We start from the raw sequence: 114,870 nt of genomic DNA, 5'->3' as shown, positions 1-114,870 counted from the left end.
ACAGCACGAGATGAGGGGCGGATCGGTGGCGGACATCGAGGAAGCACGCAAGCAGTTCGAGCGGATCGATACGGACGGTGACGGCTTCATCACCGCTGCCGAGTTCAAGGCCGCCCTCGCCCGGTCGGGCGACTGGAACGTCACCGAGTCGGTCGCCGAGGTCGTCATCAAGACCCGCGACCTCGACGGCGACAAGCGGCTGAGCTTCGACGAGTTCTGGGCCTACCTGAACAAGTAGGCGCCGGCTCGCCGGGCGGTGGGGCCCGGTCCGCGATCACGGACCGGGCCCCACCGTCATGCCCGCCGGCGGCTCCCTCGGGAGGCCCCTTCCCGGACTCGGAATAGCCCGCCCGCCCCGGAGGTTGACCCCGGTCACGAAGGCCGCACGAGGCGCTGTTCATCTCCGGAAGGGCAAGGCGAGGACATGAAGATCGGCATCATCGGAGCCGGCAACATCGGAGGCAACCTGACCCGGCGGCTCACCGCCCTCGGGCACGACGTCTCCGTCGCCAACTCCCGGGGGCCCGAGACGCTCACGGCCCTGGCGGAGGAGACCGGCGCGACGCCCGTGACGGTGGGGGAGGCGGCCCGCGGCGCCGAGGTCGTCGTCGTCACCGTCCCGCTGAAGGCGGTCCCGGACCTTCCCGCCGGTCTGTTCGACGGTGCGGCGGACGGCCTCGCGGTCATCGACACCGGCAACTACTACCCCCGGCAGCGCGACGGCAGGATCGCCGCGATCGAGGACGACGGCCTCACCGAGAGCCGCTGGACGGAACGCCAGATCGGCCACCCGGTCGTCAAGGCCTTCAACGGCACCTACGCCCAGGACATCCTGGACCGACCGCTCCCCGCCGGCGACCCCGGCCGCATGGCCCTCCCGGTGGCCGGCGACGACGAGGCGGCCAAGCGCAAGGTACGGGACCTGATCGACGCGCTCGGCTTCGACACCGTCGACGCGGGCGGCCTCGACGACTCCTGGCGCCAGCAGCCCGGCACCCCGGTCTACGGCCTGCGCGGCGGCGTCGAGGCGGTCACGAAGGCCCTGGCGGAGGCGTCCCCGGAGCGCACGCCGGACTTCCGCGGCTAGGGCCTGTCGTCTGGATCAGGTCGCAGGAAAGGGACCGTGCTGTTCAGCGCCGGTGAGCGGGGTCTGGTGCGTGCAGCTGCAAGGCGGAGGAGGGCGTCGACGCGGAGCGTCGGCAACCGACGACAACGCGGCAGATGCGCGTGCCAGACCCCGCGTCTGCGGCGTGAGCCAAACGACAGGCCCTGGGTCAGGCGCCCCCGGCCCACTCGCGCAGGGCGGCCCTGCTCCCGAAGTCGGCCACGTTCTTGTCCAGGGGGTCGTCGGTGTACTGGTGGAAGCGCCACTTGGCCTTGATGCGGGGTTTGCCCGCCGAGACGTAGTCGGCGATCCACAGGCCGTCGCCCGCGAAGGACGTCGTGTCCATGTTCAGCCAGAAGTGCCGGTTGCAGTAGAGCACCACCCGGTTGTCCGGCCGCAGTTCCTGCACCTTCCGGATGAACCGGTCCTTCTCGGCGTTGCTCGCGTGCGTGCCGTCTCCGGTCGTCTCCCAGTCGACGGCGAGGATGTCGCCCGCCCGGTCCGGGGCCTTGCTCACGAAGTACTCGGCCTGGGCGGTGAGGTTGCCGGGCCACAGGAAGTGGTAGAAGCCGACGACCAGCCCGGCGTCCCGGGCCCGCTCGGTCTGGGCGGCGAGTTTGGGATTGACGTAGGAACGCCCCTCCGTCGCCTTGACGAAGACGAAGGAGAGGCCGTCGGTGCCGTAGGAGGAGGACTGATACGCGCTCACATCGATGCCGCGCAGCATGGGGGCTCCCTGAAGTGCTGTGGGGGAGGGGAGTTGATGCCCCACCACCATGGCACGGGCCGCTGTGACCTGACGGGGAAACGTCAGGTTCGCCGAGCCGTGGGGCTCCGGCCGCGCCCGCGCCCCCGGCTCAGCACTCGATGATGTTCACCGCCAGGCCGCCCCGGGCCGTCTCCTTGTACTTCACCGACATGTCCGCGCCCGTGTCCTTCATCGTCTTGATGACCTTGTCCAGGGACACCTTGTGGGAGCCGTCGCCGCGCATCGCCATGCGGGCGGCGGTGACGGCCTTGACCGCGGCCATGCCGTTGCGTTCGATGCAGGGGATCTGGACCAGGCCGCCGACCGGGTCGCAGGTGAGGCCGAGGTTGTGCTCCATGCCGATCTCGGCGGCGTTCTCGACCTGCTCGGGCGAGCCGCCGAGGACTTCGGCGAGGGCGCCCGCGGCCATGGAGCAGGCGGAGCCGACCTCACCCTGGCAGCCGACCTCGGCGCCGGAGATGGAGGCGTTCTCCTTGAAGAGCATGCCGATCGCGCCCGCGGCGAGCAGGAAGCGGACCACGCCCTCCTCGTCGGCGCCCGGCACGAAATTCATGTAGTAGTGCAGGACCGCCGGGATGATGCCGGCGGCGCCGTTGGTGGGGGCGGTGACGACCCGGCCGCCCGCGGCGTTCTCCTCGTTGACCGCCATGGCGTAGAGGGTGATCCACTCCATGGACAGGGCCAGCGGGTCGCCCTCGGAGCGCAGCTTGCGCGCGGTGTTCGCGGCCCGTCGGCGCACCTTGAGACCGCCGGGCAGGATGCCTTCCTGGGACAGTCCGCGCGCCACGCAGTCCCGCATCACCTGCCAGATCTCCAGCAGGCCCTCGCGGATCTCCTCCTCGGTGCGCCAGGCCCGCTCGTTCTCCAGCATGAGCGCGGAGATCGACAGGCCGGTCTCCTCGGTCAGGCGCAGCAGCTCGTCGCCGGTGCGGAAGGGGTACTTGAGCACGGTGTCGTCGAGCTTGATGCGGTCGGCGCCGACCGCGTCCTCGTCGACGACGAAGCCGCCGCCGACCGAGTAGTACGTCTTGGTCAGCAGTTCCGCGCCCGAGGCGTCGTAGGCCCACAGCGTCATGCCGTTCGCGTGGTACGGCAGGGTTTTGCGGCGGTGCAGGACCATGTCGTCGTCGAAGGAGAACGCGATCTCGTGGTCGCCGAGCAGGTTCAGCCGGCCGCCGGTCCTGATCGCCTCCACCCGCTGGTCGGCGTTCGACACGTCCACCGTGCGCGGTGAGTCGCCCTCCAGGCCGAGCAGCACCGCCTTGGGGGTGCCGTGGCCGTGCCCGGTCGCGCCGAGCGAGCCGTACAGTTCCGCGCGGACCTTCACGGTCGGCTCCAGCAACTCCTCGTTGCGCAGCCGCCGGGCGAACATCCGGGCCGCCCGCATCGGGCCGACGGTGTGGGAGCTGGACGGGCCGATGCCGATCGAGAACAGGTCGAAGACCGAGATGGCCACGGGTGGAACTCCTGACTACGGGGGTGGTGCAGAGGGGCGGGTGCCGCGCCCGCTTGTGGCCGGCGCGGCGCCCGAAAGGTTTCTTCGCGGCCGTTGCGTGCCGCTTGTTACTTGTTCAGACCCGGGTACAGCGGGTGCTTGTCGGCCAGGGCCTTCACCCGGGCCTTGAGGGCGTCCGCGTCGTAGGACGGCTTCAGCGCCTCGGCGATGACGTCCGCGACCTCCGCGAAGTCCTCGGTCCGGAACCCGCGGGTGGCCAGGGCCGGCGTGCCGATCCGCAGACCGGACGTCACCATCGGCGGACGCGGGTCGTTCGGGATCGCGTTCCGGTTGACGGTGATGCCCACCTCGTGGAGGCGGTCCTCGGCCTGCTGGCCGTCCAGCTCCGAGTGGCGCAGGTCGACCAGGACCAGGTGCACGTCCGTGCCGCCGGACAGGACGTCCACGCCCACGGCCCGGACGTCGTCCTTCACCAGACGCTCGGCCAGGATGCGGGCACCCTCCAGCGTACGGCGCTGGCGCTCCTTGAAGTCCTCCGAGGCGGCGACCTTGAAGGCGACGGCCTTGGCGGCGATCACATGCTCCAGCGGCCCACCCTGCTGACCGGGGAAGACGGCGGAGTTGATCTTCTTGGCCAGTTCGGCCGTGGAGAGGATCACACCGCCGCGCGGGCCGCCGAGGGTCTTGTGGGTCGTGGTGGTGACCACGTGGGCGTGCGGCACCGGGTTGGGGTGCAGCCCGGCCGCGACCAGCCCGGCGAAGTGGGCCATGTCGACCATGAGGTACGCGCCGACCTCGTCCGCGATCCGGCGGAACGCGGCGAAGTCCAGCTGGCGCGGGTACGCCGACCAGCCGGCGACGATCAGCTTCGGCTTGGACTCCTTGGCGAGGCGCTCGACCTCGGCCATGTCGACCCGGCCGTCCTCGCCCACGTGGTAGGCGACGACGTCGTAGAGCTTGCCGGAGAAGTTGATCTTCATGCCGTGGGTCAGGTGCCCGCCGTGGGCGAGGTTCAGACCCATGATGGTGTCGCCCGGCTTGAGCAGCGCGAACATCGCGGCCGCGTTGGCCTGGGCGCCGGAGTGCGGCTGCACGTTGGCGTGCTCGGCGCCGAACAGCTCCTTGATGCGGTCGATCGCGATCTGCTCGACCACGTCGACGTGCTCGCAGCCGCCGTAGTAGCGGCGGCCCGGGTAGCCCTCGGCGTACTTGTTGGTGAGGACCGAGCCCTGCGCCTCCATGACCGCGACCGGCGCGAAGTTCTCCGAGGCGATCATCTCGAGCGTGGACTGCTGGCGGTGCAACTCGGCGTCGACCGCCGCGGCGACGGCCGGGTCGAGCTCGTGCAGGGGTGTGTTCAGGACGGACATGGGGCTACGACTCCTCAGCCGGCGGAGAACGCGGTGTACTCGTCGGCGGAGAGCAGGTCGCCCGGCTCGTCCGTGACGCGCACCTTGAACAGCCAGCCGCCCTCGAAGGGGGCCGAGTTCACCAGCGACGGGTCGTTCACGACGTCCTCGTTGACCTCGGTGACCTCCCCGGACACGGGGGAGTACAGGTCGGACACCGACTTGGTCGACTCCAGCTCGCCGCAGGTCTCGCCGGCGGACACGGAGTCACCGACCTCGGGAAGCTGGACGAACACGACATCGCCGAGCGCGTTGGCCGCGTGCTCCGTGATGCCGACCGTCGAGACGCCGTCCTCGGCGGCCGACAGCCACTCGTGCTCCTTGCTGTAGCGCAGCTTTTCGGGGTTGCTCATGGCCTGGATTCTCCTGTACGCGCGGGAGTGCTGTGAAAGGGGGGACTACTGGTGAGCTGGGACGACGGGCAGGGGGTCGCTGCCGCGGCCCTCCGGCCAGTGTCTACTTCTGGCGCTTGTAGAACGGCAGCGCCACGACCTCGTACGGCTCGTGACTGCCCCGGATGTCCACGCCCACGCCGCTCGTGCCGGGCGCGGCATGCGCGGGATCGACGTACGCCATCGCGATCGGCTTGCCGAGGGTGGGGGAGGGGGCACCGGAGGTGACCTCGCCGATCACCTGGCCGCCGGCGACGACCGCGTACCCGGCGCGCGGGACCCGCCGGCCCTCGGCGACGAGGCCGACCAGGACCCGCGGGGGGTTCTGCTCGGCCCGGGCGGCCGCCTCGCGCAGGGCCTCGCGCCCCACGAAGTCGCCCTCCTTCTCGAACTTCACCACCCGGCCGAGCCCGGCGTCGAAGGGGGTCAGGGAGGTCGACAGCTCGTGCCCGTACAGCGGCATGCCCGCTTCCAGGCGCAGCGTGTCACGGCAGGACAGCCCGCACGGGACCAGGCCGACGCCCTCGCCGGCCTTGGTCAGGGCCTGCCACAGCTCGACCGCGTGCTCCGGCTTCACGAACAGCTCGAAGCCGTCCTCGCCGGTGTAGCCGGTGCGGGCGATCAGGGCCGGGACGCCCGCGACCGTGCCGGGCAGACCGGCGTAGTACTTCAGGCCGTCCAGGTCGGCGTCCGTGAGCGACTTCAGGATGCCGGGGGACTCAGGGCCCTGCACGGCGATCAGCGCGTAGGCGTCGCGGTCGTCGCGCACCTCGGCGTCGAAACCGGCGGCGCGCTCGGTCAGCGCGTCCAGGACGACCTGGGCGTTGGAGGCGTTGGCGACGACCATGTACTCGGTCTCGCCCAGCCGGTAGACGATCAGGTCGTCCAGGATGCCGCCGTCGGCCCGGCAGATCATGGTGTAGCGGGCGCGGCCCGGCTTCACACCACCGATGTTGCCCACCAGGGCGAAGTCGAGCAGGGCGGCGGCCTGCGGTCCGGTGACGGTGATCTCACCCATGTGGGAGAGGTCGAACAGCCCGGCCTTCGTGCGCACGGCGGTGTGCTCGTCGCGCTCGGAGCCGTAGCGCAGGGGCATGTCCCAGCCGGCGAAGTCGGTCATCGTCGCGCCGAGCGAACGATGCAGGGCATCGAGCGCGGTGTGACGGAGTTCTCCTGTACTGCTCACAGTCGGTCGTCTCCAAGGGCAATGACGGGCGAGGTCGTTCCTCCCCATCTGTCATCGGAACCTGAGAGGTTCGCCATGACCGCGCCGGTCCATGGCTTGCACCTTGGGTGGGGCCACGCCCTGCCGAGACAGGGGAAGGCCCGCTTTTCAGATGTGCCTCGCCCGCGCGGTAACGGGGCCTGAGAGATTCAAGGGAGGGACTTGCTCCTTCGGCGCCCCAGCTCTTGCGGTGCTGGGGACTCTCCCGCGCGGATTCAAACGGCCGGTATGCAGTTGGCGCGCACATCATTGCACGCATCCTTCCGGTGCGGCAGGGGGACCTTTCACAGGGAGTGCACGAGTCCCGCCCGCCGGACTCCGCGACCTGTAGCAGCCCTGTTGCAGGACGCGGACGCAAATGAGAGGCCTGCGGCATTACCTTCTCTTTACACTCGGCGGGGATGGGACTCCGTACCTGGCCCCAGGGGAGGACGATCACGGTGAACAGGACCACCGCGTACGCGACGACGGGCATCGCGCTGCCCGAGCAGCCGGCCGCCGCTCCGGTCCGGGCGGTCCGCGCCCCGGTGCCGGCGCCGGTCGTCCGCGATCTGCGCGACCGCGCCGGACGCGGCCCACGCGCGCTGCTGTTCGGCCCCCGCGACCTCGTCGTGGTCACGGGCCTGCCCGGCAGCGGCAAGTCCACGCTGATGCGGCGCACCGTGCCGGACCGGCGGATCGACTCCCAGGACACCCGCGACCGCTGGGAGCGCCGCATGCCGCGCGCCCTGCCGTACGCGCTCTACCGCCCGCTCGTCCGCCTCGCCCACTACGCCGGGCTGCGCCGCGCCCTGCGCACGGGCGAGGGCCTCGTCGTGCACGACTGCGGCACCCAGGCCTGGGTCCGCCGCTGGCTGGCCCGTGAGGCCCGACGCCGGGGCGGCATGCTCCACCTGCTGCTGCTCGACGTCACCGCCGAGCAGGCGCTGGCCGGCCAGCGCGACCGGGGCCGCGGCGTCTCGCGCTACGCGTTCCTGCGCCACCGCGCGGCGAGCACCCGCCTGCTGCGCGCGGTGGAGCGCGGCGACCTCCCCGCCGGCTGCGGCTCGGCCGTCCTCGCCGACCGGGACGCGGCCGACACCCTCCGCAGAATCGGCTTCACCGGCTGACGGGCCGGGAGACGGGGCGCGGGGGACCGGGGGCGACGGGGTGTACGTGCGCCGGCGGCCCCGCCCCGGGCCCACCCCACGCTCCACGGCCCGACCACCCCGCGCCCCCGAGCCGTTAGCCTTTTGAGCCACAGCAGTGGTTCCAGGCAGGCGGTAGGCAGATGGACTTCCCGGCGGAATTCTCCGCGGACTTTCCGGCGCAGACGCAGACCCACCCGCACGGCGGTTGGCCCGGCAACGAACTGGAGGAGGTGCTCTCGGCCTCCCTCGGCGCCGGTCCGGCGGCCGGCGGGCGGATCGTCGAGGTGCTCGGCCGGAGCTTCGTGTGGATCCCGCTGGCCAGCGGCGGCGGTCCGCACAGCGGCCCCCTCGACCTGCCCGGCATCGAGATCGACGGCCAGGCGTTCGTGCCGGTGTTCAGCTCCGAGGAGCAGTTCCGCCAGGTCGTCGGCTCCCACATGTCGTACACCATCGCCCCCGCCGTGGAGTTCGCCCGCGGCCTGCCCCCGCACGCGGGGATGGTCATCAACCCGGGCGGTGTGGTGGGCATCCCGCTCCCGCCGCCCGCCGTGGCGGAGCTGTGCCGGGCCGGCCGGACCCCGCTGGACGGCCCCGCGAGCGGCGGCCGGGTCCGTCTCTTCGAGCCCGACTGGCAGGACGACCCGGTGGATTTCCTGGCCGCTGCGTCCGCCGAGTTCGAGGCCACCGGCGTCGTCGTCACGGCCCGCCGTTGTCTCGCCGCCATCGAGACCGCCGAGCCCGTGATGTTCGTGGGCGTCGAACTCTCCCAGTGGGAAGGCGACGTGCGCGCACTCCCGCTGGAGGCCCTCACCCGGGCCGTCACCGCCGTCCCGGCCCCCTGGCCGGTCAACCTGGTGCTGCTGGACGTGACGGAGGACCCGGTGGGCAACTGGATGAGGGAGCGGGTCCGGCCCTTCTACCAGCGGTAGGGCGAGGGACCCAGGGGCGCGGGCTGTGACACCCTGCGGCTCCGCCGCGTGGGCGCGACACGCCACGGCCGGGCCGCACTCGCCGCACGAGGGCAAGTCCCGAGTCGGCGTGCGGGCTTAAGCTAGGGCACCGTCGAGGCGTTGTACGAAGGGGCGGTAAAGGTGAGCGCGAGCGGCACGGCCGCGGCCGGACAGGTCGAGCACATGCTGCGCCAGGTCACGCCCGGGCGCTACGACGCCTATGAGGCACTCCTGCGCGCGCTCGCGACCCCGCACAGCGGCCAGATCTGGATGCTCCTGTGGCACGGGCAGGCCGGCTCCCCGGACGCCCAGTACGGGAACATGGACGTCGACGGCCACGGCTACGCCCCCTGCGTGACCTCCGCCCAGGAGCTCTCCGCCAGCGGCTGGAACCGCTCGTACGAGGTGGTCGACGGGATCGACGTCGCCCGCGCCCTCTACCCCGACCACTACGGTCTCTGGCTCAACCCGCACGCCCCCGGCGGGGGCGTCGGCATTCCCTGGCTCGACCTGCGCCGGATCGCCACGGGCCTGGACCGCCAGCCCGCCGGCCCCCTGCGCCTGTCCGAACCCGCCATCGAGATCCCGCAGTTCTACGCCCTGCTCGCGCAGAACGCCCACCGCACCCCGGCCGTCCGCTCGCTGCGCCGCGCCTGGGTGCAGCCCGCGCTCGGGGCGCCGTACCTCGCCATCGGACTGGATGTGTACGACACCTCGCCGCCGGCCGTGGACTCCGTGCGCGCGATGATGCAGCAGTCCCTCGGCGCGGTACCCGACGGACTGCCCGTGTCGACCGTCGCCATGTCCGACGAGCACGACCCGGTCGCGATGTGGCTGCGTGCGAAGGCCCGCCCCTTCTACGACCGCGAGGCGCACGCCACGGCCCCCGTCCAGGCCCCGGCGTCGGGCTACGGATATCCTCCGGCTCAGGGCCGGTACTGACCGGCTCGAAGTCGTCCTCGGAACCCCTTCCGCACCGCCCGGCGAAACGCGACGATCACTCTGCTCTCCGCGCGTAGATAGGGGTGAAGTGCGCGCGTATGTCCTAAAATGCCCCTATCCCGGCCTGTCCGACCCCCGTTACCCGCTGTCCGGATAACGGAACCCCGCAGACAGCATCACGTTTACGCATCCTTTCATCGCCAAGTCTGGCAACAGATCGCCAAAGCGTTGAAGACTCCCCGCAAGACACGGGCCGGGTCGGTCTCGTGTACGAGACAAACAAAACCGCTACAGCGGCAGCCAGGGGCTCGGCGATCGCCGGCCCGAGAGGGGTCAATCGCACCGTGACCGCACCGATCGAGACCACCGGGGCGGAAGCCGGAGCACAGCCCGAGGCCGTGCTCTCCGGGGTCAAGAAGAGCCAGATCGAAGGGCGCTCGCTCACCCAGATCGCCTGGATGCGCTTCAAGCGGGACAAGGTGGCGATGGCGGGAGGCGTCATCGTCATCCTGCTCGTGCTGATGGCGGTGTTCTCCAAGCCGATCCAGTGGATCTTCGACCTCGATCCCAACAAGTTCAACCAGGACCTGATCGACCCCGCGCTGCTCGCCCCCAAGGGCGGCTGGGGCGGAATGAGTTGGGACCACCCGCTCGGCGTGGACCCCCAGTACGGGCGGGACATGCTCGCCCGCATCATCGACGGTTCCTGGGTCTCCCTCCTGGTCGCGGGCGGCGCCACGCTGCTGTCCGTGTGCATCGGCACCGTGCTCGGTGTCATCGCCGGGTACTACGGCGGCTGGATCGACAGCGTGATCAGCAGGCTCATGGACACGTTCCTGGCCTTCCCCCTGCTGCTGTTCGCCATCTCGATCTCGGCCTCGGTGCAGGACGGGTTCTTCGGCCTCGAGGGCCTGTCCCTGCGCATCAGCGTGCTGATCTTCGTGATCGGCTTCTTCAGCTGGCCGTACATCGGCCGCATCGTGCGCGCCCAGACGATGACCCTGCGCAAGCGGGAGTTCATCGAGGCCGCCACGAGCCTCGGGGCACGCGGCCCGTACGTCCTGTTCCGGGAGCTGCTCCCCAACCTCGTCGCGCCGATCCTCGTCTACTCGACGCTGATCATCCCGACGAACATCCTGTTCGAGGCCGCGCTGAGCTTCCTCGGCGTCGGTATCGCTCCGCCGCAGGCCTCCTGGGGCGGCATGCTCAGCAACGCTGTGGATCTCTACACAGCTGATCCGCAGTACATGTTCGTGCCCGGACTGGCGATCTTCATCACCGTCCTGGCCTTCAACCTGCTGGGTGACGGGCTGCGTGACGCCCTCGACCCTCGCAGCAAGTGATCCATCGAATGAGGGAGCTTCCTCAGGTGAAGACGAGAAGGGTGACCGCCGGCGTTGCGTCGGTCCTGGCACTGTCGCTGGGTGCTGCCGCGTGCGGCGGCGGAGGTGACGACAACGACGGGGGAGGCAACGGCAAGAAGGACGCCGCGCTGAACTCGATCGTCAACGCGTCGGACAAGAAGGGAGGGACGGTCACGTACGAGCACTCGGACGTGCCGGACTCCCTCGACCCGGGCAACACGTACTACGGCTGGGTCCAGAACTTCTCCCGCCTCTACGGCCGGACGCTCACCACGTTCAAGCCGGCCGCGGGCAAGGAAGGCCTGGAGGTCGTGCCGGACCTCGCCGAGGGACTCGGCAAGTCCAGCCCGGACGCCAAGACCTGGACGTACAAGCTGCGTGCGGGTGTGAAGTTCCAGGACGGCACCCCGGTGACGTCCAAGGACGTCAAGTACGCCATCGAGCGCTCCAACTTCGCGCCCGAGGCTCTGTCCAACGGCCCGACGTACTTCAAGGCGTACCTGGAGGGCGGCGACAAGTACAAGGGTCCCTACAAGGACAAGTCCGCCGAGGGCATCAAGTCCATCGAGACGCCGGACGACCGGACGATCGTCTTCAAGCTGAAGCAGCCGTTCGCCGACTTCGACTACCTCGCGACGTTCTCGCAGACGGCCCCCGTGCCGCAGGCGAAGGACACCGGTGCGAAGTACGTCCAGGCCATCCAGTCCTCCGGCCCGTACCAGTTCCAGTCCTACGAGGAGGGCCGCGGCGCCACCCTCGTGCGCAACAAGCAGTGGGACGCCAAGACGGACCCGATCCGCAAGGCCCTGCCGGACAAGATCACGATCAAGTTCAAGGTCAACCCGGTCACGGTCGACAACAACCTGCTCTCCGACAAGATCACGGCTGACGCGGCCGGCACGGGTGTGCAGCCGCAGACCCAGCCGAAGGTGCTGCGCGGCAAGTACGCCAACCAGACGGACAGCTCCTACGCGGGCGCCACGCAGTACATCGCGCTCAACGTGAACGTGAAGCCGTTCGACAACGCCGACTGCCGCAAGGCCGTGCAGTGGGGCCTCGACAAGCAGTCGGTGCTCGACGCCATGGGCGGTTCGCCGAAGGGCGACGTGGCGACCACGCTGCTGCCGCCGTCGGTGAACGGCTACACCAAGTTCGACACCTACGCGACCGACGGTCACAAGGGTGACGTGGCCAAGGCCAAGGCGGCGCTCAAGGCGTGTGGCAAGCCGAACGGCTTCAACACGATCCTGACGGCCCGCTCCGACCGCCCCGCCGAGATCGCCGCGGCGACCGCCATCCAGGCGTCGCTGAAGAAGATCGGCATCAACATCGAGATCAAGCAGTTCCCCTCCGGCAAGTACTTCTCCAACTTCGCCGGTGTCCCGAGCTACGTCCACGACAACAAGCTCGGCATGCTCTCGATGGCGTGGGGTGCCGACTGGCCGACCGGCTACGGCTTCCTCGACCAGATCATCAACGGTGCCGCCATCAAGCCCTCGGGCGGCAACAACCTGATGGAGCTGGACGACCCGAAGATCAACAAGGCCCTGACGGACGCGATCGCCAACACCGACGACGCGGCCCGCACCAAGGCCTGGGGTGACATCGACAAGATGGTGCTCGACAACGCCTCGGTCGTCCCGCTGGTCTACCGCAAGAACCTGCTGCTCCGGCCGGCGTCCGCCAACAACGTCACGGTCACGCAGGCCTACCTCGGCATGTACGACTACCTGCTGATGAGCTCCTCGAAGTAATTCAGCAGGCCGGATCCTTTCGAAAGGCAGGTGAAGGCACCGGGTGGCCGCGGCGGACGACCCCGCCGCGGCCACCCGGGGCCGTACAGCTGTGGCTGCGTACATCCTCCGACGCGTCATGGGCGCAGTGCTGTTGCTGCTGGTGGTCAGCGCAGTCACCTTCGCCATCTTCTTCCTGGTCCCCCGCATCGGGGGACAGACGGCCGACCAGTTGGCCACCCAGTACGTCGGCAAGGACGCGAACCCCGCTTCCGTCGCCGCGATCAAGGAGAACCTTGGGCTGGACCAGCCGGTCTACGTTCAGTACTGGGAGTTCATCAAGGGCCTCGTGGTGGGCGCCGACTACAAGTTCGGTCCCGACGCGACGCACTGCAGCGCACCCTGCTTCGGGTACTCCTTCAAGAGCCACATCGAGGTGTGGCCGCAGTTGGAGCAGCGGATCCCGGTCTCCTTCTCGCTGGCCGTCGGTGCGGCGGTGATCTGGCTGGTCTCCGGCGTGACGACCGGTGTCATCTCGGCACTGCGCAAGGGCAAGCCGATCGACCGCGCCGCCATGTTCATCGCCCTCGCCGGCGTCTCCCTGCCGATCTTCTTCACCGGCCAGATCCTGCTCGCGCTCTTCGTCTACGAGATCCCCGTCTGGGAGAGCATCGACTACGTCCCGTTCACGGAGAACCCCGCCGAATGGGCCTGGCACCTGATGCTGCCCTGGGTCAGCCTCGCGTTCCTCTTCTCCGCGCTCTACGCCCGGCTCACCCGGGCGGGCATGCTGGAGACGATGAGCGAGGACTACATCAGAACGGCCAGGGCCAAGGGTCTGAAGGAGACCACGGTCGTGGCCAAGCACGGCCTGCGCTCCGCCCTCACCCCCATCGTCACCATCTTCGGCATGGACTTCGGCACCCTGGTCGGCACCGCGGTGCTCACCGAGACCGTCTTCTCCCTCCAGGGCATCGGCGCCTACTCGGTCCAGGCCATCAAGGACAACGACCTGCCCATCGTGATGGGCGTGACCCTGGTCGCCGCGTTCTTCATCGTCTTCTGCAATCTGATCGTCGACCTGGTGTACGCCGCCATCGACCCCCGGGTGAGGTACTCGTGAGCAAGCTCGACAAAGCCGCGCTCGGCGAACCGGACACCACCGCCGCGTCCGTCCCGGACGACGTCTTCCTGTCCGTCCGTGACCTGCGCATCCACTTCGACACCGACGACGGCCTGGTCAAGTCCGTCGACGGCGTCAGCTTCGACGTGCGCAAGGGCAAGACCCTGGGCATCGTGGGCGAGTCCGGTTCCGGCAAGTCGGTCACCTCGCTCGGCGTGATGGGCCTGCACCGCTCGGCGCGCGCCAAGGTCTCCGGCGAGGTCTGGCTCGACGGCCAGGAACTGATCGCGGCCGACCCCGACGACGTGCGGCGGCTGCGCGGCCGGAAGATGGCCATGATCTTCCAGGACCCGCTGTCGGCGATGCACCCGTACTACACGGTCGGGCAGCAGATCGTGGAGGCGTACCGGGTCCACCACGACGTCAGCAAGAAGGCCGCCAAGCAGCGGGCGGTCGAGATGCTCGACCGCGTCGGCATCCCCGAGCCCGCCAAGCGCGTCGACGGTTACCCGCACGAGTTCTCCGGCGGTATGCGCCAGCGCGCCATGATCGCCATGTCGCTGGTGAACAACCCCGAGCTGCTCATCGCCGACGAGCCGACCACCGCCCTGGACGTCACCGTGCAGGCGCAGATCCTCGACCTGATCCGGGACCTGCAGAAGGAGTTCGGCTCCGCGGTCATCATGATCACCCACGACCTGGGCGTGGTCGCCGAGATGGCCGACGACCTGCTGGTGATGTACGGCGGCCGGTGCATCGAGCGCGGCCCCGCCGAGGACGTGTTCTCCGAGCCCCGGCACCCCTACACCTGGGGCCTGCTCGGCTCGATGCCGCGTCTGGACCGCGAGGAGACCGACCGGCTCATCCCGATCATGGGCGCGCCGCCCTCCCTCATCAACCTCCCGTCCGGCTGCGCCTTCCACCCGCGCTGCCCGTACGCGGACATCCCGAAGGACAACGTCACCCGCACGGTCCGCCCCGAGCTGACCGAGGTCGGCGGCTCGCACTGGGCCGCCTGCCACATGACGCAGGAGCAGCGGGAGCGTATCTGGACCGAAGAGATTGCGCCGAAGCTGTGAGCGACGACAAAACGGTGAGCACACCGGACACGAGCGGGAGCACCCTCACCCAGGGCACCACCGCCGACGGCGAGGTCCTGCTGAAGGTGACCGGCCTTCAGAAGCACTTCCCGATCCGCAAGGGCCTGCTCCAGCGGCAGACCGGCGCGGTGCGCGCCGTCGACGGCATCGACTTCGAGGTGCGCAGGGGCGAGACGCTCGGCGTCGTCGGTGAGTCGGGCTGCGGCAAGTCCACCATGGGCCGGCTGATCACCCGGCTGCTGGAACCGACCGACGGCTCGGTCGAGTTCGAGGGCAAGGACATCACGCACCTGAAGCCCGGCGAGCTGCGCCCCATGCGCCGCGACGTGCAGATGATCTTCCAGGACCCGTACTCCTCGCTGAACCCGCGCCACACGATCGGCACGATCGTCGGCGCCCCCTTCCGGCTCCAGGGCGTCGAGCCCGAGGGCGGTGTGAAGAAGGAGGTCCAGCGGCTGCTGTCGGTGGTCGGTCTCAACCCCGAGCACTACAACCGCTACCCGCACGAGTTCTCCGGCGGCCAGCGCCAGCGCATCGGCATCGCCCGCGCGCTCGCGCTCAACCCCAAGCTGGTCGTGGCGGACGAGCCGGTCTCCGCGCTGGACGTGTCGATCCAGGCGCAGGTGGTGAACCTGCTGGACGACCTCCAGGAGGAGCTGGGCCTGACGTATGTGATCATCGCGCACGACCTGTCGGTCGTCCGGCACGTCTCGGACCGGATCGCGGTGATGTACCTCGGCAAGATCGTCGAGCTGGCGGACCGCGACAAGCTGTACAAGTCGCCGATGCACCCGTACTCCAAGGCCCTGCTGTCGGCCGTGCCGATACCGGATCCGAAGCGCCGGGGCGTCAAGAGCGAGCGCATCCTGCTCAAGGGCGACGTGCCCTCGCCGATCGCCCCGCCGAGCGGCTGCCGCTTCCACACCCGGTGCTGGAAGGCGACGGAGATCTGCAAGACGACCGAGCCGCCGCTGGTGGAGCTGCGGGCCGGTCAGCAGGTCGCCTGTCACCACCCGGAGAACTTCGAGGACCAGCAGCCGCAGGACACCAAGCTGCTGTCCTCCGCCCACGAGGTGGTCGTGGAGAAGGGCGTCGACAAGACCGCCGGCAACGACACGGCGCCCGTCCAGAAGTAGGCCCCGCCGAGCCCCCGCCCTCGCACATCAGGGCGGGGGCTCACCCGTGGGTGAAAATGTTCGGGTGCTCCAGCAACTCTTCAGCCCGTCCGTCCAGCACACGCTCGACCTGATCGGCATCTTCGTCTTCGCGATCTCCGGCGCCCTGCTGGCCGTGCGCAAGAACTTCGACGTGTTCGGCATGGCCGTCCTCGCCGAGGTCACCGCGCTGGGCGGAGGGCTGTTCCGTGACCTGGTCATCGGGGCCGTGCCGCCCGCCGCCTTCACGGACCTGGGGTACTTCCTCACCCCGCTGCTCGCCACCCTCCTGGTCTTCTTCCTGCACCCCCAGGTGGAGCGCATCCAGGTCGCGGTGAACGTCTTCGACGCGGCCGGCCTCGGCCTGTTCTGCGTCGCCGGCACGACCAAGGCGTACGAGTACGGGCTCGGCCTGACCGCCTCCGCCGGTCTGGGACTGACCACCGCCGTGGGTGGCGGTGTGCTGCGGGACGTCCTCGCCAACGAGGTGCCCTCGCTGCTGCGCTGGGACCGCGACCTGTACGCGGTCCCGGCCATCGTCGGCTCCGCCCTGGCCGCCCTGTGCATCCGCTACGACGCCCTGAACCCGGTCACGAGCGGCCTCGCGGTCATCACCGCCTTCGTACTGCGCCTGCTCGCGATGCGGTACCACTGGCGAGCTCCGCGGGCGTGGCACCGGCGGTCGACGGTGAGCGAGGAGGAGCAGCCGGTCCTGCCGTGACGCCGGCGCCCATCTCCTCGGTCAGCCAGCGGAACGCCGGGACGACCTGCGGCCGCCACAGCGCCATGTTGTGGCCGCCCGCGCTCTTCGGGATGTAGATCACGTGCACGGTCGTCGGCGCCTTCGCGGTCTGCTCCAGGGCCACGGCGGCCTCGTAGCCGTCGTGCGGCTGGCCGGAGAGGTACAGCGCGATCCGCGGCGGGACGGGCGCCCTGCGCAGCATCAGATACGGGTTGTTCTCGGAACGCAGGGTGGGGTTCTGCGCGGTGAGCGAGTCGCGTTCACCGATCGGGTCGTTGTAGCCGGACATGCTGACGGCGGCCCGGTAGCGGTCGGGGTGGGCGACGGCGAGCCTGGTCGCGCAGTGCGCCCCGGCCGAGTAGCCGGCGACGGCCCAGCCCTGCGGGGCCGACTGGGCGCGGAAGTTGTCCATGACCATCTTCGGCACGTCGACGCTCAGCCAGGTGTCGGCGTTGACCGTGCCCGGGATGTTGGCGCACCCGGTGTCGACCCCGGCCAGCAGGTTGGTGCGAGGAGCGACCAGGATGAACGGGGCCACCCGGCCGTCGCGCATCAGCGGCTCCAGCTGCTCGTGCGCGTGCAGCGAGCCGAACCACGCCTTCGCCGAGCCGGGGTAGCCGGGCAGCAGCTCCACGACCGGGAACCTGTGGTGCCGGTAGGCCGGTTCGCCGTACTGCGGGGGCAGCCAGACGTAGACCTCGGCGTTCACACCCGACACCCGGCCCTTGAGCTGGGTCACCCGCACCCCGCCGGCCGCGCCCATCCCGGGGCCGGTGGCGGGCGTGAAGCTCTGGCGCACCTTGGGCAGCCGCTTGAGCGAGATCCCGCCGGTGCCGTCGGTGCCCAGATCGGCCGCCTGCTGCACATGGTCGCCGGTGCCGAGCAGATCGGCCCAGTTGTCGTACAGGTTGTTGGCGTTGTTGACCAGCGTGAAGACCAGGGCCACGGCCGTCCCCTGTGCGAACAGCAGCATCAGCGCCCGTGCCGCGGCACGCAGGACCCGGGGACCGCGGAGGCGCGACCACAGGACCAGCGGCAGGACGAGTGCGGCGACGGACAGTACGACCAGCGTGCAGAGGAACGGTGTCCCGGTGAGGCTCATGCCCCTACAGAGGACGGGAAGGGCCGCGGGGTTTACGGACGAGTCGGACACTTACCGAGAAATTGCCCGTGTCTCACCAAGGCGTGACCCGGGTCGCCGTCCAGGGCGACAAGTAGAAAGCTACCGCTTAGTAGTAAGTTCTTGTACTGTTCAGCCATGCCAGAAGCAGCCACCGCCCCGGCCGCCCGGGCCACGATCGGCGACAGCGAGTTCGACCGCGACACCGCGCTCACCCGCCGCGCGCCGGGCGTCTACGACATCGACCTCTCCGCCGGCTGGACGATCATCAGCGCCGTCAACGGCGGCTACCTGCTGGCCGTCCTGGGCCGCGCCCTCGCGGACGCCCTGCCGCACGCCGATCCCTTCACGATCTCGGCGCACTACCTGACCGCGTCCCAGCCCGGCCCCGCGGTCGTCCGCACGGACGTCGTCCGCACCGGCCGCACCCTGTCGACCGGTCAGGCCTCCCTCTTCCAGTACGACGATGAGGGCCGCGAGGTCGAGCGCATCCGCGTCCTCGCCTCCTACGGCGACCTGGACACCCTGCCCGACGACGTCCGTACGACGGCCCGGCCGCCCGCGATCCCGCCGCTGGAGGGCTGTTTCGGCCCCGAGGACGGGCCCGCCCCCGTCGACGGCAGCTCGGCGATCACCGAGCGCCTGATGCTCAAGCTCGACCCGTCCACTCTCGGCTGGGCCCTCGGGCAGCCCTCCGGCAAGGGCGAGATGCGGGCCTGGTTCGGCCTCAAGGACGGGCGCGATCCCGACCCGCTCTCCCTGCTGCTTGCGGTCGACGCCCTGCCGCCCACGGCCTTCGAACTCGGGCTGAAGGGCTGGGTGCCGACCGTCGAGCTGACCGTGCACGTCCGGTGCCGCCCGGCGCCGGGTCCGCTGCGGGTGTCGATCGTCACGCGCAACCTCGCCGGCGGCTTCCTGGAGGAGGACGCCGAGGTGTGGGACAGCGCGGACCGGCTGGTGGCGCAGTCCCGGCAGCTGGCGCGGGTCCGGCTGGGCTGAACTCTGCCTCGTCGACAGGCAGGTCACAGGGCGGCCCCAAGGGAGGCCCAGGCGGCGTTGGTTGAGTACTCGCCTCAGGACTCCCTCATCTTCCCTGGAGCTGTCTCTCATGAAGCGTGCGTGTCTCCTCCCCGCCGTGGCCCTGCTGGCGCTCTCTTCTCTGGCCCTGGCGGCCTGCGGGTCGGGCGACTCCTCGTCGTCCTCGAACAGTGGGGGCGGGTCGGGGCGCCAACAGTCCTGTCAGGCGCCGTCGGGGGCGGCTTCGGGGGCTCCTTCCGGCGCGCCCTCGGGGGCCCCGTCGGGCGCCGCCTCCGCGGGATCCATGCCGGCCGGTAAGCCGTCCGGGGCCCCCTCGGGGATGCCCAGTGGTGCGCCGGGCGGCGGCCAGGGTGGTCTCGGTGGCGGTCACGGCGGCGGCTGCGGCGGTCCGGGAGGCGGCGGCGGTCAGGCCGCGGGCGGGCAGGGGGAGGGCCGGCAGTCTCAGCAGTCGCAGAAGGAGCAGTAGGTGCGACAGGAGCAGTAGGCGCAGGATGCCGACTCGGCTCCACCCGGGTCGGCATGCGGCAGAGGCGGCGCGTCCGGCGAACGGGCGCGCCGCCCCTGTGTGTTGTCCGGGGGTGTCAATCCAGCCAATGCCGGCGGCCGAGGCCGATCAGCCTCATCTGGCGGGTCGCCAGCTGTGCGACGCGCCGGGTCCGGTCGGGGCGCTCCTCCTCCGGCCCCTCCAGGGCTTCCAGGAACAGCGACGCCGTGCTCAGCATCTGGTCCACGTAGAGATGCGCGAGCATCAGCAGGTCGTCCTCGCTCCAGCCCTCGGACACCGGGTCCTTGGCCAGCTCGTCCTTGACCTCCTGGGCGAACCGGGCGAGTTGTTCCCGTATGGCTTCCCGGACCGGCAGAACTCCGCCATGTCGTTCACGGGCGATGAAGCGGACATGGGCGGGGTACCCGTCGACGTGACGGGCGATCAGTTCGATGGCGCGTGTGATGCGTTCCTCGTGGTCGCCCGTCGTGGACACCGTCGTCCGGATCATCGGGTGCAGGCTGCCCAGCGCCTCCTCGACCAGGGCCACGCCGAGATCCGCCGTGGAGCGGAAGTGGCGGTAGAAGGCGGTCGGGGCGACACCGACGGCGCGGGTGACCTCGCGCAGTCCCAGGCTGCTCAGACTCTGCCCCTCCAGCAGCCCGAGGGCCGCGTCGAGGAGTGCCTGCCGGGTCTTCTGCTTCTGGGCCTGCCGGATGCCGAGGGTGTGACTCATACCATGCAGTTAACAACTGTTCTCTGGAATTGGAAAGTCATGAGAGGCGTTAGGCTGGGAAGTCAGTGAACAACTGTAACCACAACCGTTCACCGAACTCTGGGGGCTGATTCCCGTGCTGTTCATCGTCGCCGCACTCCTGCTGCTGGGTGTCGTCCTGGGCACCGTGGCCCACGCGCCGCTCACCTTCTCCGTCGCCGTCGGCGCCGTCATCGCCGTCTGGCTCGGCATCTTCGCCCTCCGCGAGCGCGGCCGCCGCCGCCACACGCAGGCCCACTGACACCGACCACCACCCCTTCGATCCGCATCCAGGAGTCGATCACCATGCAGCTCACCGCTCCGGCCTCGCGCCGCACCGGCATCCGCGACACCGACGGCATGGCCGTTGCGTCCTTCATCCTCGGCCTGCTGGGCCTGCTCGTGCTCAACCTCTTCCTCGGCCCGATCGCCATCGTGCTGGCGAGCGTCGCCCTGTGGCGCGGAACCGAGCGCCGCGGCCGTGCGCTGCTGGGCCTGGGCCTGGGCGTCGCCGACCTGCTGGTCCTCGCGGCCTTCATGGAGTTCGACAGCACGATCTCGTGGAGCTTCTGAGCCGCCGTCGGACAGCCGTCCGCCGGTACGCCGCGGCCGGGCCCGTGGACGACGGGCCGTCGCCGCGCCGGGAAGCGGTTCACGTTCGGCCAGCCTTGATCTGAGGCCGGTGGAAGGGGAGCCGTAGAATCGGGCTCACCATGGCTTACCTCGACCACGCCGCGACCACCCCGATGCTCCCGGAGGCGGCAGAGGCACTCACCGCCCAGCTGGGTGCCACCGGCAACGCGTCCTCCCTCCACGCATCCGGCAGGCAGGCCCGCCGCACTGTCGAGGAGGCCCGCGAGACCCTCGCCGAAGCCCTCGGCGCCCGCCCCAGCGAGGTCGTCTTCACCTCGGGCGGCACGGAGGCCGACAACCTCGCCGTCAAGGGTCTCTACTGGTCACGCCGCGACGCCGATCCGGTCCGCACCCGCGTCCTCGCCAGCCCCGTCGAGCACCACGCGGTCCTCGACGCCGTGCACTGGCTCGGCGAACACGAGGGCGCCACCATCGAGTACCTGCCGGTCGACTCCCACGGCCGCGTCCACCCCGACGCCCTGCGCGAGGCGATCGCCCGCAACCCCGACGACGTGGCCCTCGCCACCGTCATGTGGGCGAACAACGAGATCGGGACGATCCTGCCGATCCGCGAACTCGCCGCCGCCGCAGCCGAGTTCGGGGTCCCGCTGCATTCGGACGCCGTCCAGGCCTTCGGCCAGATCCCCGTGGACTTCGCCGCCTCCGGCCTCGCCGCGATGACGGTCTCGGGCCACAAGATCGGCGGCCCCTACGGCATCGGCGCGCTGATCCTCGGCCGTGAGCACACCCCGGTCCCGGTGCTGCACGGCGGCGGCCAGGAGCGCCATGTGCGCTCCGGCACCCTCGACGTGCCCGCCATCGCCTCCTTCGCCGTCGCCGGGCGGCTGGCCGCCGAGCAGCGCGAGTGGTTCACCCGCGAGATCGGCGCCCTGCGCGACGCCCTCGTCGCCGCGGTCCGTTCGGCCGTGCCGGACGCGATCCTCGGCGGCGACCCGGACCCGGAGGGCCGGCTCCCGGCCAACGCGCACTTCACCTTCCCCGGCTGCGAGGGCGACTCCCTGCTGCTCCTGCTCGACGCGCAGGGGATCGAGTGCTCCACCGGCTCCGCCTGCACCGCCGGCGTCGCCCAGCCCAGCCATGTCCTGCTCGCCACCGGCACCGACCCCGACCTGGCCCGCGGCACCCTGCGCTTCTCCCTCGGCCACACCTCCACCGAGGCCGACATCGAGGCCCTGGCGAAAGCCATCGGCCCGGCGGTGGAACGGGCGCGGGCTGCCGGACTGACGTAGGGCGAGCGGCCGGACCGACGGAGAGGCGGCGCGGACGGGCCCTGCGATCACGCCGGTGTCGTACGCGCCCGCCGTATCAGGCGCATGTACTTCTCCCAGTCCCAGTGCCGCCCCGGGTCCGTGTGGTCCGTGCCCGGGACCTCCACGTGGCCGATGATGTGCTCGCGGTCGACGGGTATGTCGTAGCGGGCGCAGATCCGGGACGTGAGACGGGCCGAGGCCTCGTACATCTCGTCCGTGAAGTCCTGCGGGCGGTCCACGAAGCCCTCGTGCTCGATGCCGACACTGCGTTCGTTGTAGTCGCGGTTGCCCGCGTGGTAGGCCACGTCCAGCTCGCGGATCATCTGGGCGACCCGCCCGTCCTGCCCGACGATGTAGTGTGCCGCCGCCTTGTGCCCCGGGTCCTGGAAGGCCTTCACCGCGCTGTCGAAACTGCCCTGCGTGACATGGACGACCACCATGTCTACGCCGTAGTCGTCGGGGCGGTCCGCACGGCGCCAGTTGGCGTCCGACGCCGCCACCCAGCGCGCCCCCGCGTAGTCGACCTCGCCCTCCTTGCGCGGCTTCTCGACGCCCGGAGCACGCCACCACAGACGCGCCAGCTCGTCCCGGGCCAGCGCGGCGGAGCCCGCCGCGGCCACCGTGCCGCCGATCAGCAGCGCGCGGCGGCCGACCTTCCGGTCGCCGTCCTTCGAAGCCTTCCGCTCTCCCATGTGATCGTCAACGGATACCCGGCGGTCCTGGTTCCCGCGCCCCCGTACCCTGGAAGGGTTATGACTGAGACCCCGCAGCGCCCCCGCCCCCTCCGCGTCCTGGCCGCCATGTCCGGCGGAGTCGACTCCGCCGTCGCCGCCGCCCGCGCGGCCGAAGCGGGCCACGACGTGACCGGCGTCCACCTCGCGCTCTCCGCCAACCCCCAGTCGTTCCGCACGGGCGCGCGGGGCTGCTGCACCATCGAGGACTCGCGCGACGCCCGCCGCGCCGCGGACGTCATCGGCATCCCGTTCTACGTGTGGGACCTCGCCGACCGCTTCCGCGAGGACGTCGTCGAGGACTTCGTCGCCGAGTACGAGGCCGGCCGCACCCCCAACCCCTGCCTGCGCTGCAACGAGAAGATCAAGTTCGCCGCCCTCCTCGACAAGGCGCTCGCACTCGGCTTCGACGCGGTCTGCACCGGCCACTACGCCCAGGTGATCGTCCGCGAGGACGGCACCCGCGAACTGCACCGCGCCTCCGACATGGCCAAGGACCAGTCGTACGTCCTCGGCGTGCTCGACGACCGGCAGCTCGCCCACGCGATGTTCCCGCTCGGCGACACCGTCACCACCAAGGACGAGATCCGCGCCGAGGCCGAGCGCAGGGGCCTGGCGGTGGCCAAGAAGCCCGACTCCCACGACATCTGCTTCATCGCCGACGGCGACACCCAGGGCTTCCTCGCGAACCGGCTCGGCCGCTCCGAGGGCGACATCGTCGACGAGTCCGGCAACCGGCTCGGCACCCACGAGGGCGCGTACGGCTTCACCATCGGCCAGCGCAAGGGCCTGCGCATCGGCACCCCGGCCCCCGACGGCAAGCCGCGCTACGTCCTCGACATCTCACCGGTGGACAACACGGTGACCGTCGGCCCGGCGTCCGCCCTGGACGTCAGCGCCCTCACGGCCATCAAGCCCCGCTGGTGCGGCGCCGCCCCCGCCGGCCCCGGCACCTACACGGCCCAGCTGCGCGCCCACGGCGGCGAGACCGAGGTGACCGCCGAAGTCGTCGACGGCTCCCTGGAGGTCACCTTCACCGAGCCGGTCCGCGGCGTCGCCCCCGGGCAGGCGATCGTGCTGTACGACGGCACGCGCGTGGTGGGCTCGGCGACGATCGCCTCGACGACCCGCGCGGCGGCGGGCGTGGCCTGACCCCGCCGCGGGACCAGGGGCCCGGCTCCACACGCGCGTGGAGCCGTACCGCCCCTCTCAGCCCCGGCTGAAGAACTCCGTCAGCACCGGCGCCAGCACGTTCGGCTCCACCATGTGCGTCTGACCCTGGAGCGTGCGGTAAGTGCCCTCGGGGACGGAGTCCGCGATCGCCCGGGCCGCCTCGCGCAGCCACTCGGGGCTCGCGTCGCCCGCCACCGCCAGGACCGGGACGCCGACCGAGCCCAGCCGGGAGCGGGGGACCGTGCCGTCGCCCATCACGGCGTCGTCGTAGGCGAGGCTCGGGGCCATCGCCTCCATCCCGGCCCACATGGGGGACTGGCGGGCGCCCTGGATCATGCCCTCGGCGAGACCCGTCAGCCGCAGGAACAGCTCGACCGCGTCCCCGCGCCGCCCCTCGCCGAGCGCCTCCGTCAGCCGCTCGGTGTACCGCGCCCGTTCCCCGGCACCCTCCTCGGACATCGCGAAGGGCACCTCGTAGACGGCCACGCGCCGCACCGGCAGTCCGCTCGCCGCCGCCTCCAGCGCGAGGGCCCCGCCCGAGGAGATGCCGTACAGATGCGCCTCGCCGCCCACCGCCTCGATCACCGCGGCCAGGTCCTCGACCTCACGCTCCACGGCGTACGGAGCCGTGTCCGCACTCGCGCCGCGGCCCCGGCGGTCGTACACCACGGCCTGGAAACGCTCCGAGAGGGACACGGCCAGCGGCGCCAGCGTGCCGCCGGTCGACATCGCGCCGCTCACGAGGACGACCGCGGGGCCGTGCCCGGTGCTCTCGTAGGCGATGCGGGTGCCGTCGCGCGAAAGAGTCTTCTTGTCCATGCTCATGCAGACTGCCGCACGCCGGGGTGTTCATCGATGAGGCGGGCGGCGCGTCAGCCGATCAGAACACTTCCACTTCGTAGAAGCACAGGTGGTCCTTGATGTCGACGACGTCCGGCTTGGGGTCCGGATACGCCCAGACGAGGTCCGCCGCGTCCGGCAGCGACCAGTAGGAGGCGGTGCCCTTGAACGGGCAGTGCGTCCGTGTGCCGGACGGCGTCAGCAGGTCCAGGCGCACGTCCTCGGCCGGGATGTAGTACCGCTCGGGACAGCCCGTCTCGCGCAGGACCAGCGACCGGTCGCTCTCCGCCAGCACCTGCCCGCCGTGCACCACGCGCACGTGCCCGCCGCTCCGTTCGATGGTGATGCGATGTCCTGTGGTCACGATCGCCCCTCCTCGGGTAGCCGACTCCTCGGGTACAGCGCAGGCTGAAGCGGAGTTCTTCCCTCGCCGCAGGAGGAGGCCCCCATGCGCGCCACGGAACCGGCCGGAAACCGCTCCAGCCTGCTGCACCAGGTCCGGTACGCCCTGCGCCACCCGGAGCGGGTGCCCGCGCACGCCCGGCGTGCGGTGCGGGACGCCTGGCTGCGGCTGCGCCACCCCGACCACATCGCCTACTACCGGGCGGTGATGGCCTCGGACGCGGCCCGCAGCACCGAGGCCGCGGTGGGGCACAACCCCTCGCGCGAGCAGTGGGCGCGCATCGGCCGCATGCAGTTCGACTACCTGGTGGGCCACGGCCTCCGGCCGCACCACCGCCTCCTGGAGATCGGCTGCGGCAATCTGCGTGCCGGGCGGCTGTTCATCGACTACCTCGACACCGCGCACTACTACGGCATCGACATCTCGCCCCCCATCCTGCTCGCCGCCCAGGACACCCTCGTGGCCGAGAAGCTCCAGCCCAGACTGCCCTATCTGGTGCTCGCCGACGACCTCACCTTCGCCTTCCTGCCGGACGCGCACTTCGACGTCGTGCACGCGCACAGCGTCTTCTCGCACTCGCCGCTGCACGTCATCGAGGAGTGCTTCGCCCACGTCGGCCGGATCCTCGCACCCGGCGGGTTCTTCGACTTCACCTTCGACCGCACCGAGGGCCGGGAGCACCAGGTCCTGCACGAGGACTTCTACTACCGGACGCGGACCCTCACCGACCTCGCCGCGCGGCACGGCCTGTCCGCCCGGTTCATGGACGACTGGGAGCGCCTGCCCCACCGGCAGTCCAAAATGCGGGTCACCGTCACGGTGGACCGGGCCCGTACGGTGGGCTCATGAACATCTGTGTCTTCCTGTCCGCCGCCGACCTCGACGAGCGCTACACCCGCCCCGCGCGGGAGTTCGCCACGCTGCTGGGCAAGGGCGGCCACACGCTGGTGTGGGGCGGCTCCGACGTCGGCCTCATGAAGGTGGTCGCCGACGGGGTGCAGGAGGCGGGCGGCCGGCTGGCCGGCGTCTCCGTGCAGTTCCTGGCGGCCAAGGCCCGCCCGGGCGTCGACGAGATGGTGATCGCCAAGGACCTCGCCGAGCGCAAGAAGCTGCTCCTGGAGCGGGCCGACGCCGTGGTGATCATGGTCGGCGGGACGGGCACGCTCGACGAGGCGACCGAGATCCTGGAGCTGAAGAAGCACGGCCACACCGACAAGCCGGTGGTCCTGCTCAACACCGCGGGCTTCTACGACGGCCTGAAGGAGCAGTTCCGCCGCATGGACGCCGAGGGCTTCCTGCCCCGGCCGCTCACCGACCTGGTGTTCTTCGCCGAGGAGCCGGTGGGGGCTCTGGCGTACCTGGAGGAGAGCCGGGGCATCGAGTGACCCGGCCCTGATGCGAGCATGGCGGCATGGCTACTCATGTGATCACCGGAGCCGGCTCCGGCATCGGCGCGGCCGTGGCCCGCCGCCTGCACGCGCGCGGGGACGACCTCGTGCTGCACGCGCGCGACGCGGGCCGCGCGAAGGAGCTGGCGGCCGAGTTCCCCGGGGCGAAGACCCTGGTCGGCGACCTCGCCGACCCCGACAAGCTGTCCTGGGCCTTCTCCCACCAGTCGCTGCCGGACCGCGTCGACTCGCTGCTGCACATCGCCGGCGTCGTCGACCTCGGCCCGGTCGGCGAGCTCACCCCGAAGACCTGGCGTCACCAGCTCAACGTCAACCTGATCGCCCCCGCCGAGCTGACCCGCCACTTCCTGCCCCAGCTGCGCGCCGCCCGCGGGCACGTGATCTTCGTCAACTCCGGCGCCGGCCTGAGCGCTCATGCCGGCTGGTCCGCGTACGCCGCCTCCAAGCACGGCCTGAAGGCCCTCGCCGACTCCCTGCGCCACGAGGAGCACGCGGGCGGCGTCCGCGTCACCTCGGTCTACCCCGGCCGCACGGCCAGCCCCATGCAGGCCAAGGTCCACCAGCAGGAGGGCAAGGAGTACGACGCCTCGAAGTGGATCGACCCCGAGTCGGTCGCCACGACGATCGTCATGGCCCTGGACCTGCCGAGGGACGCAGAGGTCAACGACCTGACGGTGCGCCCGGGAGGCTGACCCCGGTCACGGCGCTGCGTAGGCTTCTCCGGTGAGCGAAAACAGCCAGTTCAGGTTCGGCGCCGCCACCGGTGTGGGATCCATGCCGGGCGGCGACGCCCGTGAGGCCGCCAAAACCGTCACCGGCACCTTCGAGGACTTCCCCTTCCTGCCCGAACTGCCCGCCCGGGGGCCCGGCGCGGACATGATCGGGCGGACCGCCGGCATGCTCGTCGAGCTCTACGCGCGCGTGGAGCCCAGCGGATGGCGGCTCGGGGACCGGCCGGGGCGCGACACCAAGAGGGCCCGCTCCTGGCTCGGCGAGGACCTCGACGCGCTGGAGGAGTTCACGCAGGAGTACCAGGGGCCGCTGAAGGTGCAGGCCGTCGGTCCCTGGACCCTCGCGGCCAACCTGGAGCTGCGCAACGGGGAGGCCGTCCTCTCCGACGCCGGTGCCTGCCGCGACCTCGCCGCCTCCCTCGCCGAGGGCCTGCGTCTGCACCTCGCCGAGGTGCGGCGGCGGATCCCCGGCGCGCAGCTCGTCCTCCAGCTCGACGAGCCGTCCCTCACCGCCGTCCTGCGCGGCCAGGTGAAGACGGCCAGCGGCTACCGCACCCACCGGGCCACCGACCGGCAGATCGTCGAGCAGACGCTGCGCGACCTCGTCGGGACGCACACCGACGGCCCGGTCGTGGTCCATTCCTGCGCGCCTGACGTGCCGTTCGTCCTGCTCCGCCGGGCCGGGGCGGCCGCCGTCTCCTTCGACTTCTCCCTCCTCACCGAGCGTGACGACGACGTGATCGGGGAGGCCGTGGAAGCCGGCACCCGGCTCTTCACCGGTGTCGTCCCGGGGACGGAGGGTCCATTGTCAGACCCTGCCGGTAGCGTCATGGGTGTCAGGACGCTGTGGCGCAGGCTGGGGCTGTCACCGGGGCTTCTCGCGGAGGCGGTCACGGTCACCCCGGCGTGCGGACTCGCGGGGGCCTCCCCGGGGTACGCGCGCACGGCTCTCGCGCACTGCGCCCGGGCGGCGAGATCCCTCGCGGACAACCCAGAGTAACGGGAGGACGACACGGTGGCCGGCGACAAGCAAGCGGAGACGACGACGGTGCCCGCCGAGGCACGGGAGAAGCACGCGCGCCTCGCGGAGCAGATCGAGGAGCACCGCTTCCGCTACTACGTGAAGGACGCTCCCGTCGTCAGCGACGCGGAGTTCGACCAGCTGCTGCGTTCCCTGGAGGCGCTGGAGGAGGAGCACCCGGAGCTGCGCACCCCGGACTCGCCGACGCAGAAGGTGTCCGGCTCGTACGAGACGGAGTTCACGGCGGTCGAGCACCGCCAGCGCATGCTCTCCCTCGACAACACGTTCAACGACGAGGAGATGGCCGCCTGGACGGAGCGCATCGCCAGGGAACTGGGCGAGCAGGAGTACCACTTCCTGTGCGAGCTCAAGGTCGACGGCCTCGCCGTGAACCTCACCTACGAGCACGGCCGCCTCACCCGCGCGGCCACCCGCGGCGACGGCCGCACCGGTGAGGACATCACACCGAACGTGCGGACGATCGCCGAGATCCCCGACCGCCTCAAGGGCGACGAAGTCCCCGACCTCGTGGAGATCCGCGGCGAGGTCTACTTCCCGATGGAAAAGTTCCAGGAGCTCAACGCCCGCCTCGTCGAGGCCGGTGACAAGCCCTTCGCCAACCCGCGCAACGCGGCGGCCGGTTCCCTTCGCCAGAAGGACCCGCGCGTCACCGCCACCCGCCCCCTGCACATGGTGGTCCACGGCATCGGCGCCCTGGAGGGCTTCACCGGCCTGACCCGCCTCTCCCAGGCCTACGACCTGCTGAAGACCTGGGGCCTGCCCACCTCCCGGCACAACAAGGTGGTCGACGGACTGGAGGGCGTCAGGGAGTTCATCGCCCACTTCGGCGAGAACCGCCACTCCGTGGAGCACGAGATCGACGGCGTGGTCGTCAAGCTCGACCAGATCCCTCTCCAGGGCCGCCTCGGCTCCACCTCGCGCGCACCGCGCTGGGCGATCGCGTACAAGTACGCGCCGGAGGAGGTCAACACCAAGCTCGTCAACATCCGCGTGGGCGTGGGCCGCACGGGCCGCGTCACCCCGTACGCCCAGGTCGAACCGGTCACGGTCGCGGGCTCCGAGGTCGAGTTCGCCACGCTGCACAACCAGGACGTGGTCAAGGCCAAGGGCGTCCTCATCGGTGACACGGTCGTGCTGCGCAAGGCCGGTGACGTCATCCCGGAGATCCTCGGCCCCGTCGCCGACCTGCGCGACGGCAGCGAGCGCGAGTTCGTGATGCCGAGCGAGTGCCCCGAGTGCGGCACGCCGCTGCGGCCGATGAAGGAGGGCGACGTCGACCTGCGCTGCCCGAACGCCCGCACCTGCCCGGCCCAGTTGCGCGAGCGCCTGTTCTACCTCGCGGGCCGCAAGGCCCTGGACATCGAGCACTTCGGCTACGTCGCCGCCGCCGCCCTCACCGCCCCGCTGGAGCCGAAGACCCCGCCGCTCGTCGACGAGGGCGACCTGTTCGACCTCACCATCGAGCAGCTGCTGCCCATCAAGGCGTACGTCCTCGACCCGGACAGCGGTCTGCCCAAGCGCGACCCGAAGACCGGCGAGGAGAAGGTCGCCACGATCTTCGCCAACCAGGAGGGCAAGCCCCGCAAGAACGCGGTGGCCATGCTGGAGAACATCGCGGCGGCCAAGGAGCGCCCCCTCGCCCGCGTCATCACCAGCCTGTCGATCCGTCACGTCGGGCCCGTCGCGGCCGAGGCGCTGGCCCGCGAGTTCCGCTCGATCGAGCGGATCGACCAGGCCACGGAGGAGGAGCTGGCGGTCACCGAGGGCGTCGGTTCGACCATCGCAGCCTCCCTCAAGCAGTGGTTCGCCGAGGACTGGCACCGCGACATCATCCGTAAGTGGAAGGCCGCAGGCGTCCGCCTGGAGGCCGACAGCACCGGCGAGGACGAGGGGCCGCGCCCTCTCGAAGGACTCACCGTCGTCGTCACCGGCACGCTCGAACACTTCACGCGGGACGGCGCCAAGGAGGCGCTGCAGAGCCGCGGTGCGAAGGTGACCGGCTCGGTTTCGAAGAAGACGTCCTTCGTGGTGGTGGGTGACAGTCCCGGATCGAAGTACGACAAGGCGATGCAGCTGAAGGTTCCGGTCCTGAACGAGGAGGGTTTCCGCGTCCTGCTGGAGCAGGGACCGGACGCGGCGGCCGAAGTCGCGCTTTCGGCCGAGGAGTAGCGGTTGAAGGCCACCCGTTCGGCGCATACCAGATGCATACGGGTGGCCGGGGCGCATTCGGGCAACCGTCGGCGACCGCTGCCCGAGGAAGCCTTCTGCGGCCTACTGTTGAGATGTGCGCCTGCCGTGCCCAGCTGCGGTCGGGGCATCTTCGTGCTCGCACAGAGCGCGGGGAAGGGTTTTCCAGCGCGGGCCGCCCAAGGGTTGTCGGGCACCGGGCCGCGGGGCGTGGGCACCGCCGGCTGTGAGAGGGACGGGAATGGAACCGACCGAGAGCGCCGTGCCGGGCTCACGGCTGCGTCTGCGCCGCATGGCGGTCGCATGGCGCGCAGTCCGTGGGGCCGGGCGGCCGGCGGGACGTCCGGGTACTGAGGTGCGCGCCGTCGGACAGTACACCCCGGACGGGCGCGCCGGCGCGGGGCGCGCCGCCGACGGCTCCGGCGCACAACCGATCTCCGAACACACCTCCGGACTGGCCGCCGAGGACGCGGACGGTGAACGGCACCACTCCTGGCCCGCGCTGCCCGCGGCTGTCGTCGCGGCGGCCGGGTTCGTCCTGGGCGCGGGCTTCTACCGCGCCTTCACCGATGGCCACGCCCTCTTCCCGTCCGGCACGGCCGGCTGGGCGCTGGCCGTGCTGACCGGCGTCATCGTCGGCCACCTCGTCATGCTGGGCCGCTCCCGCTGGTGGGGCGGCACCGGCTCGGGCGCCGCCCTCACCCTCGCCGTGCTGCTGCTCTACGGCTGGGTTCCGGCCGGCATGGTCAGCCTGACGGTCGTCGTGCTCGTCGGGATAGCCCGCCGCAACCGCTGGCGCCAGGGCGTGCTGCACGGCGCCGTCGACCTCCTCGGCATCGGCGCCGGCGCGCTCGTGCTGGGCGTCTTCGGAAGCGTGCCGTCCGTCGAGTCCCCGGCGGAGCCCGCCGCCTGGACACTGACCACCGCACCCCAGGTGGCCCTGGTCGCCGCCGCCTACCTGACGGTCAACCGCGTCCTGCTCTGGTACCTGCACGCCCCGCGCCCCGGCCTGCCCACCGTCGCCCGCACCGCCCTGGTCAGACACGGCCTGGTCGCGGTCGCGCTGCTGGGAATCGCGCCGCTGGTCTGCGTGGTCGCCGCGGCCAAGCCGATCCTGCTGCCGCTGTTCGCCATCCCGCTCATCGCCCTGGATTCCACCCTGTGGATAGCCCGGGCCCGCGCGGAGGAGCAACTGCGCGACCCGCTGACCGGGCTGCCCAACCGTCAGTGGCTGCTGGAGCGCATCTGGACCGCACTGGACGATGCGGAGCGGATCAACGCCCGTGCCGCGTTGATGCTGATCGACCTCGACCGGTTCCGGTCGGTCAACGACACGCTCGGTCATCTCGCCGGTGACCGGCTGCTGTTGCAGATCGCCGACCGGCTGCGGGTGGCTCTGCCGCGCGGGGCGGAGGCCGCCCGGCTCGGCGGGGACGAGTTCGCCGTCTTACTGCCCGTCGCCGACTCCACGACCTCCGCGACCCGCGTCGCCCGCAACCTCGTCGCCGCGCTCAGCTCCCCGCTCGACCTCGACGGCCTCACCCTCGTGCTGGAGGCCAGCGCCGGAGTCGCCGTCTTCCCCGACCACGCCTTGGACGCCGAAGGGCTGCTGCGGCGGGCGGACGTGGCGATGTACCAGGCGAAGCGGGACCGCACCGGCGTCGAGGTCTACGAGTCCAAGCGCGACTCCAACACCCCCGACCGGCTCGGCCTGCTGGGCGATCTGCGCCGCGCCCTCGACGCCCACGAGGTGCATCTGCACTACCAGCCCAAGGTCCGCTTCGACGGTCAGGTCGCGGGCCTGGAGGCCCTGGTCCGCTGGGTGCACCCCGAGCGGGGCAAGGTGCCGCCGGACGAGTTCATAGCGATCGCCGAGTCCTCGGGCCTGATGCCCCACCTCACCGAGTACGTGCTGGAGACCGCCCTCGGCCAGGTCGCGCGCTGGCGGAGCCAGGGCCTGTTCGTCCCGGTCGCGGTGAACGTCTCCCCGCGCGATGTGCACACCCCCGGCTTCGCCGGCTCCGTCGCCGCCCGGCTGGCCCGGCACGGCGTCCCGGCGGGAGCGCTCCAACTGGAGATCACCGAGCACGTCCTCCTGGAGGACCCGCAGCGCGCCGCCGACACCCTCAACCAACTGACCGCGCACGGCGTGAAGATGTCCCTCGACGACTTCGGCACGGGCTACTCCTCGCTCGTTCACCTGCGCCGGCTGCCGGTCAGCGAGCTGAAGATCGACCGCTCCTTCGTGGCCCGGCTCGCGGTCGACACCGAGGACGCGGAGATCGTGCGCTGCACGGTCGACCTCGCCCACTCCCTCGGCCTGCTCGTGGTCGCCGAGGGCGTCGAGGACGACGAGACCTGGGAGCGCCTGCGCGACCTCGGCTGCGACGCCGTCCAGGGCTGGCTGGTCGCGGCGGCGATGCCCCCGGAGGAGACCACGGCGTGGCTGCGGGCGCGGGGGCCCCGGGGCTGGCAGCGGCCGCGCGCCGCGCTGCCCGCAGCGACCGCCGACGAGTAGGCCGACGCCCCGGCCGTGCCGCCCGCACGGCTCGGTGGTTCGAACGAAGGGTGCCCCTCCCGCCTGTCGGTGACAGGTGGCGGCCCTCCCACGCACCGACGAAGGGGGCCCGGCCCTCCCACCCGCTGGCGAAGGTGGCCCTGCGGCCCGGGGCTCCGCCCGCCCGGCTCGGCGGTTCGGGCGGGGGTGAGATTCTCCCGTCGGCGTCGCCCGGTGACCGGCCCGCCCGCGCGTGCGGCGTGGTGCGGCAGCGGCGGTTCGTGTCGCCCGGTGCGCCGCTGCTCCACTCCTCCCGGACGAGCGCTCAGTCCGTGCCCTGGGGCACGAAGTGGCCGATCAGCAGCGCCAGCCGTCGCTCGTGCGCCTCTTCGGGCAGCCGGCCGCTGCGCATCAGGGTCACCAGCCCGTGCAGCCCGGCCCAGTACGTCTCCGTCAGCAACCCCGTGTCCTCGCCCTCGGCCGCGATCGGCTGGACGGCCTGCAGCAGTTCGCCGAAGGCGTCCTGGAGGGGCGCCGGCGCCTCGGGCGTGGCGAACGGCAGGTCCACCGTGAGCGTGAACATCGCGTCGTAGAGCGCGGGCCGCCGCCGGGCGAAGGCGGTGTACGCCCCGCCCACCGCCGCCAGCGCCTCGCGGGCGCTCCCGGCCGCCGTGCGCGCCGCGCGAAGCTCAACGGCCAGGTCGGCGCAGCCCTGCACCGCCACGGCCGCCATGATCGCGCCCTTGCCCTTGAAGTGGCTGTAGAGGACCGGCTGGCTGTACTCGATCTCATCGGCGAGCCGGCGCGTGGTCACCGCGTCCCAGCCCTCCGCCTCCGCCAGTTCCCGTGCGGCCGTCACGATCAGCCGCTCGCGTTCCGCTCGTTCGCGCTCCCGGCGCGTCTGGATCGTCATGCCCGAAATCCTAGCACCGCTAGCGTTTCTGTCGGTGCTCTGCTAGCTTCGCTCTCATCCCTAGCGCTGCTAGAAATCGAGGAGAGACGTGACCGTCACCGCGTACACCCTGGCCATCGTGCTCAACGTGTTCTGCCTGTTCCTCGGCTACCGGTTCCTGTTCCAGCCGGCCCCGGCCGCCGCGGGCTACGGCGTTCCGGCCGACCCCGGCGGCGATGCCGGCGCCTACCTGACGATCAAGGGCCTGCGGGACGGCACCCTCGGGCTGGCCGGCCTGGCGGTGCTCGTCTTCGCGGGGGCCCGGCCAGAGGCCTGGTTCATGCTCGCGGTGGCACTCGTGCCGCTCGGCGACACACTGATCGTGCTGCGCCACGGCGGTACGAAGGCGGTGGCCTTCGGAATCCACTTCGCCACCGCGGTCGTCGTCCTGATCATTGCCGGACTGCTCTTCGCCGTCTGAGCGCGCCCACACCGCCCTCCGGCGACGGGATGCGGGCGCCGCACGAGGGCCACTTCCCGAGGAGCGGGGCCCGGGAGAACCGCCGTCACAGACGGCCGGACCAAACCGTTTCACGGGCACGGCCCCTCGCCCCATAGGATTGGGCCAAATCCATTCACTCACCCCAGAGGATCGCTGCATGCCTGGCATCACGCGCGAGGAGGTCGCCCACCTCGCCCGGCTGGCGCGTCTGGAGCTGAAGCCCGAAGAGCTCGACCACTTCGCGGGACAGCTGGACGACATCATCGGCGCGGTCGCCCGCGTCAGTGAGGTCGCCGACCAAGACGTACCGCCGACCTCGCACCCGCTCCCGCTGACGAACGTCATGCGCGCGGACGAGGTCCGTCCGTCGCTCACCCCCGAGCAGGCGCTCTCCGGCGCCCCGGCCCAGGAGCAGCAGCGTTTCAAGGTGCCGCAGATCCTGGGGGAGGACTAACAGCCATGACGGACATCATCAAGCTCACGGCAGCCGAGACCGCCGCGAAGATCGCCTCCGGCGAGCTCACCGCGGTCCAGGTCACGGAGGCCCACCTCGCCCGCATCGAGGCCGTCGACGAGAAGGTGCACGCCTTCCTGCACGTCGACCGCGAGGGCGCCCTGGCCCAGGCCCGTGCCGTCGACGAGAAGCGCGCCAGGGGCGAGAAGCTCGGCCCGCTGGCCGGTGTGCCCCTCGCGCTGAAGGACATCTTCACCACCGAGGGCATCCCGACCACGGTCGGCTCGAAGATCCTCGAGGGCTGGATCCCGCCGTACGACGCGACGGTCACCCAGCGGCTGAAGGCCGCCGACGTGGTCATCCTCGGCAAGACCAACATGGACGAGTTCGCCATGGGGTCCTCCACCGAGAACAGCGCCTACGGCCCGACCGGCAACCCCTGGGACCTGACCAAGATCCCCGGCGGCTCCGGTGGTGGTTCCTCCGCCGCGCTGGCCGCGCACATGGCCCCCCTCGCCATCGGCACCGACACGGGCGGCTCCATCCGCCAGCCCGCCGCCGTCACCGGCACGGTCGGTGTGAAGCCGACGTACGGCGGGGTGTCCCGCTACGGCATGGTGGCCTTCTCCTCCTCCCTCGACCAGGGCGGCCCCTGCGCCCGCACGGTCCTGGACGCGGCTCTGCTCCACGAGGTGATCGCGGGGCACGACCCGCTCGACTCCACCTCCATCGACGCCCCGGTCCCGCCGGTCGTCGAGGCCGCCCGCAACGGCTCGGTCGAGGGCATGCGCGTCGGCGTAGTCAAGCAGTTCCGCGGCGAGGGTTACCAGGCCGGGGTCATCCAGCGGTTCGACGAGTCCGTCGCGCTGCTCAAGGAGCTGGGCGCCGAGATCGTCGAGCTGGACTGCCCGTCCTTCGACCTGGCGCTGTCGGCGTACTACCTGATCGCGCCCTCCGAGTGCTCCTCCAACCTCGCCCGCTTCGACGGCCTGCGGTACGGCCTGCGGACCGGCGACGACGGCACGCACTCCGCCGAGGAAGTCACCTCCCTCACCCGCGAGGCCGGCTTCGGCCCGGAGGTCAAGCGCCGCATCATGCTCGGCACCTACGCCCTGTCGAGCGGCTACTACGACGCCTACTACGGCAGCGCCCAGAAGGTCCGCACGCTCATCAAGCAGGACTTCGACAAGGCGTTCGAGCAGGTCGACGTGATCGTCTCCCCGACGACGCCGACCACCGCCTTCGCGATCGGCGAGCGCGCCGACGACCCGATGGCGATGTACCTCGCCGACCTGTGCACCATCCCGACCAACCTGGCGGGCAACGCGGCCATGTCGCTGCCGTGTGGTCTCGCCCCGGAGGACAACCTCCCGGTCGGTCTGCAGATCATCGCCCCCGTCATGAAGGACGACCGCCTGTACAAGGTGGGTGCGGCCGTCGAGGCCGCCTTCGTGGAAAAGTGGGGCCACCCGCTGATCGAGGAGGCTCCGTCGCTGTGAGCGCACTGTCCAAGGCCAAGGGCTTCAAGAAGTCCAAGTCCGGTCTCTACATCTCGATGGCCACGTCGGCGTTCGGCGCCGTCGGGGTCTACAAGCAGATCAAGAAGGCCCGCGGAGACAACGACACGCTGCGGCTGCTCGACGCCGTCGTGACCGGAGCCGCGGTCGTCACCAACCTGGCCATTCTCTATCGCGAGCTGAAGCAGCTGGGCGACGAAGACGTTCTGCTGGGCTGAGAGGGAAGTACTCACCGTGACCACCACGACCGACCTGGTGTCGTACGAGGACGCACTCGCGTCGTACGACCCCGTCATGGGCCTCGAGGTCCATGTCGAACTCGGCACCAAGACCAAGATGTTCTGCGGCTGCTCGACCGCCCTCGGCCAGGACGCCAACGCGCAGACCTGCCCGGTCTGCCTCGGCCTGCCCGGCGCGCTCCCGGTCGTCAACGCGACCGGCGTCGAGTCCGCCATCAAGATCGGCCTCGCGCTGAACTGCGAGATCGCCGAGTGGTGCCGTTTTGCCCGGAAGAACTACTTCTATCCGGACATGCCGAAGAACTTCCAGACCTCCCAGTACGACGAGCCGATCGCCTTCAACGGCTACCTCGACGTGCAGCTGGAGGACGGCGAGACCTTCCGCGTGGAGATCGAGCGCGCCCACATGGAGGAGGACACCGGCAAGTCGACCCACGTCGGTGGCGCGACGGGCCGTATCCACGGCGCCTCGCACTCGCTGCTGGACTACAACCGCGCCGGCATCCCGCTCATCGAGATCGTCACCAAGCCGATCGAGGGCGCGGGCGAGCGTGCCCCCGAGGTCGCGCGGGCCTACGTCCGTGAGCTGCGCGAGCTCATCAAGGCGCTCGGCGTTTCCGAGGCCCGGATGGAGATGGGCCAGATGCGCTGCGACGTGAACCTGTCGCTGCGCCCGAACGGCACCCAGAAGTTCGGCACCCGCTCCGAGACGAAGAACGTGAACTCGCTGCGGTCCGTGGAGCGCGCGGCCCGCTTCGAGATCCAGCGGCACGCGGCCGTGCTGTCGTCCGGCGGGACGATCATCCAGGAGACCCGCCACTTCCACGAGGACACGGGGTCCACGACCTCGGGCCGGGTGAAGGAGGAGGCCGAGGACTACCGGTACTTCCCGGAGCCCGACCTCGTCCCCGTGGCCCCCTCCCGTGAATGGGTCGAGGAGATCCGCGCCGGGCTGCCCGAGCTGCCGCTGGTCCGCCGCAACCGGCTCCGTGAGGAGTGGGGCGTCTCGGCCACCGACATGCAGGCGATCCTCAACGCCGGTGCTCTGGAGCCGATCGTCGCCACCATCGAGGCCGGGGCCGACGCGGCGTCCGCCCGCAAGTGGTGGATGGGCGAGCTGGCCCGCAGCGCCAACGAGTCGGGCAAGGCGCTCGACGAGCTGGCGATCACGCCGGCCCAGGTCGCCCGGGTCACCGAGCTCGTCGCGAAGGGCGACCTGAACGACAAGCTGGCCCGGCAGGTCATCGAGGGCGTCCTCGCGGGCGAGGGCACCCCGGACGAGGTCGTCGACAAGCGGGGCCTGAAGGTCGTCTCCGACGAGGGCGCCCTCACCACCGCCGTCGAGGAGGCCATCGCCGGCAACCCGGCCATCGCGGACAAGATCCGCGGCGGCAAGGTGGCCGCGGCCGGCGCCCTGGTCGGCGCGGTCATGAAGGCGACCCGGGGGCAGGCCGACGCGGCCCGCGTCAAGGAACTGATCCTGGAGAAGCTGGGCGTCAGCGAGGGCTGAGCCCCGCCGACGCGACCGAGGGGGGATGCGCCGAACCCGGCGCATCCCCCCTCGTCATGCGCTCAGAGGCGACGTCCCACGACCCGGACGAAGCCCAGCGTCTCGCCCCGGTCGAGGCGCAGCATCTCGGCACACTGTCCGGCCATCCGGACGTGCCACTCGTCCGTGTGCTCCTCGGCCACGACCTCGCACCAGCGCAGCCAGTCGCGCCAGCCGTCCTCCAGCCAGTCGGCCGTCTCGACCTCGACGGCACCGCTGCGGGTCCAGTGGCGCCGCCACCACGCGGCGGTGTGGAAGCACCAGAACCCGGGCTCCCAGTACGGCTTGAGGTGCTCCGGCGGCTCGACGCCGTCGATCTCCTCGCGCAGCGCCGGTACGACGACGCCGATCCGCCCGCCGGGCTTCAGCAGCCGCGTCAGCTCGGGCAGGTACAGGTCATTGGTGCCGAAGTACTGGTACGCGTCGATGGAGACGATCGCGTCGAAGCTGCTCTCGCCGAACGGCAGGTCGTGCGCCTCGGCGAGCACGGGCAGGACGCGGTCGGCGACACCCGCCTCGGCGATGCGCCCGGCGTTCTCGTCCGGCTTGACCCACAGGTCGGCGGCGGTGACCTGGACGTCGTACTCCTTGGCGAGGAAGACCGACGTCATGGCGCGGCCGCAGCCCAGGTCGAGCACGCGGGATCCGGGGCTCAGGGTGTCGAGCCCCAGGGCGGGGGCCAGCCACTCCAGCAGCCACAGCGCGTGCGGGCCCATCTGGTTGTCGATGGTCCAGCGGGCGTCGTAGCCGTTGCTGCGCGGATAGCCGGGGTGACTCACACGGTCAGTGAGGGGGTCGTTCGAGGTCCGGGAAGTGATGTCCGACATCGGTGGACGGGCTCCTTGAGTCCTTGAGGAAGAAAGGGGATGCGTAGGAGCTCGGTCGGACCGTCAAACAATGCACCTGCTTCGGCCGGGCGGCGGGATGCCGCGGGCATTCCTCGGACCAGCGGACGCTAACAGCCGGCCCACCGGCCCCGCACCCGGTTTTCCCCACCCGGCGCGCTACCGTCTCGGCCATGAGTGGACGTGCTGATTCCGACACCGATCCCGAGACAGCGGACTCGGAGACGGCCGCCGGGCAGGACGAGGCCGACGACCTCATGGAAGACGCGCGCCGGGCCCGCTGGACGGCGGCCGCCACCGGCGCCGCACTGACCCTGGCGGGTCTCGCCGCGGCGCTGCTCCGCCTGACCGGCTCCGCACCGGCGCTCGTCCCGGCCGCATACGCCGGCGGGGCCGCCGTATGCGCTGCCGCCGCCGTGCTGGGCTCCCGGGGCCGCACCCGGCGCGCGCTGTGGCTGCTGGTCGCGGGCGTGATGGTGATGGCGCTGGGGGACCAGTTCGACTGAGGCCGGACGCTGTGAATAAGCCCACGAAACCGACAAATGATCTCGTGGGTTTGTCAGAGTGGCAGCGCATTGCTCATGCGTTCTTTGCTGGCCGTTCAGTTCACGTACGACTGTTCCCGGTCAAAGATCCACACAAGGCAACTCCGGGAGCACGTTTCGTGGCAGCCCTCGCACGCTGGTGTGTCCAGCGCCGTCTGCTCAGCGTCCTGCTGTGGCTCCTCGCGTTCTCAGGGATCGCCGCGGGCGCCGCCGTCGCCGGCACCACGTACTCGAACGACTACCAGGTCCCCGGTACCGAGTCGGGCCGTGCCGCCGAGCTGCTCCACGAGGGCTTCCCGCAGCTCGGCGGGGACAGCGACACCGTCGTCTGGCACACCTCCGGCGGCGTCCGCGCCGCCGACGTCGGGCAGACGATGACCCGCACCCTGGACCGGATCGAGAACCTCCCCGGCGTGGCCTCGGTCACCAGCCCCTACGACGGGCCGGGCGCGGGCCGCATCAGCGCGGACGGCCGCACGGCGTACGCCTCGGTCACCTTCGACGACCAGGCCGAGGACATCGGCAAGGGCGAGGCACAGGCCGTCGTCGACACCGCGAAGAGCGCCGAGACCGACGGGCTCCAGGTGGAGCTGGGCGGCAGCGCCGTCGCGCTCACCGAGTCCTCCGGCGGGCACCTCGCCGAGATCGTCGGCGTGATCGTCGCCGCGGTGGTGCTGTTCCTCGCCTTCGGCTCGCTCGCCGCGTCCCTGCTGCCCATCGCCACCGCCCTGGTCGGCGTCGGCACCGCCTACGCCGGGATCGTGCTGCTCGGGCACGCCATGACCGTCGCCGACTTCGCGCCCATGCTGGGCATGCTGATCGGGCTCGGCGTCGGCATCGACTACGCGCTGTTCATCGTCACCAGACACCGGCGCGGGCTGAAACGCGGGCTGTCCGTCACCGAGGCGGCCACGAACGCCGTCGCGACCACGGGACGGGCCGTCGTCTTCGCGGGTGCCACCGTTTGCATCGCCCTGCTGGGCATGCTGATCCTCCGGCTGAGCTTCCTCAACGGCGTCGCCGTCGCGGCCAGCCTCACCGTGGTCCTCACCGTCGCCGCCTCCGTGACCCTGCTGCCCGCCCTGCTGTCCCTCATCGGCATGCGCGCGCTCAGCCGCCGTGAGCGCCGCCGTCTCGCGGAGCACGGGCCGGAACCCGAGGTGCCCACCGGCTTCGCGGCCCGCTGGTCGGCGTTCGTGGAGCGCCACCCCAAGGTGCTCGGCGCGGTCGCCCTGGTCGTCATGGCCGTCCTCGCGCTGCCCACCTTCTCCCTGCACCTGGGCACCTCCGACCAGGGCAACGGCCCGAAGACGGCCACCACCCGGCAGGCCTACGACCTTCTGGCAGACGGCTTCGGCCCGGGGGTGAACGGCCCGCTCACCCTCGTCACGAAGGTCGACGGAGCCGGCGACAAGCTCGCCCTGGACAACCTCGACGGCACCCTCCGCGCCACCGACGGCGTCGCCGCGGTGACCCCGGTGACCTTCGATTCCGGCGGCCACACCGCGTACCTCACCGTCGTCCCGGAGTCCTCCCCGCAGTCGCAGCAGACCAGCGACCTCGTCGACCGGCTGCGCGGCGAGGTGCTGCCGCGTGCCGAGGCGGGCACCTCCCTGGACGTGCAGGTGGGCGGCATGACGGCCGGCTACGACGACTTCGCCGACGTCATCGTCTCCAAGCTGCCCGTGTTCGTCGGGGTCGTCATCGGCCTGGGCTGTCTGCTGCTCCTGCTCGCCTTCCGGTCCGTCGGCATACCGCTGAAGGCCGCCGCTATGAACGTCGCCGCCGTGGCCTCCGCCTTCGGCGTGGTGGTCGCGATCTTCCAGTGGGGCTGGGGCAGCGAACTGCTCGGCCTCGGCAGCGCGGGGCCCATCGAGCCCTTCCTGCCCGTGATCATGGTGTCGGTGCTGTTCGGCCTCTCCATGGACTACCAGGTCTTCCTGGTCAGCCGGATGTACGAGGAATGGCTGGAGACCGGCGACAACCGGCGGGCCGTGCGCGTCGGCCTCGCCGAGACCAGCCGGGTGATCAACTCGGCGGCGGTCATCATGATCTCGGTCTTCCTCGCCTTCGTCCTCAGCGGCGACCGGGTCATCGCCATGTTCGGCATCGCCCTGGCCGCCGCCGTCGCCCTGGACGCCTTCGTCCTGCGCACCCTCCTCGTCCCCGCCCTGATGCACCTGCTCGGCGGGGCCAACTGGTGGCTGCCCCGCTGGCTCGACAAGCGCATGCCGCGCATCAGCATCGAGCCGCCCGAGAGCCGTGCCGCCCATGAGAGGCTGGCCGCCGCGACGGACGCCGAGGTGGCGGACGTCCTGGCGGAGGAGGAGCGGCAGCGGGATGTACGCGATATCCCTGGGTGACGACGCCGAGCTGAGGCCCCTGGAGCCCTGGCACGCCGGAGAGTTCCTGGCGCACCTGGAGCGGGGCCGGGACTTCATCGGGCAGTACATCCCGTTCGGGACCACCGAGACGGACCTGGCCTCGGCGCGGGCGAAGCTCCAGCGGTACGCCGACCTGCGCGCCGCCGACACGGGCTCCTTGCACGGCCTGTGGCTGGACGGGACGCTGGTGGGCGGGGTGCTGTTCCTGAACTTCGACGCGGCGACCGGCAACTGCGAGGTCGGCTGCTGGCTGGAGCCCGCCGGAACGGGCCGGGGCCTGGTCACCCGCGCGATGCGGGTCCTCATCGACTGGGCCGTCGAGGAGCGCGGCATCCACCGCGTCGAGTGGGTCGCCGCCTCCGGCAACCAGCCGAGCCTGAACGTGGCGCGGCGACTCGGTATGACCCGTGACGGTGTGCGGCGCGAGGCACACCCCTATGGTGGCGTACGGCACGATCTCGAAGTCTGGTCGGTGCTGGCGCCCGAGTGGCGCGCCGCACGCGCGCGTGCCGCTCACGACGATCATTAAGAGACTTCTCAGACAGCGACCCTACGGTGCGAGACATGGCAACGAACGCAGTGGACGAGACCGAGGCCACCAAGGCCACGACCGACGAGAGGGCGGTGGACACCACCGAGTCCGACGAAGTGCCCCAGAGCGAGGTCCCGGCCGCGGCCGAGGACGCGCAGACCAAGGAGGAGGGCCCCTCCGGCGTCGGACAGGGCGCCGCGGCCGTGGTCTCCGCCGCGCTGGGCCTCGTCTCGCTCACCGGCAGCTGGATCGGCACCGTGGCCTCCGCGCGCCAGAACCTCATCGGTCAGCTGGAGACCGCGCAGAACGCGGGCGTGGCCCAGCAGATCCAGGCGGTCTACGGCGACGCCTGGCAGACCACCGCCCTGTGGGGCGGCCTGTTCGCGCTGATCGCGCTGGTCGTCGGCGTCGTGACGCTCGCCCGCCCCGCGTTCGGCACGCCCGGCAGGATCCAGGCCCCCTGGATCAAGTCCGTCGCCTGGGCCGGAGTCGCGCTCGGCGTCATCGGCCTGTTCCTGGCCGTGCTCAAGTACACCGGCATCCTGCTCGGACTGCCGTCCGCGAGCTGAGCCGCCGCACGTCCTGAGGGGTCTCAGGGGTTCCGTAAGCACCTTACGGAACCCCCTGGGGCCCCTCAGCCGTGTCTAAGGCCCCTCGTACCGCCGAAGATGCGGAACTCTCCCGATGTGGCCGCCCCACCTGGGAGACGAGAGTGAGGTCATCGCGGAGAAACCCTCCGTGACCGGCCCTCTCACCAAGGACACACCATGTACGAGTACGAACTCCAGCAGCTGCGCACCGCCGACCTCATCCGCCGTGCCGACCACGAACGCCTGGTCCGCGAGGCCACCCGGGCCCGTCGCGCGGCCCGGCACTCGGTGGAGGAACACTCCGCCGAGCACGAGAGCCATAGCCGCCGTTTCCGCCGGCTGCGGTCCGCCCGGACGGCGTGAACACCGGGGCGGGACCGGCCACCGTCATGGCCGCCCGCGGAGCAGCGGCCGTCGTTCGCACCGGAACGGCGGCCGCCGTTCCGGCCGTTCACCGGAAAACCGGTGCCGCGCCGTCCGACCCGCATGCGATGCTCGGGGCCGTGGAGACCAGGTCCGTCAGCCCCGTGTTCGTCGGCCGTGTCGAGGAGCTGGGCACGCTGCACGACGCGCTCGTCCGCGCCGGCGAGGGCGAGCCCCAGGCGCTGCTCATCGGCGGGGAGGCCGGAGTCGGCAAGACCCGCCTGATCGAGGAGTTCGCCGCCGCCGCCCGCCGCCGCGGGGCGGTGATCGCGCTCGGCGGCTGCGTGGAGATCGGCGCCGACGGGCTGCCCTTCGCCCCCTTCTCCACCGCCCTGCGAGCACTGCGCCGCGAACTCCCCGGCGAGCTGGCCGCCGCGGCCGCCGGCCAGGAGGAGGAACTGGCCCGCCTGCTGCCCGAACTGGGCGAGTCGAGGGCCGGGCGGCACGACGAGGACGGCATGGCCCGCCTCTTCGAGCTCACCGCACGCCTGCTGGAACGCGTCTCCGCCGAGCACACCGTCGTCCTCGCCCTGGAGGACCTGCACTGGGCCGACGCCTCCACCCGGCATCTGCTCTCCTACCTCCTGCGCACCTTGCGCACCGGCCGTCTCGTCGTCCTCGCCACCTATCGTTCCGACGACATCCACCGCCGCCATCCGCTCCGGCCCCTGCTCGCCGAACTGGACCGGCTCCGCACGATCCGCCGCCTCGAACTCGCCCGCTTCAACCGCGACGAGGTGTGCCACCAGATCGCCGGGATCCTCGCCCACGATCCCGAGCCGGACCAAGTCGACGCGATCTTCGAACGCTCCGACGGCAACGCCTTCTTCGTCGAGGAACTCGCCGTCGCCGCCCACGAGGGCTGCCGGACCGGCCTGACCGACTCGCTGCGCGATCTGCTGCTCGTCCGCGTCGAAAGGATGCCGGAGCCCGCCCAGCAGGTCGCCCGGATCGTCGCCGAGGGCGGCTCCACCGTCGAGTACCGGCTGCTGGCCGCCGTCGCCCGGTTCACCGAGGACGACCTCATCGAGGCGTTGCGGGCCGCCGTGAACGCCGGCATCCTCGCCCCCGCGCCCGGCGGCGACGGCTACCGCTTCCGGCACTCCCTGGTCCGCGAGGCCGTCAGCGACGACCTGCTCCCCGGCGAACGCTCCCGCCTCAACCGCCGCTACGCCGAAGCCCTGGAGAGCGACCCCGCCCTCGTCCCCGCCGACCAGTGGACCACCCGCCTGGCCAGCTACTGGTACCACGCCCACAACGCCGCCAAGGCCCTGCCCGCCGTCCTCGAAGCCTCCGTCTCGGCCCGCCGCCGGCACGCCTACGCCGAGCAACTCCGGCTGCTGGAACGGGCCATGGAACTGTGGGACAGCGCCCCCGACGCCGTACGCCGCACCCTGCGCCCCGTCGACTACGCCGAGGTCTACCCTCCCTGCGGATGCGACCCGGCCACCACCGCCCTGCGCTACCTGGACCTGCTGGCCGAGGCGGCCGTCGCCGGACGGCTCTGCGGGGAACGCGAACGCGCCCTGAAGATCACCAAGCGGGCGCTGCGCCTGCTGGACGAGGAGAGCAGGGGGGACCCCCACCGTGCCGCCTGGTTCTGGATCCAGCGCTCCCGGCTGGTGCAGGGGCTGGCCAGGGGCGACGGCTGGAAGGAGATCGCCACCGCACAGGAACTGGTCCGCGGCCTGCCGCCGTCCGAGGTGCACGCCGAGGTACTGGCCACGGCCGCCCACTGGTCGATGCTCCACGAACCGGGCCCGGACGCCCTGACGGCCGCCGAGCGTGCCGTCGAGTACGCGCGCATGGTCGGCGCCGACGACATCGAGTCCAATGCCCGGCTCACCCTCGGCGGACTGATGGTCGACGCCGGGCAGACCGACACCGGGCTCGGCCACATGTACGACGTCAGGGACGAGGTGGTCGCCCGGGGCCTCGCGGCGATCGTGGGCCGCAGCCATGTGAACCTGCCCTCCGTCCTCGAAGGCGTCGGCCGCTCCGAGGAGGCCGTCGGCATCCTGCGCGAGGGCCTGCGGCTCACGGGGACGATGGGCCTGCGGGACGCCGAGGCCTGGATCTGGAGCAACCTCGCCGAGTCGCTCGTCTCCCTCGGCCGCTGGGACGAGGCCGCCGAAGCCGCCGGCAACGCCCAGCGACGCGGCCAGACGGCCGGCCCGCACGGGTCCGGCGCCAACTGCCTGGCCTTCCTGGCGCTCGCGCGCGGGCAGGTGCCCGAGGCGGCCCGCCATCTCGCCCAGGGCCGCGCCGCCTACGGCCCGCACGACCCCATGCCGCAGCACGACCTGCCGATCTCCTGGCTCACCATCGCGCTCGCCGCCGCCGAGGGACGCCTGGCCGACGCCCGCGCCGAACTGGGCCGCGCCCTGGAAGCGGGCTTCCCGCTCGGCACCCAGCGCTACGCCTGGCCCCTGCTGCTCGAAGCGGCCACGGCCGAGGCCGACTCCCGGGCACTGCCGGCCGCCCGCGAGGGCCGCGAGGACGTCCTGGACGGCATCCTCGGGGCCGCCAAGCGCCTCACCACCCACGCCCCCGTCTGGCTCGCCCACGAGCAGTGGGTCCGCGCCGAACTCCACCGCGCCGAGGGCCGGAGCGACCCCGACGCATGGTCCGAGGTGGTCACCGCCTTCGAACCCCTTGACCGGCCCTACGACCTCGCCCGCGTCCGGTACCGCCTGGCCGAGTCCCTGCTGGCGGTCGGCGGCGAGGACGAGCGTGACCGCGCCACGGAACTGCTCCGCCTCACCCACACCGTCGCCGGACACCTCGGTGCCCGGCCGCTCGCCGACGCCGCCCGTGCGCTCGGCCGGCGCGCCCGCCTCCCGCTCACGCGTGCCGGGGAACCGGGCCCCGCGGCGGCCGACCCCGTCGAGGCCCTCGGCCTCACCAGCCGGGAACGGGACGTACTGCGCCTGGTCGCCGCCGGTCACACCAACCGCCGGATAGCGCAGGAGCTGTTCATCTCGCCGAAGACCGCGAGCGTGCACGTCTCCAACATCCTCGGCAAGCTCGGCGTCTCCGGGCGGGGCGAGGCCGCGGCGGTGGCCCACCGGCTGGGGCTGTTCCCGGCCGAAATGCTCATGCCCGGTCCGGCGGGCTGAGGCATACGCTGTAAGGGGCGTCGCGGATGCCGCGGGCCCCGCGGCCCTGGGAGGCTCCGTTGTTCAACGTGTTCGAGGAACTGTTCTCACCCGGGCGCAAGCACACCCGCGACGAGCAGAACCGCCTGGAACTGACCCGCGAGGACGTCGGGGACGGTGATCCCGGACGCGGGCCGATAGATCTCGCGTCCGGGAAGGTCGTCGTACGCCCGCCCGAGGAGGAACCGGAGAACCCGGTGGACTAGGGGCCTAGCCCACCTTCACTTCGAGGATCCGGTCGTCCCCGTCCTTCGGGTTGCCCCGGCCGTCCGTGTTGCTGGTCACCAGCCACAGCCGGTCGCCGCCCGCCGGCACCACCGTGCGCAGCCGGCCGTACTCGCCCTCCAGGAAGGCCTGCGGCTCGGCCGAGGCCTCGGTGCCGTTCAGCGGGATGCGCCACAGCCGCTTGCCGCGCAGCCCCGCCATCCAGATCGACCCCTCGGCGTAGGCGATGCCGCTGGGGGAGGCCTCAGCCGTGCTCCACTGGTCGACCGGGTTGTGGAACCGCTTGTCGCCGGACCGGCCCTCGGCCTCCGGCCAGCCGTAGTTGTCCCCCGGCTTGATCGCGTTGAGCTCGTCCCAGGTGTCCTGCCCGAACTCCGCGGCGAACAGCCGCTGCCTGCCGTCCCAGGCGAGGCCCTGCACATTGCGGTGCCCGTACGAGTACACCGGCGAGTCCGGGAACGGGTTGCCCGGCGCCGGTTCGCCCTCCGGGGTCAGGCGCAGGATCTTGCCGCCCACGGAGTCCTTGTCCTGGGACAGGCCGGTCTCACCGCTCTCACCCGTGCCCACGTACAGCATCTTGTCCGGGCCGAACGCGATGCGGCCGCCGTTGTGGATGAAGCCCTTGGGGATGGCCTTGAAGATCGTGTCGGGCGCACCGAGCTGCTCACCGGCGGGCTTCCGCTCGTCGTGGATCATGCGGACGACGCGGTTGTCGGAGGCCGAGGTGAAGTAGGCGTAGACCATGTGGTCCGAGGCGTAGTCGGGGGACAGGGCGAGGCCGAGGAGACCGCCCTCGCCGGCCGCCGAGACCCCCGGCACCTCGCCCACTTCGGTCTTCCTGCCGGTCTTCTCGTCGACCCGGAGGATCGTCCCGTCGTCCCGGGAGGCGACGAGCAGCCCGCCGCCCGGCAGCGGAGCGAGCCCCCAGGGGGACTTCAGGCCCTCGGCGACGGTGCGCACCACCTTCACCGAACCCTTGGCGGGAGGCGTCTCCTCGGCGGGCTGCCCCGGCGGTGCGGACGACCCCGGCGCCGTACGGACGGGGGAGGAGCTGTCGTCGGCACCGGACGGCCCTCCGCCGTCGTCGGAGCAACCGGCCGTCAGCAGGAGCGCGGCGGCGGCCAGCACGGCCGGGACGGCTCGACGATGCACGATCATGGTCCCTTCGACGGGGCAGGTCCTCTCCCTGTCATACACCGCTCGCGGCTCTGAGGTTCCCGATCGCGCAAGGCCGAACCGGGAACGCGGGGTTTGCCCGAAACGCACCCGGCGGGACCGGCTCAGTCCCACGACCCCTGGGCCGGGGGCAGCCGGGCTATCTCCTCGAGATCGTCGAGGGTCAGGCGCAGTGCCGTCGCGCCCGTGTTCTCCGTGACCCAGCGCTCCTGCTTGGTGCCCGGGACGGGGACCACGTGCGGGCCCTGGGCCAGCACCCACGCGAGGGCCACCTGGGCGGGCGTGACGTCAGCGCCGTGCCGGCGGGCCACGCGGCGCAGGCTCGCGACGAACGGCTGGTTCGCGGCCATCATCTCGGCGGTGAAGCGGGGGTGCCGGGCGCGCAGGTCGTCCGCCTCGAAGCCCGCGCCGGGCCGCAGCCTGCCGGTCAGGAAGCCGTTGCCCAGGGGCATCGCGGCGAGGAAACCGACGCCCCGCGTCTGGCACCACGGCAGCAGGGTCTCCAGCGCCTCCGGCGACCACACCGACAGCTCCGCCTCCACCGCGCTCACCGGGAAGACCTGTTGCACCCGCTCCAGCTGCCGGATCGTCCCGTCGTGCAGCCGGGCCCCGGGACGGCGGCCGGCCCGCGCGCCCACCGCGCACAGGCCCAACGCCCGTACCTTTCCGGCCTGCACGAGCTCCGCCATCGCGCCCCAGGTCTCCTCGACCGGCACCTCGGGGTCGGCCCGGTGCAACTGGTAGAGGTCTATGACGTCCGTCTGGAGCCGCCGCAGCGACGCGTCGCAGGCCCGCTTCACATACCCGGGGCGGCCGTTGGCGACGATGTGCTGGTCGCCCACGAGCAGCCCGACCTTCGTCGACACGAACGCGTCGGACCGCCGCTCCTTCAACGCGCGCCCCACCAGCAGCTCGTTGGTGAAGGGGCCGTACATGTCGGCCGTGTCCAGCAGGGACGCGCCCAGGTCGAGCGCCCGGTGCACCGCCCTGAGCGACTCGTCGCCGCGCCGCCGCGACGCGCTGTAGGCCCAGCTCATCGGCATGCATCCGAGTCCGACGGCCCCCACCGCGAGCGCCGCCGCGCCGATCGTCCTGCGCTCCACCTGGTCGTGACCCTCCCTGTTCGAGCCACCCCAACCTAACCTCTGCCGTCGCACGCTCCTGACATAGCCTCCAGAGCATGACTGCTGACGTGTGGCTGCCCATCCCGCCGGACGAGATCGAGGGACTCCCCGCGGGCCTGGACTACCGGTTCTGGAACGGCGCCGAGGACTTCCCCGCGGACCCGGCCGACTGCGCCTTCTACGTCGTCCCCTACATGAAGCCCAGTCCGCTCTGTGTGCGTCCCCTGGGGCGGATGAGCAACGTGCAGGTCGTGCAGACCCTCTCCGCGGGCATCGACCACGTGGAGCCCGGACTCGGGCACCTGCCCGCGGGCGTGCGGCTGTGCAACGCGCGGGGGGTGCACGAGGCCAGCACCGGCGAGCTCACCCTCGCGCTGATCCTCGCCTCGCTGCGCGGGATCCCCGACTTCGTCCGCGCACAGGACCGGGGGGAGTGGCTCGGCGGTTTCCGGCCCGCGCTCGCCGACAAGAACGTCCTCATCGTGGGATACGGCTCGATCGGCGAGGCCATCGAGGACCGGCTCGTTCCGTTCGAGGTGGCGCGGGTGGCGCGCGTCGCGCGCTCCGAGCGCACCACGGCGCGCGGGCCGGTGCATCCGCTCACCGAGCTCCCCGCCCTGCTGCCGGAGGCGGACGTCGTCATCCTGTCCACCCCGCTCACCGAATCCACCCGTGGCCTGGCCGGAGCCGACTTCCTGTCCCGGATGAAGGACGGCGCGCTCCTCGTCAACGTCGCCCGCGGCCCCGTCGTCGACACCAAGGCCCTGCTCGCCGAGCTGGAGAGCGGCCGCATCACCGCCGCCCTCGACGTCACCGATCCGGAGCCGCTGGCGCGCGAACACCCCTTGTGGCGTGCGCCGGGGGTACTCATCAGCCCTCATGTCGGCGGACCCACCTCCGCGTTCCTTCCGCGCGCCAAGCGGCTCCTGGTGGACCAGTTGCGCCGTTATGTGAACCGGGAGCCGCTCCGCAACGTGATTCTCACGACGGGTGCATCAACCGACTGAGAGACCTTCGAGTACCGTCCGCAATCCTCCGGGTGCGGTGGGTACTCATATATCTGTTGATCGTCACGGAGCGTAGAGAACCTATGTCCCTGAGTGACGACACTGGTGTATCGTCCCGACAGGGGCTGCGCCGGGGATCGTTCGGCGCCGGGGACGGACACTTCAGACTGTGAGGGGGGCGACAGGCGATGCACGGCCTTTGGACGAGCGATCCGACGGGGCGGGGCGGCCGGCGGCGACCCTGGCGGACGACCGCCGGCGGACGCGGTCACCACGCCGGTCACGGCGACCACCACACCCACCACACCCACCACAGCGAACGCCGCGGCGGACACCCCACCGAACAGAGCCATCGCCCCCGCAGGCCCGGCAGCCGCAGAAGGCACGACCAGCCGGTTCACCGGGACCCGGGAGTGACGCGGACCGGGAGGACCCGGTGAGCGCGCCCCCCACCTCCACGCTGGACGGAGCGCTGCGGGCACAGCCTTCGTCACCGGGCGCGCTGCCGCCTCGCATGCCGGTCTCCGGCCGCCGGCCGGGTCCGGCCCTCCAGCTCGTCCTCGCCCTGGTCTGCGCGGGATACGTCCTCGGTGCGGCGCTCGGCTGGGGTTCGTACGAAGTGGCCCTGTTCATGGGCGACTTCGGGCTGAGCGCCGCAGCCGCCACCGCCGCCGTCTCGTGCTTCCTCTACGCACGCAGCCGCGGCACCCGCTTCCGGCCCGCATGGCTGCTGTTCAGTCTGTCCTCGACGATGGCCGCCCTGGGCAACCTGGTCTGGGGGTGGTACGAGGTGGTCCTGGGGCTGCCCGTGCCCAGCCCCAGCTACGCCGACCTGTTCTTCCTCTGCTTCGCGCCGCCCGCCATCGTCGGGCTGCTCGTGCTCGCCAAGCGGCCGGTGACCAAGGCCGGCTGGGTCTGCCTCGGGCTGGACGCCTGGCTGATCGGCGGCTCGCTGCTCACCCTGGCGTGGAGCCTCGCCCTCGCCCAGGCCGCGAAGTCGGAGGGCCCCGGCGTGGCGCACATCGCGCTGTCGCTGGCGTATCCGCTGCTCGACATCGCGCTGGTCAGCATGGTGCTCGCCCTGCACTTCAGGCGGTCCGCGGTGAACCGCTCCGCGGTCAACACCGCCATCGGCGCCCTCGCGCTCACCGTGATGTGCGACGCCCTGTTCACCTCGCCGCTCATGCACCACGACTACCGCTCCGGCCAGCTGCTCGACGCGGGCTGGTTCGCGGGCTCGCTGCTCCTGGCGTACGCCCCGTGGGCCGGGTCCCGGGACGCCGACCGGCACGGCCCGGACCGGCACGGCACGGGGCACACCCGCGTGGTGCACGAGCACCTTCCCGGGCAGCGCAGCGGGCCCCACCACCAGGCGCCGCTGCCCGGCGCCGAGCACAGCCGGTACCCGGCCGCCCGGCCCATCGCCGGCTCCCTCGCCGCCCTCACGCCGTATCTCGCGGCCGCCGTGTGCACCCTGGGCATCCTCTACAACGTCCTCAACGGCCGCAGCGTCGACCGCGTGGTCCTGCTGACCGGGGGCACCGTCGTGCTCGCGCTCGTCGTGCGTCAGGGCATCATGCTGCTCGACAACATCACCCTCACCCAGGAACTGGCGCAGAAGGAGAACCACTTCCGCTCCCTGGTGCAGGGCTCCAGCGACGTCATCATGATCGCCGCCCCCAGCGGCGTCCTCAGGTACGTCTCCCCGGCCGCCGCAGGGGTGTACGGCCGCTCGGCGGAGGAGCTGGTGGGTACGGAACTGGCCAACCTGATCCACCCCGAGGACCTGGGCTGCGTCGTGCACGAGGTGCGCAGGTTCCTCGCCGCCCATCCCGTCGAGGAACCCACCACCCGCATCGAGTGCCGCTTCCGCTCGGGCGACGGAGGCTGGCTGAACGTCGAGTCGACCGTCAACCGCCATCACGGCGGCCTCATCTTCAACAGCCGGGACGTGACCGAAAGGGTGCGGCTCCAGGCCCAGTTGCAGCACAACGCCGAACACGACCCCCTCACGGACCTGCCCAACCGCGCCCTGTTCACCAAGCGCGTCCAGCACGCCCTCTCGGGCCGCCGCGCCTCCGACCGGGGCGTGGCCCTGCGGAACACGGCCGTGCTCTTCATCGACCTCGACGGCTTCAAGGCCGTCAACGATTCGATCGGGCACCAGGCCGGGGACGAACTGCTCGTCCAGGCAGCCCGCAGACTCCAGGAATCCGTCCGGCACGGCGACACCGCCTCCCGGCTCGGCGGAGACGAGTTCGCGGCCCTGATCGCCGGGGACAACACCCGCGACCGCGCCGCCCGGGAACGGCACATCCTGGAGCTCGCCGACCGCCTCAGGACGACGCTGTCCCAGCCCTACCTCATCGGCGGCAACGATGTCCGGGTCAACGCCTCCATCGGCGTGGCCTTCGCGGACGCCGGCCTCGGCGCGGGCGAACTGCTGCGCAACGCCGACCTGGCCATGTACCGCGCCAAGGCCGGCGGCAAGGGCCGCGTCGAGCTGTACAAGCCGCAGATGCAGCAGGACGTCGTCCGCAAGGCCGAGCTGGCCACCCGCCTGCGGGCCGCGCTGCACGACGGGGAGTTCGCCCTGCTGCACCAGCCGGTGGTGTCCCTGGAGGACGGCCGGATCACGTCGGTGTCCGCGCAGGCGCGCTGGCGCTCCTCGCAAGGGGTGCTCTTCACCCCCGCGGAGTTCCTGCGGGTGGCCGAGGACAGCGAGAAGACCGCCGAGCTGGGCCGCTGGATGATCGAGGAGGCCGTCGAGCAGGCCGCCGAGCGGCACGCGACCGGGCTGTCCGTGCCGGTCGTGGTCCGGATGAGTGCCCGCCGGCTGCTGGACCGGTCGATGCCGCTGGGTTCGATCGAGGCGCTGCTCACGCGGCACGGGCTGCCGCCCGGGTCGCTGATCATCGAGTTGTCGGACGCCGACCCCAGGGTCCCGCTGGACGAGCTGGAGCGGCGCCTGAGCGCCCTGCGGCGGGTCGGCGTACGGATCGCGCTCGACGGGTTCGGCAGCGGCTACGCGGCGATCACGGCCCTCAGGCGGCTCCCCGTCGACGTCCTGAAGCTCGACCGAGGCCTGGTCGAGGGCGTCGTCGAGTCCGCGCGGCTGTACAAGATCACCAGCGGGCTGCTGCGCATCGCCGGCGATCTCGGGCTGAAGTCCATGGCCGAAGGGGTGGATCTGCCCGAGCAGGTCATCGCCCTGCGCGCGATGGGCTGTACGCACGGGCAGGGCATGGCGTTCTCCGGGCCGCTCGACGAGTACCGGCTGCGCCGGGCACTCGCCGGCGGCCACTATCCGGTGCCGAACGGGCCGGCCGAACCGGCGTTCGCGGGGGGCACTCCGCGGCTGTACAGCTCGGGCGTGTCCGCCGTCATCGGAGGCGGCACGGCCCTCCGTTCACATAATGAGACTCCCGTCCCACCCACTTGACAGTGAGTGCGTGCCGGGGGGAGGGTCAGTGCCATGCGCACCCGAATTCTCGTACTTGGAAAGCGCGTCGGCTGACGCTGAGCCTCGACCGCTCAGCGACCCCACCCGGCGCGCTCCCCTCGCTTGCCTCATGGCACGAGGGGTTTTTTGTTGCACAGGCACCTTTCGTGCGACAGCCGAAGACCGTCGAAACCTCGCAAAAACCCTCAGCATCTGAGAAGAGAATGCCGATGACCGAGCAGGCCACCGGGGCCCACCACCCGCAGCCCCGGCCCCGATCCGGAGGACACTCCGCCCCCGAGCAGGTGACGGGCGCGCAGTCCCTCATCCGCTCTCTCGAGGAGGTCGGCGCCGACACGGTATTCGGCATTCCCGGTGGTTGCATCCTTCCGGCGTACGACCCGCTGATGGACTCCACCCGCGTGCGTCACATCCTGGTGCGCCACGAGCAGGGCGCCGGTCACGCGGCCGAGGGGTACGCGCTGGCCACCGGCAAGGTCGGCGTCTGCATGGCGACCTCGGGCCCCGGCGCGACCAACCTGGTCACGCCGATCGCCGACGCGCACATGGACTCGGTGCCGATGGTCGCGATCACCGGACAGGTGGCCTCCAAGGCGATCGGCACGGACGCCTTCCAGGAGGCGGACATCGTCGGCATCACCATGCCGATCACCAAGCACAACTTCCTCGTCACCAAGGCCGACGACATCCCGCGGGTCATCGCCCAGGCCTTCCACATCGCCTCCACCGGCCGTCCCGGCCCGGTCCTGGTCGACATCGCCAAGGACGCCCTCCAGGCGAAGACGACCTTCTCCTGGCCGCCGGTCATGGACCTGCCCGGCTACCGCCCGGTGACCAAGCCGCACGCCAAGCAGATCCGCGAGGCCGCCAAGCTGATCACCCAGGCCAAGCGGCCGGTGCTGTACGTCGGCGGTGGCGTGCTCAAGGCCAAGGCCACCGCCGAGCTGAAGGTCCTCGCCGAGCTCACCGGCGCGCCCGTCACCACCACCCTGATGGCGCTCGGCTCGTTCCCGGACAACCACCCGCTCCACCTGGGCATGCCCGGCATGCACGGCTCGGTGGCCGCCGTCACCGCTCTGCAGAAGGCCGACCTGATCGTCGCCCTCGGCGCCCGCTTCGACGACCGCGTCACCGGCAAGCTGGACAGCTTCGCCCCGCACGCCAAGATCGTCCACGCGGACATCGACCCGGCCGAGATCGGCAAGAACCGCGCCGCCGACGTGCCGATCGTCGGTGACGCCCGCGAGGTCATCGCCGACCTGGTCCAGGCGGTGCAGAAGGAGCACAGCGAGGGCCACCGGGGCGACTACAGCGCCTGGTGGAAGGACCTGAGCCGCTGGCGCGACACCTACCCGCTCGGCTACGACCAGCCCGACGACGGCTCGCTCTCCCCGCAGCAGGTCATCGAGCGCATCGGACAGCTCGCCCCCGAGGGCACGATCTTCACGGCGGGCGTCGGTCAGCACCAGATGTGGGCCGCGCACTACATCGAGTACGACAAGCCGGGCACCTGGCTGAACTCCGGCGGCGCCGGAACGATGGGCTACGCCGTCCCGGCCGCCATGGGCGCCAAGGCCGGCGCGCCGGACAAGTCGGTCTGGGCGATCGACGGCGACGGCTGCTTCCAGATGACCAACCAGGAGCTCGCCACCTGCGCCCTGAACAACATCCCGATCAAGGTCGCCGTCATCAACAACGGTGCCCTCGGGATGGTCCGCCAGTGGCAGACCCTCTTCTACAACCAGCGGTACTCCAACACCGTGCTGCACTCCGGCCCGGACGACGTCAACCCCGAGGCCCGCGGCACCCGCGTCCCCGACTTCGTGAAGCTGTCGGAGGCCCTGGGCTGCTACGCGATCCGCTGCGAGTCCCCGGACGACCTCGACAAGGTCATCGAAGAGGCGAACTCGATCAACGACCGCCCGGTCGTGGTCGACTTCATCGTCCACGAGGACGCGATGGTCTGGCCGATGGTCGCCGCCGGCACCTCCAACGACGAGATCATGGCCGCCCGGGACGTCCGCCCCGACTTCGGCGACAACGAAGACGACTGAGAGCCGTAAAGGAAGCAGATCATGTCCAAGCACACGCTCTCCGTCCTGGTGGAGAACACCCCCGGCATCCTCGCCCGGATCGCCGCCCTGTTCTCCCGCCGCGGCTTCAACATCGACTCGCTCGCGGTCGGTGTCACCGAGCACCCCGACATCTCCCGCATCACCATCGTCGTCGGCGTGGAGGACCTGCCGCTGGAGCAGGTCACCAAGCAGCTCAACAAGCTCGTCAACGTGCTGAAGATCGTCGAGCTGGAGCCGTCGCAGGCGGTGCAGCGCGAACTCGTCCTGGTGAAGGTGCGCGCCGACAACGAGACGCGCTCGCAGATCGTCGAGATCGTCCAGCTGTTCCGCGCCAAGACCGTCGACGTCTCCCCGGAGGCCGTCACCATCGAGGCCACCGGATCCGGCGAGAAGCTGACCGCGATGCTCAAGATGCTGGAGCCGTACGGCATCAAGGAGCTCGTCCAGTCCGGCACGATCGCGATCGGCCGCGGTGCCCGTTCCATCACGGACCGGTCGCTGCGCGCTCTGGACCGGTCGGCGTAAGAACCGGAACGGGCGGTCGGCGCGCCGTCGGCCGCCCGTATTCCGAGACCCTCAAGCTTCCCTTCCGCCCCCCGTCATACGGTGGGACGCAACACCTGCACTCCCGAGGAGAGAACCCAAAGTGGCCGAGCTGTTCTACGACGCCGACGCCGACCTGTCCATCATCCAGGGCCGCAAGGTCGCGGTCATCGGGTACGGCAGCCAGGGCCACGCCCACGCGCTGTCGCTCCGTGACTCGGGTGTCGACGTCCGCGTCGGTCTGCACGAGGGCTCCAAGTCCAAGGCCAAGGCCGAGGAGCAGGGTCTGCGCGTGGTGAGCCCGTCCGAGGCCGCCGCCGAGGCCGACGTCATCATGATCCTCGTCCCGGACCCCATCCAGGCCCAGGTCTACGAGGAGCACATCGCCCCGAACCTGAACGACGGCGACGCGCTGTTCTTCGGCCACGGCCTGAACATCCGCTACGGGTTCATCAAGCCCCCGGCCGGCGTCGACGTCTGCATGGTCGCCCCCAAGGGCCCGGGCCACCTGGTGCGCCGCCAGTACGAGGAGGGCCGCGGCGTTCCGTGCATCGCCGCCGTCGAGCAGGACGCCACGGGCAACGCCTTCGCGCTGGCCCTGTCGTACGCGAAGGGCATCGGCGGCACCCGCGCCGGCGTCATCAAGACGACCTTCACCGAGGAGACCGAGACCGACCTGTTCGGTGAGCAGGCCGTCCTCTGCGGTGGCACCGCGGCGCTGGTCAAGGCGGGCTTCGAGACGCTGACCGAGGCCGGCTACCAGCCGGAGATCGCCTACTTCGAGTGCCTGCACGAGCTGAAGCTGATCGTCGACCTCATGTACGAGGGCGGCCTGGAGAAGATGCGCTGGTCGATCTCCGAGACCGCCGAGTGGGGCGACTACGTCACCGGCCCGCGGATCATCACGGACGCCACCAAGGCCGAGATGAAGAAGGTCCTCGCCGAGATCCAGGACGGCACCTTCGCCCAGCAGTGGATGGACGAGTACCACGGCGGCCTGAAGAAGTACAACGAGTACAAGAAGCAGGACTCCGAGCACCTGCTGGAGACCACCGGCAAGGAGCTGCGCAAGCTCATGAGCTGGGTCGACGAGGAGGCGTAAGCCGCCTGCCCGAGGGGCCGGAGCATCCCGCTCCGGCCCCTTCGGCGAACCCCGGGTAACGTCGGTGGTACGGCGTTGTCCATCCCGTCCGGCCACGGACGGGTGATCCTTCCGCAGCGGCACAGGACGATGCCCCCGGCGCCACTAGACTGCTGCACACATACGCGTCAGGCCCACAGCGTCGTGCGTCTTCCACGCGGCAAGCAACCCTCCACCGCCTGCGGCCGTCGGGACGGCCGTCCGCAGCACTGGACTTGTGAGGACTCACGTGAGCTCGAAACCCGTCGTACTCATCGCTGAAGAGCTGTCGCCCGCCACCGTCGACGCCCTGGGCCCGGACTTCGAGATCCGCCACTGCAACGGCGCGGACCGAGCCGAGCTGCTCCCGGCCATCGCCGACGTGGACGCGATCCTGGTCCGTTCGGCCACCAAGGTCGACGCCGAGGCGATCGCCGCCGCGAACAAGCTGAAGGTCGTCGCACGAGCCGGCGTCGGCCTGGACAACGTGGACGTCTCCGCCGCCACCAAGGCCGGCGTGATGGTCGTCAACGCCCCCACCTCGAACATCGTGACCGCCGCCGAGCTGGCCTGCGGTCTGCTCGTCGCCACGGCCCGCAACATCCCGCAGGCCAACGCCGCGCTGAAGAACGGCGAGTGGAAGCGCAGCAAGTACACCGGTGTCGAGCTGGCCGAGAAGACCCTCGGTGTCGTCGGCCTCGGCCGCATCGGCGCGCTCGTCGCGCAGCGCATGTCGGCGTTCGGCATGAAGGTCGTCGCCTACGACCCCTACGTGCAGCCCGCGCGCGCCGCGCAGATGGGCGTCAAGGTGCTGTCGCTGGACGAGCTGCTCGAGGTCTCCGACTTCATCACCGTCCACCTCCCCAAGACGCCCGAGACCCTCGGCCTGATCGGTGACGAGGCGCTGCGCAAGGTCAAGCCGAGCGTGCGCATCGTCAACGCCGCGCGCGGCGGGATCGTCGACGAGGAGGCGCTGTACTCCGCCCTCAAGGAGGGCCGGGTCGCCGGTGCCGGTCTCGACGTGTACGCGAAGGAGCCCTGCACGGACTCCCCGCTGTTCGAGTTCGACCAGGTCGTGTGCACCCCGCACCTCGGCGCCTCCACCGACGAGGCGCAGGAGAAGGCCGGTATCGCGGTCGCCCGCTCGGTGCGCCTCGCCCTCGCCGGTGAGCTCGTGCCGGACGCGGTGAACGTGCAGGGCGGTGTCATCGCCGAGGACGTCAAGCCGGGCCTGCCGCTCGCCGAGCGTCTCGGCCGGATCTTCACCGCGCTCGCCGGTGAGGTCGCGGTCCGCCTCGACGTCGAGGTCTACGGCGAGATCACCCAGCACGACGTGAAGGTGCTGGAGCTGTCCGCGCTCAAGGGTGTCTTCGAGGACGTCGTCGACGAGACGGTGTCGTACGTCAACGCCCCGCTGTTCGCGCAGGAGCGTGGTGTCGAGGTGCGCCTCACCACCAGCTCCGAGGCGACCGAGCACCGCAACGTGGTCACGGTGCGCGGCACCCTCGCCGACGGCGAGGAGGTGTCGGTGTCCGGCACGCTGGCAGGCCCCAAGCACCTGCAGAAGCTCGTCGCCGTCGGGGAGTTCGACGTCGACCTCGCGCTCGCCGACCACATGATCGTGCTGAAGTACGAGGACCGGCCGGGCGTCGTCGGCACGGTGGGCCGCATCCTCGGCGAGGCGGGTCTCAACATCGCCGGCATGCAGGTGTCGCGGGCGGCGGCCGGTGGCGAGGCGCTGGCCGTGCTGACCGTGGACGACACGGTGACCGCGGGTGTGCTGGCCGAGGTCGCGGCGGAGATCGGTGCCACGTCCGCGCGTTCCGTGAACCTGACCTGACCCTCCCGGGGGCTTCGCCCCCGGGCCCCCGTTCGCCCCGAACGGGCTGATCCTCACACGCCGGACGGGCTGACAGTGTCGGCCCGTTCGGCTTTTTCCCGCCCCGGCACGCGGCCGTGGACCCGTCGCAGGGTCACCGCCGCCGCTGCCGCCGCTGCGGCCAGCAGGATCGCGCCCGTGACCGCCGCCGCGTGCATGCCGCTGGTGAAGGCCTCGCGTGCCGCCGTCGCCAGGGCGTCCCCCGCGCGCCCCGGGAGCCGGTCGGCCACGGCGAGGGCGCCGCCCAGGGTCTCGCGGGCCGCAGCGGGTGCCGAGCCCGGGATCTCGTGGCGGTAGACGGCCGTGCCGATGGAGCCGAGGAAGGCCATGCTCAGCGCGCCGCCGAACTCCGTGCCGGTCTCCAGCAGGGACGAGGCCGCGCCCGCCTTCTCCATCGGGGCGGAGCTCAGGGCGAGGTCGGCCACCTGGGACATGACGGTGACGATGCCGCAGGCCAGGACGGCGCAGGCGGCCAGCAGAAGCCACAGGGAGTCCGTGCCGGCCAGGGCCAGCATCACGTAGCCGCACGAGGCGACCGCGAAGCCTCCGCCGACGACGTACGCGCGGGGAACACCCCGCTGGACGAGGTGGGCGCCGACCGGGGCCGCGAGTCCGATGGGCACCGACGGCAGCAGGCTCCACAGCGCCGCCTCCAGGGGGCTGTTGTCCAGGACCGACTGGATGTACTGGGTCGTGAAGTAGGCCGAACCCATCATGCCGAAGGCGGCGACGAGGTTGAGGACGACGGCCGGGCTGAAGCCGCGGCCCCGGAACAGTTCCGGGGAGATCAGCGGGGAGGCCACCGTGCGCTGGCGGTGGACGAACAGTGCGGCGAAGAGCAGGCCGACGGTCACCGACATCACGTACCGCACGTTCCAGCCCTCGGACGCGAGTTCCTTCAGGCCGTAGATCACGGGGAGCACCGCCGCCATCGACAGGGGAACGCTCAGCAGGTCGAAGCGGCCGGGGTTCGGGGTGCGCGACTCGGGCAGCAGCACGGGGCCGAGGACGAGGAGCAGCAGCATCGCGGGCAGGTTGACCAGGAAGACCGAGCCCCACCAGAAGTGCTCGACGAGCACCCCGCTCATCACCGAGCCGAGCGCGATGCCGGCCGTCATCACGCCCGACCACACGCCGATCGCCTTGGTGCGCTGCGCCGGGTCGGTGAACATCGTGCGCACGAGCGCCATCGTGGAGGGCATCAGTGTCGCGCCGCCGATGCCGAGGACCGCGCGGGCGGCGATGAGGGTCTCGGCGCTGGTGGCGTAGGCCGCGACCAGGGAGGCCGTGCCGAAGGCGGCGGCGCCGATCAGCAGGAGCCTGCGGCGGCCGATGCGGTCACCGAGCGAGCCCATCGTCATCAGCAGGCCGGCCAGCACGAAGCCGTAGATGTCGAAGATCCACAGCTGCTGGGTGGCGCTCGGTTCCAGGTCGGCGCTGATCGCGGGGATCGCGAAATAGAGGACGGAGACGTCCATCGAGACCAGCAGCAGCGGGAGCATCAGCACGCCGAGGGCCGTCCATTCGCGGCGGCCGGCGAGGGCGGGAGGGTGCGGGTTCGTCGTCATGGGCAGGACTGTACGAGCGTATTAAACGTTTGTCTAGTACGGCTGTTTAATACGCCCGTCTGGATCGGGGGGTAAGGTGGCGAGGCATGGGACACCGTGAGGATCTGCTGGAGGGCGCCAAGCGCTGCCTGCTGGCGAAGGGCTTCCTGCGCACGACAGCGCGCGACATCGTCAAGGAGTCGGGCACCAACCTGGCATCGATCGGCTACCACTACGGCTCGAAGGACGCGCTGCTGGCGCAGGCGTACGTCGAGATGGTGGAGGGCATGTCCGACGCCTTCGAGGGGGGCGGCGAACTGCGGGGCGAGCCAGGGTCCCTGGAGCGGTTCACCGGAGTGTGGGCGAACATCATCGGGACCATGCGCGACCCCGGGTCCATGTGGCGCCTCAGCATGGAGATCGTGGCCATGGGGGACCAGCTGCCGGAGGTGCGGGAGCATCTCGCGCGGGCCCAGCGGGAGGGGGCGCGCGGCATCGTCACGCTCTTCCACGGTGGCGACGAGGACGAGGTGACGGACGAGCAGGTGGACACCGTCGGGTACTTCTACCTGACCCTGATGATGGGGCTCATGGCGCAGTGGACCTTCGATCCGAAGAGCGCGCCGGAGGCCGAGCAGCTCGCCGCCGGGCTCCGCCGGGTGATCGAGGCCGCCGGGGGGAAGTGACGCGTCCCCCTCAGCCGGGGGCGTCGACGACCGAGTCGATGGCGGACGCGGTGTCGGGGGCGGTCCGGGTGGGAGTGTGTGCCGTCCCGGTCCAGGGGCGGCCGGCCGACACCCAGACGCTGCGGACGCCGATGCCGGCCGCCCCGGCGATGTCGGCGTGCGGGGAGTCGCCGATCATCCAGGCGCCGTCCAGGGTGGCGCCGACGGTGGCGGCAGCGGCGTGGAAGATCTCCGGCGCGGGCTTCTTGTGGCCGACCGCCTCGGAGACGACCCAGCCGTCGGCCAGCGTGTCGAGACCGGTGCCGCGGATCTTGGCCTCCTGCTGCGCGGTGCGGCCGTTGGTGACGATGACCAGGGTCCAGCCGGCGGTGGCCGCCCGGACGAGGGCGGAGCGGACGGGACCGGACAGGACCACGCGGTCGGCCGCGCCCCGGTCGAGCAGCGAGCGGACGGCCGGGCCGGGGACCTTCTCGCCGTACCGTGCGCGCACGGCCCGGGCCACCTCGGCGCGGGGCGTGTAGCCGCCGGCGTCGACGGTCATCAGCCACTCGGCGTCGTGCGCGGGCAGGGCGTGCACGGCCAGGAAGTCCACGACCGCCGCTCGGAACGCGGCGTCCCGGTCGACCAGGGTGTTGTCCAGGTCGAGCAGCAGCAGGGGCATGGGCGGGACGGTCCTTACAGCCGGTGTGCCTTCAGGGTCATGTGCAGCAGCAGCCGGTCCTCGCCGTCGTCCAGGTCGAGTCCGGTGAGCTTCTCGATCCGGGACAGGCGGTAGTACAGGGTCTGGCGGTGGACGCCCAGCTCGGCGGCGGCCCGGGCGGCCTGGCCGGCGCAGTCGAGGTAGACCTCGGCCGTCCGGGCGAGTTCGTGGTGGACCGGGGCGAGCAGGGTCCGGGCGGCGGGGTCGCGGGCGATCTCCGGGGGCAGGGCGGTCAGCAGCCGGAACGGCCCGATCGACGCCCACTGCGCGACCGGCCCCAGCCGCGCCTCGGCCAGCGCCGCCCGGGCGGCGGCCGACGCCTCCCACCAGGCGGCCGCCAGGTCGGCGAGGCCGGAGCGGGGGGTGGCGACACCGGCGGCTGGGCCCCCGGCTCCGCGCGACGCGTCACCGGGGCGGCCGGGCGGGGCGGCACCGGTCGCTCCCGCGGCGGACGCCGTGGGGTGGGGCCTGGCGGAGCGTGACATCCCGGTCGGTCCGCCCACCCCGCTCGCCGCGCCGTCCGAGCCGCCGGCTCCGCCCGGACCACCGGAGCCCGGCCCCTGCGCAGCCGTGCTCGCCGGGCCGCTCGCCCCGCGCGCCCGCTCCAGCAACCGCCCCGCCGCCGTGGTGGCCGGAGTCAGGACCTCGGGGGAGCGCAGGCGCAGGAGCACGGCCACGCACTGGGCCGTCGCCCCCCACGGCAGGGTGCACAGGGCCGTCGCGCCCGGGACCGCGCGGACCGACGGGGCGTCGTCCGGGTCGGCCGAGGGCCAGGGGGCGATGCACACCAGGGTGTGGAGGCCGTCGGCCCGGGGGCCGAGGGCCGTGCGGAGCTCGGCGACGGCCATGTCGCTCTGCCAGCCGCGCTCGGCGGTGAGCACGGCCCGGAGCTCACGGCTGAGGTCGGCGCCGTGCTGTGCCTCGTCCGCGAGCAGGGCCCCGATGCGGGCCGTGACCTGCATGGCGTCGGAGAGCCGGCGCTCGCTCGGGCCGGGATCGTCGTCCAGGAGCCAGACGTAGCCGTGGACCACGCCCCGGTGGCGGACGGGGAGGCAGATCCGGCCCCGGTAGACACCGGCCTCCGGGGTCGGCGGGATGCGGACGGGACCCGTCGCCCGCGTGATGCCGAAGCCCTCGAACCAGGCGCGGACCGCCGCCGTCGAGCGGCGGGTGAGGATCGAGCGGGTGCGCACGGGGTCCAGGGCCGACGGATCGAGGTCGCCCTCACTGTCGTACGCCCCGAAGGCGATCAGCTCGAAGTCCCGGTTCTCCAGGGTCGCGGGCGCGCCGAGCAGCTCCGAGATCTCGTCGACCAGCTCCTCGTAGTCGCCCCTGTGTTCCGACGTCACCCGGGCATTGTCCCGCACTTCCCGAACCCCTTCATACATCTGTCTGAGATCTGCGGCACGGATGCGTGACAGCTGTCGATGGCAGACGATCGGAGGGATCCTTAGGTTTCACGGTGGTTCTCCGTGCCGTACCCGACGCGTCCTTCGCGAAGGGTCCGGCCCTCACGTTGCTTGTGCTCTGGAGGTGCCCCGTGCTGGGTCCCGTGATTCTCGCCGCGTCGCGCAGCGACCGGATGCGACGCCTGATCTCGGCGGCCCCGGTGACCAAGCAGGTCGTCGACCGCTTCATCCCGGGCGAGGACGTCGACGACATCGTCCCCGTCATCCGGAACCTGACCGGGCAGGGCCTGGAGCTGACGATGGACGTCGTCGGCGAGGACATCACCAACCCCACGCAGGCCGCCGCCGCCCGGGACGCCTACCTGGAGCTCGTCGACCGCCTCAAGCCGCTGGAGCTCGGCACCCGCGCCGAGATGTCGGTGAAGCTGTCGATGTTCGGGCAGGCCCTGGAGGACGGCCACGAGCTGGCCCTGAAGAACGTCCGCCCGGTCGTCGAGGCCGCCGCCGAGATCGGCACCACGGTCACGCTCGACGCCGAGGACCACACCACGCTGGACTCGATGTTCGCCATCCACGAGGAACTGCGGAAGGACTTCCCGCAGACCGGCTGCGTCATCCAGGCCTACCTCTTCCGCACCGAGGACGACGCCCGCCGCCTCGCCGCGAGCGGCAGCCGGGTCCGCCTGGTCAAGGGCGCCTACAAGGAGCCGGCCTCGGTCGCGTACCAGGACAAGCACGAGATCGACCGGGCATACGTGCGGATCCTGCGGACGTTGATGGAGGGGGAGGGGTACCCGATGATCGGGTCCCACGACCCGCGCCTGATCGCGATCGGCCAGGAGCTCGCCCACCGGGCCGGGCGCAAGCCCGACGAGTACGAGTTCCAGATGCTCTACGGCATCCGCGGCGAGGAGCACCTGCGGCTGGCCGCCGAGGGCCACAGGATGCGCGTGTACACCGCCTACGGCACCGACTGGTACGGCTACTTCATGCGGCGACTCGCGGAGAAGCCGGCGAACCTGCGCTTCTTCGCCAGGAGTGTGATCACACGTGGCTGATGGAACGAGGCCGTGCTGCGGCCCCTGCCGGGGGTCCGGGGGTCGTCCCCCGGGAAGGCACGGCATGCGGCGACTCGCGGAGAAGCCGGCGAACCTGCGCTTCTTCGCCCGAAGCATGCTCACCAAGGGCTGACCGAATCACCGCTCAGTAAGGAGTTACGGAAAACATGGACGCTGTGACCCAGGTCCCCACCCCCGTCAACGAGCCGGTGCGCGGCTACGCTCCCGGCTCGCCGGAACGGGCGCGGCTGGAGGCCCGGCTGAAGGAGCTGGCCGACAACCCGATCGACCTGCCCTGCACCATCGGCGGTGAGAAGCGGATGGGCGGCGGCGAAGCCTTCCAGGTCGTCCAGCCGCACAACCACCAGGCCGTGCTCGGCACGTACCGCAACGCCACGCAGGCGGACGCCCAGGACGCGATCGACGCGGCCCTGGCCGCCGCGCCCGCCTGGCGCGCCATGTCCTTCGACGACCGCGCGGCGATCATCCTGCGCGCCGCCGAGCTGCTGGCCGGCCCCTGGCGCGAGACGCTCGCCGCCTCGACCATGCTCGGCCAGTCCAAGACCGCCCAGCAGGCCGAGATCGACACGCCCTGTGAGCTGGTCGACTTCTGGCGCTTCAACGTCTCCTACGCCCGCGACCTGCTGGCCGAGCAGCCGCCGGCGAACGCCCCGGGGGTGTGGAACCGTCTGGACCACCGCCCGCTGGAGGGCTTCGTCTACGCGATCACGCCCTTCAACTTCACCGCGATCGCGGGCAACCTGCCGACGGCCCCGGCCCTGATGGGCAACGTCGTCGTCTGGAAGCCGTCCCCGACGCAGACGCACGCCGCCGTGCTGCTCATGCAGCTGCTGGAGGAGGCCGGTCTGCCCAAGGGCGTCATCAACCTTGTCACCGGCGACGGCATCGAGGTCTCCAAGGTCGCCTTGGAGCACCGTGACCTCGCCGGCATCCACTTCACCGGCTCGACCCCCACCTTCCAGTACCTGTGGAAGACGGTCGGCGCGAACATCGAGAAGTACCGCACCTACCCGCGCCTCGTCGGCGAGACCGGCGGCAAGGACTTCCTCGTCGCCCACCCCTCGGCCGACCCGGCGATCCTCAAGACCGCCCTGACCCGCGGTGCCTTCGAGTACCAGGGCCAGAAGTGCAGCGCCACGTCCCGGGCGTACATCCCCGCCTCGATCTGGAACTCCGGCTTCAAGGAGGAGTTCGCCGCCGAGGTCGACGGCATCAAGATGGGTGACGTCACCGACCTGTCGAACTTCATCGGCGCCGTGATCGACGAGCGTGCCTTCGCCAAGAACAAGGCCGCCATCGACCGTGCCAAGGACGACTCCTCCTGCACGATCGTCGCGGGCGGCACCTACGACGACTCCGAGGGCTGGTTCATCCGTCCGACGGTCATCGCGTGCACCGACCCGGAGAACGAGGTCTTCCGCACCGAGTACTTCGGCCCGATCCTCGCCGTGCACGTCTACGAGGACGACCGGTACGACGAGATGCTGACCCAGATGGAGGCCGTCTCCGACTACGCCCTGACCGGCTCGGTCATCGCGGGCGATCGCGCCGCGGCCGCCCACACGGCGAACAAGCTGCGTTACGCGGCCGGCAACTTCTACATCAACGACAAGTCGACCGGCGCCGTCGTCGGCCAGCAGCCCTTCGGCGGCGGCCGCGCCTCCGGCACCAACGACAAGGCCGGCGCCCCGCAGAACCTGATGCGCTGGACCCTGACCCGCGCCATCAAGGAGACGCTGGTCCCGCCGACCGACTACACCTACCCGCACATGGGCTGACACCCGGCCGCACCGACGGGCCAGGTCGCGAAACGACCTGGCCCGTCGGCATGTCCGCGCGGAAGACTGGTCCGATGACCACCCGAGCGCGCACCGCCCACACCGCCGACCTCACCCCCGCCGAACTCGACGCCGTACGCGGCCTCCTGGACGCCGCGTTCGACGGCGACTTCGGCGACGAGGACTGGGAGCACGGCCTCGGCGGCATGCACGTCCTCGTGCACGACCGCGCGGGGCTCGCCGCGCACGGGGCGGTCGTGATGCGCCGGGTGCGGCACCGCGGCCGGTGGCTGCGCACCGGGTACGTCGAGAACGTCGCCGTCCGCGCCGACGCCCGCCGCGCCGGCCTCGGCGGCCGGGTCATGGCGGAACTGGAACGCGTCGTCGACCGTGCCTACGACCTCGGCGCCCTCTCCGCCAGCGACGACGGGGCCCTGCTCTACACCTCCCGCGGCTGGCAGCTGTGGACGGGGGAGGTGCACGCCCTGAGCCCCCGGGACGGCGTCGTCCGGATGCCGGACGAGGAGGGGAGCACCTATGTACGGACCGCCCCCGCCGGCTCCCTCGACCCCGCGCACCCGCTGCTCTTCGACTGGCGGGACGGTGACGTGCTCTAGAAATCACCGCAGGTCAGCCTGGTGTGACCCAGTCCACCGTCTCAGATAGTAGGAAGTCCGAGTAATTGTGGAGACAGACGCTCCGCGCTCCCTTAGCTTTGTAGGAGCCGAACGTCTCGCTCGACCAAGCGAATGGCGGTCGTGAGCCGGGCCCCGTGCAGGCAACCCCTGTGGCACCGCTCCCCGCCCCTTCCGGCGTCTCGTAACCCTCCCTGTGCACTCCGTGCTGTCGAAGGAGTCGATTTCCCATGGCCGAGACGACCGTCCGCCGCCGAGTCCGTCACGTTTCCCGTACGACCGAGTCCGACCGCAAGAACGCCGCCGCAGCGCTCCAGCGCGCCCTCGACCGCAGGGACAACGGCGGATCCAGCGGCCACTGAGCCGCCGCAGGAACGGGAGCCGCCCGACGAGGCGCGGTGCGGGGCCTCATGCCCCGCGCCGCACCTCGAAGTGGTCGATCCGCTCACCGCTCGACGCCAGCGCCGACACCTTGAGCTTCGGCCTGGCGCCGCTCTCCGCCTCCACCGAGAGGAAGGAGAAACCGCGGTAGCGCACCCGCGACCACCGCACCGACTCCGCCCTGGTGTCCCGGGACTTGGTCCACCGGAACGTGGCGACCGGCTCGTGGTCCGCGGTGTTCCCCTCGTAGCTCTCCTTCACGCCGCCGGGGAAGCCGTACAGCTCCTTGCCACCACCGCCCGCGGTGACGTACACGATCCCGTCCCGCCGCGGATCCGTCGTCCCGCCGACCGGCACCGGCCTGCCGACCTCGCCGTCCCGGATGGCGTCGGTCCGCTCGTAGACGTGGTTGTGCCCGTTGATCACCAGGTCCACCTCGTGCCGGGCGAACAGCGGCAGCCACGCGGCGCGCACCCCGCCGTCGGAGGCGTGCGTGGACGTCGAGTACGCGCAGTGGTGGAAGAATACGACGATGAAGTCGACGTCCGCGGACGACCTCAGTTCGCCGAGCTTCTTCTCCAGCCACCGGGTCTGCCTCCCCTCCGTGTAGCCGAAGTTGGCGGGGATCTCGTACGACACGTCGTTCGCGTCCAGCGCCACCACACCGACGTTGCCGTACGTGAAGGCGTACACGCCCGGTGCCGTGCGCGCGTCGAAACCGCTGTCCGGCAGGGAGAACCGGGCGAGCTGGCCGCCGTAGCCGTCCGGTGAGTACCAGGCCTCCATGTCGTGGTTGCCGGTCGTCACCATCCACGGCACCGACCTGGCCACCGGCTCCGTCTGCTTCAGGAACCGGTCCCACTGTCCGGCGTCGAAGACGTCCGACTCCTTGCCCTTGCCGGTCGGGTCGGCGTAGCAGATGTCTCCGGCGTGCAGATGGAAGGCGGGCTTCCGGCGCAGCAGCGTACGGTCGTTGAGGGCCGCCTCCTCGCCGACGCCCTGGTCGCCGAACGCGGTGAACACGAACCGCTCCGGCGGGCTCGCGGGTGCCGTGCGGAAGGACGTGACGGTCGGCCGGTGCCGCGGGGACGCCGGGTCGAAGCCCTCGTGGCCGACGCCGTAGTAGTACGTCGTGTCCGGGCGCAGACCATCCAGCGCGGCGTGCAGGTAGTACTGGTCGACCGCCGCCCGGATGCCCTTCAGCTCCGGGGTGTGCAGGTCGCGCAGCTCCGCCTCGACCTTGCGGCCGAGATCGTCGGGGCGCAGGCCCACCCGTACGAACGGCTTCTTCACCGCGAGCGGCACCTGCCAGGAGATCCGCATCTGCGTCTTCGGGTCGGCGCCGAAGGCGAGATGGCGGCCGAAGGGCGTGATGAGGGAACCGGGCGCCTGCGACGTGCCGGGCGACGGGCTCCCGGCCGCCGTCGCGCCGCCCTGCCCGGGACGCGAGCCGGAACCCGAGCAGCCGGTCAGCAGCCCGCTCGCCACCGCGCCCGCGGTCACCAGGGTGCGCCGCCGGGACAGTCGTGTCCGCAGGTACTCGTGCTGCTCCGCCATGCTCATCCGGCGGGCGAGCTCGGGCGGGATGCCGAAGTGGGGGATCTCCATGTCCAGTGAACTTCCCAGCGGAGGCCAACGGCCGCACCACATAGGGGTGAACGGAACCCGGCGGACGCGTGCCGTCCCCCGGTCGGGTGCCTCCCGGCTGTCCGCATCACGGACACCGCATGTCATCCCATGGGACGAGGAGTAGGGTGCCCGCATGTCTCGCAGCATCAATCTCGCAGTGATCCCCGGTGACGGCATCGGCCAGGAGGTCGTGGCCGAAGGTCTGAAGGTCCTCTCCGCCGTCCTTCCGCAGGATGTGAAGCTGGAGACCGAGGAGTACGACTTCGGCGCCCGGCGCTACCACGCCACAGGTGAGACCCTCACCGACGCCGACCTCGACGCCCTGAAGCGGCACGACGCCATCCTGCTCGGCGCGATCGGCGACCCGACCGTGCCGTCCGGCGTCCTGGAGCGCGGCTTCCTGCTCAAGCTCCGCTTCGCCTTCGACCACCACGTCAACCTGCGTCCGTCGAAGCTCCTCCCGGGTGTCGCCACCCCGCTCGCCGGCGAGCCGCAGATCGACTTCGTCGTCGTCCGCGAGGGCACCGAGGGCCCGTACACCGGCAACGGCGGCACGATCCGCAAGGGCACCGAGCACGAGGTCGCCACCGAGGTCTCCGTGAACACGGCCTTCGGTGTCGAGCGCGTGGTCCGTGACGCCTTCGCGCGTGCCCAGGCCCGCCCCCGCAAGAAGCTGGCGCTCATCCACAAGAACAACGTGCTGACCTTCGCGGGTCACCTGTGGACGAACGTCTTCAACAAGGTGGCCGCGGAGTTCCCCGAGGTCACCACCGAGTACATGCACGTGGACGCGGCGACGATCTACCTCGTCACGCAGCCCGAGCGCTTCGACGTGATCGTCACCGACAACCTCTTCGGCGACATCGTCACCGACCTCGCCGCGGCCGTCTCCGGCGGCATCGGCGTCGCCGCGAGCGGGAACATCAACCCCTCCGGCGAGTTCCCCTCGATGTTCGAGCCCGTGCACGGCTCGGCCCCGGACATCGCCGGCCAGGGCAAGGCCGACCCGACCGCCACCGTGCTGTCCGTCGCCCTGCTCCTGCGCCACCTCGGCTACGAGGCCGAGGCCGCCCGCATCGACGAGGCGGTCGCCGCCGACCTCGTCGAGCGCACCGGCAAGCCCGCCCGCTCCACCTCGGAGATCGGCGACGCGCTCGCCGTACGCGTAGCCGGCTGACCCGCCGCTGCACACCGCAAGCCGCCGGGTCGCAACCGCGCCCGGCGGCTTTCGCATGGTCCCGCCGGGTGCCACCATCGACCACCGGGCCGCATTCACCCCGTTCCTTCCGCCGCCGCCCCCGGGCGATAATCGAACGCGAGGCCGCGGAATGAGGGAATGCTCGGACGTCCTAGCACTGGTCACCCATCAGAGCAGTACCGAGCGCGGCCCGTCACTACAACCGGTGAAGGACATCAACCCATGACGACGCCCACGATCGAGCTCAAGCCCTCCGCCCACCCGCTCTCCGCCGCAGACCGCGAGGCGATCCTGGCCAACCCCGGGTTCGGCCGCCACTTCACCGATCACATGGTGACGATCAAGTGGACGGAAGGCCGCGGCTGGCACGACGGTCAGCTCGTGCCGTACGCGCCGATCTCCCTGGACCCGGCCACCACGGTCCTGCACTACGCGCAGGAGATCTTCGAGGGGCTGAAGGCCTACCGCCAGCCCGACGGGTCCGTCGCCACCTTCCGCCCCGAGAAGAACGCCGAGCGCTTCCAGCGTTCCGCCCGCCGGCTCGCGATGCCCGAGCTGCCCGTCGAGACGTTCATCGAGGCCTGCGACGCCCTGGTCCAGCAGGACAAGGCATGGGTGCCGGCGCACGGCGGCGAGGAGTCCCTCTACCTGCGCCCGTTCATGATCGCCACCGAGGTCGGTCTCGGGGTGAAGCCGGCCAACGAATACCTGTTCCTGGTGATCGCCTCCCCGGCCGGGGCGTACTTCCCCGGTGGTGTGAAGCCGGTGTCCATCTGGGTCTCCGAGGACCGTGTCCGTGCCGTCCCCGGTGGCATGGGCGACGCGAAGACGGGCGGCAACTACGCGGCGTCCCTGCTCGCCCAGGCCGAGGCCGCCTCGAAGGGCTGCGACCAGGTCTGCTACCTCGACGCCGTGGAGCACACCTGGGTCGAGGAACTGGGCGGCATGAACCTGTACTTCGTGTACGGGAACAAGATCGTCACGCCGACGCTCACCGGGTCGATCCTGGAGGGCGTCACCCGGGACTCCCTGCTCACCGTCGCCCGTGACCTCGGGTACGAGGCGGAGGAGGCCCGGGTCTCGGCCGACCAGTGGCAGCGGGACTCGGAGGACGGGTCCCTCACGGAGGTCTTCGCCTGCGGTACGGCCGCGGTGATCACTCCGGTCGGTACGGTGAAGCGGGCCGGCGCGGAGTGGAAGCAGAGCGGGGGAGAGCCGGGCGAGGTCACGCTGCGGCTGCGCCAGGCGCTGCTCGACATCCAGCGCGGCACGGCCGAGGACAAGCACGGCTGGATGCACCGGCTGGGCTGAGTGGCCCTGGTCCCCGGGGGCTCGGCTCCCGGACCCCGGGACCAGTGCCCCACCCACCGTCCGACTCGGGCGGACAAGAAATCCGACCTTCGCCACATCGGGAACCCGGTCCGTCAGGACGCGGGGCGCGAATCGATCGGGCGAGAGGCAGACGTCGCCTCGTCGGCCCCGGGCTCCTCTGCGGGCGAGCCCGGGGCCGTCAGCGCGTACGCCACCCCTGCCACCACCCCCGACAGCAGGAAACTGCAGTCCACCCCGCCGGTCAGCGCCAGCAGGGGTCCCTCGTACGACGGCAGGGACACCGCCAGGACACCCACCGTCGCCCCGGCCGCCCAGGACAGGGCCGCCGGGACGTTCCAGCCGGAGCGGTACCAGTAGACGCCGCCCCGGGCGCGGCGGTTGAAGACCTGGAGGGCGTCCGCGTCGTAGACCCCGCCGCAGCGGGCGAAGCCGATGAGGGTGATGACCGCCCACGGCGTGCCGACGGCGGTCAGGAGCAGCACGAAGGACGTCATCGCGTCCTGCGCGGTCGAGTAGTAGTGCCCGGCGAAGACGCAGGCCGTGGCGACGGCCGCGACCACGTACGTCGCCCGGGCCCGGGAGGCGCGCGGCAGGATCGCGTCCAGGTCGAGTCCCATCGAGTACAGCATCAGCCCCGCGTTGCCGACCGAGCCGGCCGAGGCCGCCAGGAGCAGCGGGACGAGGTACCAGGACGGGGCCGCGTCGACCAGCGGGCCCGCGTAGTCGAGGGCGGCCCCGGCCGCGTACGCCGTGAACGTGCCGAAGAGCTGCGGCACCAGCAGGCCCAGCATCAGTCCCAGCCAGGTCGCGTGCAGCACCCGGCGGGAGGAGTGGCGGGCCGGTGAGATGTAGCGGGTGTAGTCGCCGAGGAGCGTGATGAACGCGACCGGCCCGGACAGCCCGGCGGCCACGGCCGCGAGCAGCCAGGTCGGCCAGAATCCGCCCAGCAGATAGCCGCCGGCCTCCGGCAGCGCCGCGGTGGTGAAGCCCGGGGCGTAGGCGATCACGCCCAGCGCCAGCAGGGCCGTCATGCCGAACGCCAGCACCCGCGACATCGCGAACAGCACCCGGTAGCCGTACACCGCACCGGCGACGGTGGCCGCGGCGAGCAGCCCGTAGACGATGCCGTAGGACACCCCGCCCTGCGGCAGACCGGCCAGCCGGCCCAGGACGCTCACCATCACGTCCCCGCCGATCCACACGGTCAGCGCGGTGTAGCCGAGGGCCAGCAGCAGCCCGACCACCGAGCCGACCAGCCGCCCGCGGACCCCGAACTGGGCGCCGGAGGAGGTCGACAGGTTGGTGCCGGTGCGCAGCGAGACCAACGCCAGCGGGGCCGTGAACAGCACGCCCACCACCGTGCCCGCGAGTACCGCACTGACCGACGCCCACCAGTCGAGGCCGAAGGACGGCGGCAGCCGGCCGAAGACGATCACGCCCAGGCAGAGGTTGGAGCCGAGCAGGATCGACACGAGGTCGCGTGGTCCGCTGGTGCTCCCCCAAGCTCTTCGAGCAGGGGGGACCCCCACTCCTCGGGGATGGTGTCGACTCCGCGCTGTTCGATCGGCATGCTGGTCTCCCTTGGTTAGAGCGACGTTCAATGTGATGCGCGCATTGCCTCACCGTCAACCTTTCGGTCAAGGGGATTTCATGTTTAGAGTGATGCTCTAAACGGAGGGAGTGACATGCGGCTGACCCCGACCGAACGCGACCGGCTGCTGCTCTTCGGCGCCGCCGAGCTCGCCCGCGCCCGCAGGGCCAGGGGACTGAGGCTCAACGTCCCCGAGGCGACCGCGCTCATCGCCGACACGGTGTGCGAGGCCGCCCGGGACGGCAGGCGGCTCGCGGAGGCCGTCGAGGCCGCCCGGTCCGTCCTCGGGCCCGGCGACGTGCTGCCCGGTGTCGCCGACGTCGTCACCGAGGTGCACGTAGAGGCCGTTTTCGACGACGGCTCGCGGCTCGCGGTCGTCTCCGACCCCATCGGCGGCGGCTCGGGGCCGGATGCCCCGGGCGCGCTGCTGCCCGGGCCGGACCACGCCGAGCCCGAGCCGGCCGAGCGGCTCACGGTCACCAACACGGCGACCGTGCCCGTCTCGGTGACCTCCCACTTCCACTTCTTCGAGGCCAACCCGCGGCTCGACTTCGACCGCGGCCGGGCCTACGGCATGCGGCTCGCCGTGCCCGCGGGGTCGTCCGTGCGGTTCGGGCCGGGGGAGAGCGCCGAGGTCGGGCTGGTGCCGATCGGGGGCGAGCGGATCGCCATCGGGTTCGCCGGGCTCGTCGACGGGCCGCTGGACGCGCCGGGCGCCAAGGAGGAGGCCCTGAATCGGGCCGCCGCCTGCGGCTACCTCGGCGTACCGGAGACAGCAGCTGATCAGGAGGTCGAGCGATGAGCCGCCCAGGGGGCCACCCCGCCGAGGCGCGCCGCCTCACCCCGTACGAGTACGCCGCCACCCACGGTCCCCGTGCCGGTGACCGCATCCGTCTCGGTGACTCGGGGCTGGTCGTCAAGGTCGAGTCCGACTCCCAGCGCCACGGCGACGAGTTCCTCGCCGGGTTCGGCAAGACCGCCCGCGACGGACTGCACCTCAAGGCCGCCGCCGTCCGGGAGACCTGCGACGTCGTGATCAGCAACGTCGTCGTGATCGATGCCGTGCAGGGCATCCGGAAGGTGTCCATCGGCATCCGTGAGGGCCGGATCCGCTCGATCGGGCGGGCCGGCAACCCCGACACCCTCGACGGGGTCGACGTCGTCGTCGGTACGGGCACCTCGATCGTCTCCGGCGAGGGCCTCATCGCCACCGCCGGGGCCGTCGACACCCACGTCCACCTGCTGTCGCCGCGCATCATGGAGGCCTCGCTCGCCTCCGGCGTCACCACGGTCATCGGGCAGGAGTTCGGCCCGGTGTGGGGCGTCGGGGTCAACTCGCCCTGGGCGCTGCGGCACGCGTTCGGCGCGTTCGACGCCTGGCCGGTCAACATCGGCTTCCTGGGCCGGGGTTCGTCGTCCCACGCGGCACCGCTGGTCGAGGCCCTCGCCGAGGGCGGTGCCTGTGGCTTCAAGGTGCACGAGGACATGGGCGCCCACACCCGCGCCCTGGACACCGCCCTGCGGGTCGCCGAGGAACACGACGTCCAGGTCGCCCTCCACAGTGACGGCTTGAACGAGTGCCTGTCGGTGGAGGACACCCTGCGCGTGCTGGAGGGCCGGACCATCCACGCCTTCCACATCGAGGGCTGCGGCGGCGGGCACGTCCCCAACGTCCTGAAGATGGCGGGCGTGCCGAACGTCATCGGCTCCTCCACCAACCCGACCCTGCCCTTCGGCCGGGACGCCGTCGCCGAGCACTACGGCATGATCGTCTCGGTCCACGACCTCAAGACCGACCTGCCCGGCGACGCCGCCATGGCCCGCGACCGGATCCGCGCCGGCACCATGGGCGCCGAGGACGTCCTGCACGACCTGGGAGCCATCGGCATCACCTCGTCGGACGCGCAGGGCATGGGACGCGCGGGCGAGACCGTCCGCCGTACGTTCGCCATGGCCGGGAAGATGAAGGCCGAGTTCGGCGCCCCGGACGAGCACGACAACGAGCGCGTCCTGCGCTACATGGCCAAGCTGACCATCAATCCGGCCCTCGCGCACGGCCTCGCGCACGAGGTCGGATCGATCGAGACCGGCAAGCTCGCCGACATCGTGCTGTGGCGGCCCGAGTACTTCGGCGCCAAGCCGCAGCTGGTGCTGAAGTCCGGCTTCCCGGCGTACGGCGTGGTCGGTGACCCGAACGCGGCGACCGACACCTGCGAACCCCTCGTCCTCGGGCCGCAGTTCGGCGCCCACGGGGCGACACCGGCCGAGATGTCGGTGGCGTTCGTCGCGCAGGCCGCCCTCGACCAGGGGCACGACACCATGCCGACCCGGCGCCGCCGGGTCGCCGTGCGCGGCACCCGCGGCATCGGCCCGGCCGACCTGCGCCTCAACTCCCGTACCGGAGCCGTCGACGTCGACCAGCGCACCGGTCTCGTCACCCTCGACGGAGAGCCGCTGCGCTCCGAACCCGCCGAGTCCGTCTCCCTCAACCGTCTCTACTTCCTCTGAGGATCAACGATGTCCGCAGCCGCCGACGGCTTCCGCATGCCCGCCGAGTGGGTCCCGCACGAGCGGACCTGGATGGCCTGGCCGGGCCCGAACCAGACCTTCGACGACCCGGGGGAGCTGGCCGCCGCCCGTGCCGCCTGGGCCGAAGTCGCCCGGGCCGTACGCCGCTTCGAGCCGGTGACGGTGGTGTGCGGACCGGGACAGTCGGGCGAGGCGCGTGCCCTGCTGGGCGAGGGCGTCGACACGGTCGAGCGGGACCTCGACGACGCCTGGATGCGCGACATCGGCCCGACCTTCCTGACCAACGGGAAGGGCGAACTGGCCGCCGTCGACTGGATGTTCAACGGCTGGGGCGCCCAGGAGTGGGCCCGCTGGGAGCACGACGCGAAGATCGCCGCGCATGTCGCGGACCTCGCCGGGGCACGGACGTACGCCTCGAAGCTCGTCAACGAGGGCGGGGCGATCCATGTCGACGGCCAGGGCACCGTCCTGCTGACCGAGACCGTCCAGCTCGGCCCGGAGCGCAACCCGGGCTGGTCCCGTGAGCAGGTCGAGGCGGAGATCCACGCCCAGCTCGGCACCCGCAAGGCGATCTGGCTGCCGCGCGGCCTGACCGGCGACTACCCTCCCCACGGCTTCGGCACCCTCGGCCACGTCGACATCGTGGCTGCCTTCGCCCGCCCGGGCGTCGTCGTCGCCCACTCCCAGCCGGACCCGGCCCACCCCGACCACGAGGTGACCAGGGAGGTCATCGGCCTGCTGAGGTCGCAGACGGACGCCCGTGGACGGCGACTGGAGGTCGTCGAGGTCCCCGCCCCGACCGTCCTGGAGGCCGACGGCCACTGGGCCGACTACTCGTACATCAACCACTACCTCTGCAACGGCGGAGTGGTCCTGTGCGGCTTCGACGACCCGCGCGACGAGATCGCCGCCGGCATCTTCCGCCGGCTGTTCCCCGAACGGACCGTGACCCTGGTGGACGCCCGTACGATCTTCGCGGGCGGTGGCGGCATCCACTGCATCACGCAGCAGCAACCGAGGATCTAGGAGCGCGCATGGCCGGTGGGCGAAGGCAGGCCCCGCCCCGCGAGGACGTCCTCGCCGCCGCCATGGAGATGATCGCCGAGCGCGGTCTGGAGAAGCTCACCATGGCGGCGCTCGGCCGTGAGGTCGGTATGAGCAGCGGCCACCTCCTCTACTACTTCGGTTCCAAGGACGAGTTGCTGCTGCGCACCCTGGAGTGGAGCGAGGGCCGGCTCGGCGGTGAGCGGGGACGCTTGCTGACCCGGGCCGCGCCCGCCGTCGAACGCCTCGACGCCTACGTCGACCTGTACGTCCCCGACGGCCACCGCGACCCGCACTGGACGCTGTGGCTGGAGGTCTGGAACCGCTCGCAGAACGCCGATGCGGACGCCCGCGACCGGCAGGCCGCCATCGAGGGCGCCTGGCACCGCGACCTGGTCGCCCTCCTGGCCGAGGGCATCTCGCGCGGGGAGTTCCGCCGCGTCGACCCCGACCGGTTCGCCGCCCGGCTGCGGGCGCTGCTGGACGGCTTCTCCATCCATGTGGCGATCGGCCTGCGCGGCACCGACCGGGCGCAGATCCTGCGGCACGTGCGCGAGTTCCTCGCCGACAGCCTCCTCGCGGACGCCTGAACGCCCGCCCGGGTTGTACTCAATATGACGGATTGACCCTCCCGCCCGTGCTGATGTTGGATCTTGGGAGCCCTCGGCGCGGGGCCGGGGGAGAAGCGTCCACGGGGAACACAGGGGGAACCGCACATGACCAGCACCAGGAGGGCCACGTCCGTCGCGCTCGGAGTGGCCCTGGCCGTCACGCTCGGCACCGCCGCCGCGCTGCCGGCGACCGCCGCGCCCACGCCGGCGCCGCGGACCGAGAAGGCGAGCGTCGCCCCGGACGGCACCGACGGCGACGCCCCGTCCGGCGGGCCGAGCCTGAGCGCCGACGGCCGCCGTCTGGCCTTCGTCTCCAGCGCCGACAACCTCGTCGCCGGTGACACCGACGGCGCCGCCGACGCCTTCGTACGTGATCTGAAGACCGGCACGACCAGGATGGCCGGCCCTTCGGTGGACGGCTCCGTCGACGACGTGGCCCTGAGCGGCAACGGCCGGTACCTGGCCTTCAGCGCCACCGGCCCGGGCGACGGCCGGAGCCACATCTGGGTCGAGGACCTGAAGACCGGCGCCCTGCAGCGCATCAAGGACACCGTCGACTCCGGCTACGACACCGGCCGGCAGCCCGCGATCAGCGCCGACGGCCGGTACGTCGCCTTCGTCGCGCAGCGGTCCGCGTTCACGGAGGACGAGGACCGCTGGGGCCGCGTCTACCGCGTCGACCGCACCAGCGGCAAAGCCGTCCGCATCAGCCAGGTGCCCGCCGCGGGCGATCGCAAGACCGCCGCCACCCATCCGTCCATCAGCGCCGACGGCAAGCGCGTCGGCTACCGGTTCTTCGTCCCGAATCCCGCCTCGGGCGACTGGAGCGACGCATACGTCCGGGACGTCCCGAGCGGCGAGCTGATCCAGGCCGACCGGGCCCCGGACGGCCGGAAGTCCGACGGGCAGACAGAGTTCCCGCAGGTCAGCGCCGACGGCCGGTACGCGGTCTTCAACTCCCTCGACTCGCAGCTGACCCCGGGCGACACCAACCAGGGCCACAACGTCTTCGTCCGCGACCTGAGGACGGGCGAGCTGCGCCGGATCGACGCCGCCGACCCGGCCGCCTTCACCGCGTATCCGAGGCTCAGCGGCGACAGCCGGTACCTGGCCTTCGCCTCGGCCGACCCGGGCGACTCCGACCGCACGACCCGGGCGTACGTGCGTGATCTGCGCACCGGGCGCACGGTCCTCGCCAGCCCGGACGCCCAGGGCGGCCCCAACGACCAGAGCGTCTCCGCCCCGGTCATCGACCGCGGCGGCCGCACGGTCGCCTTCAGCAGCTCGTCGGCCGACCTGGTGCCCGGCGACACGTACGACACCTCGCACGTCTACGTCCGTCACCTGAGGTGACGGACCGCATCCTGAGACGGCGGTGAGCGAAGCGCGGGGGTTGTGCCAGAATTCCCCCGTGCTCTCGTTCGCCACGATTATTGGCAGCAGGCGCGCCGGTCCGCAGTGACCGCCACGTACGACCAGGTACGGGCGGACACCGTCGTCCTCGACCCGCGCGCAGACCTCTCGCACCCGCGAGAGGTTTTTCGCATTTTCTGGCCCACCCGCAGCCGGAGGCGAGAGCGCGAGGGAGTATGTGAGGGCGGTGGAGCCGGTCATTCCGGTACGACCGAGATCCCATCCTCAGGAGCCTTGAGACCATGACCGCTAGCAGCGAGCTCGACGATTCGTTCCACGTCTTCGACACCACCCTGCGCGACGGCGCCCAGCGGGAGGGCATCAACCTCACCGTCGCGGACAAGCTGGCCATCGCACGGCACCTGGACGACTTCGGGGTGGGCTTCATCGAGGGCGGCTGGCCGGGCGCCAACCCCCGGGACACCGAGTTCTTCGCCCGCGCCCGGCAGGAGATCGACTTCCGGCACGCCCAGCTCGTCGCGTTCGGCTCCACTCGCCGCGCCGGCACCACCGCCGACCAGGACCCGCAGGTCAGGGCACTTCTGGACTCGGGCGCGCCGGTGATCACGCTGGTGGCCAAGTCACACGACCGCCATGTCGAGCTCGCCCTGCGCACGACCCTGGACGAGAACCTGGCCATGGTCCGCGACACCGTTTCCTTCCTCAAGGAGCAGGGCCGCCGCGTCTTCATCGACTGCGAGCACTTCTTCGACGGCTACCGCGCCAACCCGGAGTACGCCAAGGCGGTCGTCCGTACCGCGTCGGAGGCCGGCGCGGACGTGGTCGTCCTGTGCGACACCAACGGCGGCATGCTCCCGGCCCAGATCCAGGCCGTCGTCTCCACGGTCCTCGCCGACACCGGCGCCCGCCTCGGCATCCACGCCCAGGACGACACGGGCTGCGCGGTCGCCAACACCCTGGCCGCCGTCGACGCGGGCGCCACCCACGTGCAGTGCACCGCCAACGGCTACGGCGAGCGCGTCGGCAACGCCAACCTCTTCCCGGTCGTGGCGGCCCTGGAACTGAAGTACGGCAAGAAGGTGCTGCCCGAGGGTCGCCTGCGCGAGATGACCCGCATCTCGCACGCGATCGCCGAGGTCGTCAACCTCACCCCCTCCACGCACCAGCCCTACGTCGGCCTCTCCGCCTTCGCCCACAAGGCCGGTCTGCACGCCTCGGCGATCAAGGTCGACCCGGACCTCTACCAGCACATCGACCCCGAACTGGTCGGCAACACCATGCGGATGCTGGTCTCCGACATGGCCGGGCGCGCGTCCATCGAGCTCAAGGGCAAGGAGCTCGGCGTCGACCTCGGCGGCGACCGCGAGCTGGTCGGCCGGGTGGTGGAGCGGGTCAAGGAGCGCGAACTCAAGGGCTACACGTACGAGGCGGCCGACGCGAGCTTCGAACTGCTCCTGCGCGCCGAGGTGCAGGGCATGCCGCTGCGCTACTTCGAGGTCGAGTCCTGGCGGGCGATCGTCGAGGACCGGCCCGACGGCTCCCACGCCAACGAGGCCACGGTCAAGCTGTGGGCCAAGGGCGAGCGCATCGTCGCCACCGCCGAGGGCAACGGCCCGGTCAACGCCCTGGACCGCTCCCTGCGCGTAGGCCTGGAGAAGATCTACCCCCAGCTCGCCAAGCTGGAGCTGGTGGACTACAAGGTCCGCATCCTGGAGGGCAAGCACGGCACCAACTCCACGACCCGCGTACTGATCTCCACGTCCGACGGCACGGGCGAGTGGTCGACGGTCGGCGTCGCCGAGAACGTCATCGCCGCGAGCTGGCAGGCCCTGGAGGACGCCTACACCTACGGGCTGCTGCGCGCCGGGGTCGCTCCGGCCGAGTAGCCGCACTCCCGCCGGGGCGGGTGCCCGGGGCGCGTGTCACATCGCCGTGTCCCGGGACCGCGGTACCGGGACCTCGCCGCCCCGGTCACGGCCGGGCGTCCGGTCGAGGCGGAAGAGGCCCGCGGTGTGGGAGCGCTGACCGCCGGCGGTGCTGGTGGAGCGGGTCAGCTCCTCGACGCCGTCGGCCAGATAGCCGACCCACGCCGTGCCCTCGTCCTCGATGATCCGCTGGGCGTCGGCCCGCAGCCGTTCGATCACCCCGAGCAGGGCGGCCTGCTCCTTGTCGCTGGGGGAGTCGGTGGTCCTCAGGAACGCCTGCGCCCAGTCGGACTGCGCCTTCTTGAGGATCTGCTGCAACGCCAGCTCCGCACGGATGTAGCGGGTCCAGGACGCCGAGAACCCGAAGATCCGGTCGAAGAGGACGCAGCCGGCGCCACCGGCCAGGAACACGAAACCCCACTCGGGCTGCACGGCTGTGGGCGCGGCCGCGTGCACCAGCGGTGTGAGGGTGCCGACGATGCCCAGCAGCGTGGCGAGCGCCCGCAGCGAACGCGACCACTGCGACGGCCCCCTGCGCCGGGCCAGATACCAGCCGATCGCCGACGTCACCTCCGCCTCGGCGTGCCGGAAGAGCTCCCACAGCAGATCGGCCCGCGTGCGCGACCGGTCCAGCTCGGTCAGTTCGGACACCGTCATGTCCGCAGCCCTGCGTCGTCCGAACATGTCCCTGTTCCCGCCCCTCGTGGATGGCCAGAGGGCATCCTAGGCGCAGCCGCGTCGACAAATCTCTGCCTCGACGGATAACCCTTCTTGTGCCGTTTCGGGTAGCTTCGAACATATGAAGGCCGCGCTGGTGCGTACCGTCGTACGTCTGCTGATCGTGCCGTTCGCCGCCGTCCTGGCGGTGCTGCTGGCCGGTGCGTCCGGGGCGCATGCGGCCACCGACCTGTCCGATGTCGCCCGGCAGCTGCGCGAGAGCCCCGTGTACGTCGATCCGGCCGCCTCCGGGCAGCTGGCGGCGTCGGACGCGGAGGCCCTCGCCGACAAGATCAAGGACGCGGACAAGCCCGTCTTCGTGGCGGTCCTCCCGGCCGGTTACCCCACGCAGGACCTCTTCCGGAACCTCCGAACCGAGACCGGCATCACCGGCCTGTACGGCGTCCACCTCGGCGACCGGTTCGACGCGCGGGCCGACAGCTCCGTGATGAGCCGCCAGGCGGTGTCCAACCTGGTCACGGCGGTGCAGAACGCGGGCGACACCAAGGCCCAGCTGAACGACTTCGTCGACGACGCCCTGCGCAACGTGGGCGGCTCGGCGCCGAGCGGCTGGAGCGACGGCTCGGGCACCGACGTGCCGGTCGGCGGCCTGATCACGGTCGGCGCCCTGGTCGCGGCCGGCGGCGCGGGCGCCTACACCCTGGTCCGCCGCAACCGGCGCCGGCACGCGGAGGAGCAGCGGGCCGCGCTGGAGAAGCTGCGGGTGGTCGTCGACGAGGACATCACCGCGTTCGGCGAGGAACTCGACCGGCTCGACTTCCACCCCGGGGAACCCGGCGCCGACGACGCGATGCGCACCGACTACGAGCGTGCCCTGGACTCCTACGAGCAGGCGAAGTCGCTGATGGCGGCCGCGACGAAACCGGAGGACGTCCGGGCCGTCACCCAGGCCGTGGAGGACGGCCGGTTCTCCCTCGCCCGTCTCGCGGCCCGCCGCGAGGGCAGAGCCCTGCCGGAGCGCCGACCGCCCTGCTTCTTCGACCCGCGCCACGGCCCCTCGGTCGCCGACGCCTCCTGGACGCCCCCGACCGGCGCCGCCCGCGACGTCCCGGTCTGCGCGGCCGACGAGCGGCGCCTGGCCGAGGGCCGCGACCCGGTGATCCGCGAGGTCGACACCGACTACGGCCGCCGCCCGTACTGGGAGGCCGGTCCGGCGTACGGCCCCTGGGCCGGCGGCTACTTCGGCGGCGGCCTCCTGCCCGGCCTCCTCGTCGGCACCATGCTCGGCAGCATGATGGCCGGCCCCGCCTACGCGGCCGACTACGGCGCCGGCTACGGCGACTTCGGCGGCTACGAGGGCGGCGACGTCTCCGGCGCGGACTTCGACACCGGCGATTTCGGAGGCGGCTTCGGGGGAGGGGACTTCGGCGGGGGAGGCGACTTCGGCGGCGGGGGTGGCGACTTCGGCGGCGGCGGATTCTGAGCATGGCGGGGTGCGGCGACGCGTGAGCTCCGCACCGCAGCGGCCCTGGACTCACGGCGCATGAGCCGAGCGCCGTCATGGGCGCTGTCCGAGGGGCGGCTTCGGCGCCGGGCCCCGGCCCGAGCCGGGTTCGGCGGCGCGTGAGGTCGGCGCCGTGGCGGTTCCTGCGCCGCGTCGGTGTCCGCCTCCGTCCCGGTGCGGCTCGACGGCGCGCGAGGCAGCGCTGTGGAGGCGGGTGCCCCTTTGCGGCCGTCGGCGGCGGGTCGCTGCGGCACTGGACGCCTCGGGGCCGGAGCGGCCGGCTAGGCGGGCCCGGGGGAGCGGGTCCAGCGCTTTTCCTCCGGCTCGGCCCGGGCGGAGGCCGGGGCTGTGTCGCCGCGGCCGCCACCGCGACGGACGATGACGACCGCCGCGAGGCAGACGGCCAGTCCGACGGCGGTCTGCACCCCGAACGGCTCCCCGAACATCAGCGCGCCCCAGACCGCGGTGACCGGGGCCATCAGGAACATCAGCGTGTTGACCTCGGTGACGCCGGAGCGCTTCAGGATGAGCCAGTAGAGCCCGTACCCGCCGAACGTGGACAGGCCCACGAGCCAGGCGACCGCCAGCCAGAAGTCCCCCTGGGCGGGCGGCGCGGCGGCCCCGGTGGCCAGGGCCAGTGCCGAGAAGAGGACCGCGCTGGTGACGCAGTGGACGGTCAGCGACACCGACGGGGCGACACGGGAGCGGGACCGGCTCTCCAGGAACGTCGCCGCGACCAGGGACAGCATGCCGAGCAGCGGCACGGCGTACGCCCACCAGGGCACATCGCCGCCCGCCGCCGCGTCGGCCAGCGTGACCACGGCGACGCCGCTCAGCCCCAGGCCCAGACCGAGCCACTGCCGGCCCGAGACGTACTGCCCCAGCAGCGGCCCCGCGAGGGCCCCGGCGACCAGGGGCTGGACGCCGTCGATCAGGGCCGTCGTGCCGCTGGAGACCCCGAGCTGGATGGCCTGGTAGACGCTGAGCAGATAGCCGCTCTGCGACAGCACACCGACCAGGGCCTGCCGGGTCAGGTCCCGCGGGGCGAGGTCCCGCCACGCCGATCGCAGGACGGCGGCGGCGACGACGAGGACGACGGCCAGCGGCAGGAACCGCCACATCAGGATCGTGAGCGCGGACGCGCTGCCGGCGCCGAGCTTGGCCCCGATGAAACCGGAGCTCCAGCACAGGACGAAGGCGAGGGAGAGAAGGATGTTCACGACATCACAACCAGTAGACAGATCGGTTTACCCGTTCTCCGCTCACTATACAGATCGGTATAGTTGAGTGTCATGGGTACCACCACGCCGGACCCTCGCCGGATCACGATGACGCCCGCGGCCCGCCGCGCCCTGGCGGCCGCGGCCCGGCTGTTCTACGAGCGCGGCATCCACGCCGTGGGTGTCGACCTCATCTCGGCCGAGGCGGGGGTCACGAAGAAGACGCTCTACGACCGTTTCGGCTCCAAGGAGCAGATCGTCGTGGAGTACCTCGCGGACCGCGACGAACGCTGGCGGGCCTTCCTCGCCGAGCGCCTCGACGCGGCCGGGCCGGACCCGCGCGAGCGCGTCCTGGCGGTGTTCGACGCCTCGCGCGCGTGGGCGGCCGAACACAGCCCCAAGGGGTGCAGCATGGTCAACGCCCACGCGGAGATCAGCGACCCCGGGCATCCCGCCCACCCGATCATCACGGGGCAGAAGCGCTGGATGCTCGCCCTGTTCGAGGAGCTTGCCGGGGAGATCGACCCCGAGTCCGCGGACTCGACGGCCAGGACGCTGATGCTCCTGCACGAGGGCGCCCTGGTCGCCCACGGGCTGGGCGTCTTCCCAGATGCCATCGGCCAGGCCCGTGAACAGGCCCGCGCGCTGCTCGCGTAGCGGACACGGACTGTCCTAATGCCTCCCTACCGTGGGGCCATGACGACCTCCGACGGCCCCGGTCCTGCTCCGGTCTCCTTCCGGACCACGGCCGACCTGGACGCCTGGCTCACCGCCCATCCGGCCCCGCATCCCGGCCTGTGGGTCAGGATCGCGAAGAAGGGCTCGGGCATCCCGTCCGTCAGTGCCGCCGACGTCAACGACGTGGCGCTCTGCCACGGCTGGATCACCGGACAGCGCAAGGGCCTCGACGCGTCGTCCTACCTCCAGCGGATCACCCCGCGGCGCCCCGGCAGCCTCTGGTCCATGGTCAACGTCCGGCGCGTCGAGGAACTGACGGCCGCCGGGCGGATGCGGCCCGGCGGACTCGCCGAGGTGGCGGCCGCGCGGGCGGACGGCCGGTGGGAGGCGGCGTACGCGTCGCAGAAGGAGGCGGAGGTTCCGGAGGACCTGGCGGCGGCACTGGCCCGGAGCCCCCGCGCCGCCGCGGCCTTCGAGGCGCTGGGCCGCACGGACCGGTACCTGGTGATGCTCGGCGTCCTGCGGGCCAGGACGGCGGCGAGCCGGACCGCGCAGGTGGCGGCGGCGGTGCGGAGGCTGGAGTCACGGGGCGGGCAGGACTGAGGCCGGGTACGGCCGTGCCGTCGCGAAGCGCCGGGCCCCGGACGCCGCTCCCGCACGCCGCGGGGCGGAACGGAACGGGCCCGGCGCCCCATCGGCGTCGGGCCCGCGAAGCCGTGGGTCAGAGGGTCGACGCCGCCGAGGCGATGGCGGAGGCGAAGGTGGAGACCTCCGTGTAGACGCCGGGGGCCTCGGGACGGGCGCAGCCCTCGCCCCAGCTGACGATGCCGACCTGGATCCAGTCGCCGGCGTTGTCCTTGCGGAACATCGGGCCGCCGGAGTCGCCCTGGCAGGTGTCGACGCCGCCCGCGTCGAAGCCCGCGCAGATCTCCTCGTTGGCGACGAGGTCGCTGTAGAGACCGCCGTAGGCCTTGCAGGTGGCGTCGCTGACGAATGGGACGGTCGCCTTCAGGAGGTAGCGCTGCTGGGAGCCGCCCTCGCGGTTCGCGCCCCAGCCCGCGACGGTGAAGTCACCGGTGTTGTACTGCGCGGTGGTGGCGATCTTCAGGGTCGGCAGGTTGATGGGCTGGGCGAGCTTGATGAGCGCCCAGTCCTTGCCGGTGCCGTTGTAGCCGGGGGCGCGCAGCACCTTGGTGGAGCGGACCTGGACCCGGCCGCTGGTGGACTGGAGGTCGACGACCCCCGCGGTGGCGGTGATGCCGGTGTTGTTGCCGGACCGGCCCACGCAGTGCGCGGCCGTGAGCACGATCTGCTGGGTGTAGAGCGCACCGCCACAGCCCATGGAGAGCCGGACCATGAACGGGAACTCGCCCTGTGCGGCCCGGGTCCCGCCGACGACGGGCGAGGGGGCGGCCTGCGCGGCGGAGACGGGCTGAAGGCTGGCGATCGCGAGCGCGGCGGCGCCGAGGGCCGCGCATCTCTTGAGGGCCGTGAGGAGTCTCTTCAACGTGATGCCTTCCGTGGGGGGTTGACCGGGGAGATGTGCAACCGAAGCATCAGATTGACAAGTACATGACAGCAACAAGGGCAAAAAGAACGTCCATGTGCTGGCATGGACTGGTCAAAATGCTGCTGCTGGATTATGAGAACGCCGACAGTCTTTGCACAAGGGCCCGGAACCGGCCAGGCCGGCCCGGTGGCGTGTCACCGGGCCGGCCCCGCGGGGTTCACGCGTTCCTGATGGCCGAGATGTCGAAGTTGAGCTTGATCTTGTCGGAGACCAGGACGCCACCGGTCTCCAGCGCGGCGTTCCAGGTCAGGCCCCACTCGGAGCGCAGGATCTCCGCCTTGCCCTCGAAGCCGACGCGCTCGTTGCCGAAGGGGTCCTTCGCGGCACCGTTGAACTCGAGGTCGATGGCGAGGGGGCGGGTGGTGCCCAGGATCGTCAGGTCGCCGGTGATCCGGTAGTCGTCACCGCCGAGCGCCTCCGCCTTGGTGGAGCGGAACGTCATGGCCGGGAACTCGTCCGCCTTGAAGAAGTCCGCGCTCTTCAGGTGGCCGTCACGGTCGACGTTGCCCGTGCTGATGCTGTCCATCACGACGTCGAGGGAGGCCGTCGACCGCGACGGGTCGGTGCCGTCCAGGTGCAGCGTGCCGGTGAAGTCCTGGAAGCTGCCCTTGACGTTGGTGACCATGGCATGCCGGGCGACGAAGCCGATCGTCGAGTGCGCGGGGTCGATCGTGTAGTCGCCGGTCAGGGCGGCCAGCTCGGGGCTCACGGCGGCACCGGTGGCGGTGGCGGTCTGGGCGTCGTTGCGGCTGAAGATGCTCATGGTGTGTACGCCTCCTGCGTAGGATGTTGAATCTTTAACTACTCCAACGCGACCCACCGTAGACCTATTCCGTTCAATGTTCAACATCTTCGCCGGGTGGGTCCGCGACACCTTGGGCAGCGCCTCTCCCGTACCCCGGTTGGCGGAACCGCGCGCCCTGCGGTGGCGGCGTCCGGCGAGAAGGGGTTCCGTTTCTAGGGAGCGTATGGAGACAGACGAGAGACCACGGCGGACGCACAGCGCAGGGGAGAGCGACTCGTGACACTCACCGGCTCCGGCTCGGCCTACGACCCACCGGCGGACCCCGCCCCGCACCGCGCCACGACGCCCGTCCCCGCCCGGGTGAACCAGTACGGGCCGCCGCGGCGTCTCGACCGGCGCGTCGCCCTGGTCACCGGAGCCTCCTCGGGCATCGGCGCGGCGACGGCGCGGCGGTTCGCCCTGGACGGCTGGCACCTGATCCTCAACGGACGCGACCGGCACCGCCTGGAGCAGACGGCGTCCGGCACGTCGGCCGTCGTGCTGCCCGCCGACCTCGCCGCCCCGGGCGGTCCGCGTCTGCTGGCCCAGTCCGCGCTGCACACCACCGGCCGGATCGACGTCCTGGTCGCCGGAGCGGGCCTCGGGTGGACGGGCCCGTTCGCCGCCATGCCGCACACCGACATCGACCGGGTGCTGACCCTGGACCTCAACGCCACGCTCCACCTCGTGCGCGAGGTGCTGCCCTCCATGATCGCGGCCGGACGGGGCCGCGTGGTGCTGCTCGGCTCGGTCGCGGGCTGCGTGGGTCTGCGGGAGGAAGCGGTGTACTCCGCCGCCAAGGCCGGCCTGGCCGCCTTCGCCGAGGCGCTGCGCCAGGAACTGCGCGGCACGGGCGTCGGCGTGACCTTCGTCGTGCCCGGCGCCGTCGACACGGCCTTCCACCCCCGCCGCGGCAGGCCCTACGACGGCACCCGCACCGGGCTCCTCTCGCCCGGCTGCGTCGCCGGCACCATCTGGGAAGCCGTGCGGCACGACCGCGACGAGGCCTACGTCCCCACCTGGCTCACCGTCCCGGGCCGGGTCCGCGGCCTCGCGCCGGGCCTGTACCGCCGCCTGCTGAACCGCTTCGGCTGACTCCCGGGGGCTCTTCGCGGTTCCGGCCCTTGGGCCGTTCCCCGTTCCGGTCACTCCGGCCGTCAGTGGTTCCGCCCGTTCTGGCGGTTCGCCGTTTCGGTCCCCTGGCCGTCAGCGGTTCCGGTTGTTCCGGCCGTTCGCCGGTTCCGGTGGCTTTGGCCGTTCCCTGTTCCGGTCAGCATGGCCGATCGCCCGTGCTGGATCACCGCGGCCGTTCCCTCGGTCTGGTCACTTCGGCCGTCAGTGGTTCCGCCCGTTCTGGCGGTTCGCCGTTTCGGTCCCCTGGCCGTCAGCGGTTCCGGTCGTTCCGGCCGTTCGCCGGTTCCGGTGGCCTTGGCCGTTCCCTGTTCCGGTCAGCATGGCCGATCGCCCGTGCCGGATCACCGCGGCCGTTCCCCCGTTCCGGTCACTCCGGCCGGATACACCGTTCAGGTGACCGTCTCCCCGTGGTAGGGCATGGGCATGACTCCCCAGCGTCGCGTCTTCCCCCGCCATGCGGCCGCGGCCGCCGCCCGGCTCCGGCCCAGCCGCCGCGCCCTGCTGCTGGCGGCCACGGCCCTCGCGGCGACCGGGGGAGCGGCGCCCGCGGGCCGGGGCGCCGACGCCGAGGGCGGCCCGGGCGGCCCGGGCGATCCGTACGACACCCTCCGCCGACGCTGGCTCGGCCTCTCCCTCGGCACCGGCTACGACCCGGCGACCGAGCCCTACGCGGCCCGGCTCGCCGAGACCGGCACACTCGCGCGCGGCCTGCTCGCCAGCATGGCCCCCGCGGCGGACTCCCTCTGGCCGGGCCACCCCTTCGATCCGCCGGCCGGCATCACCCTCGGCTACGGCCGCCTGTGGACCATGACCCAGGCCTACGTCCAGCAGGGCACCGGCTCGACCGCCGACCCCGGCCTCCTCGCCGGCATCCTGCGCGGCCTCGACCACCTCTCCGCCACCGTCTACAACCCCTCCACCCCCCGCTACGGCAACTGGTGGGAATGGCAGATCGGCAGCCCCCGTCTGCTCATGGACATCACGGCCGCCCTGTACGAGCAACTGGGGGACACCCGGGTGCGCGCCGCCTGCGCCGCCGTCGACCACTTCGTCCCCGACTCGGCCCTCGGCGACTACACCGGCACCTCCACCGGCGCCAACCGCGTCGACCTGTGCCGTTCCGTCGCCCTGAGCGGCATCCTCGGCCGCGACCCCGCCAGGATCGCCCTGGCGAGGGACGCGCTCTCCCCGGTCTTCCCGTACGTCACCCGGGGCGACGGCCTCTACGCCGACGGCTCGTTCGTCCAGCACACCTGGGTCGCCTATTCGGGCACCTACGGCCAGGTCATGCTCGACGGTCTCGGCCGGCTCTTCGCCCTGCTCGCCGGATCCGACTGGGAGATCACCGACCCCGACCGGCAGATCGTCCTCGACAGCGTCGAACGCGCCTTCGCGCCGCTCCTCCACGACGGGCTGGTCATGGACAGCGTCAACGGCCGGGCCATCAGCCGCGGTCACCTGGCCACCGACGACCGCCCGGTCATGCGCAGCGACCACTACCACGGCCACCGGCTCATCGCCGCCATCGCCCTCCTCGCGGCCGGCGCGAGCCCGGCGGAACGCGACCGCTGGCACGCCCGTATCAAGGGCTGGGCCGAACGGGACACCGTGAGCCCGATCCTGACGGCTCCCCAGTTCGGAGTCGCGGACCTGTCCCGGCTCAACACCATCGCCGCCTCGTCCGTCGCGGCCGCCCCCGAACCCGCCGGGCACCACCTCTTCGCCGCCATGGACCGGGCCGTCCACCGAGGCCCCGGCTTCACCGTGAACATCGCCATGGCCAGCGACCGCATCGCTCACTACGAGTGCGGCAACGGCGAGAACCCCCGCGGCTGGCACACCGGCGCGGGCATGGTCAGCTGGTGGGCCTCCGCGAGCGACCAGTACACGGACTGGTTCTGGCCGACCGTCGACTGGTACCGCCTGCCCGGCACCACCGTCTCGACCAAGCGGCTCGCCGACCGCGAAGGCGGCGAATGGGGTACGGCCCGCCCGGACACGCGCTGGGTCGGCGGCACCACCGACGGCACCTACGCGGCCCTCGGCCAGCACCTCAAGGGCCTCGGCTCCACCCTCGAAGCCCGCAAGTCCTGGTTCTGCGTCGCGGACGCGGTCGTCTGTCTGGGAGCCGGGATCACCTGCGCCGACGGCGTCCCGGTCGAAACGATCGTCGACAACCGCAACCTCGGCGAATCCGGCACCCAGCGCTTCGTCAAGGGCCCGCACTGGGCCCACCTGGAGGACCACGGCGGCTGGATCCTGCTCGGCCGCGAGCCCAGGGCGCTGCGCGAGGACCGCACCGGCGCCTGGTCCGACATCAACACCGGCGGCACACCGCAGCGGCGCACCCGCCGCTGGCAGACCCTCTGGCTGGACCACGGCACCGACCCCGAGGACGCCACCTACGCCTACGTCCTCATGCCCGGGGCGTCCCGCCGGGCGGTCGCCCGCCGCGCCGCCGACCGCCACTGGATGTCGGTGCTCGCCAACGACGCCGCCCGCCAGGCGGTCACCGTGCCCTCCCTCGGCTGCACGGCCGCGAACTTCTGGCGGGCCGGCACGGCGGGCCCGCTCACCGCCTCCGCGGCCGCGAGCGTGCTGATGGTCCGCCGGGGACGTACCGCTACCCTCTGCGTGAGCGAACCGCCCCGCACGGGCGAGCCCCTGGAGATCACCTGGGACGGCCCGGTCCGCCGTCTCGTCCGCGCGGACGAGACGGTCGAGGTGCTCTCCACAGGCCGCCGGTTGCGCGTGCGCGTCACCCCTGGGGAGGCATGCGCCACACACTTCTGTGAGGTGGCTCTCGCCTGATCGCTTTGTGCGACCCCTACAAGCGACACGCCCGTTGAGCAGTCGGAAAGGGTCAACGCCGCCATGGTTCTGTTCAGTGGTACCAGGAAAACACGCCGGAGACTGTGAGGAGTCGACGGCCCGCATTCCTCGGTTGGCTTCGTAAGGTCGCTACATGACCGTTTTGGATGAGGCGCCGGGTGAGCCGACCGACGCGCGCGGACGCGTGGCCGAACTGCACGAGATCCGTGCGCAGGCGATGGCCGGACCGAGCGAGAAGGCGACCGAGGCGCAGCACGCCAAGGGCAAGCTGACCGCGCGGGAGCGCATCGAACTCCTCCTCGACCCGGACTCCTTCCGGGAGGTCGAGCAGCTGCGCCGGCACCGGGCCACGGGCTTCGGCCTGGAGGCCAAGAAGCCGTACACCGACGGTGTGATCACCGGCTGGGGCACGGTGGAGGGCCGCACGGTCTTCGTCTACGCGCACGACTTCCGCATCTTCGGCGGCGCCCTGGGCGAGGCCCACGCCACGAAGATCCACAAGATCATGGACATGGCCATCGCGGCCGGTGCCCCGCTGGTGTCGCTGAACGACGGCGCGGGCGCCCGTATCCAGGAGGGCGTCTCGGCGCTCGCCGGCTACGGCGGCATCTTCCAGCGCAACACCAAGGCCTCGGGCGTCATCCCGCAGATCAGCGTGATGCTCGGCCCGTGCGCGGGCGGCGCGGCCTACAGCCCGGCCCTCACCGACTTCGTCTTCATGGTCCGCGAGACCTCGCAGATGTTCATCACCGGCCCCGACGTCGTCAAGGCCGTCACCGGCGAGGAGATCACCCAGAACGGCCTCGGCGGCGCCGACGTGCACGCGGAGACGTCCGGCGTGTGCCACTTCGCCTACGACGACGAGGAGACCTGCATCGCCGAGGTCCGCTACCTCCTCTCCCTGCTCCCGCAGAACAACCGCGAGAACCCGCCCCGCAGCGAGTCCTCCGACCCGGCCGACCGCCGCTCGGACGTCCTGCTGGACCTGGTCCCGGCGGACGGCAACCGGCCCTACGACATGGCCAAGGTCATCGAGGAGATCGTCGACGACGGCGAGTACCTCGAGGTCCACGAGCGCTGGGCCCGCAACATCATCTGCGCGCTGGGCCGGATGGACGGCCAGGTCGTCGGCATCGTCGCCAACCAGCCCCAGTCGCTGGCGGGCGTGCTGGACATCGAGGCCTCCGAGAAGGCGGCCCGCTTCGTCCAGATGTGCGACGCCTTCAACATCCCGATCATCACTCTTCTGGACGTCCCCGGCTTCCTCCCGGGCGTCGACCAGGAGCACGGTGGCATCATCCGCCACGGCGCGAAGCTCCTCTACGCCTACTGCAACGCGACCGTGCCGAGGATCTCCCTGATCCTGCGGAAGGCCTACGGAGGTGCGTACATCGTCATGGACAGCCAGTCCATCGGTGCGGACCTCACCTACGCCTGGCCGACCAACGAGATCGCCGTCATGGGCGCGGAGGGCGCGGCCAACGTCATCTTCCGCCGCCAGATCGCCGAGGCCGAGGACCCCGAGGCCATGCGGGCCCGCATGGTCAAGGAGTACAAGTCCGAGCTGATGCACCCCTACTACGCGGCCGAGCGCGGCCTGGTCGACGACGTCATCGACCCCGCGGAGACCCGCGAGGTGCTCATCAAGTCCCTCGCCATGCTCCAGACCAAGCACGCGGACCTGCCGTCCCGCAAGCACGGCAACCCGCCGCAGTAACCCGGCGGACATCTTCCTCACGGAGACTGACACCCATGGAATCTGCTGACATCCGCGTCGAGAAGGGCCACGCCGAGCCCGAGGAAGTCGCCGCCATCACGGCCATCCTCCTGGCCCGCGCCGCCGCCCGCCCCACGGACCCGACCCCGGCCCACCGCGGCCGCATCAAGGCCGGCTGGCGCCGCCTGGAGCGCGAGCCCGGCTTCCGCGCCCCGCACAGCTGGCGCTGACCGCGGAACCTGGAAGAAGGCCCCTCACGGAGGGGCCTTCTTTTTTGGCGCACGGCGCCGGACTTGGCGCACGGGCGCCGGACACACGACAGCCCCTGGCGGCCGATGGCCGCCAGGGGCTGTCCCGCGGACAGGGAACTAACGGAGCCGTGCCATCAGCGCGTGCTCCACCAGCGTGATCAGCGCCGACTTGGCGTCGGCGCGGTGCCGGGCGTCGGTCGTGATGATCGGGGTGTCAGGACCGATCTGGAGCGCTTCCCGCACCTCGTCCGGCGTGTACGGCTGCTGGCCGTCGAAGCCGTTCAGCGCGATGACGAACGGCAGACCGCTGTTCTCGAAGTAGTCGACGGCGGGGAAGCAGTCGGCGAGCCTCCTCGTGTCGACCAGCACGATCGCGCCGATGGCGCCGCGCACCAGGTCGTCCCACATGAACCAGAAGCGGTCCTGGCCCGGCGTACCGAAGAGGTACAGGATCAGGTCCTGGTCCAGGGTGATACGGCCGAAGTCCATGGCGACCGTCGTGGTCGTCTTGTCCCCGGTGTGGGTGAGGTCGTCGATGCCGGCCGAAGCGGACGTCATGACGGCCTCGGTGCGCAGCGGGTTGATCTCCGAGACGGCACCCACGAACGTGGTCTTGCCCACGCCGAAGCCGCCAGCCACCACGATCTTCGCGGACGTGGTGGAGCGGGAAGGCCCTCCGCTAGAGCTTGCGAAGTCCACTGAGCACCCTTTCGAGCAGTGTCACGTCTGGCTGGCCGCCGGCGTTCTCGTCGCCGCCGGGCTGATGGATGGCGACCAGTCCCGCCTCCGCCAAGTCGGCGACGAGGATCCTGGCCACGCCGAGAGGGATCGTGAGGAGCGCCGAGATCTCGGCGACCGACTTGATTTCCCGGCAGAGGTTGCAGATCCGCTGATGCTCGGGCAACTGGCCCTGCATCTGGTGCGGCTGCGCAGTGGTGTGCACCAGCGCCTCGATGGCGAGCTGGTAGCGCGGGCGGGTCCGGCCGCCGGTCATGGCGTACGGACGCACCAACGGATTGTGGTTGTTCGACGCCCCGCCGGGCGCCGGCTCGGGGCTGCGGCGCTGCGGCTGCACGGGCTGGATGCGCGGCGCCGGCGGCTGGTCGTACGGCGAGGGGCCGGGGCCCTGCGGCGCGTACGGCTGCCGGTGGCTGGGCGCGGAGGGGAAGTTGTAACGGTTCGGGTTCTGACCACCGTCGCCCTGACCCTGGGCAGGGCCGTACGACCAGTTGCCCGAAGACGGACCGCCTGGGGGTGTTGCCACTTTCTCCTCCTCCGACTGTGCCTGGCACCCATCGCTGTGGAGCCGCGTCCCAAGACCTTACGGCCCCGGGACGCCAAAACGCACCGTCCGTCTGTTAGTTGAGCAGGCTCCCCTGGAGCTCCGCACGAAGGTCCGGTGTCAGGACCGTACCGGCTCGGTCGACCAGCAGCGCCATCTCGTACCCGACGAGGCCGATGTCGGCCTCCGGATGTGCGAGGACCGCGAGCGACGATCCGTCTGAGATGGACATGATGAACAGGAATCCCCGCTCCATCTCCACAACCGTCTGATTCACGCTGCCACCCTCGAAGATCCGGGAGGCGCCTGCCGTCAGAGACGTCAGACCGGAGGCGACGGCCGCGAGCTGGTCGGCGCGGTCGCGGGGAAAGCCTTCGGACATCGCCAGAAGGAGTCCGTCGGCGGAGACCACCACCGTGTGGGACACCCCCGGGGTGTTGTCCACGAAGTTGGTGATCAACCAGTTCAGGTTCTGTGCCGCCTGGCTCATCGGGCTCACACTAACGCTCCTGGTTGTAGGTGCTGTCAGGACCGAAGCCCTGGCCGTTCGTTTCACTGCCTGCGCTGCGTCCGCGCTGGACGCCTCGACGCAGGTTGCTCAGCCTGCCCCGGACGTCCTCCGGGGCGCGGGAGACCTGTGGGCCTCCCTGGTGGGTGCTTTCGGCGGCGCCCTCGATCAGGTTGGCCTTGGGCACCCGCCTCGGCAGGCCGGAGGAGGTGACCCCGCCCGCCTTGGGCTTCCGGAGCTGCGAGGCCTGCTGCCACCGCTCGTCGTTCGCCGAGCGCCAGTCGTCCCCGTTGTTCCCCGGAGCGGAGGCCGGCGGTTCCTGGCTCACCTGCCGTGCGCCACCGCCCGTACCGTTCGCGCCGCTCGCGGTGGGTCCACGGCGGGGAAGCCCGGCGTCGGTCATCGTGTGAGCGGCGGAGGGGCTCGATCCCGGACGGTCGAAGCCTACGCGGTCCTGCTCACTCGCGTCAGCGGCCTGCGCAGATTCCGTTTCCTGGGTCTGAGAAGGGTACTGGCTCGGGTAGCCGTTCTGGTAACCGTCCTGCTGCGGCCAGTCATCCTGGTGACGACGCTGCTCGAACGCGGCGAAGCCGCCCTGCCCGCCCGTGCCCTGCGCCGGGGGCTCCTCCCGGGCCGGCTCCGCATAGGAGGGCTCCGGGTAGCCGCCGTTCGGCGAGAAGGTGTCGTTCTGCGGCAGGCCGCCGCCCTGCGGGTAGTACTGCTCGTCGTACGCAGCCCGCTGCGGCTCCTCGTACGCCCCGTGCCGCTGCTCCTCGTACGACGCCTGCTGCTCCTCGTACGGCGCCTGACGTTCGTACGCGGACGGCTGCTGCTCCGGGTAGCCGCTCTGGCCGGTGTCGTAGGCCTGCCCGGCGTCGTAGCCCTGCTGCCCGTTGGCGTACTCGTCGCGGTACCCGGTCGCCTCGGGGGACTGCTGGTCGCTCTGCCCGGGCAGCGCGGGCTGGTCGTGCGACTGGGCCTCCAGGGCTGCCCGGCGCTCCTCGCGCATCAGGGAGCGGCCGACGGGGTCCAGCTCCCGGATGTCGTCGGGGACTTCGGCGTAGCGGCTGTCGTCGAAGCCGAGCTCCGCGGCCGTGCGCATGGGCTGGCCGAAGTTCTCGCCGCCGAAGTTCTGCTCCGGGATGATCTGCGAGACGGTGAACTCGTCGCGGTCCACGTGGTGCTCGCCGCCACCACCGTGGGTGATCGCGTCCGGCAGCATGACCAGCGAGGTCGTCCCGGCCTGCTCGCCCGAGGGGCGCAGCTGGACGCGGATGCCGTGCCGGTCGGACAGCCGGCCGACCACGAACAGGCCCATGCGCTGGGAGATCGCGGCGTCCACGGTCGGCGGGTTGGCCAGCTTGTGGTTGATGTCCGCGAAGTCCTCGGCGGTGAGGCCGATGCCCTTGTCGTGGATCTCGATCATGACCCGGCCGTCGGGGAGACGGGTGGCGGTCACGCGGACCTTGGTCTGCGGGGAGGAGAACGTCGTCGCGTTCTCCAGCAGCTCGGCGAGCAGGTGCACGAGGTCGGTCACGGCACGGCCGTGGATCTCGGCCTCCGGGACACCGGACAGCTCGATGCGCTCGTACTGCTCCACCTCGGAGGAGGCGGCGCGCAGCACGTCGACCAGCGGGACCGGCTGGTCCCAGCGGCGGCCGGGCTCCTCGCCGGCGAGGACGAGGAGGTTCTCGCCGTTACGGCGCATACGCGTGGCCAGGTGGTCCAGGCGGAAGAGGTTCTCCAGCTGGTCCGGGTCGGCCTCGTTGTTCTCCAGGTCGGTGATCAGGGTCAGCTGGCCCTCGATCAGGGACTGGTTGCGGCGCGACAGGTTGGTGAAGATCGCGTTGATGTTGCCCCGTAGCAGGGCCTGCTCGGCGGCGAGCCGGACGGCCTCGCGGTGGACCTGGTCGAAGGCGCGGGCGACTTCGCCGATCTCGTCCGTGGTGGTGATCGGGATGGCCTGTACGCGGGTGTCGACACGGCCCGGGTCGGTGCGGGAGAGCTGGTCGACCAGCATCGGCAGGCGCTGCTCGGCGATGCCGAAGGCGGCGTTGCGCAGCTGGCGCATCGAGCGGCTCATCTGGCGGGCGACCGCACCGGCCAGGATGAAGGCCAGGAGCAGGGCGACCACGACGGCGGCACCGGTGATGTAGGCGTCACGCTGGGCGGCGTCGGCGATGTCCGAGGCCTCGCTCACGGCCTTGTCGGCCATGTCGGTCTCGATCTTCTCGTACGCGTCGAACTTGAGCGTGTTGACCGCCCACCAGTTCTCGGCGGTGATGCCCTTCTCGGCGAGGGCGGCGCGGGCGCTCGGGTCCGTGCTCTGGAGCGTCGCGACGGCGGAGATCATCGTCGTCGGGTTGGACGGCGGCGGGACGTAGTCCGGGTTCTTGGCCTTGGCCTCACGGGCCATCACGGCGGCGTCGGCCTTGATCTTGGTCTCGGCCGCGTCGAGCTTGGCCGCGTCCTGCTCGGTGCCGCCGCCGATGTACTCCTGCACGGCGATGCGCTCGAGGTAGGCGTACGAGGACAGGGCGATGCGCTGGCTGGCCAGGTTGCCGTCGTCCGGGCCCGGCTTGACCAGGATGTGCATGCCGATGGAGCGCTGCAGCGACAGGGCCGCCTTGGTGAGCTCGATGGCGTACACGGTCCGGCCGTAGCTGGTGATGTTGCCGGTGCCGAGGCCGAGCTCGTTGGCGAACTCCGTCAGCGGGTGGGCGATCTCGACGTAGCCCTCTTCGGTCTGTACGCCCTTGAGCTTGGAGGTGTACGCGACCTGGCGCAGGGTGGCCAGGTCGGGCTCCACCTTGCGGAAGAGCTTCAGCCGGCGCTCCAGGCCGGGCTTGGCCGGCATGTTCTGCGCGGCGGCGTCGAAGGCGTCCGCCGCCTCGTCGGTGTCCTTGCGGACCTGGGTGACGGTCGCCTTGTCCTGGGCGCTCTGGGCGCTGCCCTTCAGCAGCGGCGCCGCCGACGCGTCACGTTCGATGTAGAGGGCGTTGGCGTAGAGGAGCGAGGCGCGCACGAGGCGCGCGGTGTTCTCCGCGTCCTCGGCCTCCTGCCAGGTGTCGATCGAGCTCTTCACCTGGAAGCCGCCCATGACGAGGCCGACCAGCACGGGTATGAGCAGGATCGCGTTGAGCCTGGTCGCCACGCGCCAGTTGCGCGGGGAAAGACGGCCGCCGCTCTCTGCGGGCGCGGCCGTCGGCTCCGAACCGGGCACGGGGGCGGGCGCCGCTGTGCGCGGCGGCGGGGTGAAGTTGCCCCGGGCCGACGGCTCGGGACTGTTCTTGCTTCGCCTCACTCGACCAACAACCTCTCGGCGGTCGGCACCAACGTTGTGCCGCAGTGTTCAGAGCCCAACACGACTCGATGGACGAGTACGTCATTGACTATTGGGCAGTTCAGGCATTCCAGCACGACGACCTGCGCTCTTCCAAACAGTCCGGGGAGGGGATTCAACGTGATGTAAGCCCCAGATAAAACGGTCATAAAGAGCGAGCCCCGCCAAAAGGCGGGGCGATTGTGAGCGCAGCGAGACCGGATGTGCGCGACGCGTGGCCGTACCACCCCATTCCTCTGCCGAAACGTTATGAACACCGTGGCCGACCGTGTCAAAGGACACAGTCGGCTCCGGTGTATCTACGACAACTGCCGTATGGCATATCTGAATTGGGTGCTACCTCAGCCGTGCCATCAGAGCGTGCTCGACCAGCGTGATCAGGGCACTCTTCGCATCCGACCGGTGCCGGGCGTCCGTGGTGATGATCGGGGTGTCCGGTCCGATCTGCAGCGCCTCGCGCACCTCTTCGGGCTGGTAGGGCTGCTGTCCGTCGAAGCCGTTCAGCGCCACGACGAACGGCAGACCCGAGTTCTCGAAGTAGTCGACGGCCGGGAAGCAGTCGGCCAGGCGCCGGGTGTCCACGAGCACCACCGCGCCGATGGCGCCGCGCACCAGGTCGTCCCACATGAACCAGAAGCGGTCCTGGCCCGGCGTACCGAAGAGGTACAGGATCAGGTCCTGGTCCAGGGTGATACGGCCGAAGTCCATGGCCACCGTGGTGGTGGTCTTGTCCCCGGTGTGGGTCAGGTCGTCGATGCCCGCGCTGGCGGAGGTCATCACGGCCTCGGTGCGCAGCGGGTTGATCTCCGAGACGGCACCCACGAACGTGGTCTTGCCCACGCCGAAGCCGCCCGCCACCACGATCTTCGCGGAGGTGGTGGACCGCCCCGCGTCAGAGCTTGCGAAGTCCACTGAGCACCCTTTCGAGCAGTGTCACGTCCGGTGCACCGGTGGCGTCGTCGCCGCCCGGCTGGTGGATCGCGACGAGACCGGCCTCGGCGAGGTCCGCGACCAGGATCCGGGCCACACCCAGCGGCATGTTGAGCAGCGCCGAGACCTCGGCCACCGACTTCACCTCACGGCAGAGGTGGCAGATCCGCTGGTGCTCCGGGAGCAGTCCCATGAGCGCGGCGGGGTCCGCGGTCGTACTGATCAGTGCCTCGATGGCCAGCTGATAGCGCGGCCGCGTCCGGCCGCCGGTCATGGCGTAAGGCCGTACCAGCGGCTGGTCGCCCTCGTCCTCGTACGGCTCCGCGTACGGATCATGAGAGGCGGTGGGCGGGGTCATGGGTCCTCCGGGCGGGACAGCAAGTCGGTCAGCAAGCCGTCTGACGGGGCCTGTGTGGGGTGTGTGGCGGCCGGACGGTGATGTGGTGAGACGGGTGGTGCCGGGTCCGATCAGTGGAGCAGACTGCCTTGGAGCTCAGCTCGCAGGTCGGGGGTGAGAACCGCGCCCGCGCGGTCGACCAGGAGCGCCATCTCGTAGCCGACCAGGCCGATGTCGCACTCGGGGTGGGCGAGAACGGCCAGGGACGAGCCGTCCGAGACGGACATGAGGAAGAGGAACCCTCGCTCCATCTCCACGACCGTCTGCGCCACCTCACCGCCCTCGAAGATCCGGGAGGCGCCCGCCGTCAGGGACGTCAGGCCCGAGGCGACGGCCGCGAGCTGGTCCGCGCGGTCGCGCGGAAAGCCCTCCGACATCGCCAGGAGGAGACCGTCGGCGGACACGACGACGGTGTGGGACACCCCGGGGGTGTTGTCCACGAAGTTGGTGATCAACCAGTTGAGATTCTGTGCCGCCTGGCTCATCGGACTCAACTAACGCTCCTGCTGGTGAGTGGGCCGTGGGTGGCTGCCGGTCTGGGTGGACCCGGCCTGACGACCCTGTGCGATTCCCCGACGGAGATTGGTCAGCCGGCCGCGTACGTCATCGGGCGCACGCGAGATCTGCGGACCGCTCTGGTGGGTTTGCTGCTGAGCCGTGCCCGGGACGAGGTTCGCCCGGGGCACCCGGCGCGGCAGGCCGGAGGTGGTGATACCACCCGCGGCGGGCTGGCGGACGCGTTCGGCCTGGCGGACGAGGTCGTCGTTCGGCGAGGCGCGCCAGCCGGCGGGGGCGGCGGACCGCTGCGGACCGGTGGGTCCCTGCGGTTGCTGCGGGGCGGCCGGAGCGGAGCCGTTGTTCTGCGGCTGCTGCTCCTGCTGGCCGTGGAACCAGTTGGTCTCCAGCGTGTCGTACAGCGGGGTACGACCGTCGCCCGGACCGGACGCCGGCGGCAGGGCCTCGGGCTCCTGCCGGACGGGCCGGGCCTGCGGGGCGGGCGGACGCGGGGCACCGAAGTCGGCACCGCCCCGCCCACCGTTGGCCTGCGGCCGCTCGAACTGGCCCGTGCCCGCCGGGTCGGCCGGTGTGGCCGGACCGGGAAGGGTGGGCCGGCCGGAGCCGTTGTCCTGGCGCGGCGCGGGGTAGTGGCCGGTCGAGCCGTTGTCCTGGCGGGGTGCCGGGTACTGGCCGGTCGAGCCGTCGTCCTGCCGCTGAGCCGGGTACTGGCCCGTGGAGCCGTTGTCGTAGGACTGCGGCGCCTGGTACTGGCCCGTGGAGCCGTTGTCGTAGGACTGCGGTGCCGGGTACTGGCCGGTCGAGCCGTTGTCGTAGGACTGCGGTGCCGGGTACTGGCCCGACGTGGACGACGGGTCGGGGCGGCCGCCCGTGGTGCCGAAGACGTCCGGGCGGACGAACTGGCCCGGGCCCTGCGACGCGTTCGCGCCCGGGCCGAACGGGTCCGCGTGCTGCGGAGCGCCGAAGTCGGCCGGCGAGCCGGGACCCTGCCGGTCGTTGTCACGCGGGACGGCCGGCATCTCCGACGTCGAGCCGGGGCCCTGACGGTCGTCGACACGCGGCATGGCCGCCGTGCGGGTGACGTCCGGCTCCTCGTGGCCGCGCGGGGCGTCCAGCGAGGCACGCGGCACCGGCGGCTGGGCGTTCTCGTCGCTCCAGCTCGGCACCCGCGGCTGCGCGTCACCCCCGGGCAGCTCGGCCCGCGGACCGCCGCGCGGCGGCAGCTGCGGCCGGCGGCCCTTGCCCTGCTCGGAGTTGTTGCCCTGCTTCTTCCGGCTGCGGCCCCCGCCGAAGGCGTCCTGGCCCTGCGGCCCGTTGGTGCCCGCGGCCTGCAGACCCTGCGGGGCACCCGGCGCCTGCTGGCCGAATCCGGCACCGGCACCGGCCGGAGCCTGACGGCCCTGCGGGGCGCCACCCTGCTCGAACGAAGAGGTGCCGGGACCCTGCGGTCCGCGCGCTCCGCCCGGTGCTCCCGGACGGCCACCGTCCGCGTCCCGCCCGGGCAGCGCGGCCCGCGGGCTCTGGCCGGGAGCGAGCCGGCCACCGCCGGACGCACCGCCGCCGAAGGCACCGCCGGACGCACCGCCGCCGAAGGCACCGCCCGACGCGCCGGCCCCGAGGGCACCGGCGTTCTGGCCGGCACCGGCGGCACGCCGGGCCGCGGCCGCACCGGCGGCGGCCTGCGCGGCGGCGGGTCCGCCACCGACCGGCGGCTGACCGGGCTGCTTGGGCTGGGGCTTCCTGCCGCCCTGGGCGACGTCGACGGGCAGCATGACCAGCGCGGTCGTACCACCGGAGTCGGACGGGCGCAGCTGGATGCGGATGCCGTGCCGCTGGGACAGCCGGCCGACCACGAACAGACCCATGCGGCGGGAGACGGAGACGTCCACCGTCGGGGGAGAGGCGAGCCGCTCGTTGATCGCGGCGAGGTCCTCGGGGGAGAGGCCGATACCGGTGTCGTGGATCTCGATCAGCACGCGGCCGTCGGGCAGCGCGTGACCGGTGACCTTGACCTTGGTCTGCGGCGAGGAGAACGAGGTCGCGTTCTCCAGCAGCTCGGCGAGCAGGTGCACGAGGTCGTTGACCACTCGGCCGGCCACTTCGGTGGTCGGCACGGAGGCCAGCTCGATGCGCTCGTACTGCTCCACCTCGGACGCGGCGGCGCGGAGCACGTCGACCAGCGGCACCGGACGGGTCCAGCGGCGGCCGGGCTCCTCACCCGCGAGGACGAGGAGGTTCTCGCCGTTACGGCGCATGCGGGTCGCGAGGTGGTCGAGCTTGAAGAGGGAGGACAGCTGGTCCGGGTCGGCCTCGCGGGACTCCAGCTCGGAGATCAGCGACAGCTGGCGCTGGATCAGACCCTGGGAGCGACGCGAGAGGTTGGTGAACATCGCGTTGACGTTGCCCCGCAGGAGGGCCTGCTCGGCGGCGAGGCGGACCGCCTCGCGGTGCACGTCGTCGAAGGCCGCGGCCACTCGGCCGATCTCGTCCCGGGAGTGCACACCGACCGACTCCACGGACGTGTCGACGTCCTGCGGGTCGGACTCGGACAGCTGCTTGACCAGCTCGGGCAGACGGTCGGAGGCGACCTTGGTGGCGGTGTCCTCCAGGCGGCGCAGCGAACGGATCATGGAGCGGGCCACGACGAAGGCGCCGACCAGCGACACACCGAGCACGATCAGGATCAGGGCACCGGAGATGATCGCGTCGCGCTCGGTGGCGCTGCGCAGCTCGCGGGCCTTCTGTTCCATTTCCTCGAGCAGGGTGTGCTCGATGTTCTTCATCTGCTGGATCTTGGTGGAGCTGTCGTCCAGCCAGTCGCGGTAGGACCGCTTGTCCTGCTGGGCGAGACCGCTCGCGGAGATCAGGGCGCGACCCGCGTAGGTGTCGGTCGCCTTGATCGTGGAGTTGCCGCCGTCCTCGATCGGCTTCAGCAGCTCGGCGGCGGCGTCCTCGCCGTAGATGCTCTTGAAGCTGCGGATCTCGGACTTCTGGCTCTCCAGGGCCGACTCGGCGTACAGCCGGTCGTTCGGCGAGAGCTTGCCGGTGGTGGTGTTGCTCGCGGGCAGCGCCGCCGCCAGGGCCGCGCGCTGGATCGAGGAGTACTCCTTGGCGGAGGAGAACGCAGCGAGCGCACGCGTGCGCTGGATCATGTCCGGGTTGCTGGTCGCCTCGGCCATGTCCTGGGAGAGGTCGATCAGGTTCTCGATCAGACGGTGGTACGCCTCGATCGTCTGCGTGGAGTTGTCGTCGGAGGCGTAGGCGCCCTTGCGGATCTGCTCCAGGTCGCCCAGCTCGCCGGCCAGCTGGACGAGGTACTCGCGGACGCCCTTGAGGTTGCCGTCCTTGCTGGTGCTGTCGATCTCCTCGGAGCTGTCGAGGAAGTTCTTCCTGGCCCGGTCGGTCTTCTCGCGAAGCCCCTTGACGGTGAAGTCGGTCGCCTTGCCGCCGTGCGCGAGCGGGCCGGCCGACTGGTCGCGCTCCTCCTGGAGCGCGGCCGACAGCTCGGTGGCCTGCTTGGTCAGATCCGTCAGCAGCTTCATGTTGTCGAGCTGCTGGATGTTCTCCATGGAGTCGTTGATGCGCAGTGCGCCCAGCGACGTGGCGGCGACCACGGGGAGTGCGAGCAGCGAAACCAGGCGGGTGGAGATACGCCAGTTCCGCAGGGCTATTCGCGAGCCGTGGCCGACCGGGCCCGCCGGCGGCTTCAGGCCCTTGGTCGGGGCCGTGGACCCGGAGGAGGTCGGTCCCGAGCGCTCACCGCCGTCACCGGCAGGGCCCTGGTTCTGGGCGTGCTGGGGCGAGGGGCCGCCCTTCATGGGGCCAGTCCCGCCGTGCGGCTCCGGCTCCGCCGCAGCGTTGCCATCCCTCTTGAAACGTCCCTGCACTAGCGTCGCAACCTCTGGACCAGGCGCCCCGTCGCCTGAACGGCGGGACACGGTGTCGGCGTTCTGGGGACGCCCTGAAAAACGCCCCCGTGGTGGTCTTGGGTGACCGGCGCTGGCTCCCCCTTCTCACCGCCGCTCGGCGCGTCTGTGCGCCCCCTGTGCGCCGGCTCGATCCTGCGGCGGTCCGTGAGATTCCAGCACAGCACAGGATCTCCAACAAGGCCCGTAGGCCGAGCCGTGACTTAGGTGACACCACGTGAGTGCCGGATCACCGGACGTAGAAAGCGAGTTCACCCATATCGGGCGTAAGCCCGCGAGTCGCCGAGCTCGGTCGGGTGTCCCAGTCGCCATGATCAGGAGCGGAATGAGGGCTTCAGTGGGTCAATGTCCGTTTCGTAGGGGTGGGGTGCGAGTCCGGATTGACCGATTCGCCCACTGATTCGTGAGGAAACTCACATGCCGATCATGGCCTCCGGGCGGCCGGGCCGGGGAATCGCATGTTTAGCCTGACGCTTTACAGCGATGGCACAACCGACAACCCGCGCCCGCAGGGGGGTTCACACCCTTCCCGGCGCCCGTCACAGGACAGGGTCAAGTAAACAGTGAAGACGACGACGATGTTCCACAAGATCGCCAACCCGCGGCGCACGACGCTGGCGCACCTGCAGGACGCCGACGAACTGCAGACGCCGGAGCAGCCGGAGCACCCCGTCGAACTCCCGGCCCAGACCGCCAACCCCAAGCGCACCGTCCTCATGGAGATCCCCGTCGCGGCCGCCGCGGCCGCGGAATGACACCTGGTAGTACGCGTGCCGGCCGCCGGATGCTCACGGCGGCGGGGTACGGATTTCCGAGGGGCGCCCCCCACGACGGGGCGCCCCTTCACAATGCGCGGGGCGGGGGGACCTCCCCGCGTTAGCCTGGAGCGTCAGACTCCAGCCGCTTCAGTCAAGGGGCCAAGCATCCCGTGCGCATCGCCAGATTCTCCATCGACGGGAACGTCGCCTTCGGTGCCATCGAGGGCGACAAGCAGGACGAACTCGTCCTGAACATCATCAAGGGCATCCCGTTCGCGGACTTCGAGCTCTCCGGTACGAAGGTGCCGGTGAGCAAGGTCAGGCTGCTGCCGCCGGTGCTCCCCAACAAGGTCGTGGCCTTCGGCCGCAACTACGGCGAGCACGCGCGCGAGCTGGGCCACGAGGTCCCCGACGTCCCCTTCGCCTTCTTCAAGCCGTCCACCTCGGTGATCGGCCCCGGCGACGAGATCCAGTACCCCTCCTTCTCCGAGGAGGTGCACCACGAGGCCGAGCTGGCCGTCGTCATCGGCCGGATGTGCCGCGAGGTCCCGCGCGAGCGCGTCAAGGACGTGATCTTCGGGTACACCTGCGCCAACGACATCACCGCCCGCGACGTGCAGAAGCGCGAGAAGCAGTGGGCCCGGGCCAAGGGCTTCGACAGCTCCTGCCCGCTCGGCCCCTGGGTGGAGACCGACCTGGACGCGAGCGACCTCACCATCCAGCTCACGGTCAACGGCCAGCAGCGTCAGCTGGGCCGCACCAGCGAGATGATCCACTCGATCGAGGATCTGATCGTCAACATCACCGAGGCCATGACGCTGCTCCCCGGCGACGTGATCCTCACGGGCACCCCCGCTGGGGTCGGCCCCCTGAACGTCGGCGACGAGGTCGCCGTCACCATCGAAGGCATCGGCACTCTCACCAACAAGGTTGTCAAGCGTGGCTAGCGCACCCGGCTCTCCCTCCCCCAAGTCCTCGACTCCGCTCGGACAGGGGGTACCCCCACGCGTCCGTTTCTGTCCCTCGCCCACCGGTAACCCCCACGTGGGCCTGGTCCGCACCGCCCTGTTCAACTGGGCGTTCGCCAAGCACCACCAGGGCACCCTGGTCTTCCGCATCGAGGACACCGACGCGGCCCGCGACTCCGAGGAGTCGTACACCCAGCTGCTCGACTCGATGCGCTGGCTGGGCTTCGACTGGGACGAGGGCCCCGAGGTCGGCGGCCCGCACGCGCCGTACCGGCAGTCGCAGCGTATGGACCTCTACAAGGACGTCGCGCAGAAGCTGCTCGACGCCGGGCACGCCTACCGCTGCTACTGCTCCCAGGAGGAGCTGGACACCCGCCGCGAGGCCGCCCGCGCCGCCGGCAAGCCGTCCGGCTACGACGGCCACTGCCGCGCGCTGACCGACGCCCAGGTCGAGGAGTACCAGGCCCAGGGCCGCGAGCCGATCGTCCGCTTCCGGATGCCCGACGAGACGATCACCTTCACCGACCTGGTCCGCGGCGAGCTGACCTTCACCCCGGAGAACGTCCCGGACTACGGCATCGTCCGTGCCAACGGCGCCCCGCTGTACACGCTGGTCAACCCCGTCGACGACGCCCTGATGGAGATCACCCACGTCCTGCGCGGCGAGGACCTGCTCTCCTCCACCCCGCGCCAGATCGCCCTGTACAAGGCGCTGATCGAGCTGGGCATCGCCAAGGAGATCCCGTCGTTCGGCCACCTGCCGTACGTGATGGGCGAGGGCAACAAGAAGCTCTCCAAGCGCGACCCGCAGTCCTCCCTCAACCTCTACCGGGAGCGCGGCTTCCTCCCCGAGGGCCTGCTCAACTACCTCTCGCTGCTCGGCTGGTCCCTCTCGGCCGACCAGGACGTCTTCTCGATCGACGAGATGATCGCGGCGTTCGAGATCGCCGACGTGAACCCCAACCCGGCCCGCTTCGACCTGAAGAAGTGCGAGGCCATCAACGGCGACCACATCCGCCTGCTGGATGTGAAGGACTTCACCGAGCGCTGCCGCCCGTGGCTCCAGGCGCCCTTCGCCCCCTGGGCGCCGGAGGCCTTCGACGAGGCGAAGTGGCAGGCCATCGCCCCGCACGCGCAGACCCGCCTCAAGGTGCTCTCCGAGATCACCGACAACGTCGACTTCCTCTTCCTGCCGGAGCCGGTGGAGGACGAGGCGAGCTGGACGAAGGCGATGAAGGAGGGCTCGGACGCGCTGCTGCGCACGGCCCGCGAGAAGCTGGAGGCCGCCGACTGGACCTCCGCCGAGTCGCTCAAGGAGGCCGTCCTGGCCGCCGGCGAGGCCCACGGTCTCAAGCTCGGCAAGGCCCAGGCCCCCGTCCGCGTCGCCGTCACCGGCCGCACGGTCGGTCTGCCGCTGTTCGAGTCCCTGGAGGTCCTGGGCAAGGACACCACCCTGGCCCGGATCGACGCGGCGCTGGCGAAGCTGGCCGCGTAACGCGAAACACCCCACGGTGAGGGCGGCGTCCGGTTCGGGCGCCGCCCTCACCGTGTCCGCCCAGCCGTCACCGGGAGTTCACCCTTCCGGTCAACTCCCGTCCCCGGAAGGGACGTTGGATGCCCTCTGTGCGCACGGTGCCCGAGTGCGCCCTGGTACAGGGGGAGAGCATGATCCGTTCACGAAGACTCGTCCACGCGGCCGTCGGCGGGGCGGTGGCCCTGTCCTGCGCCCTGCCGGCCGCACCCGCGCAGGCGGCGCCGCAGGCCGGCGAGCCGGCCGGCACGGTGCGGCTCGTCACCGAGAAGCGTGTGACCGTCGACTACCCGTGGGCCGGCGCGTCCGGCTTCCAGTACCGTCCGGGCACCTCCTCGGTCACCACGGTGGACTACCCCGACGCGGTCCCGCCCGCCCACGCCGGCCCGGACGACCTGGCCAGCGGCACCGACGTCGTGAACACCCTCGACGGCCGCACCGTCCACCAGAAGCACCGCTCCACCGGCGTCACCGCCGACGTCACGATCCCCTCCGGCCACGCCTACCGGGCCGCCGTGGGCTGGAGCGTACTGACCATGGACGCCACCGGCGCCCTGCACGTGCTGCGCACCGTCGAGGGCACCCTCACCGTGGACACCCCGGTCACCGGGTTCCCCTCGGGCGCCCGGCCCGTCCTCTACCGCACCGGCGGCTCGGTCGGCCGCCTCGCCATCGTCTACACGCTGGACGGCAGGACGTCCGTGGGCCTGGTCGACCTCTCCGACGGCGCCTTCCGCACCTACGTCACCGGCGACACCGCGACCCCGCAGCTCACCTTCAACGACCGCTGGCTCGTCGCCGACTGGAAGGCGATCCGGGTGGACGCCGGACCCGGCACCGAGCCCACCGCCCTCACCCGCACCGACGCCCAGCTCGAAGCCGTCGTGGGTGATCAACTCCTGATCGGCAATCCGGCCTTCGTCCTGGGCGGCACCGAGGCCGCGCTGACCGCCCGCTCCCTGGTCACCGGTGCCACCAGCACCGTGCTCACCTCGTCGTTCGGCGGCATCGGCCCGACCCCGGACGGCGGCGCCCTGGCCACCGCGGGCCCTTCCAGCCTCGACTGGAACATCCACCGGATCACCCCCGACGGCAGCGGCGGCCTCACCACCGACAAGGTGGCCGAGGTCCCCGCCGCAGCGACCGGCGTGCAGGGACTGGCTCTCGCCGGCGGCGAGTTGTTCCTCTACGGCGCGACACCGGGCGCCTCGCTCCGCTACAGCAGCTTCCAGCTGGACGCCGCCGGCCGGCCCGACGGCCCCCAGACCCGCCGCAGCCCTGCCCTGAGCCCGCCCACCTGCCTCACCGGGGACGCCGCCTGCCCCCAGCTGGAGGCCCTCGGCGACGGCCGGGTCAGCCACCTGTGGACCGGTGAGACGGGCGAGGAGTCCGTCGTCAACGTCGGCCTCGACACCACCACCGTCCTCAGCGAACCCATGGACGGCGACTCCGCGGGCCGCATCGGCGGCGGCACCGGCCGGTACGTGCTCTACAACGGCGGCTCCGGCACGCAGCGGGTCGTCGACTTCCCGCGCGCCACCACCGGTGAGACGGCCCTCACCCGCGACCGCACCGCCGCCGCCGTGTGGGGGCAGACCCTGTGGACCCCGGGCAGCACCCAGGGCGCGGTCACCGGCCGCAACCTCAAGACCGGCACGACCACCACCCTCGCCACCGGCGCCCCCTGCACCCCCACCGACATCCAGGCCGTCAACACCTGGCTGTACTGGTCCTGCGGCAGCTCGGCGGGCGTCTACGACCGGGCCGCCCAGCGCAGGATCACGGTCCCGGCCGGCCTCGGCCCGGCCCGCCTCGCCGACGGCTTCCTGCTCCGCGAGAACCGCACCACGCACGAGCTGCTGCTCACCGACTTCCACACCGGCACGGCCACCACCCGCACCCTGGCCCAGCTGCCCGCCACCGACCAGAACACCGGCGGCAGCAACGGCCGCTGGGCCGTCGACCGCTTCGGCGGCCACATCGCCTACCTGGACGGCACGTACGGCGAGGTGTCGATCGTCCCCAGCGGCGTCCCCACCTCGCCCCTGGCGCAGATGGAGGCGCAGGTCCCCTCGCCGTCCGTGATCGGCAAGGCGTTCCCCTGGGCACCGGTGTGGCAGCTCAACAAGCCCTCCACCTGGACCCTGACCCTCACCAACGCCTCCGGCAAGGTCGTCCGCACCCTGACCGGCGCTTCCACGGGTGCCGCCGTACGCCCGGCCTGGGACGGCACCACCGACAGCGGAAGCGGCGCCACGGGCGGCCCCTACGCCTGGAAGCTCAGCGCCCACCCCCGCGACGGCCAGGGCCCCGACCTCGTGCTCTCCGGCAGCATGACCCTGGGCTGAGAGCACATCACGGTGGGTACGGTCGGAGTATGAGCATCCAAGCCGTGGTCTGGGACGTCGACGACACCCTCTTCGACTACACCACCGCCGACCGCCTCGGCATGCGCGCCCACCTCACGGCCGAGGGCCTGCTCGACCGCTATGACGGTGTCGAGCAGGCCATCGACCACTGGCGGGAGGTCACCCACCTGCAGTGGGCCCGCTTCTCGGCCGGCGAGGCCACCTTCGAGGACCAGCGGCGCGAACGGGTACGGGTGTTCCTGGACCGGGCCCTCACCGACGCCGAGGCCGACGCGTGGTTCCAGCGGTACATCACCCACTACGAGGCGGTCTGGGCCCTCTTCCCGGACGTCCTGCCCGTCCTCGACGCCCTCTCCGCCAGCCACCGGCACGCCGTGCTCTCCAACTCCAGCCTCCAGGTCCAGGACCGCAAGCTGCGCACCCTCGGCGTCCACGACCGCTTCGAGACCATCCTGTGCGCGGCCGAGCTCGGCATCTCCAAGCCCGAGGCCGGGGCGTTCCTCGCGGCCTGCGAATTCCTCGGACTTCCGCCGCACCAGGTCGCCTACGTCGGCGACCACCCGGAGATCGACGGGAGGGGTGCCGCCGACGCCGGGCTGCTGTCGGTGTGGATCGACCGCGGCGGCCTGTACGCCACGATCGACCCGCCCGTCGGGCCGCACCGCATCGCCACGCTGGCCGAACTGCCGTCCCTGCTCGGCTCGGATACTCGTTTTGGAGCCCCGTCCACCTTCGGGTAATGTTCTTCCTGCGCCGCGGGGAGCGGGCCGGAAGGCCGGAACCCCAGGCGCACAACTAGGACACAACCCCCCGGGGCTTGCGTTCCAGTGGCCTATGGTGTAATTGGCAGCACGACTGATTCTGGTTCAGTTAGTCTTGGTTCGAGTCCAGGTAGGCCAGCTCGCAGAGCTCATCTGCATCGCCCCCGTTGTGTAGCGGCCTAGCACGCTGCCCTCTCAAGGCAGTAGCGCCGGTTCGAATCCGGTCGGGGGTACTGGTTCCAAGTGATCAACGATCATCTCGGGACTGCTAGGGCCCCCGTTGTGTAGCGGCCTAGCACGCCGCCCTCTCAAGGCGGTAGCGCCGGTTCGAATCCGGTCGGGGGTACTGACTGGTCTATACCACATTGGTCTATGGTGTAATTGGCAGCACGACTGATTCTGGTTCAGTTAGTCTTGGTTCGAGTCCAGGTAGACCAGCTCGGACCTGCGGAAACGCAGTGTCCAGGCCCCCGTTGTGTAGCGGCCTAGCACGCCGCCCTCTCAAGGCGGTAGCGCCGGTTCGAATCCGGTCGGGGGTACACAAGAGAAAGGCCCTCCACTTCGGTGGGGGGCCTCTTCCGTGTGTCCGTCCTGGTGACACGGTGCCTGCCCGGAAAGGCCTGCCGCGGCGTTGAGGCCGGCCTTCCCGAGAACGCGCCGTCGCTTCAGCCGGTGCGTCGCAACGCCTCGGAGAGGCGCCCGGCCGCATCGATCACGGCCTGTGCGTGCATCCGGCCGGGATGCCGCGTCAGCCGCTCGATCGGCCCGGACACCGACACCGCCGCCACCACGCGGTTCGACGGCCCCCGCACCGGCGCCGAGACGGACGCGACGCCCGGCTCCCGCTCACCGATCGACTGGGCCCAGCCCCGCCGCCGCACACCCGACAGCGCCGTCGCCGTGAAGCGCGCCCCCTGCAACCCGCGGTGCAGCCGCTCCGGCTCCTCCCAGGCCAGCAGGATCTGCGCCGAGGAACCGGCCTTCATCGTGAGCGTCGAACCGACCGGGACCGTGTCCCGCAGTCCGGACAGGCGCTCCGCCGCGGCGACGCAGATGCGCATGTCGCCTTGGCGGCGATAGAGCTGCGCGCTCTCGCCCGTGATGTCACGAAGATGCGTGAGCACCGGGCCGGCGGTGGCGAGGAGACGGTCCTCACCCGCGGCCGCGGCCAGCTCTGCCAGCCGAGGGCCGAGAATGAAACGGCCCTGCATGTCGCGCGCCACCATGCGGTGGTGTTCCAGGGCCACGGCCAGGCGGTGGGCCGTGGGTCGTGCCAGTCCGGTGGCACCGACCAGACCCGCGAGGGTGGCCGGACCGGACTCCAGAGCGCTCAGGACGAGGGCCGCCTTGTCCAGAACGCCGACGCCGCTACTGTTGTCCATGAAACGATACTTGCGTCTCACTCTGTGAAACGCAAGTTCAAATTTCCGTGGAACGCGCCACCCTGGAATCACGAAGTCACAACGGCCCGTGACGTAAGGGCCTGGTGGTGTGTGCCCGGCATCAGGGGTACGGGCACCGCCTCCTCAAGATCTCTAGTTGGGTCGGCGGATCGTCGCCGTCCGGAGGGAAAAGCGATGGGTAGGACACTCGCGGAGAAAGTCTGGGACGACCATGTCGTCCGGCGCGCGGAGGGCGAGCCCGACCTTCTCTTCATCGATCTGCACCTGCTGCACGAGGTGACCAGCCCGCAGGCCTTCGACGGCCTCCGCAAGAGCGGCCGCAAGGTCCGGCGCCTCGACCTCACCATCGCGACCGAGGACCACAACACCCCCACCCTCGACATCGACAAGCCGATCGCGGACCCGGTCTCCCGGATCCAGCTGGAGACGCTGCGCAAGAACGCCGCCGACTTCGGCGTGCGGCTGCACCCGCTGGGCGACGTCGAGCAGGGTGTCGTGCACGTCGTCGGCCCGCAGCTGGGCCTGACCCAGCCGGGCACCACCGTCGTCTGCGGCGACTCCCACACCTCCACGCACGGCGCCTTCGGCGCGCTGGCGTTCGGCATCGGCACCTCCCAGGTGGAGCACGTGCTGGCCACCCAGACGCTGCCGATGTCCCGCCCCAAGACCATGGCGATCACGGTCGACGGCGAACTGCCCGACGGCGTCACCGCCAAGGACCTGATCCTGGCGATCATCGCGAAGATCGGCACCGGCGGCGGCCAGGGATACGTCCTGGAGTACCGCGGCGAGGCCATCGAGAAGCTCTCGATGGAAGCCCGCATGACCATCTGCAACATGTCGATCGAGGCCGGCGCCCGGGCGGGCATGATCGCCCCGGACGAGACCACGTTCGCGTACCTCAAGGGCCGCCCGCACGCCCCCGAGGGCGAGGACTGGGACGCGGCCGTCGCGTACTGGAAGACGCTCAGGACCGACGAGGACGCCGAGTTCGACGCCGAGGTCGTCATCGACGCCGCCGAACTGTCGCCGTTCGTCACCTGGGGCACCAACCCGGGTCAGGGCGCACCGCTTTCGGCGTCCGTCCCCGATCCTGCTTCGTACGAAGACGCATCGGAGCGCTACGCCGCCGAAAAGGCCCTGGAGTACATGGGGTTGGAGGCCGGGCAGCCGCTGCGCTCCATCAAGGTGGACACCGTCTTCGTAGGCTCGTGCACCAACGGCCGCATCGAGGACCTGCGCGCCGCCGCCGAGCTGCTGAAGGACCGCAAAGTCGCCGACGGCGTACGGATGCTGGTCGTCCCGGGCTCCGCGCGGGTCGGTCTGCAGGCCGTCTCCGAGGGGCTGGACGTCGTCTTCAAGGAGGCCGGCGCCGAGTGGCGGCACGCGGGCTGCTCGATGTGCCTGGGCATGAACCCCGACCAGCTGGCCCCCGGCGAGCGCTCCGCGTCCACCTCCAACCGCAACTTCGAGGGCCGGCAGGGCAAGGGCGGCCGGACGCACCTGGTGTCGCCGCAGGTCGCGGCCGCCACGGCCGTCCTGGGCCACCTGGCCTCCCCGGCCGACCTGTCCGACGCCGAGACCCGTACGCCCGCTGGAGTCTGATCAGTCATGGAAGCCTTCACCACCCACACCGGCCGGGCCGTCCCGCTGCGCCGCAGCAACGTCGACACCGACCAGATCATCCCCGCCCACTGGCTCAAGAAGGTCACGCGCGACGGGTTCGAGGACGGGCTGTTCGAGGCCTGGCGCAAGGACGCGTCGTTCGTGCTCAACCAGCCCGAGCGGCAGGGCGCGACCGTCCTGGTCGCCGGTCCCGACTTCGGCACCGGCTCCTCCCGTGAGCACGCCGTCTGGGCGCTGCAGAACTACGGCTTCAAGGCCGTGATCTCCTCCCGCTTCGCCGACATCTTCCGCGGCAACTCGCTCAAGAACGGCCTGCTCACGGTGGTTCTGGAGCAGAAGATCGTGGATTCGCTGTGGGAGCTCACCGAGAAGGACCCGCAGGCCGAGATCACCGTCGACCTGGAGAGCCGCGAGGTGCGCGCCGAGGGCATCACCGCCTCCTTCGAACTCGACGAGAACGCCCGTTGGCGGCTGCTGAACGGCCTCGACGACATCTCGATCACCCTGCAGAACGAGGCGGACATCTCCGCGTACGAGGCGAAGCGCCCGGCGTTCAAGCCGCGGACGCTCCCGGTCTGACCCCGGGCACGCTCCGCCGCCCCTGAACAAGGCGACTTTCGGCCACCGTGACATCCCCTCTGTACCCCCGATCAGCCCGATCGGGGGTACAGCCGCGTCTGCACCCGAACGGCCCTGTCCACCCCCTGTTCGGCTGCCAACTTCCCACGTTAAGCCGGTGGTTGCCGGGGTACGTGAGTGGTACAGCCGTGACTTCCACGTGTGCCGGAAAGGCCGTCCGAGGCGGCAGTTGTCCCCTGCGCAGGCGACAACTCGCCCCAGATGGCACAATCTGTGCATGGAACACGACGGCCAACTCGAGCTCTATGCGGCGGTCGCGGGCCAACTCAAGGAAGCGCACACAAGGGTGCGCGCACTGCAAGTCCCGGAGGGCGTACGGATGGCGCTGACCCGGAAGCTGCTGGTCATTACGGCCGCGGCCAAGCACGATCTCGCCGACGCGGCAAGGCGGCTGGAGCGGTTCACCGCGGACCTCGACGAGGGACGTCTCCCCGACGAGGAACGCTGAACCCGCCGACACCGTCGAGTTCGTTGCGGCACAAGGGTGATAAGCCCGTTTCGTGTTTGATTTGCGGTATATATCTGCCTAACGTGCGAAAAAGCTTGAACACTTTCGTTCTGGCGATGTCTCCGAAGGGGAAGACGTGAACAAGGCGCAGCTCGTAGAAGCGATTGCCGACAAGATGGGCGGCCGCCAGCAGGCTGCCGACGCTGTCGACCATGTCCTGGACGCCATCGTCCGCGCGGTCGTCTCGGGTGAGCGGGTTTCGGTCACCGGCTTCGGTTCGTTCGAGAAAGTCGACCGTCCGGCGCGGTACGCCCGTAATCCTCAGACGGGCGAGCGGGTTCGGGTCAAGAAGACCTCCGTTCCGCGCTTCCGTGCCGGTCAGGGCTTCAAGGACCTGGTCAGCGGGTCGAAGAAGCTGCCGCGCGGCGGCGAGGTCTCCGTCAAGAAGGCGCCCAAGGGCAGCCTGACCGGCGGTGCCGGCGCGACGGTCAAGAAGGCCG

At 71.3% G+C, this 114,870-nt stretch carries 100 protein-coding genes, 5 tRNA genes, 1 pseudogene and 1 riboswitch (1 of these 107 only partly in view); of the genes and pseudogenes, 74 read left to right on the top strand and 32 right to left on the bottom strand.

Features of this window, described 5'->3' with window-relative positions; genetic code table 11:
• Positions 1-25: 25 nt before the first annotated feature.
• Both ACFY9E_RS31275 and ACFY9E_RS31270 read left to right on the top strand, forming a co-directional pair.
• Positions 26-238: an EF-hand domain-containing protein gene (locus ACFY9E_RS31275; RefSeq protein WP_386504758.1), complete on the top strand. Its 213-nt coding sequence runs from the start codon at positions 26-28 to the stop codon at positions 236-238.
• A gap of 186 nt (positions 239-424) precedes the next feature.
• The gene (locus ACFY9E_RS31270; RefSeq protein ID WP_390989564.1) at positions 425-1,087 is read left to right on the top strand and encodes an NAD(P)-binding domain-containing protein; all 663 of its coding nucleotides are present in this window, start codon (positions 425-427) and stop codon (positions 1,085-1,087) included.
• Between the two features lie 187 nt (positions 1,088-1,274).
• On the opposite strand, the gene ACFY9E_RS31265 is transcribed toward ACFY9E_RS31270, so the two are convergent.
• The 5 genes from ACFY9E_RS31265 to gcvT form a co-directional block, all read right to left on the bottom strand.
• On the bottom strand, positions 1,275-1,832 hold the full coding sequence (locus ACFY9E_RS31265) for a GH25 family lysozyme (RefSeq protein WP_390989562.1): 558 nt from the start codon (positions 1,830-1,832) through the stop codon (positions 1,275-1,277).
• Between the two features lie 130 nt (positions 1,833-1,962).
• Positions 1,963-3,330 carry an L-serine ammonia-lyase gene (locus ACFY9E_RS31260; protein ID WP_390989560.1) on the bottom strand — a complete coding sequence of 456 codons (1,368 nt, stop codon included), beginning with the start codon at positions 3,328-3,330 and terminating at the stop codon, positions 1,963-1,965.
• 107 nt (positions 3,331-3,437) lie between these two features.
• The gene (gene glyA, locus ACFY9E_RS31255; protein WP_390989559.1) at positions 3,438-4,700 is read right to left on the bottom strand and encodes a serine hydroxymethyltransferase; all 1,263 of its coding nucleotides are present in this window, start codon (positions 4,698-4,700) and stop codon (positions 3,438-3,440) included.
• A gap of 14 nt (positions 4,701-4,714) precedes the next feature.
• Positions 4,715-5,092 (bottom strand): glycine cleavage system protein GcvH, encoded by a 378-nt coding sequence (gene gcvH / locus ACFY9E_RS31250; RefSeq protein WP_390989557.1) that lies wholly within the window; start codon positions 5,090-5,092, stop codon positions 4,715-4,717.
• A gap of 103 nt (positions 5,093-5,195) precedes the next feature.
• Entirely contained in the window at positions 5,196-6,365 is a 1,170-nt protein-coding gene (gene gcvT, locus ACFY9E_RS31245; protein ID WP_390989556.1) for a glycine cleavage system aminomethyltransferase GcvT, read from the bottom strand.
• Between the two features lie 109 nt (positions 6,366-6,474).
• A riboswitch (glycine riboswitch) is annotated at positions 6,475-6,574 on the bottom strand.
• A 222-nt stretch (positions 6,575-6,796) separates the two neighbouring features.
• Between gcvT and ACFY9E_RS31240 the strand changes: the two genes are divergently transcribed.
• The 9 genes from ACFY9E_RS31240 (at position 6,797) to ACFY9E_RS31200 (ending at position 16,573) form a co-directional block, all read left to right on the top strand.
• A complete protein-coding gene (locus tag ACFY9E_RS31240; RefSeq protein WP_390989554.1) occupies positions 6,797-7,465 on the top strand; it encodes an AAA family ATPase in 669 nt (222 codons plus the stop codon).
• 161 nt (positions 7,466-7,626) lie between these two features.
• Entirely contained in the window at positions 7,627-8,415 is a 789-nt protein-coding gene (locus ACFY9E_RS31235) for an enhanced serine sensitivity protein SseB C-terminal domain-containing protein (protein WP_390989552.1), read from the top strand.
• A 162-nt stretch (positions 8,416-8,577) separates the two neighbouring features.
• Positions 8,578-9,378: an enhanced serine sensitivity protein SseB C-terminal domain-containing protein gene (locus ACFY9E_RS31230; protein ID WP_390989551.1), complete on the top strand. Its 801-nt coding sequence runs from the start codon at positions 8,578-8,580 to the stop codon at positions 9,376-9,378.
• A 344-nt stretch (positions 9,379-9,722) separates the two neighbouring features.
• Positions 9,723-10,721, top strand: coding sequence for an ABC transporter permease subunit (locus tag ACFY9E_RS31225; RefSeq protein ID WP_390989550.1), 999 nt, complete (start codon positions 9,723-9,725; stop codon positions 10,719-10,721).
• 8 nt (positions 10,722-10,729) lie between these two features.
• Complete coding sequence (locus tag ACFY9E_RS31220; protein WP_390989548.1) at positions 10,730-12,496, top strand: ABC transporter substrate-binding protein; 1,767 nt, start codon at positions 10,730-10,732, stop codon at positions 12,494-12,496.
• A 91-nt stretch (positions 12,497-12,587) separates the two neighbouring features.
• Positions 12,588-13,598, top strand: a complete 1,011-nt coding sequence (locus ACFY9E_RS31215) for an ABC transporter permease subunit (RefSeq protein WP_390989547.1) — start codon at positions 12,588-12,590, stop codon at positions 13,596-13,598.
• The gene (locus ACFY9E_RS31210) at positions 13,595-14,677 is read left to right on the top strand and encodes an oligopeptide/dipeptide ABC transporter ATP-binding protein (RefSeq protein ID WP_390989545.1); all 1,083 of its coding nucleotides are present in this window, start codon (positions 13,595-13,597) and stop codon (positions 14,675-14,677) included. Before ACFY9E_RS31215 ends, ACFY9E_RS31210 begins: the two co-directional genes overlap by 4 nt.
• A 14-nt stretch (positions 14,678-14,691) precedes the next feature.
• Entirely contained in the window at positions 14,692-15,834 is a 1,143-nt protein-coding gene (locus ACFY9E_RS31205; RefSeq protein WP_390989543.1) for a dipeptide ABC transporter ATP-binding protein, read from the top strand.
• A gap of 64 nt (positions 15,835-15,898) precedes the next feature.
• Positions 15,899-16,573 carry a TRIC cation channel family protein gene (locus ACFY9E_RS31200; RefSeq protein ID WP_390989541.1) on the top strand — a complete coding sequence of 225 codons (675 nt, stop codon included), beginning with the start codon at positions 15,899-15,901 and terminating at the stop codon, positions 16,571-16,573.
• Here ACFY9E_RS31200 and ACFY9E_RS31195 read toward each other — a convergent pair.
• Entirely contained in the window at positions 16,464-17,696 is a 1,233-nt protein-coding gene (locus ACFY9E_RS31195; protein ID WP_390989540.1) for an alpha/beta hydrolase-fold protein, read from the bottom strand. The genes ACFY9E_RS31200 and ACFY9E_RS31195 overlap by 110 nt on opposite strands.
• A gap of 156 nt (positions 17,697-17,852) precedes the next feature.
• Here ACFY9E_RS31195 and ACFY9E_RS31190 point away from each other — a divergent pair, with 156 nt between their 5' ends.
• A complete protein-coding gene (locus ACFY9E_RS31190) occupies positions 17,853-18,713 on the top strand; it encodes an acyl-CoA thioesterase domain-containing protein (RefSeq protein WP_390989538.1) in 861 nt (286 codons plus the stop codon).
• A 620-nt stretch (positions 18,714-19,333) separates the two neighbouring features.
• Here the strand turns inward: ACFY9E_RS31190 and ACFY9E_RS31185 are convergent.
• Positions 19,334-19,972, bottom strand: coding sequence for a TetR family transcriptional regulator (locus ACFY9E_RS31185; RefSeq protein ID WP_390989537.1), 639 nt, complete (start codon positions 19,970-19,972; stop codon positions 19,334-19,336).
• A gap of 115 nt (positions 19,973-20,087) precedes the next feature.
• Between ACFY9E_RS31185 and ACFY9E_RS31180 the strand changes: the two genes are divergently transcribed.
• The 3 genes from ACFY9E_RS31180 to ACFY9E_RS31170 all read left to right on the top strand — a co-directional run bounded on the left by ACFY9E_RS31180 (position 20,088) and on the right by ACFY9E_RS31170 (position 21,873).
• On the top strand, positions 20,088-20,252 hold the full coding sequence (locus ACFY9E_RS31180; RefSeq protein WP_031103608.1) for a hypothetical protein: 165 nt from the start codon (positions 20,088-20,090) through the stop codon (positions 20,250-20,252).
• 44 nt (positions 20,253-20,296) lie between these two features.
• The gene (locus ACFY9E_RS31175) at positions 20,297-20,563 is read left to right on the top strand and encodes a hypothetical protein (RefSeq protein ID WP_031103607.1); all 267 of its coding nucleotides are present in this window, start codon (positions 20,297-20,299) and stop codon (positions 20,561-20,563) included.
• 140 nt (positions 20,564-20,703) lie between these two features.
• Positions 20,704-21,873: an aminotransferase class V-fold PLP-dependent enzyme gene (locus ACFY9E_RS31170; protein WP_390989534.1), complete on the top strand. Its 1,170-nt coding sequence runs from the start codon at positions 20,704-20,706 to the stop codon at positions 21,871-21,873.
• 47 nt (positions 21,874-21,920) lie between these two features.
• On the opposite strand, the gene ACFY9E_RS31165 is transcribed toward ACFY9E_RS31170, so the two are convergent.
• On the bottom strand, positions 21,921-22,586 hold the full coding sequence (locus tag ACFY9E_RS31165; protein WP_390989533.1) for an N-acetylmuramoyl-L-alanine amidase: 666 nt from the start codon (positions 22,584-22,586) through the stop codon (positions 21,921-21,923).
• Positions 22,587-22,646: 60 nt separating this feature from the next.
• On the opposite strand from ACFY9E_RS31165, the gene mnmA reads away from it, so the two are divergent.
• On the top strand, positions 22,647-23,777 hold the full coding sequence (mnmA, locus tag ACFY9E_RS31160; protein WP_390989531.1) for a tRNA 2-thiouridine(34) synthase MnmA: 1,131 nt from the start codon (positions 22,647-22,649) through the stop codon (positions 23,775-23,777).
• Between the two features lie 57 nt (positions 23,778-23,834).
• Here the strand turns inward: mnmA and ACFY9E_RS31155 are convergent, their stop codons facing one another.
• Positions 23,835-24,617 (bottom strand): alpha/beta fold hydrolase, encoded by a 783-nt coding sequence (locus tag ACFY9E_RS31155; protein WP_390989529.1) that lies wholly within the window; start codon positions 24,615-24,617, stop codon positions 23,835-23,837.
• 61 nt (positions 24,618-24,678) lie between these two features.
• The gene (locus ACFY9E_RS31150) at positions 24,679-25,002 is read right to left on the bottom strand and encodes a DUF427 domain-containing protein (protein ID WP_390989527.1); all 324 of its coding nucleotides are present in this window, start codon (positions 25,000-25,002) and stop codon (positions 24,679-24,681) included.
• 84 nt (positions 25,003-25,086) lie between these two features.
• Between ACFY9E_RS31150 and ACFY9E_RS31145 the strand changes: the two genes are divergently transcribed.
• The 6 genes from ACFY9E_RS31145 to ACFY9E_RS31120 all read left to right on the top strand — a co-directional run bounded on the left by ACFY9E_RS31145 (position 25,087) and on the right by ACFY9E_RS31120 (position 32,928).
• Positions 25,087-25,890 (top strand): methyltransferase, encoded by an 804-nt coding sequence (locus ACFY9E_RS31145; protein ID WP_390989525.1) that lies wholly within the window; start codon positions 25,087-25,089, stop codon positions 25,888-25,890.
• The gene (locus tag ACFY9E_RS31140) at positions 25,887-26,426 is read left to right on the top strand and encodes a TIGR00730 family Rossman fold protein (protein WP_390989523.1); all 540 of its coding nucleotides are present in this window, start codon (positions 25,887-25,889) and stop codon (positions 26,424-26,426) included. Before ACFY9E_RS31145 ends, ACFY9E_RS31140 begins: the two co-directional genes overlap by 4 nt.
• Before the next feature lie 26 nt (positions 26,427-26,452).
• Entirely contained in the window at positions 26,453-27,142 is a 690-nt protein-coding gene (locus tag ACFY9E_RS31135) for an SDR family oxidoreductase (protein WP_390989521.1), read from the top strand.
• Positions 27,143-27,173: 31 nt separating this feature from the next.
• Entirely contained in the window at positions 27,174-28,181 is a 1,008-nt protein-coding gene (locus ACFY9E_RS31130) for a methionine synthase (RefSeq protein WP_390989519.1), read from the top strand.
• 15 nt (positions 28,182-28,196) lie between these two features.
• Positions 28,197-30,392, top strand: a complete 2,196-nt coding sequence (gene ligA / locus ACFY9E_RS31125; RefSeq protein WP_390989518.1) for an NAD-dependent DNA ligase LigA — start codon at positions 28,197-28,199, stop codon at positions 30,390-30,392.
• Positions 30,393-30,651: 259 nt separating this feature from the next.
• Positions 30,652-32,928 (top strand): EAL domain-containing protein, encoded by a 2,277-nt coding sequence (locus ACFY9E_RS31120; RefSeq protein ID WP_390989516.1) that lies wholly within the window; start codon positions 30,652-30,654, stop codon positions 32,926-32,928.
• A 304-nt stretch (positions 32,929-33,232) separates the two neighbouring features.
• Here ACFY9E_RS31120 and ACFY9E_RS31115 read toward each other — a convergent pair whose 3' ends face one another.
• Complete coding sequence (locus tag ACFY9E_RS31115) at positions 33,233-33,820, bottom strand: WHG domain-containing protein (RefSeq protein WP_390989514.1); 588 nt, start codon at positions 33,818-33,820, stop codon at positions 33,233-33,235.
• Positions 33,821-33,908: 88 nt separating this feature from the next.
• Here ACFY9E_RS31115 and ACFY9E_RS31110 point away from each other — a divergent pair, with 88 nt between their 5' ends.
• The 5 genes from ACFY9E_RS31110 to gatB all read left to right on the top strand — a co-directional run bounded on the left by ACFY9E_RS31110 (position 33,909) and on the right by gatB (position 38,021).
• On the top strand, positions 33,909-34,280 hold the full coding sequence (locus ACFY9E_RS31110; protein ID WP_390989512.1) for a DUF4267 domain-containing protein: 372 nt from the start codon (positions 33,909-33,911) through the stop codon (positions 34,278-34,280).
• 178 nt (positions 34,281-34,458) lie between these two features.
• On the top strand, positions 34,459-34,755 hold the full coding sequence (gene gatC / locus ACFY9E_RS31105; RefSeq protein WP_018531282.1) for an Asp-tRNA(Asn)/Glu-tRNA(Gln) amidotransferase subunit GatC: 297 nt from the start codon (positions 34,459-34,461) through the stop codon (positions 34,753-34,755).
• A 5-nt stretch (positions 34,756-34,760) separates the two neighbouring features.
• Positions 34,761-36,254, top strand: coding sequence for an Asp-tRNA(Asn)/Glu-tRNA(Gln) amidotransferase subunit GatA (gatA, locus tag ACFY9E_RS31100; protein ID WP_390989510.1), 1,494 nt, complete (start codon positions 34,761-34,763; stop codon positions 36,252-36,254).
• Positions 36,251-36,490, top strand: coding sequence for a hypothetical protein (locus ACFY9E_RS31095; protein ID WP_384166824.1), 240 nt, complete (start codon positions 36,251-36,253; stop codon positions 36,488-36,490). Before gatA ends, ACFY9E_RS31095 begins: the two co-directional genes overlap by 4 nt.
• Before the next feature lie 16 nt (positions 36,491-36,506).
• Positions 36,507-38,021, top strand: a complete 1,515-nt coding sequence (gene gatB, locus ACFY9E_RS31090) for an Asp-tRNA(Asn)/Glu-tRNA(Gln) amidotransferase subunit GatB (protein WP_390989509.1) — start codon at positions 36,507-36,509, stop codon at positions 38,019-38,021.
• Positions 38,022-38,083: 62 nt separating this feature from the next.
• Here gatB and ACFY9E_RS31085 read toward each other — a convergent pair whose 3' ends face one another.
• Positions 38,084-38,887 (bottom strand): methyltransferase domain-containing protein, encoded by an 804-nt coding sequence (locus tag ACFY9E_RS31085; protein WP_390989507.1) that lies wholly within the window; start codon positions 38,885-38,887, stop codon positions 38,084-38,086.
• A gap of 191 nt (positions 38,888-39,078) precedes the next feature.
• Between ACFY9E_RS31085 and ACFY9E_RS31080 the strand changes: the two genes are divergently transcribed.
• The 7 genes from ACFY9E_RS31080 to ACFY9E_RS31050 all read left to right on the top strand — a co-directional run bounded on the left by ACFY9E_RS31080 (position 39,079) and on the right by ACFY9E_RS31050 (position 46,743).
• Positions 39,079-39,411: a hypothetical protein gene (locus tag ACFY9E_RS31080; RefSeq protein ID WP_390989505.1), complete on the top strand. Its 333-nt coding sequence runs from the start codon at positions 39,079-39,081 to the stop codon at positions 39,409-39,411.
• 158 nt (positions 39,412-39,569) lie between these two features.
• A complete protein-coding gene (locus ACFY9E_RS31075) occupies positions 39,570-41,813 on the top strand; it encodes an MMPL family transporter (protein ID WP_390989503.1) in 2,244 nt (747 codons plus the stop codon).
• On the top strand, positions 41,791-42,363 hold the full coding sequence (locus ACFY9E_RS31070; protein ID WP_390989501.1) for a GNAT family N-acetyltransferase: 573 nt from the start codon (positions 41,791-41,793) through the stop codon (positions 42,361-42,363). Before ACFY9E_RS31075 ends, ACFY9E_RS31070 begins: the two co-directional genes overlap by 23 nt.
• A 35-nt stretch (positions 42,364-42,398) precedes the next feature.
• Positions 42,399-42,935 (top strand): hypothetical protein, encoded by a 537-nt coding sequence (locus tag ACFY9E_RS31065; protein ID WP_390989500.1) that lies wholly within the window; start codon positions 42,399-42,401, stop codon positions 42,933-42,935.
• 198 nt (positions 42,936-43,133) lie between these two features.
• The gene (locus ACFY9E_RS31060; RefSeq protein ID WP_390989499.1) at positions 43,134-43,319 is read left to right on the top strand and encodes a hypothetical protein; all 186 of its coding nucleotides are present in this window, start codon (positions 43,134-43,136) and stop codon (positions 43,317-43,319) included.
• A gap of 128 nt (positions 43,320-43,447) precedes the next feature.
• The gene (locus ACFY9E_RS31055) at positions 43,448-46,498 is read left to right on the top strand and encodes an AAA family ATPase (RefSeq protein WP_390989497.1); all 3,051 of its coding nucleotides are present in this window, start codon (positions 43,448-43,450) and stop codon (positions 46,496-46,498) included.
• A gap of 59 nt (positions 46,499-46,557) precedes the next feature.
• Positions 46,558-46,743 carry a DUF6191 domain-containing protein gene (locus ACFY9E_RS31050; protein ID WP_390989614.1) on the top strand — a complete coding sequence of 62 codons (186 nt, stop codon included), beginning with the start codon at positions 46,558-46,560 and terminating at the stop codon, positions 46,741-46,743.
• A gap of 4 nt (positions 46,744-46,747) precedes the next feature.
• Here the strand turns inward: ACFY9E_RS31050 and ACFY9E_RS31045 are convergent, their stop codons facing one another.
• Both ACFY9E_RS31045 and ACFY9E_RS31040 read right to left on the bottom strand, forming a co-directional pair.
• Positions 46,748-47,920 (bottom strand): PQQ-dependent sugar dehydrogenase, encoded by a 1,173-nt coding sequence (locus tag ACFY9E_RS31045; RefSeq protein WP_390989496.1) that lies wholly within the window; start codon positions 47,918-47,920, stop codon positions 46,748-46,750.
• A gap of 122 nt (positions 47,921-48,042) precedes the next feature.
• The gene (locus tag ACFY9E_RS31040) at positions 48,043-49,041 is read right to left on the bottom strand and encodes an aldo/keto reductase (protein ID WP_390989494.1); all 999 of its coding nucleotides are present in this window, start codon (positions 49,039-49,041) and stop codon (positions 48,043-48,045) included.
• A gap of 77 nt (positions 49,042-49,118) precedes the next feature.
• Between ACFY9E_RS31040 and ACFY9E_RS31035 the strand changes: the two genes are divergently transcribed.
• From ACFY9E_RS31035 to serA, 6 genes are all read left to right on the top strand, one after another.
• Complete coding sequence (locus tag ACFY9E_RS31035) at positions 49,119-50,069, top strand: NAD(P)-dependent oxidoreductase (RefSeq protein WP_390989492.1); 951 nt, start codon at positions 49,119-49,121, stop codon at positions 50,067-50,069.
• A gap of 436 nt (positions 50,070-50,505) precedes the next feature.
• Positions 50,506-53,511, top strand: coding sequence for an EAL domain-containing protein (locus ACFY9E_RS31030; protein WP_390989490.1), 3,006 nt, complete (start codon positions 50,506-50,508; stop codon positions 53,509-53,511).
• A gap of 224 nt (positions 53,512-53,735) precedes the next feature.
• A complete protein-coding gene (locus ACFY9E_RS31025) occupies positions 53,736-55,586 on the top strand; it encodes an acetolactate synthase large subunit (protein WP_390989488.1) in 1,851 nt (616 codons plus the stop codon).
• A gap of 21 nt (positions 55,587-55,607) precedes the next feature.
• Positions 55,608-56,132: an acetolactate synthase small subunit gene (ilvN, locus tag ACFY9E_RS31020; RefSeq protein WP_003993148.1), complete on the top strand. Its 525-nt coding sequence runs from the start codon at positions 55,608-55,610 to the stop codon at positions 56,130-56,132.
• 121 nt (positions 56,133-56,253) lie between these two features.
• Positions 56,254-57,252 (top strand): ketol-acid reductoisomerase, encoded by a 999-nt coding sequence (gene ilvC, locus ACFY9E_RS31015; RefSeq protein WP_031137995.1) that lies wholly within the window; start codon positions 56,254-56,256, stop codon positions 57,250-57,252.
• A gap of 268 nt (positions 57,253-57,520) precedes the next feature.
• Positions 57,521-59,110: a phosphoglycerate dehydrogenase gene (gene serA / locus ACFY9E_RS31010; RefSeq protein WP_390989486.1), complete on the top strand. Its 1,590-nt coding sequence runs from the start codon at positions 57,521-57,523 to the stop codon at positions 59,108-59,110.
• Positions 59,111-59,163: 53 nt separating this feature from the next.
• Here the strand turns inward: serA and ACFY9E_RS31005 are convergent, their stop codons facing one another.
• Positions 59,164-60,717, bottom strand: coding sequence for an MFS transporter (locus ACFY9E_RS31005; RefSeq protein ID WP_390989484.1), 1,554 nt, complete (start codon positions 60,715-60,717; stop codon positions 59,164-59,166).
• Between the two features lie 86 nt (positions 60,718-60,803).
• Here ACFY9E_RS31005 and ACFY9E_RS31000 point away from each other — a divergent pair, with 86 nt between their 5' ends.
• Positions 60,804-61,382, top strand: coding sequence for a TetR family transcriptional regulator (locus tag ACFY9E_RS31000; RefSeq protein WP_390989482.1), 579 nt, complete (start codon positions 60,804-60,806; stop codon positions 61,380-61,382).
• A gap of 10 nt (positions 61,383-61,392) precedes the next feature.
• Here ACFY9E_RS31000 and ACFY9E_RS30995 read toward each other — a convergent pair whose 3' ends face one another.
• On the bottom strand, positions 61,393-62,043 hold the full coding sequence (locus tag ACFY9E_RS30995; RefSeq protein ID WP_390989480.1) for an HAD-IA family hydrolase: 651 nt from the start codon (positions 62,041-62,043) through the stop codon (positions 61,393-61,395).
• Positions 62,044-62,057: 14 nt separating this feature from the next.
• Positions 62,058-63,470 (bottom strand): helix-turn-helix domain-containing protein, encoded by a 1,413-nt coding sequence (locus ACFY9E_RS30990; RefSeq protein WP_390989478.1) that lies wholly within the window; start codon positions 63,468-63,470, stop codon positions 62,058-62,060.
• A gap of 152 nt (positions 63,471-63,622) precedes the next feature.
• On the opposite strand from ACFY9E_RS30990, the gene ACFY9E_RS30985 reads away from it, so the two are divergent.
• From ACFY9E_RS30985 to ACFY9E_RS30970, 4 genes are all read left to right on the top strand, one after another.
• The gene (locus tag ACFY9E_RS30985; RefSeq protein ID WP_390989476.1) at positions 63,623-64,549 is read left to right on the top strand and encodes a proline dehydrogenase family protein; all 927 of its coding nucleotides are present in this window, start codon (positions 63,623-63,625) and stop codon (positions 64,547-64,549) included.
• 167 nt (positions 64,550-64,716) lie between these two features.
• The gene (gene pruA / locus ACFY9E_RS30980) at positions 64,717-66,348 is read left to right on the top strand and encodes an L-glutamate gamma-semialdehyde dehydrogenase (RefSeq protein ID WP_390989474.1); all 1,632 of its coding nucleotides are present in this window, start codon (positions 64,717-64,719) and stop codon (positions 66,346-66,348) included.
• Between the two features lie 74 nt (positions 66,349-66,422).
• The gene (locus ACFY9E_RS30975; RefSeq protein ID WP_390989472.1) at positions 66,423-66,965 is read left to right on the top strand and encodes a GNAT family N-acetyltransferase; all 543 of its coding nucleotides are present in this window, start codon (positions 66,423-66,425) and stop codon (positions 66,963-66,965) included.
• A 248-nt stretch (positions 66,966-67,213) separates the two neighbouring features.
• On the top strand, positions 67,214-67,345 hold the full coding sequence (locus tag ACFY9E_RS30970; protein WP_104781486.1) for a hypothetical protein: 132 nt from the start codon (positions 67,214-67,216) through the stop codon (positions 67,343-67,345).
• Positions 67,346-67,391: 46 nt separating this feature from the next.
• Here ACFY9E_RS30970 and ACFY9E_RS30965 read toward each other — a convergent pair whose 3' ends face one another.
• Positions 67,392-68,972: a fibronectin type III domain-containing protein gene (locus ACFY9E_RS30965; protein WP_390989470.1), complete on the bottom strand. Its 1,581-nt coding sequence runs from the start codon at positions 68,970-68,972 to the stop codon at positions 67,392-67,394.
• Between the two features lie 154 nt (positions 68,973-69,126).
• Here ACFY9E_RS30965 and ACFY9E_RS30960 point away from each other — a divergent pair, with 154 nt between their 5' ends.
• Positions 69,127-70,170 (top strand): 3-isopropylmalate dehydrogenase, encoded by a 1,044-nt coding sequence (locus ACFY9E_RS30960; RefSeq protein WP_390989469.1) that lies wholly within the window; start codon positions 69,127-69,129, stop codon positions 70,168-70,170.
• Between the two features lie 243 nt (positions 70,171-70,413).
• Positions 70,414-71,502: a branched-chain amino acid aminotransferase gene (locus ACFY9E_RS30955; RefSeq protein WP_390989467.1), complete on the top strand. Its 1,089-nt coding sequence runs from the start codon at positions 70,414-70,416 to the stop codon at positions 71,500-71,502.
• 113 nt (positions 71,503-71,615) lie between these two features.
• Here the strand turns inward: ACFY9E_RS30955 and ACFY9E_RS30950 are convergent.
• A pseudogene (locus ACFY9E_RS30950) lies at positions 71,616-73,093 on the bottom strand (cytosine permease).
• A 115-nt stretch (positions 73,094-73,208) separates the two neighbouring features.
• Between ACFY9E_RS30950 and ureA the strand changes: the two are divergent.
• From ureA to cimA, 6 genes are all read left to right on the top strand, one after another.
• On the top strand, positions 73,209-73,916 hold the full coding sequence (ureA, locus tag ACFY9E_RS30945; RefSeq protein ID WP_390989465.1) for an urease subunit gamma: 708 nt from the start codon (positions 73,209-73,211) through the stop codon (positions 73,914-73,916).
• Positions 73,913-75,622: an urease subunit alpha gene (locus tag ACFY9E_RS30940; protein WP_390989463.1), complete on the top strand. Its 1,710-nt coding sequence runs from the start codon at positions 73,913-73,915 to the stop codon at positions 75,620-75,622. Before ureA ends, ACFY9E_RS30940 begins: the two co-directional genes overlap by 4 nt.
• 9 nt (positions 75,623-75,631) lie before the next feature.
• Positions 75,632-76,669: an agmatine deiminase family protein gene (locus ACFY9E_RS30935; protein WP_390989461.1), complete on the top strand. Its 1,038-nt coding sequence runs from the start codon at positions 75,632-75,634 to the stop codon at positions 76,667-76,669.
• Positions 76,670-76,677: 8 nt separating this feature from the next.
• The gene (locus ACFY9E_RS30930; protein ID WP_390989459.1) at positions 76,678-77,277 is read left to right on the top strand and encodes a TetR family transcriptional regulator C-terminal domain-containing protein; all 600 of its coding nucleotides are present in this window, start codon (positions 76,678-76,680) and stop codon (positions 77,275-77,277) included.
• Positions 77,278-77,403: 126 nt separating this feature from the next.
• Positions 77,404-78,651: a TolB family protein gene (locus tag ACFY9E_RS30925; protein ID WP_390989457.1), complete on the top strand. Its 1,248-nt coding sequence runs from the start codon at positions 77,404-77,406 to the stop codon at positions 78,649-78,651.
• A gap of 302 nt (positions 78,652-78,953) precedes the next feature.
• Positions 78,954-80,558 carry a citramalate synthase gene (gene cimA / locus ACFY9E_RS30920; RefSeq protein ID WP_390989456.1) on the top strand — a complete coding sequence of 535 codons (1,605 nt, stop codon included), beginning with the start codon at positions 78,954-78,956 and terminating at the stop codon, positions 80,556-80,558.
• A gap of 36 nt (positions 80,559-80,594) precedes the next feature.
• Here the strand turns inward: cimA and ACFY9E_RS30915 are convergent, their stop codons facing one another.
• The gene (locus ACFY9E_RS30915; RefSeq protein WP_390989455.1) at positions 80,595-81,254 is read right to left on the bottom strand and encodes an SLATT domain-containing protein; all 660 of its coding nucleotides are present in this window, start codon (positions 81,252-81,254) and stop codon (positions 80,595-80,597) included.
• A 142-nt stretch (positions 81,255-81,396) separates the two neighbouring features.
• On the opposite strand from ACFY9E_RS30915, the gene ACFY9E_RS30910 reads away from it, so the two are divergent.
• Positions 81,397-82,758 (top strand): hypothetical protein, encoded by a 1,362-nt coding sequence (locus ACFY9E_RS30910; RefSeq protein ID WP_390989453.1) that lies wholly within the window; start codon positions 81,397-81,399, stop codon positions 82,756-82,758.
• Positions 82,759-83,060: 302 nt separating this feature from the next.
• On the opposite strand, the gene ACFY9E_RS30905 is transcribed toward ACFY9E_RS30910, so the two are convergent.
• Entirely contained in the window at positions 83,061-83,999 is a 939-nt protein-coding gene (locus tag ACFY9E_RS30905; protein WP_390989451.1) for an EamA family transporter, read from the bottom strand.
• 72 nt (positions 84,000-84,071) lie between these two features.
• Between ACFY9E_RS30905 and ACFY9E_RS30900 the strand changes: the two genes are divergently transcribed.
• Positions 84,072-84,656: a TetR family transcriptional regulator gene (locus ACFY9E_RS30900; RefSeq protein ID WP_390989449.1), complete on the top strand. Its 585-nt coding sequence runs from the start codon at positions 84,072-84,074 to the stop codon at positions 84,654-84,656.
• A gap of 39 nt (positions 84,657-84,695) precedes the next feature.
• Positions 84,696-85,280, top strand: coding sequence for a YdeI/OmpD-associated family protein (locus ACFY9E_RS30895; RefSeq protein ID WP_390989448.1), 585 nt, complete (start codon positions 84,696-84,698; stop codon positions 85,278-85,280).
• Positions 85,281-85,398: 118 nt separating this feature from the next.
• Here the strand turns inward: ACFY9E_RS30895 and ACFY9E_RS30890 are convergent, their stop codons facing one another.
• A complete protein-coding gene (locus tag ACFY9E_RS30890) occupies positions 85,399-86,184 on the bottom strand; it encodes a trypsin-like serine protease (protein WP_390989446.1) in 786 nt (261 codons plus the stop codon).
• 220 nt (positions 86,185-86,404) lie between these two features.
• Entirely contained in the window at positions 86,405-87,010 is a 606-nt protein-coding gene (locus tag ACFY9E_RS30885) for a YceI family protein (protein ID WP_390989444.1), read from the bottom strand.
• A 258-nt stretch (positions 87,011-87,268) separates the two neighbouring features.
• Here ACFY9E_RS30885 and ACFY9E_RS30880 point away from each other — a divergent pair, with 258 nt between their 5' ends.
• The 4 genes from ACFY9E_RS30880 to ACFY9E_RS30865 all read left to right on the top strand — a co-directional run bounded on the left by ACFY9E_RS30880 (position 87,269) and on the right by ACFY9E_RS30865 (position 92,944).
• Complete coding sequence (locus tag ACFY9E_RS30880) at positions 87,269-88,126, top strand: SDR family NAD(P)-dependent oxidoreductase (protein ID WP_390989442.1); 858 nt, start codon at positions 87,269-87,271, stop codon at positions 88,124-88,126.
• A 462-nt stretch (positions 88,127-88,588) separates the two neighbouring features.
• Positions 88,589-90,976 carry a polysaccharide lyase family 8 super-sandwich domain-containing protein gene (locus ACFY9E_RS30875; protein ID WP_390989440.1) on the top strand — a complete coding sequence of 796 codons (2,388 nt, stop codon included), beginning with the start codon at positions 88,589-88,591 and terminating at the stop codon, positions 90,974-90,976.
• A 154-nt stretch (positions 90,977-91,130) separates the two neighbouring features.
• The gene (locus ACFY9E_RS30870) at positions 91,131-92,714 is read left to right on the top strand and encodes a carboxyl transferase domain-containing protein (RefSeq protein ID WP_390989438.1); all 1,584 of its coding nucleotides are present in this window, start codon (positions 91,131-91,133) and stop codon (positions 92,712-92,714) included.
• A gap of 35 nt (positions 92,715-92,749) precedes the next feature.
• Positions 92,750-92,944, top strand: a complete 195-nt coding sequence (locus ACFY9E_RS30865; RefSeq protein WP_142159151.1) for an acyl-CoA carboxylase subunit epsilon — start codon at positions 92,750-92,752, stop codon at positions 92,942-92,944.
• Between the two features lie 138 nt (positions 92,945-93,082).
• On the opposite strand, the gene ACFY9E_RS30860 is transcribed toward ACFY9E_RS30865, so the two are convergent.
• From ACFY9E_RS30860 to ACFY9E_RS30825, 8 genes are all read right to left on the bottom strand, one after another.
• Positions 93,083-93,664 (bottom strand): ATP/GTP-binding protein, encoded by a 582-nt coding sequence (locus ACFY9E_RS30860; protein ID WP_014675207.1) that lies wholly within the window; start codon positions 93,662-93,664, stop codon positions 93,083-93,085.
• On the bottom strand, positions 93,645-94,229 hold the full coding sequence (locus ACFY9E_RS30855; RefSeq protein ID WP_390989436.1) for a DUF742 domain-containing protein: 585 nt from the start codon (positions 94,227-94,229) through the stop codon (positions 93,645-93,647). Before ACFY9E_RS30855 ends, ACFY9E_RS30860 begins: the two co-directional genes overlap by 20 nt.
• A gap of 94 nt (positions 94,230-94,323) precedes the next feature.
• On the bottom strand, positions 94,324-94,737 hold the full coding sequence (locus tag ACFY9E_RS30850; RefSeq protein WP_033321188.1) for a roadblock/LC7 domain-containing protein: 414 nt from the start codon (positions 94,735-94,737) through the stop codon (positions 94,324-94,326).
• A gap of 10 nt (positions 94,738-94,747) precedes the next feature.
• Positions 94,748-98,059: a nitrate- and nitrite sensing domain-containing protein gene (locus ACFY9E_RS30845; RefSeq protein ID WP_390989434.1), complete on the bottom strand. Its 3,312-nt coding sequence runs from the start codon at positions 98,057-98,059 to the stop codon at positions 94,748-94,750.
• A 375-nt stretch (positions 98,060-98,434) separates the two neighbouring features.
• Entirely contained in the window at positions 98,435-99,010 is a 576-nt protein-coding gene (locus ACFY9E_RS30840; RefSeq protein WP_097220936.1) for an ATP/GTP-binding protein, read from the bottom strand.
• The gene (locus tag ACFY9E_RS30835; protein ID WP_030851927.1) at positions 98,991-99,386 is read right to left on the bottom strand and encodes a DUF742 domain-containing protein; all 396 of its coding nucleotides are present in this window, start codon (positions 99,384-99,386) and stop codon (positions 98,991-98,993) included. Before ACFY9E_RS30835 ends, ACFY9E_RS30840 begins: the two co-directional genes overlap by 20 nt.
• A gap of 110 nt (positions 99,387-99,496) precedes the next feature.
• A complete protein-coding gene (locus ACFY9E_RS30830; protein WP_030851929.1) occupies positions 99,497-99,910 on the bottom strand; it encodes a roadblock/LC7 domain-containing protein in 414 nt (137 codons plus the stop codon).
• A 9-nt stretch (positions 99,911-99,919) separates the two neighbouring features.
• Positions 99,920-103,828, bottom strand: coding sequence for a nitrate- and nitrite sensing domain-containing protein (locus ACFY9E_RS30825; RefSeq protein WP_390989432.1), 3,909 nt, complete (start codon positions 103,826-103,828; stop codon positions 99,920-99,922).
• Between the two features lie 602 nt (positions 103,829-104,430).
• Between ACFY9E_RS30825 and ACFY9E_RS30820 the strand changes: the two genes are divergently transcribed.
• The 10 genes from ACFY9E_RS30820 to ACFY9E_RS30775 all read left to right on the top strand — a co-directional run bounded on the left by ACFY9E_RS30820 (position 104,431) and on the right by ACFY9E_RS30775 (position 110,793).
• Entirely contained in the window at positions 104,431-104,622 is a 192-nt protein-coding gene (locus ACFY9E_RS30820; RefSeq protein ID WP_390989430.1) for a hypothetical protein, read from the top strand.
• Between the two features lie 173 nt (positions 104,623-104,795).
• Positions 104,796-105,572: a fumarylacetoacetate hydrolase family protein gene (locus ACFY9E_RS30815; RefSeq protein ID WP_390989428.1), complete on the top strand. Its 777-nt coding sequence runs from the start codon at positions 104,796-104,798 to the stop codon at positions 105,570-105,572.
• Entirely contained in the window at positions 105,565-107,088 is a 1,524-nt protein-coding gene (gene gltX, locus ACFY9E_RS30810; RefSeq protein WP_390989426.1) for a glutamate--tRNA ligase, read from the top strand. The genes ACFY9E_RS30815 and gltX overlap by 8 nt, the downstream gene beginning before the upstream one ends.
• A 170-nt stretch (positions 107,089-107,258) precedes the next feature.
• Positions 107,259-109,472, top strand: a complete 2,214-nt coding sequence (locus tag ACFY9E_RS30805; RefSeq protein WP_390989424.1) for a FlgD immunoglobulin-like domain containing protein — start codon at positions 107,259-107,261, stop codon at positions 109,470-109,472.
• 29 nt (positions 109,473-109,501) lie between these two features.
• Complete coding sequence (locus tag ACFY9E_RS30800) at positions 109,502-110,233, top strand: HAD-IA family hydrolase (RefSeq protein ID WP_390989422.1); 732 nt, start codon at positions 109,502-109,504, stop codon at positions 110,231-110,233.
• Between the two features lie 88 nt (positions 110,234-110,321).
• Positions 110,322-110,393 (top strand) — tRNA-Gln (locus tag ACFY9E_RS30795).
• A gap of 21 nt (positions 110,394-110,414) precedes the next feature.
• Positions 110,415-110,487 (top strand) — tRNA-Glu (locus ACFY9E_RS30790).
• A 40-nt stretch (positions 110,488-110,527) separates the two neighbouring features.
• A tRNA-Glu gene (locus tag ACFY9E_RS30785) sits at positions 110,528-110,600 on the top strand.
• Positions 110,601-110,620: 20 nt separating this feature from the next.
• Positions 110,621-110,692, top strand: a tRNA-Gln gene (locus tag ACFY9E_RS30780).
• A gap of 28 nt (positions 110,693-110,720) precedes the next feature.
• A tRNA-Glu gene (locus tag ACFY9E_RS30775) sits at positions 110,721-110,793 on the top strand.
• Between the two features lie 126 nt (positions 110,794-110,919).
• Here the strand turns inward: ACFY9E_RS30775 and ndgR are convergent.
• Positions 110,920-111,636: an IclR family transcriptional regulator NdgR gene (gene ndgR / locus ACFY9E_RS30770; RefSeq protein ID WP_184988622.1), complete on the bottom strand. Its 717-nt coding sequence runs from the start codon at positions 111,634-111,636 to the stop codon at positions 110,920-110,922.
• 195 nt (positions 111,637-111,831) lie between these two features.
• Here ndgR and leuC point away from each other — a divergent pair, with 195 nt between their 5' ends.
• The 4 genes from leuC to ACFY9E_RS30750 all read left to right on the top strand — a co-directional run.
• Positions 111,832-113,262 carry a 3-isopropylmalate dehydratase large subunit gene (leuC, locus tag ACFY9E_RS30765; RefSeq protein WP_390989420.1) on the top strand — a complete coding sequence of 477 codons (1,431 nt, stop codon included), beginning with the start codon at positions 111,832-111,834 and terminating at the stop codon, positions 113,260-113,262.
• Between the two features lie 6 nt (positions 113,263-113,268).
• Positions 113,269-113,862, top strand: a complete 594-nt coding sequence (gene leuD, locus ACFY9E_RS30760; RefSeq protein WP_390989419.1) for a 3-isopropylmalate dehydratase small subunit — start codon at positions 113,269-113,271, stop codon at positions 113,860-113,862.
• Between the two features lie 277 nt (positions 113,863-114,139).
• Positions 114,140-114,370 (top strand): hypothetical protein, encoded by a 231-nt coding sequence (locus ACFY9E_RS30755; protein WP_248507222.1) that lies wholly within the window; start codon positions 114,140-114,142, stop codon positions 114,368-114,370.
• A gap of 136 nt (positions 114,371-114,506) precedes the next feature.
• Positions 114,507-114,870, top strand: partial view of an HU family DNA-binding protein gene (locus ACFY9E_RS30750; RefSeq protein ID WP_390989417.1) — the 5' portion only. Its footprint extends 278 nt past the window's final position; 364 of the gene's 642 nt are visible here — the first part of the coding sequence; it begins with the start codon at positions 114,507-114,509; its stop codon lies beyond the right edge, outside the window.

It is taken from the genome of Streptomyces sp. NPDC012466 (assembly GCF_042955215.1).
Taxonomy (GTDB): domain Bacteria; phylum Actinomycetota; class Actinomycetes; order Streptomycetales; family Streptomycetaceae; genus Streptomyces.
This window is presented reverse-complemented; position numbering and strand designations above follow the sequence as displayed.

Coding starts and splice junctions, on each gene's coding strand:
- ACFY9E_RS31070 (WP_390989501.1), top strand. CDS start 41,791: ATGTACGCGATATCCCTGGGTGACGACGCCGAGCTGAGGCCCCTGGAG.
- ACFY9E_RS31045 (WP_390989496.1), bottom strand. CDS start 47,920: ATGATCGTGCATCGTCGAGCCGTCCCGGCCGTGCTGGCCGCCGCCGCG.
- ACFY9E_RS30900 (WP_390989449.1), top strand. CDS start 84,072: ATGGGTACCACCACGCCGGACCCTCGCCGGATCACGATGACGCCCGCG.
- ACFY9E_RS30955 (WP_390989467.1), top strand. CDS start 70,414: ATGACGACGCCCACGATCGAGCTCAAGCCCTCCGCCCACCCGCTCTCC.
- ACFY9E_RS31035 (WP_390989492.1), top strand. CDS start 49,119: ATGACTGCTGACGTGTGGCTGCCCATCCCGCCGGACGAGATCGAGGGA.
- ACFY9E_RS31190 (WP_390989538.1), top strand. CDS start 17,853: ATGCCAGAAGCAGCCACCGCCCCGGCCGCCCGGGCCACGATCGGCGAC.
- leuD (WP_390989419.1), top strand. CDS start 113,269: ATGGAAGCCTTCACCACCCACACCGGCCGGGCCGTCCCGCTGCGCCGC.
- ilvN (WP_003993148.1), top strand. CDS start 55,608: ATGTCCAAGCACACGCTCTCCGTCCTGGTGGAGAACACCCCCGGCATC.
- ACFY9E_RS31195 (WP_390989540.1), bottom strand. CDS start 17,696: ATGAGCCTCACCGGGACACCGTTCCTCTGCACGCTGGTCGTACTGTCC.
- ACFY9E_RS30850 (WP_033321188.1), bottom strand. CDS start 94,737: ATGAGCCAGGCGGCACAGAACCTGAACTGGTTGATCACCAACTTCGTG.
- ACFY9E_RS31000 (WP_390989482.1), top strand. CDS start 60,804: ATGGGACACCGTGAGGATCTGCTGGAGGGCGCCAAGCGCTGCCTGCTG.
- ACFY9E_RS31055 (WP_390989497.1), top strand. CDS start 43,448: ATGCTCGGGGCCGTGGAGACCAGGTCCGTCAGCCCCGTGTTCGTCGGC.
- ACFY9E_RS31235 (WP_390989552.1), top strand. CDS start 7,627: ATGGACTTCCCGGCGGAATTCTCCGCGGACTTTCCGGCGCAGACGCAG.
- ACFY9E_RS30990 (WP_390989478.1), bottom strand. CDS start 63,470: ATGTATGAAGGGGTTCGGGAAGTGCGGGACAATGCCCGGGTGACGTCG.
- gcvH (WP_390989557.1), bottom strand. CDS start 5,092: ATGAGCAACCCCGAAAAGCTGCGCTACAGCAAGGAGCACGAGTGGCTG.
- ACFY9E_RS30930 (WP_390989459.1), top strand. CDS start 76,678: ATGGCCGGTGGGCGAAGGCAGGCCCCGCCCCGCGAGGACGTCCTCGCC.
- mnmA (WP_390989531.1), top strand. CDS start 22,647: ATGACTGAGACCCCGCAGCGCCCCCGCCCCCTCCGCGTCCTGGCCGCC.
- glyA (WP_390989559.1), bottom strand. CDS start 4,700: ATGTCCGTCCTGAACACACCCCTGCACGAGCTCGACCCGGCCGTCGCC.
- ACFY9E_RS30935 (WP_390989461.1), top strand. CDS start 75,632: ATGTCCGCAGCCGCCGACGGCTTCCGCATGCCCGCCGAGTGGGTCCCG.
- ACFY9E_RS31155 (WP_390989529.1), bottom strand. CDS start 24,617: ATGGACAAGAAGACTCTTTCGCGCGACGGCACCCGCATCGCCTACGAG.
- ACFY9E_RS30970 (WP_104781486.1), top strand. CDS start 67,214: ATGGCCGAGACGACCGTCCGCCGCCGAGTCCGTCACGTTTCCCGTACG.
- ndgR (WP_184988622.1), bottom strand. CDS start 111,636: ATGGACAACAGTAGCGGCGTCGGCGTTCTGGACAAGGCGGCCCTCGTC.
- ACFY9E_RS31175 (WP_031103607.1), top strand. CDS start 20,297: ATGCAGCTCACCGCTCCGGCCTCGCGCCGCACCGGCATCCGCGACACC.
- ACFY9E_RS30975 (WP_390989472.1), top strand. CDS start 66,423: ATGACCACCCGAGCGCGCACCGCCCACACCGCCGACCTCACCCCCGCC.
- ACFY9E_RS30940 (WP_390989463.1), top strand. CDS start 73,913: ATGAGCCGCCCAGGGGGCCACCCCGCCGAGGCGCGCCGCCTCACCCCG.
- ACFY9E_RS31170 (WP_390989534.1), top strand. CDS start 20,704: ATGGCTTACCTCGACCACGCCGCGACCACCCCGATGCTCCCGGAGGCG.
- ACFY9E_RS31145 (WP_390989525.1), top strand. CDS start 25,087: ATGCGCGCCACGGAACCGGCCGGAAACCGCTCCAGCCTGCTGCACCAG.
- ACFY9E_RS31265 (WP_390989562.1), bottom strand. CDS start 1,832: ATGCTGCGCGGCATCGATGTGAGCGCGTATCAGTCCTCCTCCTACGGC.
- ACFY9E_RS30960 (WP_390989469.1), top strand. CDS start 69,127: ATGTCTCGCAGCATCAATCTCGCAGTGATCCCCGGTGACGGCATCGGC.
- ureA (WP_390989465.1), top strand. CDS start 73,209: ATGCGGCTGACCCCGACCGAACGCGACCGGCTGCTGCTCTTCGGCGCC.
- ACFY9E_RS30835 (WP_030851927.1), bottom strand. CDS start 99,386: ATGACCCCGCCCACCGCCTCTCATGATCCGTACGCGGAGCCGTACGAG.
- ACFY9E_RS30875 (WP_390989440.1), top strand. CDS start 88,589: ATGACTCCCCAGCGTCGCGTCTTCCCCCGCCATGCGGCCGCGGCCGCC.
- ACFY9E_RS30925 (WP_390989457.1), top strand. CDS start 77,404: ATGACCAGCACCAGGAGGGCCACGTCCGTCGCGCTCGGAGTGGCCCTG.
- ACFY9E_RS30910 (WP_390989453.1), top strand. CDS start 81,397: ATGAAGGCCGCGCTGGTGCGTACCGTCGTACGTCTGCTGATCGTGCCG.
- ACFY9E_RS31220 (WP_390989548.1), top strand. CDS start 10,730: ATGAGGGAGCTTCCTCAGGTGAAGACGAGAAGGGTGACCGCCGGCGTT.
- ACFY9E_RS31270 (WP_390989564.1), top strand. CDS start 425: ATGAAGATCGGCATCATCGGAGCCGGCAACATCGGAGGCAACCTGACC.
- ACFY9E_RS31085 (WP_390989507.1), bottom strand. CDS start 38,887: ATGTCGGACATCACTTCCCGGACCTCGAACGACCCCCTCACTGACCGT.
- cimA (WP_390989456.1), top strand. CDS start 78,954: ATGACCGCTAGCAGCGAGCTCGACGATTCGTTCCACGTCTTCGACACC.
- ACFY9E_RS30805 (WP_390989424.1), top strand. CDS start 107,259: ATGATCCGTTCACGAAGACTCGTCCACGCGGCCGTCGGCGGGGCGGTG.
- ACFY9E_RS31185 (WP_390989537.1), bottom strand. CDS start 19,972: ATGAGTCACACCCTCGGCATCCGGCAGGCCCAGAAGCAGAAGACCCGG.
- gcvT (WP_390989556.1), bottom strand. CDS start 6,365: ATGGGGAGGAACGACCTCGCCCGTCATTGCCCTTGGAGACGACCGACT.
- pruA (WP_390989474.1), top strand. CDS start 64,717: ATGGACGCTGTGACCCAGGTCCCCACCCCCGTCAACGAGCCGGTGCGC.
- ACFY9E_RS31165 (WP_390989533.1), bottom strand. CDS start 22,586: ATGGGAGAGCGGAAGGCTTCGAAGGACGGCGACCGGAAGGTCGGCCGC.
- ACFY9E_RS30755 (WP_248507222.1), top strand. CDS start 114,140: ATGGAACACGACGGCCAACTCGAGCTCTATGCGGCGGTCGCGGGCCAA.
- ACFY9E_RS31060 (WP_390989499.1), top strand. CDS start 43,134: ATGTACGAGTACGAACTCCAGCAGCTGCGCACCGCCGACCTCATCCGC.
- ACFY9E_RS31135 (WP_390989521.1), top strand. CDS start 26,453: ATGGCTACTCATGTGATCACCGGAGCCGGCTCCGGCATCGGCGCGGCC.
- ACFY9E_RS31065 (WP_390989500.1), top strand. CDS start 42,399: ATGGCAACGAACGCAGTGGACGAGACCGAGGCCACCAAGGCCACGACC.
- ACFY9E_RS31115 (WP_390989514.1), bottom strand. CDS start 33,820: ATGACGATCCAGACGCGCCGGGAGCGCGAACGAGCGGAACGCGAGCGG.
- ACFY9E_RS30870 (WP_390989438.1), top strand. CDS start 91,131: ATGACCGTTTTGGATGAGGCGCCGGGTGAGCCGACCGACGCGCGCGGA.
- ACFY9E_RS30915 (WP_390989455.1), bottom strand. CDS start 81,254: ATGACGGTGTCCGAACTGACCGAGCTGGACCGGTCGCGCACGCGGGCC.
- ACFY9E_RS30865 (WP_142159151.1), top strand. CDS start 92,750: ATGGAATCTGCTGACATCCGCGTCGAGAAGGGCCACGCCGAGCCCGAG.
- gatC (WP_018531282.1), top strand. CDS start 34,459: ATGCCTGGCATCACGCGCGAGGAGGTCGCCCACCTCGCCCGGCTGGCG.
- ACFY9E_RS30995 (WP_390989480.1), bottom strand. CDS start 62,043: ATGCCCCTGCTGCTGCTCGACCTGGACAACACCCTGGTCGACCGGGAC.
- ACFY9E_RS31025 (WP_390989488.1), top strand. CDS start 53,736: ATGCCGATGACCGAGCAGGCCACCGGGGCCCACCACCCGCAGCCCCGG.
- ACFY9E_RS31005 (WP_390989484.1), bottom strand. CDS start 60,717: ATGACGACGAACCCGCACCCTCCCGCCCTCGCCGGCCGCCGCGAATGG.
- ACFY9E_RS30965 (WP_390989470.1), bottom strand. CDS start 68,972: ATGGAGATCCCCCACTTCGGCATCCCGCCCGAGCTCGCCCGCCGGATG.
- ACFY9E_RS31140 (WP_390989523.1), top strand. CDS start 25,887: ATGAACATCTGTGTCTTCCTGTCCGCCGCCGACCTCGACGAGCGCTAC.
- ACFY9E_RS30830 (WP_030851929.1), bottom strand. CDS start 99,910: ATGAGCCAGGCGGCACAGAATCTCAACTGGTTGATCACCAACTTCGTG.
- ACFY9E_RS31080 (WP_390989505.1), top strand. CDS start 39,079: ATGAGTGGACGTGCTGATTCCGACACCGATCCCGAGACAGCGGACTCG.
- leuC (WP_390989420.1), top strand. CDS start 111,832: ATGGGTAGGACACTCGCGGAGAAAGTCTGGGACGACCATGTCGTCCGG.
- ACFY9E_RS30895 (WP_390989448.1), top strand. CDS start 84,696: ATGACGACCTCCGACGGCCCCGGTCCTGCTCCGGTCTCCTTCCGGACC.
- ACFY9E_RS31120 (WP_390989516.1), top strand. CDS start 30,652: ATGGAACCGACCGAGAGCGCCGTGCCGGGCTCACGGCTGCGTCTGCGC.
- ACFY9E_RS30800 (WP_390989422.1), top strand. CDS start 109,502: ATGAGCATCCAAGCCGTGGTCTGGGACGTCGACGACACCCTCTTCGAC.
- ACFY9E_RS30885 (WP_390989444.1), bottom strand. CDS start 87,010: ATGAGCATCTTCAGCCGCAACGACGCCCAGACCGCCACCGCCACCGGT.
- gatA (WP_390989510.1), top strand. CDS start 34,761: ATGACGGACATCATCAAGCTCACGGCAGCCGAGACCGCCGCGAAGATC.